The sequence below is a fragment of the Pseudomonas monteilii NBRC 103158 = DSM 14164 genome (assembly GCF_000730605.1).
Taxonomy (GTDB): Bacteria; Pseudomonadota; Gammaproteobacteria; order Pseudomonadales; family Pseudomonadaceae; genus Aquipseudomonas; species Aquipseudomonas monteilii.
This window is the reverse complement of the sequence record NZ_BBIS01000010.1, coordinates 1-113218: the sequence shown is the minus strand read 5'-3', so window position 1 is coordinate 113218 and position 113218 is coordinate 1. Positions and strand designations below refer to the sequence as shown.

Genomic DNA, 113218 nt, shown 5'->3' with positions numbered 1-113218 from the left:
CGTCTCGTTAACTCCAGGAAATATCGAGCAGAAGTGATTTGCATAGGCTAAGAGTTCAGTAAAAGCTTGGCGTTCGGTTTGCTGCGACCTTTTCAACTCGATGATAGTGATGCCCGTAGACTCTGAGCACCCAAAAAGATCCACACGAGTCGGATGAGGGCCATTCTTTTCAAGCCGTAGCTCCTTAGCCGTTAAGACCAATTCTTCCAGCTGATCCAGAATTTCATTTATGGCACGTTCAACCTTTCGGCGAAGCAAGAAGTGAAGCGGTGGAAATTCTTCGCCGTACCACTCCACCGGCTCCCTCCGCCCTGCAATCAAAGAGGAAAAATCTTCTCTATGATTATTGAATATATAATCCCTGAATGCATTCTCACTTATATTCAGCATAGCAACCTATTCCATGTAGTCAAAGCGGGGGGCTCACGGAAGAATAGACTGGCGTACTGCGATCGCAAGCTTCACCAGTTAGCGCCTCAACCATCCGATTTTTGGCATCTATCCAGCCTTGGAATACTGTACTACGCTCGTGAATCAAAGGGTGATTAGCGATTGAGGCCGCTATTAAATACGCGATGGCCTGCCCTGCCTCAACGCAGACAAACAAGGCGTGATTGACTTGCCAGCTATTTTCCCCGTACACGCTAGTAAGCTCAAACCCATGCAGACCTTCTCCAACCGACCCGGAGTCAGACAGATGACCAATCACAGATTTGGTGTTAGGGTGCGCACCAAAATCTATTGAGGCCTCGTAATACCCCCAGACATAATCGGCCATCACCGGATCACTGCACTTTAAAATATCCACAGCTTTTTTAGCAGTAAATACATTCCGACACCTCTTTACAGCATTATCTGACGAATGTCTCTCAAGCCAAACATCAGCCTTGGTAGCGTCATTTGCTATGAGATAAGCGTAACAGGCAGACTCTAACGCAGCTCGAACTACTGGAAAAACGCAAACAACATGCCCAGATAAGGCCTCTCTAATTCCAGCCAGAAGCATGGTATATGCATTTATCATAAGCAAGTTTGCTGTCGGCTCTTGTGAGAGCGGAATAGAGAAAATCTCATCGTGAAAAATGTCATCCATCTCAGCAATCAAATGCATGAGCTCAGGGGCTTCATTTGCGTGAGCCTGAGTGTTTTCCAATGTGGCAACCAAGTAATCGCGGACCCTACCAACCTTTATTTTCAATCGATCACCTTGCATATTTACAGATATGTGTATTTTGTCCGATTTTACCCAAAACGGTTAAACCGGCTTTATCAGCTCCGGCCCCTGATTTCGAACATTCCCAACCTGTTTGCTCACTGGGAACCATCGAAAGTCGGTACTATGCCGGCAGCCTGTTTGGACTATTTCTGCCAGCCGTTCAGTTGTTATGCCTGGATCAATCCATTCTCGGGCAAGCTCAGGAGTAAGCACTAACGGCTTGCGATCATGGATGTCCACCAAACCTTCATCAGCCGCAGCAGTCACGATAACGAAGCCACTGCGCTCATCTGGTTCCAGTCCTGGATGAACTTCGGCCAACGCCGCGAAAAACAATGACCTACCGTCCGCCGCTCGGATGTAGTAAGGCTGCTTGCGCTTCGGATCTGCAACATCGGGTATCCACTCGAACCACCCATTGGCCGGCGCCAAGGCTCGGCCATGCGGCCAAAGCGACTTGAAGAACTTACCCGTCATCACCGTCTCGGCCCGCGCATTGATCGGGTCGGCCCGCTTCCCCTTCGCCCAGAAAGGCGACCATCCCCACTTCACCCGATCGACGTTCAGGCCTCCCGGTGCGGGCCTTATCACCTCCACGCGTGTAGAGGGCGCCACGTTGTACCGGTTGATCCGCTCGTGGTCATATCCGTTGATGACCACCAGATCGAGGGCCAACTGCCGCAGGTAGTCGTCCATGCTCTCGTAGATCGAGTACCTTCCACACATACCCACCTCGCTCGTTTGTCGGCTGCCAGGCTTCCACGCATTGACGTAGGAACGCTCTGACAGTTTACTGTATGAATATACAGATATCCTTTTGAGTTGATCTGCCATGACCATCACCTTCTTGGGCGCGCCGACGGGCGGCCCTATGCTGCTGCCGGTGTACTCCTTCCGTGTGCCGGCCGGGTTCCCTTCGCCAGCGGCGGATCACCTGGAGCGTCACATCTCCCTCGACGAGCTGTTCGACCTGCGTGCCCCTCACGTGTATCTGGTGCAGGTGGAGGGCGACAGCATGCAAGGCGCCGGGATCTTCTCGGGCGATCTTCTCATCGTAGACCGCAGTAGGGAGGCCGAGCACGGCGACATCGTGATCGCCGCGATCAACACTGAGCCCGTCTGCAAACGCCTTTATCGTCGCGACGGCGTGCTGGTCCTGCAGTCGGAGAATCCAGCCTTCCCCCCGCGCCACATTATGGAAGGCGACGACCTGGTCATCTGGGGTGTGGTTCGCTATAGCGTGCGCGATCATGCCCAGTGACCAGGTGTTCGCGCTGATCGACTGCAACTCGTTCTATGCAAGCTGCGAACGCGTGTTCCGGCCGGATCTGGCCAAGACGCCCATCGTGGTACTGAGCAACAACGATCTGAGGGGTGGGAATCGTTAGTAAATCCTGTAGAGTCCGCGCCACCTTCTGAACCCCTCTGGAGCAGCAGTTTCCAGGCTTCATAAGGCAATCCATTGGAAGTGGTTTAGGGCAGCGGCATGAGGCTGGTATTCGCAACAAAAGACCTAGCATTAGCAGGTCGATCCTTTGAAGGCTTTCCGTTGCTGATTGGGTCAGAGGGATGGCCAGTCGAGCCAGCTCAATCCTTCCTTTGGCACACGCTTATCGAGTCAGGTGAGGCCCTAAGCGATTTGACTTGGGAAGCCTATGGACGGCGTCTGTACGATTACTTTGCCTTCCTGGAAGCCAATGGATTGGCCTGGGACGAGGAAAGCCCGGCTCACGGTCTGAGTGCTCTGTCGAGGTATAGGGATTGGTCGAGCGGAGAATTAGCACTTGATCCCGGCACGGTGAACAATCGTCTGGCCTTGATCGTGAGGTTCTACCGATGGGCTAAGCAGCGCAACCTGATAACTGTGCTGCCCTTCGGTGAGAAAAGGGTAAGAGCTGCCCAACATTCCGGTCTTCTCAGTCATATCGCTCGGCCCGGAGCCGAGAGCACGAAAGTTTCGGTGATGGTTCGCGACCGAAAGCGCTTGACCAAATTCCTGACCAAGGATCAAGTCAAGGTATGCCTTGCCCTGGATACCGATCCAAGCCACCAGATATTGTTCCACCTCATGGTGCGTACCGGCCTTCGCTCCTGTGAGGCGAGGTCTTTTCCTCTCAAATATGTGTTCAACCCCAGGTTGAAGAAGGGACTGCGCCCAGGGCAAATGATCAGTGTTGCTCTTGATCCTTCAGACATGCATATCAAGTACGACCGGCCTAGAACTATCGACGTGCCATGGTCGTTGATGGAGAGCATGTGGTCTTACTCCCTTCACCAACGAGAGGTTCGTAAGTCCAATAGTGATGGACGTGTTACCGCGCTGCTGCTGACTAATGAAGGCAGGCATTATTCAAAAGATTCCGTAGTGGACGTTATGAAGTCCTATGAAAGAAAGTGCGGCTTCTATGTTCGGGCCCACATGCTACGCCACACCTATGGGACTTATACCTTGCTTGCTCTTCGAAAAAGTAAAGAGTTTGAAGGTGAGCCATTGTTGTATGTCCGAGATAGGCTGGGGCATTCAGATGTGCAAACAACTATGATCTATTTGCATCTCATAAACCAGCTTGAAGCCCAATCCGTCCTTGCTCACGAGGACGAAATTGACATGATGTTTATGACTGATTCGGTTTCGCGTATCTGAGGTAGCACCATTGGCTCGGCAAAAAAGCTACAAGGCGGTTATGCGGTCGGTTACAAAAGGATTCGAGGCTGTCGAAGATGATATCAAGATTGACCTGCCGAGAAATCCGAGAAACCACAGGCAACTCGATCATACGAAATATTTAGGCTTGGGCTTCGATGCTTGGGCAATTCAAAGTCTTCACGTTATCAAAGCTTTGCTACAAGGAGGAAACTTCTCAGTGACGACCTTGATTGGTTACTCTACGAACGGACTAAGATTTTTTATAAATTTCTTGAGTGGCGGTTCGGTCAAGTCGCCACCTGCAACGCCAAACAGTCTTACCAAACGCCACTTGGAGCGATACGTCTCTTGGCTGAGGCTAAAATACCCTAACGGCTCGACAGCCAAGAATTACTATACTAGCTTCAAGTCGTTAGTTGTTGTTTTGGCTGAATATGGATTTATTGAAGTCAATCTTGACGATCTTTTGCCCCTCAATCCATTTCCTAATAATGCGCAGAGCACTAAAGATGCAGATCCGCTCACCTTGGGTGAAATGCAAAGGCTGATTGGCGCTTTGAAGTCAGATCTTATTGCCATCCATAAGGGTGCATTCCTTGGAAATGGCGCGGAGGCGATGGCTGTATTGCTACTAATTACTGCGGCAAGGTCTGGAATCAATACTACGCCGCTCTTGGAGATGAAGAGGGATGCCCTACAGCCTCACCCATTTATTCCTAATCTCAGGTTGATTACTACCGTCAAACGTCGAGGTAAAGGCGCACAGAGCAAAACAATCCGTCAGACTAATCTGCTAGATGAGTACAGTGCTATTCCCCTGGATGGGGTGGCAGTCCTCAATAAGGCGCTGGAGATTTCTAAGCCACTCGTAGCACTGGCACCTGATGAAATATCTTCATGTGTGTGGTTATATCGCTCGGGCCAGCCTGGCCGCTCGAACGACATCGTTACCCTTACACCCGGTGCTTTATATGTCACGGCAAAAAGCATTTGTGAGCGTCATGCGCTTCAGGATGATCAAGGCAATCGGCTAAATGTCACGCTTAGTCGGCTGCGAAAGACTATGGAAAGCCGTTTGTGGAAACTGAGTGGTGGCGACATTATAGAAGTTTCCTCCGTTATGGGTCATACCCCTGGTGTCGCCGATAATCACTATTTGAAAATCAACGATGAGATCAAGATCGACGGGGCGACATTTGTTGGGGAGGCTTTTCCGGACAAACTACGTGGCATAAACGTTATACCAACCCCGCCAGGCGGCTGCAAAGATAGCCTTTACGGTAGTCTGGCACCAAAGGATGGCGTCAATCATTGTTCTGAATTCATCCACTGCCTCGGTTGCCCTAGCTATGCAATTGTAGGCACCTTGGAGGACTTATACCGGCTGTTCAGCTACCAACAATTCTTGTATGCAGAAGTCGAATACTTTCTCACGGACGAGTGGGGCGCATGGCGCAAGCGTCAGTTTGACTATATTCGATTGATAGATGATTTCACCCAGAAGTTTGATCTTGCATTGGTTTCGCAAGCAAGGGCTCAGGCTGAGTCATCTCCGCACTTGTTCTGGGCTAAAAAAATCGAGTTCATGAAGAAAAAATTGGACGGTGAAATTTGAGCATAAGAACCACGAGTGCGGTGTTAAAGGCATATGATGTCCTCATCGCACAACCAGTTTCAGCGAATGGCCTAAGTCCCGCAGAGCGGGATGCAATCGTGATCAGCGCTATCGTTAATGAAGATGGAGAAACCTTCGTTCTTAGCAGGTTTGGCGATGCACAGTGGGATCTTCGCCCGTTTTTTGATCAGGCCAATGTTGCTCATTCTTATAAATTCATCAACTGGGATATGGGCATGCCTCGGGCGCTTATTGATGACTGCAAAGCTGTTGCTTATGCTTGGTTTAAAAGAGGAATGCCTAGATCCAAACCTCCTATCGCACGGGGCATTACTACTTTCGCCGTCGTCAGCGCGATGCCTTTTGTTCGCTGGTTAAACGATCTAGGAGTTTCAAGCTTTGCAGATGTCCGTCCGATCCATGTCAGCAATTACGTTCATCATTGCAAATATGAATTGAAGTTAAAGCCTCTCCCGCTGTATGGGCGATTACGGGTTATTGATTTTCTTTGGGTGTTTTCTGCCGACACGATGTTTCCCATTCAGAGTTATCCTTGGGGTAATTCGACATTGTGGCGGATTTGTGGGGTCGCGAATGTAAAAGGGTTGGGTGCTGCCACTAAAAACGTCGGGCGAACAGATATTATTCCTCATGATGAACAATCTAGGATTTTCAACTATTGCGAAAGCATTGTCCGGGAGATGAAGGCCGAATTGGCAGCCAATGGTATTGGATATCATCCTAGTGATGAACGGATGGCAATTCGTTGCAGAGATGCTGTTCTGTATATAGTTTCAATCACTAGCGGCATGCGCAATGACGAGGCAATTGGAATTGAGGTTGGCGCTTGGCGCAAAGAGTTAAAAAACGGGGTTACCTTTTGCTGGGTGACCACAATCGAGCACAAGACAGGTAAAGGCCAAGTCGAATATCTTGTACCAGAACTGACGATTGAAGCTTTAAGTCTTTTGGCAAAATATTCAGTACCCATCAGAAAAGAGCTGGATGAAGAGATTAGACAGCTTGCAAGCAATCGGGATTTTTCGTATTCAACTGAACATCTCCTTAGGCTCGAAAAAGCCCGAAAAGACGCGAATAAACTATTTTTGGGACGAAACACACAAGGAGGGAAAGTTCAGGAAAGCCATCACGTTGAGGCTCTCAGCGGGCAAGCATCCAATGCTGCGTTTGACCGTATAGCTAAAGCCGCTGGAAGCGATTGGCCGTTGAGGACGCATCAATGCAGGCGAACATATGCAAGATGCTTTGTAGAATCCCGTATGGGCCGCACTTCATTGATCTACCTCAAATGGCAGTTCAAACACAGCAGCATGAGTATGACCCAACTCTATGCATCCAATCCGCAGCAAGACCTGACTCTCTTTGATGAGATCTTCCAGCAGATGACAGAGTTTAAAATTGACCTGATCGAATCATGGCTCGATGATCAGCCACTGGCAGGGGGCGCTGGCGAAAAGATTGTGGAGTTGCGGGCGATTCCAATCAAGGATAGAGCTGCTTTGCTTGCCCAGACCGCCCCACATGCCAACATTCGTGCGACTGGACACGGCTGGTGCATCGCCACAGAGCGGGGCTGCGGAGGTGCTGGTCTATACGAAGCCACACGGTGTCCAGGGTGCAAAAATTCGGTGATCGATGAAGTCTTCGCCAGCACTTGGCAGGACATCTACATTCAACAGCGAGAGCTGATAAAAATTGAGGATGCAGGCCCCGCTGTTAGGCAGCGCGCAGAACGCGACTTGCAGGTTGCACTAGATGTAATTACCAGCCTTGGCCTTTCTCCAGTTGAGGAAATGGAGGAGGCGGCAAATGACTAGACAGGCGGTGGGCCCTGACTCTCCTATTCGCTCCAGGTCGAAGACACTCGCCGCGCTCAACAAGGTCGTCGACGATCTAATTGCTGGTGACGAAAAGCTTTCCATCACATCCGTTGCCCGTGCCGCAGGTGTGACTCCGGGACTCATCCATAACACTTACCCAAGCATAGCGGAAAGGATTCGCAACATCGTTGGCAAGTCGGTGCGAGCCCAGCGAGACTCTAAGCATCAAGCGTTGATGAGCGAGAAAGAAAAGAACAGGGTGCTCCGTGCAGAGAATGATCAGCTTTTAGCGGAGGTAGCTCGGCTGGCTTCGGTTAACCAGCGACTAATATTCGAGATGATTCAGCTGAAGGCGGTTGCCAACGGTAAGGTCACCGCACTCCCTCTGAAACCAGGGCCCAACTAGGCCCTGATGGGGAGCCCACTGAATTCGGCAAAAATCGTAGACCACCACTTCAAGCGCCACGATCACGCCCGACTGTAGCTTGTTGACTGGTCAATCTGGTTCACGGGTGAAGCGATAGAACAGGTTCGGCTCGCTGACCACGTACAAATACCCTTCATTGTCGATGGTTACGCCTTCGGCCTGGGGTATGCCTTTCAGCAAACCAGCAAAACCTCTCGCCAGGGAGCGGAAACTCACCACCTTGCCCTCGTCGGTCATTTCAATCAGCAGTTTCGACTCGTCGCTGAGCAATATCAGATGGCCGCTCTGTTGATCGAAGACGACTGAAGACAGGTCAGTCGCAAACACCTTGTCTTTTACCAGGCTGGACAGGTCACGCACGTGCAAGGAAAAGCCTCCGGCCAGGCTGGCACGAAGGCCGCTCACTTCCAGCAATTGGCGAGGATCTCGCTCCTTGGTCACAAACAGGCGGTCGCCTTTCAGGTCGTAGGCGAGCCCTTCAAGGCCTTTGTTGTCTTCCTTGCCAAACGCCAGGGTGAGAGCTGGATACTGGTCTCGGCTCAATGGTCGACCAGGAGAAAGTTTACCGTCTTCGGCGATGGGGACATCCACGATAACCAGGCTCTGCCGGCGCTCCTCGGCGATTACCAGCTGGCCATTGCCGGCATAGGACACAGCTTCCACATCGTGGAAGCCATCCAGGTTGTAACGCCTTTCCACATCACCGTCACGACTAAGGGCCAATAGTTCGTTTGGGCCGTTGGTGACCGCCCACAGCAGGTTTAGGTCAGGGTCAAAGGTCAGACCCGAAAGATTGCTGTCCACACCGGAAACCGCCTTAGCATCCAGTTCAACCCGATAGCCAGGCAGCCACACAGAGCGCTCCTGCCAATCGTCGGTGTGCCAGCTGGTCTTGATCCAGAAGTACAAACGATCATCAAGGTGATGGGTGCGGACTTGGAATACGGTAAGCAATACAAGGCACAGCAGTGCCCACATCCAGGCGCTTGTTTTCCGTGTTCGGCCCAGCCAGTTTTTTGCCAACAAATACATAGAAATCTCGTTAATTGGGGCTGACGCCACGAATCGTGACGATTTCAACCCGACTCAGTGCGACTCGCACAGGTGATGCACAGCAGCGTGGCCGGATCAAATTCCAGGCGGCCCGAGGCGATCAACTCGCCGCATTGGTTACACCAGCCATACTCACCCTCGTGCCAACGCTTGAGGGCCAGTTGGAGGCGGACGCGTTCATGCTGCGCCCGACTGCGGATGGCATCGTTCATTGCTTGCTGCTGGAGTGCATCCATCCTCGACAAACGCCCTACCTTGCTTTGATCCAGCTCTACCGATTGCGAGCGAGACTCAGCGTCTTCCAGCAATCGATCCAGCTCGGCAGCCCGCTGTTCCAGCAGGGTCTTGAAATGGGCAAGATCGAGGGCGTCGTCCATGGCCATTAGCGCAGCAGTAACAGCGGACTGATGGTGGTGCGGAGCATGCTGGTCGTGGTGCTACCGACCAGGAACTGCCGGATACGGGAATGGCCATAGGCCCCCATCACCAGCAGATCAATGCCATGCTCTTTCTGATAGGCGTGCAGGGTAGGCTCTATCTCACCGCTCCGGGTCTCGGCACGAACAGTGAAGCCGGCGTTGATCAGCACTTTCTGCGCCCAGTCCAGCTGTGCAGATGCTTCATCGCTTACGGGGCCAACCATGACCAGGTGGATCGGCAACCCCTTCAGCAGCGGGCTGGCTGCCAGCATCTCCACACCCTTGCGGGTAGTAGCGCCGCCATCGAATGCCAGCATCGCGCTCTTGGGCTTTTGGAAGCTGGCCGGGGTAACCAGGATTGGCCGGTGCATGATACGAATCACGCTCTCCAGCTGGCTTCCGACCTGCTGACTCAGATTGCCACTAGACTCGCCCTGGCGACCGATGACCAGCAGGCGCGTTTCGGTTTGCAGCTCTTGCAGGCTTTCCAGCAGATCGCCATGACGTTGCTTGGACTCCGGCGCGGCCACGCCATCCTTAATGGCCCGCTCTTTCGCGGCCGCAAGCATGATCCGCCCTTGCTCAAGGGCCAACTTTCCCCGCTGTTCATCCAGGGAAGCAAGCTCATCAAGCAGATGCTCGCGGCTGCCAAGGCCGATATTGCCACTCAAGTCGGCCGCAACTGGGTACTGGCGCTGATCCAACACATGCAAGAAGGTCAGCGGGGCTTCCAGGCTCAGACTGGCCCATGCTGCGTAGTCGCACACAGCTGGAGCCGAGGTGGAACCGTCGATACAGGCAATTACTTGGGTCATCGTTGTTCTCCTTCTCAGTGGCCCATGAGTTGATCAATGGCGTCGGGTTTATCGTGAACACCAAAGCGATCCACGATAGTGGCGCTTGCTTCGTTGAGACCCAGCACTTCAACTTCGGTGCCTTCGCGGCGGAACTTGATAACCACCTTGTCCAGGGCTGCAACAGCGGTGATATCCCAGAAGTGGGCGCGATTCAGGTCGATGGTTACCTTGTTCAGGGCTTCCTTGAAGTCGAAGGCCGCGACGAACTTGTCTGCCGAGCTGAAGAACACCTGGCCGGTGACGTTATAGCTACGATGCTCGCCGGCTTCGTCCAGCAAAGAGCTGATTGCCATGTAATGGCCAACCTTGTTGGCGAAGAACATCGCGGCCAGCAGCACGCCGGCCAGCACGCCGAAGGCCAGGTTGTGGGTGGCGACCACGACCACCACGGTGACGACCATGACAATGTTGGTCGACAACGGGTGCTTCTTCAGGTTGCGCAGCGAATCCCAACTGAAGGTGCCGATGGATACCATGATCATTACGGCTACCAGAGCAGCCATTGGGATCTGCTTCAGCCAATCGCCGAGGAATACCACCATCAGCAGCAGGAATACGCCTGCTGCCAGGGACGACAGGCGAGAGCGACCGCCGGATTTCACGTTGATGATCGACTGACCAATCATCGCGCAGCCGGCCATACCGCCGATCAGACCCGAAGCAATGTTGGCCACGCCCTGGCCCTTGCACTCGCGGTTCTTGTCACTAGGGGTGTCGGTCAGGTCGTCAACAATGGTCGCGGTCATCATCGACTCCAGCAGACCGACCACGGCCAGTGCTGCCGAGTAAGGGAAGATGATGGCCAACGTCTCGAACGTCAGCGGCACGTCAGGCCAGAGAAAGATTGGCAGCGTATCCGGCAGTTGACCCATATCACCGACCGTGCGGATATCCAGCCCAACCGACATGGCAACGGCGGTCAGCACGATGATGCACACCAGCGGCGATGGGATGAGCTTGCCGATCTTCGGGACATAGGGGAACAGATAAATGATGCCGAGGCCTGCGGCTGTCATGGCGTAGACGTGCCAGGTGACATTGGTCAGCTCGGGCAGCTGAGCCATGAAGATCAGGATCGCCAGCGCATTGACGAAGCCGGTCACCACCGAGCGCGAAACGAAGCGCATCAGCGAGCCGAGCTTCAGGTAGCCAGCACCAATTTGCAACACGCCACACAGCAGCGTGGCGGCCAGCAGATATTCAAGACCATGGTTCTTGACCAGGGTCACCATCAGCAGTGCCATGGCCCCTGTCGCGGCTGAAATCATGCCTGGGCGGCCACCGACAAAGGCGATCACTACGGCGATACAGAATGAGGCGTAGAGACCAACTTTGGGGTCGACGCCCGCAATGATAGAGAAAGCGATGGCTTCAGGGATCAGCGCAAGTGCGACGACGATCCCCGCGAGCACGTCGCCACGGACGTTGGAAAACCACGTTTGTTTGAGTGTTTGTAGCATCAGAATATCCAAAGCAATGCACCGCACGCATGCCAGGAAATGGCGAGCGCGTCGATACGAATTCAAATTGTGAGGATTATTTTGCTGTGCGCTTTGGGTGTAAGAACCGGGCGTACAGCAGTACGCAGCCGCGAGCGAAACTGGCGGAGGCGAGGTGTTGCGAGGGGGCGTAGCGCTAAGGCGGCGTAGGCTGCCAGTAGAGCGTTTGGAGTACAGTCATGCTGGTGTTCCTGTAGCTCAAGGGGTATGCGGAGCCAAAAGTATACAGTGAAGCTATCGTCGATTGCGATCCGCCGCCCTGCTTTGCGAAGCCACGTCTGAAATAGGCTTAGTCGAGGAGTATCGCCATCAGGAACGAAGGAAAATAATCAAAAAATGTTAGTGGGTTAATTCCCTTATAAATCAATATCTTACAACAAACTAACTGTTAGGATCATTCAGATACAACGACGGCTGTGTAATCGCCAGGTCATATGACGCCAAGCCGTACGTGAAGATGGGCGAGCCCTATTTCCAGGCCAAGGAGAAGCTGCGGCGGCATGGCATCGTGGCGTTTTCGTCCAACTATGCCCTGTATGGCGACATGAGCGAACGAGTTATGTCGCTGATCGAATCGATGGTGCCCGCGGCCGAGGTCTACTCGATCGATGAATGCTTCGCTGATCTCACTGGCGTGCGGGGTAGTCTGACCCAATTCGGCCGCGAGGTACGCGCCAAGGTGCTGCGCTGCACTGGCATCCCTGTCGGTGTGGGGATCGCCCGTACCAAGACCCTGGCAAAGCTTGCCAACCACACGGCGAAGCGCCTGCAGGCGCATACGGGTGGGGTGGTCGACATCACTGATGACTTCAAGCGCGACTGGGTACTGCGCAACACTGAGGTGAAAGAGGTCTGGGGCATTGGCCGGCGGATGACGGCACACCTCGAGGCGATGGGCATCCGCATGGCCATGGACCTGGCGAAGGCAGATCCGCGGATGCTGCGTGACAAGTTCAGCGTGGTGGTGGAGAAGACAGCGCGCGAGCTCGCCGGCACGGCGTGCCTCGAACTGGATGAGGCTGATCCGCCGAAGCAGGAGATCTGCTGCAGCCGGATGTTCGGTAAGAGAATGACCGAACTGACACCAATCAAGCAGGCGGTAGCGACCTATGCAGCGCGAGCAGCCGAGAAGCTGCGCGCCCAGGGGTCGGTGTGCAAGCGCATGCGAGTGTCGATCCGCACAGGTATGTTCAATCCCAACGAACTGCATTTGGCGAAAGGGGCGCTGGTTGAGCTGCCTTACCCCACGAGCGACACCCTATTGCTCACGCGGGCAGCGACTGAGGCTGTGGAGAAGGTCTACCAGGACGGGTACCGCTACAGCAAAGCCGAGGTGCTACTGCTCGATCTACGGCAACCGGGTGAATTCACTGACGATCTGTTCGCGTCAACGCAGCCAGTTGCCTGCGATCGCCTGATGACGGTTATGGATGGCATAAACCATCGGTACGGCAAAGGTACACTGAGGTCCGCCAACGTTCCACGAAGCCCGGAGTGGGGTATGCGTCGAGAACTCCTGAGCCAGTCGTTTACAACCCGGATTGACCAGTTGTGGCGTGTCTACTGCAGATAGAGCTGAGCGCGAGCGTCGGTGATCATCTTTCCAACTCGGCATGGTTAAAAAAATCCGTGCAAGCGGGCTAAGTATTTTCTGCTGAATCAGGATCATGGTTGCGCGAGGGTGTACTCGGCTTCGAGAGGACACCCATGAAACTGCCGATCCGAAAACACCTGCCCCTTGCTATGGGCCTGCTCATCCTGGGCGCCATCATCGCGCTCCAGCAGTACCAGCTGTCGACTCTGTCTCGCACCGTGAATGGAGCAGCAGAAAAAGTCTCGATCGATGCACTCCAGAACAGGGTGAGCGCGATCGACGATCGGCTCGACACTGTGTCAGGCAAACCCCTGGTCACGATGGAAGACTTCCGTATCAGCCAGCAAGCGCTCTCGAGCCGGATCGATGCTGTGCAGGCCACAGCAACGCAGGCCCACGAGGCTGCAGCTGAAGCCACTCGCTCATCCGCGACTGCGGGCGATCTTCTAGTACTGAAAGCCGACCTTGAGTCGCTCGACGGCAAACTGCAGAAAATGAGCAAGCCTCAGGCTCAGGCGACTGCACCAGCCCCCAAAGCCTCCTCCAAACCGAAGCCGAAGCCCGCACCGGTTAAAGCCCCACCAATCCCGCAAGATCCTCCGCCCTTCCAGATGGTCGGCCTCGAATACCGAGGCGGAGAGCGTTTCCTGTCTGTTGCCCCCACTGGTAGCACGCGGCTGAGCCAGATCTACCTTATTCGGCCTGGCGAAGAGGTCAGCGGCAGCAACTGGCGCCTCAGGGCTGTAGATGAACGGACCGCAACCTTCGACGCCGGCGGAACAACCCGAACCCTGAGCATCCAGCCATGAGTAAAACACCATGAATCTACCGATCGTTCGAGCCATCGCCTGCGCCTGCGCCTGCGCATTTACCGCAATTGGCATTGAGGCCGCGCCGGTTCCTTCCGCAGCTGGAGGGGCCGCCTCCAGTGTTCAACAGCTCACCAGCGAAAGCACCCTGTCCCAGAACAAGCTCGATGATAGAGCCGCGCAGGAGTGGGGCCTGACCACCAAGGAGTTCGAACGATATCAAGAGGTAATGCAGGGACCCCGGGGGGTGTATTCGCCAGGGCTTGACCCTCTCACCGCGCTGGGAATCGAGGCCCGATCAGAGAGCGAACGACGCCGGTTCGCCGAGCTGCAGGTCCAAGCAGAGCGCCAGCGAGTCGATCGGGAGCTCGCCTACCAGCGAGCCTACGACGAGGCGTACCAGCGCCTGTTTCCAGGCATCAAAGCCATTGAGATTTCGACCACCCCTTCGGGCCAGGCCGGATCTGGGAGCGGCCCAGCTCTGGAGGGCAACGGGCGCATGGCACTCTTCGTCAAAGACGACTGCCTACCCTGCATCGACCAGGTCAAACGGCTGCAGGCGTCACAGACGCCGTTTGATCTGTATTTCGTCGGCAGCCAGCAAGACGATGAAAGGATCCGCCGCTGGGCAATTCTCGCGGGTATTGACCCGTCCAGCGTTAAAAGCCGACTGATCACACTGAATCATGACCAGGGCCGCTGGGTTCGCCTCGGGCTAGGTGGCTCGCTGCCAGCCGCGGTAACACAGGTGAATGGATCATGGCGTCGTCAATGAGCGGGTGGCGGCTCTACGTTCTGTCGGTGGTTCTGCTCGCCGGCAACGCATGGGGTGTAGAGGATCCGCCAGCAGCTTACAAGGCGATCGGCATCAGACACGGGGTCCCGCCCGTTGTGCTCTATTCGGTGGCACTGCAGGAAAGCGGGACGCGATTGCGCGGGCAGCTTGTGCCGTGGCCCTGGACGTTGAATGTGGCCGGAACCGGCTACCGCTTCGCCACACGAGCAGACGCTTGCCAAGCTCTGATGATAGCGATTGTTAAGGCTGGACCCGCTCGGGTCGATGTGGGGCTGGGACAAACAAATATTCGCTACAACGGGCATCGCTACCGCTATCCCTGCGAAGGCCTGGATCCATACAAGAACCTGGCGGTGACCGCTCAGATCCTGGCTGAACAAAAGGCTAAGGGTGGAACCTGGATCGATGCTGCGGGGCGGTATCACCGCCCTGCCGGGGGGGCGCCGGCCGCGAAGTACCGTAGCTATTTCACGAAACATCTTAGCCGGGTCACCGGCATCAAATTCGAGGTAGTGACCCCATGACATATCCCCACGCCTGGCGATCCTACGTCGTGCAGGCCCTGGCCTTCTCGATCGTGAGCAGCCTGGCTCTGCCCAGCAATGCTGATCAGCAAGCGGTGCTCACCGTGGTGGAGGACCGTGGCGGTTCATCCGCATTGTCCTACTACCAAGACATTGATCCCGAGCCCACGCACACCACCCCAGTTGTGACTGGCGTCCGGGCGGGCGGGGCATTTCCGGTGTTGACTCCAGAACTGAGCCCCGGCCCAGTACAGGGACGAGTGATCAACGCAGCAGGCCTGCAGCCGATGTTCATCGTTGGGGATGATCCAACGTCGCAGGCCTGGCTCAAGCAGAAGCTGTCGGCACTTCAAGGCCTGCAGGCAGTAGGCCTTGCTGTGAATGTCAGCAACGCTGCACGACTGCAAGAGATCCGCCGCTGGGCACCTGGGTTGCAGGTGATGCCTGTACCTGCCAGCGATATTGCTGGTCGCCTGGGGCTGCAGCACTACCCGGTGCTGATCACAGCTACAACCCTTCAGCAGTGAGAACCGGTATGCGCCCAACACGACTATCGCCAGTGTTCACACTGATCATCAGCCATCCCCTACACCGGCCCGGCCGGGAGCAAATGATCGAGCAGGTTCGCCATGTGAGCGAGCTGTACGGTGCTCGCTTGACAGGAATCTCCGAGCTCAACGAACACGCATTCGCCCAGCGCCTGGCCGAACGGCTGACACCGGACCAGGTTGAGCAAGCGCGTGCGGAAGTCGACGCCATAACATTCACCGCGAGGACTTGAGATGGCGACCTACACCCTTGAATCTCTGCTCCGGCCGCCAGTAGAGCTTTTCACTACTGCGGTTTGCTATGTGGCAGCTTCGCTTTGCATTGGCGCGCCCTGGGCTTTTGCGCTGACCCCACTATTTGGAATTGTCGCCGCGCTGGGTTTTATCTACCTGGGCACCATTCGGCTGCTGCAGGCGCGGAGGGTCCTAAGGTACCAGGCGAACCTCAGGCGACTTCCCCACTACACCATGGCTAGCGCTGAAATGCCGATCAGCAACGAGCGCCTGTTCATCGGACGCGGGTTCCGGTGGACTCAGAAGCACACACAGCGCCTGGCCGACACCTACCTCCCTCAGTTCGCGGCCTACGTCGAACCGACGAACCTTTATGAGCGGGCGCGCTGGCTGGAGGAACGCCTGGAGTTCGCCCCCTTCCCACTGAAACTGATCACGAAACTCACTGGTTGGGATTCCAACTGGAACCCCGCTCGACCTCTCCCACCGGTGGGGGGCCTGCCCCGATTGCACGGGATCGAACCAGATGAGCAGAATGTCAGTCTCCCTCTGGGTGAGCGCGTGGGTCACACACTGGTCCTGGGCACCACACGGGTGGGCAAGACTCGCCTGGCGGAAGTGTTCATCACCCAGGACATTCGCCGAACGCATCGCCGCGGGCCGCGAGTCCGCATGGGGCGACGGAGCCAAACCTCCCATCGATGGAGCCGGCGCCGGCGAGCAGAGGAACAGGCCGACCACGAAGTCGTGATCGTTTTCGATCCGAAGGGCGATGCCGATCTGCTCAAGCGCATGTACGTCGAGTGCAAGCGCGCCGGGCGCCTCGACGAGTTCTACGTGTTTCATCTGGGATGGCCGGATATCTCCGCTCGCTACAACGCCATCGGCCGCTTCGGCCGAATCAGTGAGGTGGCCACTCGCATCGCTGGTCAGCTCTCCGGCGAGGGTAACTCTGCAGCATTCCGGGAGTTCGCCTGGCGGTTCGTCAATATCATCGCCCAGTCACTTGTCGCGCTCGGCCGTCGCCCTGACTACGAGCAGATCCGCCGGCACGTCATCAATATCGACGAGCTGTTCATTGAGTACGCACAGAAGTACTTCGCTGAACATGATCCGAAGGCATGGCAAACCATCGTCGAACTTGAAGGCAAGATCGATCGCAAGAACCTGTCTTTCGCCATGAAAGACCGCCCGCTGCGCGTGGTGGCCATCGACATGTACCTGACCCAGAAGCGCATCAACGATTCGGTTATGGATGGCCTGCGCAGCGCTGTCCGCTACGACAAGACCTATTTCGACAAGATCGTCGCATCGTTGCTGCCACTCCTGGAGAAGCTCACCACTGGGCGTATCGCTGAACTGCTTGCCCCCGACTACCTGGACCTCGCCGATGAGCGTCCCATCTTCGACTGGATGCAAGTGATCCGAAAACGCGCCGTGGTCTATGTTGGCCTCGATGCACTATCCGACACCGAAGTCAGTGCGGCCGTGGGCAACTCGATGTTCAGTGACTTGGTCTCTGTTGCAGGCCACATTTACAAGCACGGCATCGACGACGGCCTGCCGGGACATATGGCTGGGGGCAAGGTACGCATCAACCTCCACGCTGACGAGTTCAACGAGCTCATCGGGGACGAATTCATCCCGATGGTGAATAAGGCCGGTGGTGCCGGCATCCAGGTCACCGCCTACACCCAGACGATGAGTGATATCGAAGCGAAGATCGGCTCGAAGGCGAAAGCCGGCCAGGTGATCGGTAACTTCAACAACCTATTCATGTTGCGTGTTCGGGAAACCGCGACCGCTGAGCTGCTGACCAACCAGCTACCAAAAGTGCAGATCTACAACAGCACGCCGGCGAGCAGCGCGAACGACTCTGTCAACGGCAAAACCGCGTTCACCTCAAGCTCGCACGACCAGGTGCAGCTGGCGAGTGTGCCGATGATTGAGCCAGCCCACGTGGTGGGACTGCCGAAGGGACAGGCCTTCGCGCTCATCGAAGGTGGGAATCTGTGGAAAATCCGCATGCCGCTCCCCGCGAACGACCCAGACGAGGTCATGCCCGGCAACCTGCAGGAGCTGGCCGCCGGCATGCGGCGATCGGCAGCGTCCTCGAACGATTGGTGGGAAGCCCCTGGCTATCAAGAGCTGAAATCAGCTTTGCCCGAAGACCTGGTTGAAGATTTCCGCCAGGTGGCCACCGATGATGCAGCTTGAGGTGTAGCCAATGTCAGATGACGTATCAAAGAAGGCCGAACAGCAGCAAGAGCGACAGGAATCGCTGTTCAGCAAGATCTTCTGGTTCCCGATTACCTTCATCGGCGTAATGTTCAGCTCGCTGTTCCTCGCCATCGTGGTCGACTGGGTATGCCTGTACTTCTTCTGGCCAGAGGCCGGGTGGCGGCACGGTCAGCAAATGCTGGTCAGCGAGGTCGGCTGGTTATCCAAGGGCCTGGTCCATAGCGCTGTCGTCCAAGAGCCCGGGCGCACCGCGACCTGGCTGGTCACTGAAGCTTACGACTGGCTGGTCGTGAAGACCGGGATGCTTAGCTGGGTCCAGGGCATGGAGTCGATCGCTCAAGCCGGTCCCCGCAACGAGCTGGACATGCGCTATTGGGCCGCGCAGAGCGTCACAACGGTACAGAACTATGCCCTGGCCGCCCTGTTCACCGTCCTGGTGTTTTGCGTCCGCCTGGTCGTGCTGCTGATGACGGTACCGCTTTTTGCCATGGCTGCACTCACAGGCCTGGTCGACGGTCTGGTGCGGCGAGACCTCCGTAAATTTGGTGCCGGCCGGGAGTCCAGCTACCTGTACCACAAGGCCCGGGCAACGATGATGCCGTTGGCCATTTTCCCCTGGACTTTCTACTTGGCGCTCCCGATCAGCATCAGCCCAATGCTGGTACTACTCCCCTGCGCTGCCTTACTCGGGGTGTCCGTGAGCATTACGGCCGCGAGCTTCAAGAAGTATTTGTGAGGAAGAGAACGATGCAATGGACACACGAGCAGTCGCCAATCATCGAGTCGGAGGCCCCGAAACTCCTTATCCAAGCCGGCGCTGGCAGTGGCAAGACCACAACGTTGGTGGGCTATGCGCAACACCACTCCCGCCTGCGGATTCTCTATCTCTGTTACAACAAGTCGGTCGAGATCGCCGCGCGTGGCCGATTTCCGCGCAACGTGGTGAACAAAACTGCGCACGGCCTGGCCTACGCCGTCTATGGCACACAGTTCAGCCATAAGCAGACCAACAACTTGCGACTGACCGATATCGCCCGAGCGCTTGATACGCAGGACTGGGAGCTGGTCAGGGACGTGCTAACCACCCTCAACAACTATATGGCCAGCGCCGACGACCTGATCGAGCGCTGCCACTTTCCACGGTTTCGTGACCGCCCGATGCTGACCTCCGCCCAGGAGCGCTACCTGAACCAGGCGCTGGTAGCAGCGATGAGCATCTGGAAGCGCATGACTGACCTGCAGGACACAGCGGTGCAGATCACGCATGACGGATACCTGAAGCTGTACCAGTTGAGCAAACCCGACCTGAGCCAGCGCTTCGACTGTGTCCTGCTCGATGAGGGACAGGACGTAAACCCCGTCATCGCTGACATTGTACGCATTCAGCGTATTCGCAAGGTGGCCGTGGGTGATCGTCACCAGCAGATCTATCGCTTTCGAGGGGCGGAAGACGCTCTAAATGCCAGCTGGATGGCCGGGGCTGAGAAGCACTACCTGACCCAGAGCTTCAGATTTGGGCCTGCAGTCGCCCATGTCGCTAACATCATCCTGTCCTACAAGGGAGAAACCAGGAAGCTGCAGGGACTGGGCGAGAAGACACTGGTGAAGAAGGCGCTGCCGGTCGGGCTGCCGCACAGGACATACATTCATCGGACCGTTATCGGGGTGATTGAAAACGCACTTTGCCTGGTCACCGAGAAGCCCAAAATCTACTGGGTTGGCGGCATCGATAGCTATTCAGTACGCGACCTCGAGGACCTGTTCTATTTCAGTCGCCAACAGCGCGATCTGGTCCAGAACAAAAAGCTGCTCCGTGACTACCGAGACTATGGCCAGTACGTGGAAATCGCCGAGGTTAGCCAGGACAGCGAGATGATCCGATCGATCAAGATCATCAACATGTATCCGGATCTGCCTCAGCGAATCTTGGCCCTGCGCTCATGCACTGTGGACCAAGAGCTAGATGCAACTATCACCCTCACCTCTGCCCACAAGTCGAAAGGCCTGGAGTGGGATTTCGTCGGGCTCTTCGACGACTTCACGTCGGACCCGCTCTCACCTGATATCGATCCAGGTCGACGAGATGATGAATTGAACCTTCTGTACGTGGCCGTCACCCGGGCGATGAAGATCCTCGCCATCAACAGTCTGGTGCTGTCCATCATGGAACGCTATGTGGACGCTCTCGCCCCAGGAGCGCGTCAAGCGCGCGGCTGATTAAATAAAGGAGTCACTATGAGCAAGAAATTCGAACACCGCGCTGAGTATGTCGCTATCCCATTCAAAAACGCGACTAGCGGCGCTTGGATATTCAAGAGCACAGAACAGACGCTTGAGCCCGATGTTGCGTCTCTTTTGGCAGAAGAGGAGCAACTGCAGAAGAAGATGCTCGAGCTCGGAGCCGAAGGCTGGGAACTCGTCAGCACCCAGCCAGTGTGCCGGGGCGAGATCAAAGTGGGCAATCAAAATGCCCAGGCCTGGTCCTACGGGTTCCCAATGCCGGTCGGATATCTGCTCTTTTTCAAACGCGAGTCAGTAGCCTGACCAATCAGGCGCTTTAAGCTTCATGATCATGTCCTGGGAGTAGGGCCAACATGGCGTTGGCCCTCCTGACCATCTCGACCAGCTCCACTGAGCTCACCTCTCGTCGGTGCTGCAGCATCTCGGCGGCCAAAACCGCTTTGTCGTAGCAACCTTCATCTCGGAAACGGGCACCCAGAAAGTCCGATACCCAAGCTTCAAACGCCGGCGAGTTGGTGGTTTTCCGCGGCATAAGACTCCCCCACAGATCAGTTTTTCCCGTATGCCTACTCCTTGGCTTAACTTCGGCTCATTGTAATCGGTCTGGGCCGTTCAATCGCCCTACCAAAGTGGATCAATCCACTTCACCAAAGCGTGACCGGCTTAGAGAAAAAATTCTACGGACCTCAGATAAGTATTTCTTGAGGCGCCCCTCCACCTGGTCTCGGCATTCTGACGCCCACAGTCAGTTGCCCCAGAGCCCAGCCGTGAACAAGCCATCCCTCCTCCTTGTATCTCCTCGCCGAATCCTGCTTGGCGCGCTGATCAGCGTCAGCGGCGGCTTTTCACTAATACCGAGCGCTCAGGCGGCCGGAGCATCAGAACAGGCCAACATCGAGGTGATGATCCGGCAGTTGAACGCGCTGGAGGACTCGGCGCGGCGCAGCGCCACAATCGCCAGCGAACCTGGCCAGCGCTACTACTTCGACTATGAACGTCTGGCTGGCGACATCCAGCGCGTTCGTCAGGGCCTGCAAGAGTACCTGACCCCAAGTCGCGCACAGCCGCGAGATCCGGCAGAGCTGGCTGGGAAATACACCCTCACCGGCGGGCGGATGCCATGAGCATGAGCGGCACTCAAGTCGCAGCTTTCAACGCTGCAAGCGGCGTCACCCCCCAGGCCAGCACCGTGCTGTTCGTAGGCACCGTCATCGCACTGTCGACCCTGTGGGGTGCCTGGGCGCTGTACAGCATCTACCGGGGCTGGGCGACTCAGAACATCGACAGAAACATTGCAGCCGCATCGACCGTCAAGGTCATCGTCCTGCTGCTGATCCTCGCCACACTCGTTCTCAGCTAGCCAAGGAGCTAACCGATGTCAATCCGCACCATCACCAAGTCACTCACCGGCGCCGCCGCATTGATTATGGGCCTGAACCCCATCATTGCCGCTGCCGCATTACCAGGAGCACAAGCCCCTACACGCGGCGAGGGAACCAGCTGGCTGCAAACCATCCAGAACTACGGTTACGACGGTTTCATGCTGATCGGCCTCTTCCTGCTCGGAGCCATGATGGTGGGGGTCGCCTCCCATGCCTACGGCGTTTACCACGATATCCATGAGGGCAAGAAAAAGTGGCGAGACCTGGGGCTCACCGCTGTGGTCGGGATCTGCCTGATCGGCGTCGGCATCTTCATGGTCACCAAAGCTACTGGCGTCCTCTAACTGGTGATGCGACATGGCTGAGACCACTTACCTGAAGGATGGAACGCTCGATTTCCTTCCCCACAACCTTAATAGGCAGCCCATCGTCATGGGAGGTCTCACTGCGGATGAAATGTGGGGAACGGTCGGTGCTTGTGGGGGGGGCCGGGGTGATTCTGGGCATCCCCGTGTCGTTCTTGTTCGGCAACCCAGCTCTCTTCATCGCTTGCGCTCTTGTAGGTGGAGCTCTGGGCTTGACCGTGGCAAGCCGGATCCTCCGGAAGATGAAACGCGGCCGCCCGGATACATGGTTTTACCGCCAGCTCCAGTTCTACAAGGCTCAACACCTCCCCTTCCTCGGTGGCCCCCAGTTGGTCATCCGGAAGGGGGCGTGGACATGCCGTCGTACAGGAAAGTAGGAATCTTCATGAGTTTTCGAAAACGAGTGGATGCTCAGCAAGCACACATTCTCAGCTTGCGAATCGCGGTAATTGTGCTGGGCGCAGTCAGCCTGTTCGCGTTTTACGGCTGGCACAAAGCCCCCGAAGACCTGACCGTGCATGTGCCGCCGGACCTCCGCTCCGGCAGTACTCGCAAATGGTGGGAGGTGCCACCAGAGAACGTGTATGCCTTCGGGTTCTATATCTTCCAGCAGATGCAGCGCTGGGAGAAGAACGGGGACGACGACTACCAGGACAACATCGAGCGTCTGGCGTCCTACGTGACCCCTGGCTGCAAGGAGTACCTGCAGAAAGACTACGAGATGCGCCGTAACGCCGGTGAGCTGCGCCGCCGTGAACGGAATGTCTCAGAAATCCCGGGCCACGGGTTGACCGACCCTGGCGTGCTACGCGTGGAAGAGATCGGAATCAACGATTGGACAGTCAATCTGGATCTACTCGCTGACGAGTCAGTGAACGGCGAGCGGGTCAAGCGTGCAATGACCCGTTATCCACTGTCCATCGTCCGGGCCGACGTCAACCCAGAGAAAAATCCGTTCGGGTTGATGTGGAACTGCTATGCGTCCAACCCGCAACGCATCGAGGTTGATCTGCAAGCAGCCGGGGTGAAGCCATGAATCTGCGCGCATGCCTCTTTGTTCTGGGCCTCTCTGCAGTTGCCAATGTGAAAGCGGTAGAGCTGCTGCAGTGGGACCGTATCCCCATGGCAATCCCGCTGATTGTCGGTCAAGAGCGCATTGTGTTCGTCGACCAGAACGTGCGGGTAGGCATGCCTCCGCAGCTTGTTGACCAACTGCGGGTCCAGAGCACCGGCGGCGCCGTCTACCTGCTGGCCAGCAAGGAAATTCCACCGACCAGGCTGCAACTGCAGAACGTGGCCACTGGCGAGATCATGCTGGTGGATATTGCCGCGACACCAGCGGCAGAGGGCCAAGCCAAGCTCGAACCCGCGAAGATCGTCGCCGGCGCGGCCCCTTCTACCTACTACGGCGATACCACCTCGATGCAAGCTCCGACGAAGCGATCCGCGACGTCGGAGGAGGAGGAGGAGGATGTTCCGCCAGCACCCCGACATGAGACACCTGCGCCGGTGGCCCTGACCCGCTATGCGGCGCAAATGCTGTATGCCCCACTCCGGACCGTTGAGCCTGTCGCCGGCATCAGCCAGGTGCGTGTTGATCGAGCCCTGGACCTCAGCACCTTGTTGCCGGTGTTACCGGTGGAAGCATCGGTGCTGGGGGCTTGGCGCCTCGACAACAGCTATGTCACGGCAGTCAAACTCAGAAACCTGAGTGCCCAGCAGTTGACGATGAATGCAACAGAGCTGATGGGCAACTTCTCCACGGCGACATTCCAGCACCCGTACCTCGGAGCTAGTGGAAATGCCAGCGATACCACCACGCTTTATCTGGTCACCCAAGGAAAGGGGCTGAAAGAGGCCCTGCTGCCGTCTTCGGTCAGCCAAATTGATCCGAAAGCAGGAGGGCGCCGTGGGCAGTCTGAAAAGTAATCCACTCCTCAAGTACCTGCTCATCCCCGTGCTGATCGTCGCGCTCATCATCGTCTTCAAGGGGGGGAGTAAAAAAGAGGAGCCGAAGGCTCCTGAAGATAAGCCGATCATCATCGGCGGCGACACCGCGCGCAAGCTAGGGGTGGACGGTGATACTCCGGCCGACACCCTCCGCACGGTGGTCGCTGAAAGTCGGGAGGTGAAAGACCAGATCGCGAAGGTGCTGACCGACAACAAAGAACTGAAGGACCAGAATGCAGAGCTTCAGCTTCGGCTCTCGCGCATAGATCAGAATGTCGACAACAAGCTGAATGATGCGAAGGGCGAGCTGCAGGAGCAGGTGAAGAACCAGAGCGTGGGCCTGTTGGACCAGTTCCAGCGTCAGTTGGATAACCTGTCGCAGAACCCCAATGCCGCTGGGCAGGACCTCCCAATTGGGCTCGGAGTGCTGCCAGGTGACGGCGCGGGCTTCGACAAAGGGACGAAGTCCAATGGACTCGTATGGGTTGAACCGACCGATGCCACTGCCTTGGACGCTAGCGGTAAACCCCTTCAGCCCGGCTCCGCCCAGACGGCCAGTAGCTTCAATTTTCCCACCAGCTTTGGGAGCACCCTGGACAAAGGCCAAACAGTTCTCACCGCGACGGCCCAGAACGTCGGCGCTGATTTGTCTCCCCAGGATGCCCGCAAGCAAGTACGCAAAGCCTATACCTTGCCCCAGAACTCGACCTTGATGGGGTCGGTGGCCATGTCGGCGCTCATTGGCCGCGTACCGATCGATGGAACAGTCAATGATCCCTTCCCTTTCAAGGTCCTGATCGGTCCGGACAACCTCACCGCAAACGGCATCGAGATCCCTGACGTCGTCGGTGCTGTTGCCAGCGGTACCGCATCAGGCGACTGGACATTGTCCTGCGTGCGCGGGCAAGTCCGGAGCCTGACCTTCGTGTTCGCAGATGGCACGGTCCGATCGTTCCCTGCCCCGGCAGAAGAGGCCAACGGCAGCCAGAACAACAACCAGAACAGCAGCAACGGTAACGGGCAGCCAGCGATCCAGGGCGGACTCGGCTGGATCAGCGACTCCTACGGCATTCCTTGCATCTCCGGCGAGCGCCGATCCAACGCCAAGGAGTACTTGACCAACCAGTCCCTGGTGACGGCCGCGGGCGCCGGCATCGCCAAACTGTTGAAGGCTGATGAGCAAAATAGCTCCACTACCTTCAGCAGCGGAGGAACTTCATTCGGGACCACGGGTTCCTCGGGGAACTCCGCCATGGGCGCGATCCTGACCGGTGGGGTCAGCGACATCCGCTCCTGGATGAACAAGCTCTACGGCGAAGCTTTCGCCGCCGTGTACGTACAGCCCGGGGCGAAGGTCGCCGTCCACTTGGACCAGCAGCTCGCCATCGACTACGAGATCAAAGGCCGCAAGGTCGATTACAACGCCGGAGCCAACCATGTATCCGCAAACCTGGACTAAGCCCCGCCTGCAGGCCGGGGCCTGGCTCGTGCTCGCCCTTATTCTAGGCGGATGCACGACTGACAAAGACGAGCTGCTCCCCCACGGGGAAGCCAACATGATGGACGTGTGGCAACACGGCACGTCTGGCGGGAGCTCTGGCAGTTCCAACAGCAGAATGTTGCTGGATGCGCGCCAAGAGCTGCGCCGACCGCTCGATGAGGCTCAGGTGGCTCGCCAACAGGCAAGTGCTGAAGCCTTCAACCGCACACCCCAGAACGAAATTTACAGCCAGTTCAAGCGCCTACCGAACCCTGATCTGGTGATGTACGTGTTCCCACACCTGGCTGGTACGGATCCGGTCCCAGTCCCGGGGTACACCACGGTGTTCCCGATGTATCAACGCGTGCAGTACGCCATGCCAGGCGAGCGGACGGAGGAGTACTGATGCAGTTCATCAGCAAATTGCTGGGCAAAGGCCCTGCAACGCCTATCGAGCCCGTGCTCGGCCAGCCGACAACCGATATCGACCTTGTCGACGACTATCCCGCAACAGCCAGTACTGTCATTAACGAAGAAGACCGCCAGGCTGCGAATGACCGGTACATAGCTCGCCTGGAGTCCATGGGAATCCCTTCACCCATCGACTGGCAAAACCCTAAACGTCGGCCGGCGACAAAAGCTGACGTGGCGAGGATGTACGAGGTCAACCCGTCGTTCGTGGACATGCTGCCATGGGCAGAATACCTGCCCGAGGAAGAAGCCATGCTCCTCGAGGATGGCATTTCCAGGGCGGCGTTTTTCGAGTTGATCCCGATCGGGACCGAGGGACGCTCCGACGACTGGCTTCAACAAGCTCGCGATGCGTTGCAAGGTGTCCTGCAGGACAGTTTCGACGAGCTCGAGAGCTCTCACTGGGTAGTGCAGCTTTATGCCCAGGACGAAACGGACTGGACCGACTACCTGCAAACACTCCAGGCCTACGTCCAGCCCCGGGCTGAGAACACGGATTTCACCAAGCTCTACCTCGCGCTGTTCCGCCACCACCTCGAGTCCATCTCCAAGCCAGGTGGATTGTTCGTCGACACGGCAGTCAGCAACCTCCCGTGGCGTGGTCAGACACGGAAAGTCCGCCTGGTGGTGTATCGCCGAGTAAAGAAACAGGACGTCGTGGTGCGCGGCCAGGAGCCTTCCGCCTACCTCAAAGCGATCTGCGACCGTCTTAAAGGATCCCTGGCCAACGCCGGCGTGACAACCAAACGCATGGATGGCCATGCGATCAAGCGTTGGCTCGTAGGCTGGTTCAATCCACACCCAGATCACCTGGGCTCGACTGAGCGCGATATCCGACGTTTCTACGAAGAGGTGTGCCAGCCAGCCCGCGAGTTGCAAGAGGGTGAGCTGCCGGTGGCGAGCGGCACCGACTTCTCGGAGAACTTGTTCTACAGAGAACCGCGCTCGGATATCGACAGCGGTCTCTGGTCGTTCGACGGCATGCCGCACCGGGTTGTGATGCTGGATCGCCTGAAAAATGCCCCCCTCACTGGGCATCTGACCGGTGAGACCAAGCAGGCCGACTCATTGAACTCGCTGTTCGACCGGCTGCCGGAGGATACCGTGTTGTGCATCACCATGGTGCCGACCCCGCAGGATCTGCTGGAAGGGCATCTCGAACAGCTATCCAGGAAGGCTATCGGGGATACACAGGCGTCCAGTCACACCCGGGATGACGTTGAAACGGCGCGGTCCCTTCTCGGACGAAAGCACAAGCTCTACCGGGGAAGTGTCGCGTTCTTCCTCCGTGGTCAGAATAAAGCCGTGCTCGAGGAGCGCACGACTAGCTTGTGCAACGTGCTCCTCGGCGCCGGCATGCAACCAGTCCAGTCACAGGACGAGGTAGCTCCTCTAAACAGCTACCTGCGCTGGTTGCCATGCAACTTCGACCCGAATGAAAACCGCGCCTTGGATTGGTACACCCAGCTTATGTTCACCCAGCACATCGCCAATCTGGCACCAGTCTGGGGGCGCTCCACTGGCACAGGTAACCCGGGCTTCACCCTATCCAATCGAGGGGGGGCAGCGCTGACCTTCGATCCGCTGAACAAGCTCGACCGACAAATGAACGCGCACTTGTTCTTGTTCGGCCCCACCGGCGCGGGTAAATCTGCCACAGCCAACTACCTGATCATGCAGGCCATTGCGCTCTACCGCCCTCGACTCTTCATCATCGAGGCCGGCAACAGCTTCGGCCTGCTGGGCGATTTCGCCAAGCGGCTTGGCCTGACCGTCAACCGGGTACGGCTCGCTCCGGGTAGCGGCGTAAGCCTCGCCCCGTTCGTCGACGCCGTGCAGCTCGTAAAAAACAAGGACCAGGTCAAGGTCTTGGATGCCTCGGACGTGGATGCATCGGACCAGCACCTGACCGACGCACTGGCGGGGATGGAGGACGAGCAGAGGGACATCCTGGGCGAGCTGGAGATCACAGCCCGCCTGATGATCACTGGCGGCGAATCGAAGGAGGATGCGCGACTCACTCGGGCCGACCGCAGTGCCATCCGGCAGTGCATCATCAACGCCGCCGAGCTGTGCGTAAGTAAAAACCGTCCGGTGTTGACTGAAGACATCAGCGCAGCGCTGCAGGCGATGGCCAGCGACGACAAGCTCCCTGAAAGCCGGCGCAACCGGTTCATGGAGATGGCCGAGGCCATGGGGATGTTCACCATGGGCACCGAGGCTGAGATGTTCAACCGTCCTGGTACCGCCTGGCCGGAAGCTGACATCACAATCGTCGACTTGGCCACCTACGCTCGTGAGGGCTATCAAGCCCAGATGGCCATCGCCTACATCTCCCTGCTGAACACCATCAACAACATCGCAGAGCGGGACCAGTTCAAAGGCCGACCACTTATTGCCTTCACCGACGAAGGCCACATCCCATTGAAGGTGCCACTGCTCTCCCCGTATTCGGTGAAGATCACCAAGATGTGGCGAAAACTAGGTGCCTGGTACTGGATGGCAACCCAGAACGTTGACGATATCCCTCCAGAAGCATCCGCCCTGCTGAACATGATCGAGTGGTGGATCTGCTTGAACATGCCGCCTGACGAGGTGGAGAAAATCGCGCGTTTTCGTGAGCTCACGCCGGCGCAGAAGACGATGATGCTCTCGGCACGGAAGGAAAACGGCAAGTTCACCGAGGGCATCGTCCTGGCCAAGCGGATCGAGATGCTGTTCCGTGTGGTGCCACCCAGCTTGTGCCTTGCTCTGGCCATGACCGAGCCAGAAGAAAAGCGGCAGCGTTACGAAACCATGCAGGCGCTCGGCTGCGATGAGCTACACGCAGCACTGCAGGTGGCCGCGGACCTGGACCGCAAACGCGGTATCACTCCCTATCCCATCACCTTACCCGAATCAAAGAAGGCCGTGGAGCGCGTGGCATGAGAGTCATGAATACCCTGACCCAGAACATCATTGATAGCCTGACCCAGCTGCTCAAAGAGCCCGGGCACGACACACTCCAGTCATTGTCGGTTTGCGCACCAGTGCTCATTGACGAGCTGCAACAGATCAAAAATAACGCCCTCGATCGTCGCGACATCATTCCGCTGGTTCAGTCCGTGTTGGATGAGTGGCTGAAGCAGCATCCTCAGCCTGACGGTGCCATTCACGATCTACAGGCCGCCCTGCAGAAGCTCGGGCAGCCTGAAGTCCCCTCTCATGCTCGGGGGGATGAGCATGCGTAAGAACAGGCTCAAACTCATCGTGGTCGGCATCATCGCGATCACTGGCCTCGGCGCTGGCTGGCTGCTGGCAAAGAACAACAGCACACGCCCCGCCGATGAGACCTGGTATTTGGGTCCGTCCAGTGCCCGCTGGGTGATCACGGAGTACGCCGATCTGGAATGCCCATACTGCAGGGCATACACGCCACAACTGAAGCGATGGGTGAGCGAGCAAGAGAACGTGAAGCTCGCTTGGCATCACTTCCCTCTCGATAGTCATGGCCCTGCAGCAGTATCAGAGGCAAGGCTCGTTCAATGCGCGGGTTCATTGGGCGGGGCTTCGGCGTTCTGGGAAGCGATCGACCAGGTCCTGCTGCGCACACATGGCAATGGCCAGGGGCTCGCTGATGAGTTGGAGGTACCTGGCATCTCTGCAGAAGGTCTTTCCACTTGCGCGAGGACAAGACTGGATATCCGAGCAGCCGTTGAACAGCAATTGGCTGTGGCCAAGGGCCGGGGCATTGCCGCTACCCCTACGATCGAGGTCACCGACAGTTTGACGGGGCACAGCATGCGCCTGGAGGGTCCCGTGGATAGCGCCACACTGCTGTCGGTCATTGATGCCCTCGCAGCCCAGGCCACTGCGAGCAAGGAGTAGCCAGGGTAATGATCACGCTCACGGTCTCCCGCATCGACAACAATGACGAAGAAAGCAATCTACCAAGCAGGTTCTTCCCAAGCGCAGGCTCTGGCCATGGATGGTTTCAGCTTGAGTCGACCGGGGAAGAATTCCCCTCACACGATGAGCTGAGCTGGGCTCTCCAGGAGTGGAACGACGACTGCGTGCTCATGGACTATGACGCGACCATAGGCAAAGGTCGGTTCGTAATAGTCGACTGGTATGCCCCAGCGCCCGGGACCGTGATCGAGCTGCAGCTGCAGCGCGATATGGACCTGGAAGAACTTGATCCTGGTGACGAAGAATGGTTCGACTAGTTCACATTTTTGTAGTGACCTGAAATCCGGGCAGTATGGAGCCCCCTTAACGAGCCTGCCACACGGAAGACACTTCGCTTACGTCCGTGTGGCGATTCACCAAGAAATCCAAGTACCGTCAAATATCTATTTCCTACTGCGCCTGGCGGGCCGATCCGTTTTCCTGTACCCGTCCCCACTTCAGGTGCAGCCTCAATGTTCAATATCCCCCTGCCTTCATCGCGAGTGATCTCGTTGTTGGTCGCCGCGCTGGCCACCGGTACCGCGCATGCCGAGACCTGGGCCATCACAGACGCGGCGCACCCACTCACCTCAGTACCGGCAGATGTGCGTGTCATCAAGCTCGATGATCAACAGCGCATCGAGGAGCAGTTGTCCAGGAAGTTACCACCCAACCCGCACCAAGCCGCGCTCGCCGCTAGGCAACTAATGGGCACGCCGGCCGGAGCTGCGCTCATGCAACAGCTGGCTGCCGCTCAGCAGGGCAATGCCGATGCCTGGAGTGTCGGAGTCTCGAAGGTGCCGGCAGTCGTTGTCGATCGCCGGTTTGTGGTCTACGGCCAACCCGACGTGGCTGCTGCCATTCAGGCAATCAACCAGGCAAGGGGACGATGATGAGACGAATCTCGCGACTCACCTTGGCTGGGCTTCTAACCTCGGCGCTACCTTTCTCAGCCTCCGCGGCCATCAGCTCGGCGGCGATTCTCGCCTCCACCACCTCGCCTACCTGCCTGGAATACAAAGTAGTCGGCATCTGCTACTGGCTGCTCTGCACACCCGTTGGCTGCACGGTCAAAACCTCAACCAAAGTCCGGCACTACATTCCGGACGCAGTGGTATCCGCCTATGCCAACACAGGGGAGAACCCGTGGACAGAGGTAAGCCCCATGGGGGCGCCCAATGCGACGGCGCAAGCCGGCAATGATGGGACTACCAACCACAACGCCGAGAACAACATCACAAAGTTCAAGGAGGCTGACGTCATCGGTCACCCTGGAGCTGCGGTATTCAGCCGATTTGTAAGCTCTGTTGGCTACTCCTGCCACGGCGCGACTACCCCCTACGTGCCCTACATGCTCAGCACCCTGGACACCCTCGCATGGCGGTACGGGGTTCCCGAATCCGTCTATCCAGAGGCCCTGATCCCCGGCATGCGGGAGGTCGGTGGACTTCTCTCGGCCGACATGTGGGGGAGCGTCTACCCACGGAGCGGGTTCATCCACCAGGTCGACGACTTCAAGGCCGGTGCAGTCATCGCCCAGCGCGCCGGTGACATCACCACCCGCGTAGGACAACCCCACGTGTACCTGCCTATGCGCTCCCTGCCGGAGCCTGGCTACTGGCCTGCCGGGGAACTGAAAGAAGGTGATGCCAGCACAGGCAAGTGGCAGGAGCTGACGCCAACCATCAGCCCTACCTGCGCCGTGTTCCCCTCCCCTGGCCCGAATGCCGACGCAGTCGACGAAGCCTATGCCTGGGCCCTGTGGCGGCCCTATTCATGCTGCCAGCGCAAGGGCCAGACCTTCCTGGGAAGCACTGACTTCCAATGAGATAAGACATGGAGAGCTATATGAACAAATTTACCATCGCCATCATTCTCGCTACTGGCATGGGCAGTACCTGGTGTATGGCTGAGGCCGCCGACCCAATCAAGGTGGAGTCCCAGGGCAGCGTGATCGGGGACGACGTGCTCTACAGTATCGGCGGCGGCAGCGCTGTCCAGATGGGCAGCGCTGGCCAGATGGAAAGCATCACCGTCGGCGCCGGCTGGCAGAACAACCTGGTCTGCGGAAACATGGACCTCAGCAACACCCTGCAGAACCAGCTGAACGGCGCAACACAGGGCTTCCAACAGATCATGGGCAGCGTCATCCAGAACGCGACCGGCGCTGTCACGTCGTTGCCGGCACTGATTCTGCAGCGGGCAAATCCCGCCCTCTACAACCTGCTGACCAACGGGATCCTGCAGGCGCGCCTCGACTACGACCGATCGAAGGGAACCTGCAGGGCGATGGCCGAACGGATGGCCGACATTGCCGGCGGCCAGATGGGGTGGGGCAAGGTTGCCGAAGGTCAGAAGATGGGGCAAGCCCTGGCATCGAGCAACGATGCCGTGGCAGTGGTCGACAAGGTCGAGCAAGCTCCAGGATCGAACGGCGTGACCTGGGTCGGCGGTAAACAGGCCGGTGGCAATGGGCAGCAGCCCATCAAAGTGGTTGGGGATGTTGCCAAAGCAGGCTACAACCTCCTCAACAACCGCGCAGCTCAGGACACCTCGAGCATCCCGCAGTCCAGCTGCTCCAATGGACTGGTATGCGGCAGTTGGGAGTCTCCGGCCGAAGCCGCCCAGTTCGCAAACCGGGTCCTGGGTGAACAGCAGTTGCAGACCTGTGAAGGATGCACGACCACCTCGACTCCGGGTGTGGGCTTGACCCCGCTGATCCAGGAAACATACGACAAGAAGCTCGCGGCCCTGCAGGAGCTCTTGAAGCCCGGGACACAGATCACCTCCGAGAAGCTGCGTGAAGCAAGCAGCGACTCCCTCCCCATTACCCGCGGCGTAGTTACTGCCCTTCGTGACGAGCGGGATCAGGCAGTATTGGCCTCCCGCCTGGCGTCCGAGGTCGCCCTGGCTGATGTCCTGGAGAAAGGTCTGCTGCTGCAGCGCATGCTGATTACAGGCAGCAAGGAACCCAACGTGAATGCGAACAAGCTCGCCGTTGAGGCCACACTCGGCCAGGTCGACACGCTTCAGCAACTCATCACCAACCTCAAGACCGAGCTCGACATGCGGCAGCAGCTCGCCAACAACTCTCCGATGAAGATCATCGAGCGCAGCAAGTCGCGCGCCGAAAGTTCCCGCTCGATCTACGAAGCGGCGCCTGAACAGGATCGCCTGATTCAGCTGCAGAAGCCTGCCGGCAAGGAGTGACCATGTCGGAAGATGTCGAGAAAAAAGCCCACCCCCTCAAAGTCCTCCTGGGAGGCGTGTTATTGAGCGTGGTGATGCTGTTGCTGAGCGTGTTGCTCGGCGTCATCGCGGTCAATCATCTGGGCGTGTTCGACACCTGGTTGAAGTGGCGTGAGGGCAATTACCTGCCACTGTTGCTATGGCGACTCGCCCTCTATGGCAGCATCGTCTTCGCGTGGGTGAAGCTCAAGGCGCGTCTGCCTGGGAGCGACGAAGATCAGTCGTCCAAGGGGGTTCAGCGGATCGAGTTCCTGGTACTCCTGTTGTTCGTGATCATCGAGATTTCGAAGGCGCCAATCACCTGGTCGGAGGTCTTATGACGCTCTATACGAACGACTACCTCGAGTATTACCTCACCCTGGTAGGGTGGATCATCAACAACGGGATCTGGGACATGATTTCGGACACGGGCCTTTTCGCCCTGCCCTTTATCATCATCGTGGCCCGTGAGTGGATCAAAGTCCGAGGAGAAGGCGCTGACGAGGGCAACAAGGGGGTGCTGTCCCTGGCTCGCATTGAAACCCAGCTGTACGTTGGGTATGTGGTTGTTTCACTGTGTGCTGTGCCAGCCATCTCCGTGGGATTTGACACTCTGCAGTTCGACCAGGCGCGAGGGAAGCAGTGCCAGGTACTGACGCCGGCGCCCTCGGAGACAGGCTGGAACACCACCTTCAGCTCGTTGGCCGGCAAGAGCGCGAAGGTGCCGGTGTGGTGGGCGCTCGTACACGCGCTGTCCAAGGGGTTGAATAGCGGCGCTGTTGCAGCAATCCCCTGCGGTACAGATCTCAGGCAAATGCGCATGGAGGTCGACGCGATGAGGATCGGCAATCCTCTGCTCGCGCAGGAGGTGGCAGACTTCACCCATGATTGCTTCGGCCCTTCCCGCGCGCGCCTGTTCATGCGTCAGCCCGACATAGGGTCGATCGCCAAAGACCAGAAGGCCCTACAGGACCTGAACTGGATCGGGTCCCACTACCTGCTGAACACGGCTGGTTACTACGACACGGATTACTCCAGAACACCCCGTACATCCTGGCCGTATGACACGAAACGAGATGATGGCATGCCCCAGGTTACCGGTGGTGGTGGGTATCCCACTTGCAAACAGTGGTGGTCTGACGGGAACATCGGCCTGCGGGACCGACTGAAAGCCCAAGTCGATCCTAGTTTGCTGAACCAGTTCCTCGGGTGGGCAAAGTGGCTGTCCCAGGAGGAAGTCACCGACTCGATGATTCGCCAGCTCGTGTCGCCTTCTAGCCAGGTCAACGGCGACGTCTACACCGATTATGGTGGACAGGTCGATGGAACCGTCTGGAACGGCCTTGCACGTGCAGGCGGAACATTGGGGGTCGCCGTCGGGTCGCTGGCCTTCTTCCCGGCGATGGACATGGTGCGCCAAGCCTTACCGATGGTAGTGGCCTTCCTCAAGATGGCCATGGTCATCAGCATTCCACTGGTGCTGATAATCGGTGCGTATCAACTGAAAGTTGCCATGACCATGTCAGTAACAATGTTCGCGTTAATATTTGTAGACTTTTGGTTCCAACTGGCAAGATGGGTCGACAGCACAATCATCGACGTTTTGTATGGTTCGGGCTCACCACACCTATCCTTTGATCCAGTGATGGGCTTGAACACCACCACTCAAGACGCGATTCTGAACTTCGTCATGGGTTCGATGTTCATCATCCTCCCGACCTTCTGGATAGTTGCTCTCGGCTGGGCTGGAGTGCAAACAGGGACGATCCTTAACGGTCTAACCAAAGGATCCGACGCTGTAGGAAAAGCTGGCAGCGAAGGGGGACAAATGGCTCAGAAGGCAGTGAAGTCAATCGGTGGGCAGTAGCGTTGATAAAAGCTTGGTCCTTTACTGCGACCAAGCTTTTCAAGGAAGATCCCGATCAAGACCGTCAGTACGCTCGCCCCACATATTGAGAGGGCAGCCCATAACTCCGTCCCGACCATAGGGGGCTTCTTTATCCTCGGAGAACATATCAACCTTATCCAGGTCAGCTTTGGAAAGTGCGTACAGGCCGAGAGCAAGTGAAATGACCGTCAGCAGCACCGACATAAGCCAGCTTATCGAGTTGGCTAAAATGAGCGCAATTACCATGGCGAGGACTCCCCGCTTAACCCAACGGATTGTCGGATTCAAGTCATGCATGCAGAAGCGCGCCACACCTCCCAGGGCCCGGCCTAAGCGGAAGGCAATCGAGTGTTTGGCGGCTGCAGTCATGATTCAATCTCCTTGCCCTATGAGAGCATCTTGCCATCAGATATACGACAGCTTTGGCATTTTCGCAAGGGGTATGGCATAAAACGCCATCACCACTCATCAGGTTCACATCCATGGCCACCCACAATGTCGTCGTTCCACAGCCAATGGAGCAGTCCATTGATGAACTAGTCAGCACGGGTCGTTACCAGAACTTCAGCGAGGTCGTGCGTGCAGGCATCCGGATGCTGCTTGAGCATGAAGCAGCTGAGGCAGCCAGACTCGAAGCGCTGCGCAACGCAACATCAGTGGGCATCATGCAGGTCGAAGCAGGCCAATACGATGAAATCGATCCGGCCAATCTGGCAGCCTACCTCAATAATCTTGGAAGACTGGCGGGCGAAAAGCATGAGTAGGGTCATGGTTCGCATATCACCCCAGGCATGCGTCGACATCGCCGATACGCTTCGCTTCACTGAGGTGAGGCTCGGTGAGTCCGTCAGGAATCGGTATCAAGACCTGCTACAGGAAACGTTCCTCGCCCTAGCTGAGCAGCCGAGGCCAGCAGGCAGCAGATTGCGTGATGAGCTTGCCCCGGGGCTTCTCAGCCTGCATCTGTCATTCAACGTGCTGCAGATGACTGACGGGCGTGTAATTAGACCTCGACATATCGTGTTTTACCGAGCAGGTACAGATCAAATCGTTGAGATATTACGAGTCCTCCACGATGCTATGGAAGTCGCTCAGAATCTGAAACACCTGCATCAGCAGTAAAGGTTAAATGGCTCAACAGAAAATGGGCTTGAATGGGTAATGGAATGGATCACAAGGGTAAAAGCCCTACCCGAAAGGGCGGACGAAGTCCGACAAAAGGAAAAGATTAGGAGCCTTATATGCAAGCAACTTGGTGGGAAAAGACTGTCGAGTACGACTTCGTTATCAGACTTGCCAGCAATGATCGACTAGACTTCGCTGCGCCGATCGCCGGCCGACATGAACGCTCATCAGGCGACGGAATTTTCGGAAAAGACAATAAACTCGTACTTGTCGAATTCAAAAAAGATTACTCCGAAATTGAGTCAGAAAAAACGATATTCAATGACTATGAAGCCGCCACTGCGGCACTCAATAGCTACGACCACCACTGGATAGTCTACGGCGCCCTTACAGAAAATGGCGAGCTAGACCTTTGGAATCAAAAATATTTCGAGCCAGAAGAGTACTTTCTGGACATTACAGATATTCTGACCACCGGGGTGACACACACGACCTTTATGGAGTACTTGACGAAACTGCAGAGTTTCAGAATACCCGATGCGCGTGGTAGCGGGGGGCGTGGCCAGTCGAGCCACGTTTCGGCCGAAAGCATGCTGACAGTGATGGGTGTTTCAAGTAGTGGCAAGCTCATCGGAAGCATGAGCCTTGAGCAGTATCGCCAAGAGTTGAAGCCCTCCCCCCCTGCACCACGCATCGACCTCACACCTACTCCATCGCCTCCAAGATTTGGCTTTTGATGATGGCAATTTGCCAAGAAATCCGTAGCAGCAGACATTCGCTTTACCGTTGATGCCATCTTGGCATTAGGAGAAAAGCCCGCTCCATGCACACCCCATGGAGCAACCTATGCAACTCCTCTCCTGGTTGAGCCGCAAACCGGCTAAACCAACACCAGAAGCCTCACCACAGGGCTTCCATCTGCCGGCGAAGGCTACTGCTCTCCTGCAGAGCCCACTCCGTCAGCAGCTCCTGGAGAACATCTGGCGCCGGGCTTCGCTCTCGCGAGCTCAGTTCAATACCCTCTACCTTAAACCGCTCGAGCGCTACGCTGAGCTGGTGCAGCTGCTCCCTGCCTCTGAAAACCATCACCATGCCTACCTTGGCGGACTCCTGGACCACGGCCTGGAGATCATGGCCTATGCCCTAAAGATCCGGCAGACGCACCTTCTGCCAATAGGCGCTCCACCGGAGTCCCAATCTGCTCAAGCAGAAGCCTGGACTGCAGCGGCTGCCTACGGCGCGTTGCTACACGACTTGGGGAAGATCGCTGTTGACCTCCGCGTCGAGCTCGAAGATGGCCGCGCATGGCACCCATGGCACGGACCGATCAACCGCCCCTACCGGTTCAAGTATGTGAAAGGTAGGGAGTATCAACTGCACGGGGCTGCTTCAGCTCTTGTGTACATGCAAGTCCTGGACACCGGAATCCTGGACTGGCTCAGCGGCTTCCCTGAATTATGGAAGCAACTGATCTACCTTCTCGCCGGCCAGTACGAGCACGCCGGCATCCTCGGCGAAATGGTGATCCAGGCGGATAAAGCTTCCGTTGCCCAGCAACTGGGAGGAAATCCTGAACGCGCGCTTGCGGCCCCAAAGCAATCGCTGCAGCGACAACTGGCCGACGGTCTGCGATTCCTGGTGCGAGAAAAACTCAAGCTCAATCACCCAGATGGACCGGCAGATGGTTGGCTAACGCAAGATGCGCTTTGGCTGGTGAGTAAACCAGCAGCAGACCAGCTCCGGGCATACTTGCTGACCCAGGGTATTGAGGGAGTGCCAACCTCCAATGCGCCGTTCTTCAACATGCTGCAGGACCAGGCAATCATCCAGACCAATGCCCAGGATAAGGCGATCTGGAAAGCCACCATCGATAACGGCCGCGGTTGGAAGAACAGCTTCACGTTCTTAAAGGTCTCGCCGGCACTCGTATGGCCGAATCCGGACGAACGTCCCCCTCAATACGGTGGCAGCCTCACCCTGGAGCAGGAACCGGAGACAGTCGCGCAGGCGGTCACCAGTGCGGAAACCGTCTGTGCGGTCCCGGATGAGCCAGTCGGCCCCTCGGGCGACGCAACTCAACCGCCGGCACGACCTCGAGCCTTAGTCCAGCCAACTCCAACCGAAGGGATCCGATCGTCTGAGCGCGAAGAATTACTGTCACTGTATAGTAATATCACTGCGCCATCAGAAGAGCTAAGTGCTAGCCCAGGCTCAGCAGCCGCCTCCCCTCCCCAGCAAGGACTCGAAGAGGTGGAGCCGGCTGACGATTCTCTAGCAGCCACAGCAAGGAATGCTGCAATAAAAGATGTCACCACCATGCCTACGAGTAGTTCGCTGGGAGGAGCTTTCATCGCCTGGCTCAAAGCCGGGGTCGCCTCCCACAAATTGATCATCAACGATACCAAGGCCCTGATTCACACCGTCGACGACACAGCAATGCTCGTTACCCCTGGGATCTTCAAGCGATATGTGCTTGAGCACCCGGAGCTTGAGCGGATCGTCGGTAAACCGGGGACAGCGGCCTGGCAGCATGTACAACGCGCATTTGAGAAAGAGAAAAGCCACCAGAAAACCAGCAAGCAGCTGAACATCTGGACCTACGATGTAGTAGGCCCACGGAAGACCACGCAGCTGAGGGGCTACCTTCTTCTTGATCCGAAGCTGATATTTGCTGAGCAACCCCTGAACAACCCAAGCTTGCGACGAGTGACGGAAGGGGCCGCTGAATGACGCCCGAGAAATTGCTCCGGGAATACCTCGTCGATCACGACCTCCGGCCTGCCAGCGCGAAAATCTACGGCGCGGCAATGAAGAAGCTGGAAAAGAATTTCGGCAACGCTGTTGATGTGGAGACCATCGATCGACGGGACGTCCTTGCCTTAAGGAACAAGCTGATTGAAGGAGGTCTGTCTAAGCGCAGCTGGAACACTTACTCCAATCACCTCCGAACAATATGGGGTTACGGCATCGAGTATGGGATTCTTCCCAACACCGATGTGAACCCATTCAAGAAGACGACGGTAATTGCACCGAAGCGACAGAGCAAAATCATTGCCGGCGAAGCGATCGTCCGTGCAAGGCGGTGGCTCAGAAGTCTTGCTGACCAGGAGGAGTCGACTGGGGACCGGGCCAGAATCACACCAGCGTGGTTCTGGCTGGCAACTTTCGAGATGTTCTACTACACCGGCATACGGCTGAATGCACTGCTGTGCATCCGGCTGAAGGATGTGGACTGGGATCGACGGCTGGTTCTCGTCCGCGGCGAAACCGAAAAAACACACCGCGAGTTTCGCATTCCCATCATGGATGGGCTAGCGCCGCACATTCAGCGCCTCGTCGATGAAGCTGGTCGAGCGGGCTTTGGCGCCGATGACCAGCTGTTCAACGTCAATCGTTTCTCCCGCCATTACAAGCGGCATGAAATGAACTCGGACCAGGTCGAGGCGATGTACAAGAAGCTGATCATCAGGCTCGGGGTACGGATGACTCCGCACCGGTTCAGGCACACGCTTGCAACCGATCTGATGAAGCAGCCGGAAAGAAACATCCACCTGACCAAAAACCTGCTGAACCATTCGAACATCGCTACCACGATGAGCTACATCGAAGCCGACTATGACCACATGCGAGACGTATTGCATGAGCGCAGCATGCAGCAGGGGGCATTAAGGCTTGTACGTCGGGTGGATGAAAGTAGTGCACCAAATTCGCATGCAGGTGAAAGCGGTATCCGCACAGAGCCTGGTCGACGAATAACGATCGAACAAGATCATCAAGGAGGTGGCTGCTCGGCACCAGAACATCTGCTGATTGAGTTCAGGCAGAGCTGTGCCAGTGCTTTGCTACCGCCCGAAGATCTCTTTCAACCAAGCCTTCTGTTCAGCCTGATGGCATCGACAACAGGGTCTACACCTTTTGCTCGATCTCATTCTGCTGACGCAGGCACTGTGTACAACGCCCGTGCCTCCCCGAAGTTCTGAACCGACGAATGGCAATGAGCCACTACATGGTTAACTGAAGCAGGGCAGATAGCGCATAACTGTCCCAGGTCACTGGTGCTAGGAAACTGGCGCCATGCCTTTGGCTGCGCGTGTTTTGGAGACGTCGCGAAGCGAGGTTCGCAGAGCTGAGCAGCCCGCAAATCCCCTAAGTCATTGAGTTTTTTGGCCCAGGAACGAAAAAGCCCGCCATAAGTGGCGGGCTATTCCATATTGACATCACGCCGAAGCGAGCCTAAGGTTCGCTCCAGACGGCTGCAAGACTAGACATGGCTGTGGCAAGCCCCCCTCTCTAGCACTCACGAACCGCTGTGAATAATGGTGGGTCGTGTAGGATTCGAACCTACGACCAATTGGTTAAAAGCCAACTGCTCTACCAACTGAGCTAACGACCCGTTGGATGGCGCGTATAATACTGATTTCTAACGGGAAATCAACACTCCATCAAAGGATTTTTGTCAAACATACCGTGTCGGGTCTTCGACACCGGCTGCCTTGAAGCCATCTGCACGCAGGCGGCAGCTGTCACATTTACCACAGGCACGGCCTTCATCGTCGGCCTGATAGCAGGAAACAGTCAAACTGTAGTCCACACCGCGGGCGATACCAGCCTGCACGATCTGCGCCTTGCTCATGTTCTGCAGCGGCGCCTGAATGCGGAAGCCCTGCCCCTCTACGCCCGCCTTGGTCGCCAGGTTGGCCATACGCTCGAAGGCCTCGACGAACTCGGGGCGGCAATCCGGGTAGCCGGAGTAATCCACGGCATTGACGCCGATAAAGATATCCCGCGCCTCCAGCACTTCCGCCCAACCCAACGCCAGTGACAGAAACACGGTGTTGCGGGCCGGCACGTAGGTGACCGGGATACCTTCACTGGGGGCTTCCGGCACGTCAATGCTGCTGTCGGTCAACGCCGAACCACCAATACCGTCGAGGTTAAGGCCAATCACCTTGTGCTCGACCGCACCCAGGTCGCGGGCCACGCGTGCGGCTGCGTTCAGCTCGGCACGGTGGCGCTGGCCGTAGTCGAAGCTCATGGTGTAGCAGCTATAGCCTTCTGCTTTGGCCATGGCGACCACGGTGGCGGAGTCCAGGCCGCCGGACAACAAGATTACTGCGCGCTTTTCTGTCATGTGTACTTGCTCCTCAATCAACGTCCGGGTTCGTCGTTCCACAGCAGCTTGTGCAACTGCAACTGGAAGCGTACAGGCAGGTTGTCCGCGACGATCCAGTCTGCCAGGTCGCTGGCATTCACCTGATGGTGGCTCGGCGAGAACAACACCTCGCCGGCACGCTCGGCCAGGTTGTACTGGATCAGCTTGGACACCGCCCAGTCGTAGTCCTCTCGGGAACAGATAACGAACTTGACTTGGTCATTGCGGGTCAGCAGCTCGATGTTCTCGTAGCGGTTACGGTGCGACTCCTCAGAACCCGGGGTCTTCAGGTCGACTACGCGGCTAACGCGCGTGTCGGTGCCAGCGATATCCAGCGCGCCGCTGGTTTCCAGCGACACCTCGTAACCGGCGTCACACAGGCGCTGCAGCAACGGCAAGGCATTCGGCTGGGCCAATGGCTCGCCGCCGGTGACACAGACATAACGTGGCTTGAAGCTGGCAACCTGCTCAAGGATTGAATCGAGGGTGCGAATGGTGCCGCCGGTGAAGGCATAGGCACTGTCGCAGTATTGGCAGCGCAGGGGGCAACCGGTGAGGCGCACGAAAACCGTGGGCAGCCCAGCCGTTCGCGTTTCACCCTGCAAAGAGTAAAAGACTTCGGTAATGCGTAGTGTGTCTTGCATGCTCGCCACGGGCGTGACAGCTAAACAGGCTGTCCGCCTCCGTCAGGCACTGTCGCGGACTCGACATAGCGTTATCCGCAGCAGCGTGTTTACGAAAAAAGGGCAATGATTCTAACGAAAAAACCCGCGACTGGCGCGGGTTTCTTTCGAAAGGTACAGCTACAGCGCTTAGAGCTTCTGCAGGTCACGCTGAGCCAGTTGCGCGGCGGAGGTGCCGGGGTACTGGGTGATGACCTGCTGCAGGATGCCCTTGACCTTGTCGGTGTGGCCCATGCGACGCTCGACATCGGCCAGCTTATAGAGCGAATCCGGCACTTTGCTGTGTTTCGGGTACTTCTGGCTGACCTGGGCAAAGGCTTGGCTGGCACCCTGCAGGTCGCCCTTGGCCAGGTTCACTTCACCCAACCAGTACTGGGCATTACCGGCGTACTGGCTGTTGGGGTACTTGCGCAGGAAGGCATTGAACGCCTGGCTGGCCTTGTCGAAGTCTTTCTGCTTGATCAGGTCGAAAGCGGCATCGTAGTAGAGCTTTTCTTTCGCCGGATCACCGGGCTCGCTACTGGCGGCCGGTTGTTGCGCAGCAGCACCTGCTGCTGCATCGGGGGCGGCATTGGAAGCACCACCACCGGAGGAATTGTCAGGGGTTGCGGCAGGCGCAGCGCCACTGTTGATGCGACGGTCCAGGTCCTGGTATCGCTCCAGGTTTTCCTGCTTCATGCGCGACACATCGTTTTGCAGCTCTTCGATGATGCCTTGCTGGCGGGAAAGCTGATCCTGCATCTGTTGCAGCTGCATGAACAGCTGGCCCTGTGCAGAGGCAGGGGCCGAAGCCCCCGACCCGGCATAGGCGCCGCTCGTGCCATAACCCGCAGGCGGATAAGCGCCTGCGTTGTCATCTACTACAGGGACCTCAGCCCAGGCCGCGAGCGGCAGGCTGAGTGCGAGGACGGTTACTACACGGCGGCACATACGCATAAGAACTTACTTACGCAGTTCTACGCGACGGTTCTGAGCCCAGGACTGCTCGTCGTTGCCGGTGGCAACTGGACGCTCTTCGCCGTAGGAAACCAGTTCCAGCTGAGCAGGGGAAACGCCCTGCAGAACCAGGTAGCGCTGAACGGCTTTCGCACGACGCTCACCCAGAGCCATGTTGTACTCGCGGGTGCCGCGCTCGTCGGTGTTGCCTTCCAGAACAACGCGGTTGCCGTTGGCTTTCAGGTCCTTGGCGTGAACGTCCAGAGCGCGCATGGCTTCTGGCTTCAGGTCCGAGCTGTCGTATTCGAAGTAGAAGGTGGTGATTGCGCGCAGGGCAGCTTCTTCGCTCAGGGAGCCGTCAACTGCGCCAGTGTTGGCACCGTAGCCAGCGTTCGGATCTACAGCAGCGCCTTCGCCTGCGTTGTCACCGCCCTTCGAGGAGCAACCTACAGCTACGGCCATGGCCAGAGCCAGCGCAGCAAATTTACCAAACTTCAGCATTTCCATCGTGAAACTCCTAATGAAACCCCAGTGTGTTAAGCAAAACGTATTACGCCGCAATCAGTTCAGGTAAGGGGACCAGGACGGTTCTCTGACTTCGCCTTGAGCGGTAGGAAGTGGGAGCCTCACGCGGCCATTAAGCGACACGAGCATCAAGACTCCCCGGCCCTGCTGGCGGGTGGCGTAGATTAGCATGGTGCCGTTAGGCGCAACAGTGGGAGACTCATCAAGACTTGTTTCAGACAGAATCTTTACACTTCCGCGCTGCAAGTCCTGTGCCGCCACTTTAAAGTTGGTAAAGCCCTGTTGGCGATGGATCATCACCAAGGTTTTTTCGTCCGCCGAAAGTTTCGGGTTGGCGTTGTAGTTACCCACGAAGGTTACACGCTCGGCACCACCACCACCGACCGACTGTTTGTAGATCTGCGGTTTGCCGCCACGGTCGGAAGTGAAGTAAAGCGTGTTGCCATCTTTACCCCAGAATGGTTCGGTATTGATACCCGGGCCTGCGGTAACACGGCTGATCTGGCGCGATGCCACGTTCATCACGTAGATGTCCGGGTTGCCGTCTTTCGACAATACGAACGCCAGGCGCGAACCGTCCGGCGACCAGGCTGGCGCACCGTTCAGGCCTTCGAAGTTGGTCACCTGCTCGCGGCGGCCGGTATCGATGTTCTGGATGAAGATGCGCGGGCGCTTCTGCTCGAACGACACATAGGCGATACGCTTGCCATCCGGTGCAAAGCGCGGCGACAGGATCGGCTCACGCGATTGCAGCAGGGTAACTGCACGCGCACCGTCGTAGTCCGAACGCTGCAGGGTGTAGCGGGTGTTGTTAGTGGAGAAGCGCTCGGCCGTCACGTACAGCATGCGGGTGGAGAACGCACCCTTGATGCCGGTGAGTTTCTCGAACGACTGGTCCGCAATGTAGTGCGCCATGTCGCGCAACTGGTCGGTGCTACCCGCGACGCTGCCGGTCAGCACTTGCTGCTCGGTAGCGACGTTGAACAGCGCGTACTGCACCTGCAGACGACCGCCTGCCGGCACGATGCTGCCCACCATCACGTACTGTGCACCCAGCGCTTTCCAGTCGCGGAAGATCACTTCGCTGGCCTGCGACGGCTGGCTGATCATGTTCTGCCGCGGAATTGGCGAGTAGTAGCCAGAGTTGCGCAGGTCGTTGCCGATGATATCGGCAATGTCTTCTGGCAACACGCTGCCGCCCTGCAGACCGAACGGCACCACCGCGATCGGGGTTGCCCGGTCGCTGCCGCTGGTGACCAGGATGTTCTTTTCCTCTGCCACAGCCATGCCTGCCACGCAGCACAGCATGACCAGCAGTCCTCTAAGACGTTTAATCACAACGCTAGATCCTCAGGTGTAAATGTCATCTTGAACGAACGATATTGGTTGAAATCGCTCGGCTTCATACCCTGCATCTCGGTCAAACGACCAATGTTCTTCACCGCAGCCACCGCCGAACTGTCGTACGGGCCGTCACCACTGGAACGGGCCACGCTGACACTGGTGATGGTACCGTCCGGCAACATGTTGATCTGCAGGACCACCGTCATGCCCTTGCGCGCGGAAGGCGGACGCGCCCAGCCTTCGGCCGCGCGCATGCGGATCAGGTCGTCGAAGTCGCCGGCCACCTGGTCACCCTGCTCGTCGGCCAGCGCTTGCTGCCGCTCGGTGGTGTCGGACAACAGCTCGGCCAGGGCCTGCGCTTTCTTGTCTTCTGCCGCCTTGCGGGCCGCTTCCTGTGCCTTTTTCTTCTGGGCGTCTGCAGCGGCCTTTTTCTTGGCCTCTTCAGCTGCCTTCTTCTTCGCGTCCTCGGCCGCCGCTTTCTTCTTGGCGTCCTCGGCTGCTTTCTTCTTGGCCTCTTCGGCTGCCTTTTTCTTGGCGTCCTCGGCGGCTTGTTTCTTCGCCTCTTCAGCGGCCTCTTTCTTGGCCTCTTCTTCGGCTTTTTTCTTGGCTTCTTCCTCGGCCTTCTTCTTGGCGATGTCGGCCTGCTGCTTCTCGGCGGCCTTCTTCGCCTCGTCGGCCTTCTTGGCTTCGGCGGCTTTCTTGGCCTCGGCAGCCTTGGCGGCTTCAGCGGCCTTGGCAGCGTCCTCGGCTTTTTTCGCCTCGGCGGCTTCGCGGGCCTCTTCGGCCTTTTGAGCAGCGTCGGCTTTCTTTTGTTCCGCAGCCTTCACGGCCTCCTGCTCGACCTTCTTCTGCTCCAGCTGCTCGACCTCGGTCTGGCGCGAAGCCGTTTTCTTCGCTTCCCCGGCAATCTTCTGATTGGTCTGGGTAGTCGCCTGGCTCTTGGACTTGAGCTGGTACAGGGTAGCCTGAACAATCGGCTTGGATGGCGGCAGCTCAGGCGTCATGGCAAAACTGACGAACAGCAGGGCGAACACCAACACATGCAGGCCGATGGCCCAGACACTGGGCCAGAAGTAGCTTTCCGAGGCGGATGGCTCTCGCTGTTGCATCAGGGCGCCTCGGTAATCAGGCCAACGTTACCGACACCGGCCTTCTGCAACCCGCCCATGGCACCCATGACCGCGCCATAGTCGACAGCCTTGTCGCCACGAATGAACACTTGGGTCTGCTTACCCTGGTCACGGCCGGCAGCAATGATCTTGGTCACGGCGTCGGTCATGGCGGGCAAGGTCATGGCCTTGTCCATCTGCTTGTCGGTATCGACTTCGCTGCCGAGGTTCCAGTAATAGGTTTTATCGGCCTTGATGGAGATGGTGAGGATCTGGACGTTGTTGTCCTGCGGCAAGGCTTCGCTGGAAACCTTGGGCAAGTCGACCTTCACGCCCTGGTTGAGCATGGGCGCCGTCACCATGAAGATGACCAGCAGCACCAGCATCACGTCGATGTAGGGCACCACGTTCATCTCGGCGACGGGCTTGCGTTTGTGGCGAACTCGGGCCATGGGTTTCTACCTGATTACTCTTCGCTGGTGTGCACTTTGCGGTGCAGGATCGCCTGGAACTCGTCGGCGAAGGTGTAGTAACGACCGATCAGCACTTCACTACGCGCAGCGAAACGGTTGTAGGCGATGACCGCCGGGATTGCCGCGAACAGGCCGATGGCGGTGGCGATCAGCGCTTCGGCGATACCCGGGGCAACGGTGGCCAGGGTGGCCTGCTGGGCGCTGGCCAGGCCACGGAAGGAGTTCATGATGCCCCATACGGTACCGAACAGGCCAATGTACGGGCTGGTCGAACCGACGGTGGCCAGGAATGGCAGGCTCTGCTCGAGTTTTTCTTCCTCGCGCGAAATGGCCACGCGCATGGCACGGCCAACGCCTTCCATGACCGCATCCGGGTCAACGCCCGGCTGCTGGCGCAGGCGCGAGAACTCCTTGAAGCCGGCACGGAACACCTGCTCTACACCGGAGTCCGGGTCTGGGTTGCTGCCTGCCTGGCGGTACAGCTTGGACAGGTCGATGCCCGACCAGAAGCGCTCCTCGAAGGCATCCAGCGCACGACGACCGGCGCGCAGCATGGTGCTGCGCTGGAAGATCATGATCCATGAAGTGACCGAGGCGGCCACCAGGGTCAGCATTACCAGCTGTACCACCACGCTGGCATTGCTGACCAGACTCCACATGGAGGTATGGTCGACGACGTTAGCTTCCACGCTTATTCTCCTGCATTCGATTGATTACCCGAGCCGTCCGCCGCAAAGGCGTCGCGCAGCTGGGGGGGGTATGGCTCGGGGTTTGAAAGTGTCGGCGCGCACGGCGGCCACCAGGAACTGCCCTTCGCAAAGCAGCGTTTCATCCTTTTCCCGCCAGACCTGCTGCACGAAACGCAGGCTGGCGCGATTGAGTTCAAGTACTTGCGCGGTTACCCGCAATTCGTCATCCAGCCGCGCCGGCGCGTGATAGCGCGCTTCGCTGGAATGGACCACGAACAGCAGGTTGTCTTCGGCCAGTTGCGACTGGGAAAAGCCCAGGTGCCGCAGGCGTTCGGTGCGCGCGCGCTCCATGAATTTCAGGTAGTTGACGTAATACACCACGCCGCCCGCATCGGTATCTTCGTAATAGACGCGACAACGGTGTGCGAACGGTTCGAGCTGATTTTGCGCGCGCATACTCTAGTGCTTACTCCTCAGCTTGCCAATCCGCTGTGGCAACTGTTTTTTCTTCATTAATGTCTTATTGCCAGCGCACCCTGGGCATGCCAGCGGTAGGACCACGAAAAGTCGCATTCGATCTGTCATTCATCACCTGGTTCTGAAAAATCACCGCCCTCCCCCAAGCGCCCTGGAATATTCAGGCCAAAGTGCAGATAGGCATGCCGGGTAACCACGCGGCCGCGCGGCGTGCGCATGATATAGCCCTGCTGGATCAGGTACGGTTCGAGCACATCCTCGATGGTATGGCGCTCTTCGCTGATCGCCGCCGCCAGGTTGTCCACGCCTACCGGGCCACCATCGAACTTCTCGATCATGGTCAACAGCAGGCGGCGGTCGGAATGGTCGAAACCGCGCTCGTCGACGTCCAGCAGGTTCAGTGCCATGTCGGCCACGGCCTTGGTGATCTGGCCCTTGCCGCGCACCTCGGCGTAGTCGCGCACGCGGCGCAACAGGCGGTTGGCGATACGAGGCGTGCCACGGGCACGGCGGGCAATCTCGTAAGCCCCCTGGTCCTCGATGACCAGGCCAAGGATGTTGGCCGAACGGCTGACGATGGTGGCCAGGTCCTTGTCGCTGTAGAACTCCAGGCGCTGGACGATGCCGAAGCGGTCCCGCAGCGGGTTGGTGAGCATGCCGGCACGGGTGGTGGCACCCACCAGGGTGAACGGTGGCAGGTCGAGCTTGATCGAACGGGCGGCCGGGCCTTCGCCGATCATGATGTCGAGCTGGAAGTCCTCCATGGCGGGGTACAGCACCTCCTCGACAACCGGTGACAACCGGTGGATCTCGTCGATGAACAGCACGTCGTGCGGTTCGAGGTTGGTCAGCATGGCCGCCAGGTCACCTGGACGCTCAAGGATCGGGCCCGAGGTGCTTTTGACCGAAACGCCCATTTCCTGGGCGATGATGTTGGCCAACGTGGTCTTGCCCAACCCGGGCGGCCCGAAGATCAGCGTGTGATCGAGCGACTCATTGCGCCCACGGGCGGCCTGGATGAACAGGGCCATCTGCTCGCGCACGACCGGCTGGCCGATGTACTCGTCCAGGCGCAGCGGACGAATCGCCCGGTCCTGGACTTCTTCACGGTCGCGGCCACTGGCGGCGATCAGGCGGTCGGCTTCGATCACTTGGTAATCATCCCTTTCAGGCTGCGGCGGATCAGTTCTTCACTGCTCAGGCCGGCCTTGTCCTTGATCGCGGCGATTGCCTTGCTGGCTTCCTGCGGCTTGTAGCCCAGCGAGACCAGTGCGCTGACCGCATCGGCCTCGGCAGTGGACTCGCTGGCGACCGGCAACGGCCCATCCGACACCAGGGTGAACATGGCGGGCGAGGTTTCCCAAGCCTTGAAGCGGTCTTTGAGCTCGACCAGCAAGCGTTCGGCGGTTTTTTTGCCGACACCAGGCACGCGCACCAAGGCCGAAGTATCCTGGGCTTGCACGCAACGCACCAGTTCGTCGACTTCCAGGCCGGACATCAGCGCCAATGCCAGCTTCGGGCCCACGCCGTTGAGACGGATGAGTTCCCGGAACAGCTCGCGCTCGCGCTTTTCGGCAAAGCCGTATAGCAAGTGAGCATCTTCGCGCACCACCAAATGAGTATGCACGGTGACGCTTTCGCCCACCTTGGGCAGACGGTACAGCGTGGTCATGGGAACTTCCAGTTCGTACCCCACGCCGTTGACGTCGATAATCAGGTGCGGCGGCTGTTTTTCCGCCAAGGTGCCGCGCAAACGTCCAATCACGTTCCGATCCTTCCTCTCGGGGAGCCGGTCAAAGACCGCTCAACCCTATCAGCAAATGCAGCGGGTGAACGCATCACCCGAACAAAATGTGTATCAGCGCATGAAGCGCCTACAGACGCAAGCGCCCGCCACGTCGCCGTGCCGTGCTCAGGCCGTGCGGCACCAGGCTCGAACGGGTATGGGCATGGCACAAGGCGATGGCCAGCGCGTCGGAGGCGTCGATCTGCGGCTTTTGCGTCAATTTCAGCAGGTGCATGACCATCATCATCACCTGTTCCTTGTTGGCTCCACCGGTGCCGGCTACGGCCTGCTTGACCTGGGTGGCGCTGTACTCGGCGATTTCCAGGCCGGCTTCGGCGGCCGCGACGATCGCCGCTCCGCGGGCCTGGCCGAGCTTTAGCGCCGAGTCGGCGTTACGGGCCATGAACACCCGCTCAATGCCCATGGTCACCGGGCCGTGCTGAGCGATGATCTCACTGACACCACGAAAAACGATCTGCAACCGCTCGTGCAACTCGCCGCTGCCGGTGCGGATACAGCCCGACGCCACGTACTCGCAACCACGGGCGGTTTGGCGTACCACGCCATAGCCGGTGATGCGTGAGCCGGGGTCGATACCAAGAATCAGAGTCATAGTGCCTGTTTGTTCAAAATGTACCGGCCCTTTCGCGGGCAAGCCCGCTCCCACAAAGACCGCACGGCCCCTGTGGGAGCGGGCTTGCCCGCGAATAGGCCATCAAGGCCAACGAAAGAACCTTAGCCGAGGTTTTCCATGATCTCATCGGAAATCTGGGCATTGGAGTACACGTTTTGCACGTCATCCAGGTCTTCGAGCATGTCGATCAGCTTGAGCACCTTTTCGGCACCCTCCTGATCGAGCTCGGCGCTGGTGGTTGGCTGCATGACGATTTCTGCGTCAGCAGCCTTGAAACCCGCCTCTTCCAGGGCGTTGCGCACGGCATAGAAGCTGTTGAACGAGGTGAAGACGTCGAACGAGCCGTCGTCGTTGGCCACAACGTCGTCGGCATCAGCCTCCATCGCTGCTTCCATCAACGCGTCTTCGTCCACGCCCGGCGCAAAGCTGATCTGGCCTTTGCGCTCGAACAGGTAGGCCACCGAACCGTCGGTACCCAGGTTGCCACCACACTTGGTGAAGGCATGACGCACGGCGGCGGCAGTACGGTTGCGGTTGTCGGTCATGGCTTCGACCATGATCGCCACGCCGCCCGGGCCGTAACCTTCATAGCTGAGCTCTTCGACGTTATCGCTTTCGTTGGTGCCGGCCCCCCGAGCCACGGCGCGATCGATGATGTCGCGGCTCATGTTGGCGCCCAGCGCCTTGTCCAGCGCCAGACGCAGGCGGGGGTTGGATGCCGGGTCAGCACCGCCTTGCTTGGCCGCAACGGTCAGTTCGCGGATCCACTTGGTGAAGATCTTGCCTCTCTTGGCATCCTGGCGCTCTTTGCGGTGCTTGATGTTCGCCCACTTGGAATGACCAGCCATAACGACTCCGAATCCTTTGTTTCACAAACAGCCCCGCCCCTGTACGGGGCGGGACGGAAAAATACCTGCGCCGAAACGCAAAGGCGCATCCATATGGATGCGCCCGGGACTGCTTACTCGACCTTGGTCTGTTCGCGCAGTCGGATGTGCAGCTCGCGCAGGGCCTTGGCGTCGACCATGCCAGGGGCCTGGGTCATGACGCATGCAGCGCTCTGGGTTTTCGGGAACGCGATCACTTCACGGATCGACTGGGCGCCGGTCATCAGCATGACCAGACGGTCCAGACCGAAGGCCAGGCCACCGTGAGGCGGTGCGCCGAACTTCAGGGCGTCGAGCAGGAAGCCGAACTTCTCTTCCTGTTCTTCTGCCTCGATACCCAGCAGACGGAATACCGCCTGTTGCATCTCTTTGCGGTGAATACGGATCGAACCGCCACCCAGTTCGGTACCGTTCAGGACCATGTCGTAAGCACGGGACAGAGCTGTGGCCGGGTTGGCCTCGAGCTCTTCCGGGGTACACTTCGGCGCGGTGAACGGGTGGTGCAGCGCGGTGAAGCTGCCGTCTTCGTTTTCTTCGAACATCGGGAAGTCGACGACCCACATCGGCGCCCACTCGCAGGTCAGCAGCTCGAAGTCGTGACCCAGGCGGATACGCAGCGCGCCCAGGGCTTCGCTGACCACCTTGAACTTGTCGGCACCGAAGAACACGATGTCGCCGTCTACGGCACCGACGCGGTCGAGGATGGTGTTGAGGTTGGCCTCAGGGATGTTCTTGACGATCGGCGACTGCAGGCCCTCGACGCCCTTGGCGCGCTCGTTGACCTTGATGTAGGCCAGGCCCTTGGCACCGTAGATGCCGACGAACTTGGTGTACTCGTCGATCTTGCTGCGCGGCATGCTGGCACCGCCTGGCAGGCGCAGGGCGGTCACACGGCACTTAGGATCGTTGGCCGGGCCGGCGAACACCTTGAAGTCGACGTCTTTCAGCTGGTCGGCAACGTCGACCAGTTCCAGCGGGTTACGCAGGTCTGGCTTGTCGGAGCCGTAGCGGCGCATGGCTTCTTCGAAGGTCATGTGCGGGAATTCGCCGAACTCCAGGTCCAGCACTTCCTTGAATAGCTTGCGGATCATGCTTTCGGTCAGGCCCATGATCTCGCTTTCATCGAGGAAGCTGGTCTCGATGTCGATCTGGGTGAATTCCGGCTGACGGTCGGCACGCAGGTCTTCGTCACGGAAGCACTTGGCGATCTGGTAGTAGCGGTCGAAGCCGGCCACCATCAGCAGCTGCTTGAACAGCTGGGGCGACTGCGGCAGGGCGAAGAAGCTACCTGCGTGGGTACGGCTTGGCACCAGGTAGTCACGCGCACCTTCCGGCGTGGCACGGGTGAGGATCGGGGTTTCGACGTCGAGGAAGCCGTTTTCGTCGAGGAAGCGGCGGATGCTGCTGGTGATGCGCGAACGCAGGCGCAGCTTGTCGGCCATTTCCGGGCGACGCAGGTCGATGAAACGGTAGCGCAGGCGGGTTTCCTCGCCAACGTCGGAGTACTCGTTCAGCGGGAACGGCGGGGTTTCCGCTTCGTTGAGCACGTTCAGCTGGTAGCCAAGGATCTCGATGGCGCCGGAGGCCATGTTGGCGTTCACCGCACCGTCTGGGCGCTTGCGCACCTTGCCGGTGATCTGCACGACGTATTCGCTGCGCACGCGGTCGGCGGCGGCGAAGGTTTCGGCGCGATCCGGGTCGAACACGACCTGGGCCATGCCTTCGCGGTCACGGATGTCGAGGAAGATCACCCCGCCGTGGTCGCGGCGACGATGGACCCAGCCGCAAAGGGTGACTTCCTGGCCGTCCAGGCTCTCGTTCAGTTGGCCGCAATAATGGCTGCGCATCATGATGGTGGTTTCGCTTCTCGTGATTCGTGTATTCGGTGGAGGCCTTGGCCGCCCGGAGGGCTAATACTGCAAGACCCGGTCACAGCATTCAACTCAGTCGGCCTTGTCGCCGCCTGCCAGATTCTTTTTTGCCCCGGTCTTGAAGTCGGTTTCGTACCAACCATTACCGCTCAGGCGGAAGCCTGGCACCGACAGCAGCTTTTTCAGCGCTGGGGCCTGACAGGCCGGGCAATCGGTCAGCGGCGCGGCGCTGATCTTCTGCAGCACTTCCATGCGGTGCTCGCAGGATGCACATTGATAGTCATAAAGGGGCATGGGTGTCTCTCGTCAACCACAACGCTGGCTGCCGGGGCAGCAAAAAGCGGGATTATATATGGTTAACAGGCACTGCGCAGCCCGCCCGGCGATCAGCGCACACTTGGCGGGTTTTGCAGCCAGGCGACGCAGATGACCCGGATCAGCCCACTGAAGTTACGCACCCCACCCTGGCGCAAGTGCACTTCGCGGTCCACGTAGGACAACACCGCACTGACCGAACAGCGGTTCGCAGCGGCGATACGCTCCAGGATGCCCCAGTAGACGGCCTCCAGACGCAAGCAGGTGGAAAACCCGTTCAACCGCACCGAACGCGACACCGGCTGGATCTGCAACATGTCGAAATCCGCCTTGAACGGATCCATGCACTGCTTTGCCGGCCAGCTCCCCTGCCCAGCCATACGCTTGCTCACTTGCATCATGCGCCACACTTCCTCGTCACAGGTACCAGGTGGCGTATGAAGCGCTGATGAGCGGGCTTAAAGCAGTGGCAAAATCTTCCTGCTCAACAGCCAGACCCCGGCCGGGCGTACCGACCAGGGTTTGTTACTGCACGATGGCCTTTACTTGCCGTCGAGCATTACCCGCAGCATCCAGGCCGTTTTTTCGTGCACCTGCATGCGCTGGGTCAGCAAGTCGGCGGTAGGTTCGTCGCTGACCTTGTCCACCACCGGGAAAATGCTGCGCGCCGTGCGCACCACGGCCTCCTGCCCCTGCACCAGCTGGCGGATCATCTCGTCCGCCGGGGGTACACCTTCCTCCTCCTTGATAGACGAGTGCCGCGCATAGAATGCATACGAGCCCGGCGCCGGGAAGCCCAAGGCCCGGATACGCTCGGCGATGGAGTCGACCGCCAGCGCCAGCTCGTTGTACTGCTCTTCGAACATCAGGTGCAGGGTACGGAACGACGGGCCGGTGACGTTCCAGTGAAAGTTATGGGTTTTCAGATACAGCACGTAAGTATCCGACAACAGGCGGGATAGCCCATCGACGATGGACTTGCGATCTTCTTCGCTGATACCGATATCGATTGCCATGAAGCTCCCCTTTCCATAAGGCTTGAGACTCAAGCGGACGTGGACCACTGTAGCAACACTTCCCCCCTGCCGCATGTGACATGGCGCAACACATTGCCCGCCGGGCGGCCTGCGGTTTGAGTAGCCTGCGGCTTTACTGTTAAATAGGCACCGTGCCACCCGTGCGGACTGTCATTGCCGGGTGCATAGGCTGGCCTGCCACGTGTTCGCGCTCTACACCTCATGCGCACCGTGCTGCCCGCTCTTCCTGTGATCGGCCTTATCAACTGTGAGCCAACCCCATGTTCAAGATCGTCCATCTGGTGACGGGCGTGGCAGCCTTGCTGCTATCGCTCATACCCAGCCTGAAAACCGACGCGACACCCTTCCTGCAACAACCTGACGCGGTCTACCTGGCACTGCTCGGCCTGCTCAACCTGGTCCTGGCCCCGGTCGTGCCCCTGTACTACCGCGGTGCGCGGCAGCAGTTGCAGCACCTTGCCTGCGCCCTGCTGGTGGTGGCGGTGGTGCTGCAAACCCTGACATTGCTGGCCCGCCCGGAAATGGGCAACCTCGCGGCACTGGTCTGCGCGGCACTGGCAGTGGCCCTGCACCTGGCCGTGGGTTTTGCCCGCAGCCCGCGCAGGGCACGCAACAGCCAGCATGCCGCTCAGGATGCCGGCAACCGCGATACCGGCACCGTCAAGTGGTTCAACACGTCGAAAGGCTTTGGCTTCATTTCCCGCGATTCGGGTGATGACATCTTCGTGCACTTTCGCGCCATTCGCGGCGAAGGTCATCGCATTCTGGTCGAAGGCCAGCGCGTTGAGTTCTCGGTGATGCACCGCGACAAGGGCCTGCAGGCCGAAGATGTGGTTGCGGTAACCCGCCGCTGATTGCCGCTTCATCCATAGGCATATTTACCGGCATGCCGGTGAATATGCCTCTGCGACGCATCAATAATGAGGCGGTGGCGCCTCCTCCCCTTCGCTGCCGTACTGGCCGACCATCTCTTCATAACGCTTGATCAGTTCGGCCATCTGCGATTGCAGCCGCTCGATCACCCGCGCCTGCTCGACCACCACGTCATTCAACGCCTGGATAGTGTCATCCTGGAACGCCTGGCGGGTTTCCAGTTCAACAATACGTAACTCCAGCGACATCTCAGGCCTCCTGATAACCAGCAAGTTGCAGCCCACGCAGGCGCTGGCGAATGGCATTCAACTGATCGTCGCTGTAGGCCACCGCCGGGCACTTGCCCCACACCGGTGCCGGCCAGGCAGCATCGTCACGCTGGCGCACAATCACGTGCATATGCAGCTGGCTGACCACGTTGCCCAGGGTGGCCACGTTCATCTTGTCGGCGCTGTAGCTGGCTTTCAGCGCCTCAGCCAACAGGGTTGTTTCCTGCCACAACTGCTGCTGGTCCGCCGCTTCCAGCTCGAACAGTTCGCTGATGCCGGCGCGCTTGGGCACCAGGATGAACCATGGGTAGTTGGCATCCTTGCTCAGCAGCAACTGGCACAGTGCAAACTCCCCCAGCACCAGGGAATCCTGCTGCAAACGCGAATCGAGGACGAACACGGCATATCTCCTTCAGGCAAAACCAACCCGCTTCAAGCGGAAATCAGGCCTGCAAGGATACCTTGCACACTCCCGGTAACACAGCGCTACTTTTCGCACCAAAATGAGGCCTTCTGTCCACGCTCTCCACACCTGTCACCCCACAAACGACTCTGGATGAACAAATTGCGGTAACACATTGACTTTAATGGCAGCTTTTTAAATTTTAATGATTCTCGACTCCAACATGTGCGCGAGCCGGCTTCACCCCGTGTTTACGGGACTTTCCGACCCTCGGTAGCAGGTTTTGTGAAAATTTCATGAAGTGTTGCGAATTTTGAGCACGCTTGTTGCATTCCCTTCCCGCCAAGTCGGCACGACATCTGCAATGGCAGGTGAACGCGACAAATAACAACAGCGGCATTGGTTACCAGGGAGTTCCCCTAACCGGAACCGGTGGTTACAGGTTTGTTACGGTGACAGGAACAGCGCTGGCGTTGTACGGCCCTTAAACCGGGGCGTGATTTGCGACATGGAAATACCTAAAAGCGACGGGGTGAAAAAGTTCCGAAAAGAGTGCTTATAGCCATATCGCCAACAACAGTCAGCGTGCTATACATTTTCGCCGACATAACAAGAAAGAGCTGCTCCATATAACTAAAACACATGGATGCAGCGGTACTCTTCCTAAAAACCAAAGGAGCAAATCACGATGCGCGTGATGAAGTGGAGCATGATCGCCCTGGCCGTTGCGGCAGGGACCTCGCAGTTGGCAATGGCCTCGGCACAAGACGAGTCCAAAGGTTTCCTCGAAGACAGCAAGCTGAACGTAAAAACCCGCATGCTGTACTTCAGCCGTGACTTCCGTAACAACGACAGCGGCAAGAGCCGCGTCGAAGAAACCGGCCTGGGCTTCCTGGGTACCTTCGAGTCGGGCTTCACCCAAGGCACCGTGGGCTTCGGCGTTGACGCCATCGGCATGCTGGGCCTGAAACTGGACAGCGGCAAAGGCCGCGCCGGCACCGGCCTGTTCCCGACCGGTTCCGACGGCCGTTCGCAAGATGATTACTCCGAAGGCGGCGGTGCAGTAAAACTGCGCGTCTCCAATACCGTGCTGAAGTTCGGCGACCAGTTCACCGCCCTGCCAGTATTCGCCACCGACGACAGCCGACTGCTGCCAGAAGTTGCTGAAGGCGGCCTGATCACCAGCAACGAAATCGATGGCCTGACCCTGCACGCCGGTCACTTCACTGCCCTGAACGCGCAGGCCCAGACCTACCACGACAGCCTGCGCCTGACCGAGGCCAACGTCTTCGGTGGCACCTATGCCATCAACGAAAACCTCAGCTCCAGCGTCTACTACTCGCGCGTCGAAGATCACTTCCGCAAGTGGTACGGCAACATCAACTGGGCGCTGCCGATCAGCGACAAGCAAGGCCTGGTGTTCGACTTCAACATCTATGACACCAAGTCCATCGGCGACAACCTGACCGGCGCCTTCGTCAGCAAGGCTGACGGCAGCAACGAACTGGACAACATCGCAGCCAGCCTCTCGGCCGCCTACAACATTGGCGCCCACACCTTCACCCTGGCTTACCAGAAAGTCAGCGGCGACGGCGACTACGCCTACGGCGTCGACGGTGGCGGCACCATCTTCCTGGCCAACTCCGTTGCCCGCTCCGACTTCAACGCCGAAGACGAGAAGTCCTGGCAGGCTCGCTACGACCTGAACTTCGCCGAATACGGCGTACCCGGCCTGACCTTCATGACCCGCTATGTGCGCGGTTCCGGTGCCACGACCGAAAGCACCAACAACGGTAAGGAATGGGAACGCGACGTAGACGTCAAGTACGTGCTGCAAAGCGGCCCGGCCAAAGACCTGAGCTTGCGCGTACGTCAGGCCACCTACCGTTCCGCCGACGGCGTTTACTACGGTTCGAGCTCGATCGACGAACTGCGCCTGATCGTGGAGTACCCGCTGAGCATCCTGTAAGCCTGGCTTGCAGTGCCCCGCACCTGAAAAAGCCCGGCGATCACGCCGGGCTTTTTCTTGGCTGACAAGCGTCACGCCCTGGGGCATCCTGTACGCCTTCGTTTCCCCCCCGTACAATGCGGGGCTATTTCAACGTCTTAGGCAATCGACACGGCTAACCATGCGCACCAGTCAATATTTGCTCGCCACCCAGAAAGAAACCCCTGCCGACGCAGTGGTCATCAGCCATCAGCTCATGCTGCGTGCCGGCATGATCCGCAAACTGGCCTCCGGCCTGTACACCTGGCTGCCGATGGGCCTGCGGGTAATGCGCAAGGTCGAGGCCGTGGTACGCGAGGAAATGAACGCCGCCGGCGCCCTGGAAGTGCTGATGCCAAGCATTCAGCCCGCCGAGCTGTGGCAGGAGTCCGGCCGTTGGGAGCAGTACGGCCCAGAGCTGCTGCGCCTGAAGGATCGCCACCAGCGTGATTTCTGCGTTGGCCCGACCCACGAAGAAGTCATCACCGACCTGGCCCGTAACGAGCTGTCCAGCTATAAACAGCTGCCGCTCAACCTGTACCAGATCCAGACCAAGTTCCGTGACGAGATCCGCCCGCGCTTCGGCCTGATGCGTGGCCGCGAGTTCATCATGAAGGACGCCTACTCGTTCCATGCCGACCAGGCTTCCCTTCAGGAAACCTACGACCGCATGCACCAGGCGTACAGCAACGTGTTCACCCGCCTGGGCCTGGACTTCCGCCCAGTGCAGGCCGACACCGGCTCGATCGGTGGCAGCTATTCGCACGAATTCCACGTACTGGCCGAGTCCGGCGAAGACGACGTGATCTTCAGCGACAGCTCCGACTACGCCGCCAACATCGAGAAGGCCGAGGCCATCCCGCGTGAAACCGTGCGCCCTGCCCCTACCGAGGAGCTGCGCCTGGTCGACACGCCAAACGCCAAAACCATCGCCCAGCTGGTGGAAAACTACGGCCTGGCCATCGAGAAAACCGTCAAGACCCTGATCGTGCGCGGCGCCGAAGAAGGCAAGCTGATTGCCCTGGTCGTTCGTGGCGACCACGAGCTAAACGAAATCAAGGCCACCAAGCTGGAACAGGTTGCCGACCCACTGGTCATGGCCACCGAAGCCGAACTGCGCGACGCCATCGGCGCCGGTGCCGGCTCGCTCGGCCCGCTGAACCTGCCGCTGGAATGCATCATCGACCGTTCGGTTGCCCTGATGAGCGACTTCGGCATCGGCGCCAACATCGACGACAAGCATTACTTCGGCGTGAACTGGGAGCGTGACCTGCCAGTCCCTCAGGTGGCCGACCTGCGCAATGTGGTCGAAGGCGACCCAAGCCCGGACGGCCAGGGTACCCTGGTGATCAAGCGCGGCATCGAAGTGGGCCACATCTTCCAGCTGGGCACCAAGTACAGCGAAGCGCTTAAGTGCCAGGTACTGGGCGAGAACGGCAAGCCGGTAACCCTGTCCATGGGCTGCTACGGCATCGGCGTGTCCCGCGTGGTCGCCGCTGCCATCGAGCAGAGCTATGACGACAAAGGCATCATCTGGAACGACGCCCTGGCCCCGTTCCAGATCGCCCTGGTACCGCTGCGCTACGAAACCGATGTGGTCCGCGAGGCAACCGACAAGCTGTATGCCGAACTGACCGCCGCCGGCTTTGAAGTGCTGCTGGACGACCGCGACAAGAAAACCAGCCCAGGCATCAAGTTTGCCGACATGGAGCTGATCGGCATCCCACACCGCATCGTCGTCAGCGATCGCGGCCTGGCCGAAGGCAACCTTGAGTACAAGCACCGCACCGAGCAAGACGCCCAGGCGTTGCCGCTCAATGAAGTGCTGAGCTTCCTGCAGGCCCGCGTTCGCCGCTGATAACCAATGCACGAGTGATCATGTTCAAGCGAAGTACCTTTACCCTGGGGGGCGCCGCACTGTGCGGCGCCCTGCTCGTCAGCGGCTGCGCCAACCAGATGTCCCAGCGCAGCGACCATGAGGAGCGCGTCGAGCGCAAATTGCTCGAGCACACCCTGCAGATCGATGTCGGCGAGCCGAAGGTGATGGAGCTTCCGCAACGACGTGTGCGTGTGCATGAGCAGAAGCGCTTCGAAGTCACCGAGTTCGAAGTTACCCGTCGTTACGACCGCTACACGCCGTACCAGCCCTGGCGCGAGATCTACGAGATCCCGCTGGGTGCAGTGGCCGTGGTGGCGGGCGTCGGGGCCAACGTGGCCAACGTCTTCGCCTTGGGCAACCTGCCGGAAAGCATCACTCATGACTGGCTCAGCTACGGCGTGGATGGGCTCAACCCGTTCATGAACGTGCCGTCCAACGGCCGCGCCCAGCAGAACCTGGCCGGGATCAGCGAGGTGCAGAAAGGCAAGCGCGAGGAATCGACCAGCGTGCCCTGGAGCGAACGCCTGGTCGAGGTCAAGGCTGGCAAGATGACCCACGAACTGACTACCGACAGGAACGGCGTGCTACGCCTGAACCTGCTCGACAGCCCGTTCTCGGAGCAGAACCTCAACCACATCGGCACCCTGCACCTGCAGGTACTCGACGAGGACAACGCGGTGCGTGGCGATGCCAGCCTGCTGGTCAGCGCCACCCTGCGCAACAAGCTGCTCGAAGCCCATGAGCTGATCTTCGACGACCTCGAAGATGACGATGTCGGCCAATGGGTCCACCGGGTCAAGCGCCTGTCCGAGCTGGGCCTTGAAGAAGAAGCCAGTGAAATGGAACAAAGCCTGATCGAGCTGACCCGCAACGATCCAGAGCTGCAGCAGGAGTTTCTACAGTCGCTGACCAAGGCCACTGGCCGGTTGGTGGCTGACCCTGGACTGTAGGAGCGAGCCTGCTCGCGATGGGCCGCATATGCGGCCCTTTTTATTCAGGTACAAACAATTCCAACTGCTCATGCGCCCCGCGCAAATCGCGCAACCTCACCCCCACCCCAAGCAAGCGTACCGGTTTGCCTCCACGGGCGAACGCCTGCCCCAGCAACTGTCGATAGCTTTCCAGGTCCCTGCCCGCCCCGGCCTGCTCCAGGGTTGTCTGGCTGAAGTCGTGGAACTTGACCTTGACGAAGGGTTTGTCCGGCCGGTAACTGCTGTCCATGCGGGCGATGCGTTCATTCAGGCTTTCCAGCAGCTCAGGCAGCCGCGCCAGGCAGCTGGCCAGGTCTGGAAGGTCGGTGTCGTAGGTGTTTTCCACACTCACCGACTGTCGACGGCTGTCGTTGTGCACCGCACGTTCGTCGATCCCCCGCGCAAGCCCCCACAAGCGCTCGCCAAAACTGCCAAACTCGCGCACCAGCGCCAGGCGCGACCATTCGCGCAGTTCCAGACAGGTTTCAATACCCAGCCGTGCCAGTTTGTCTGCCGTCACCTTGCCCACCCCGTGCAACCTGGCCACCGGCAAGCCAGCCACGAACACCTCCACTTCACCCGGGGTAATCACGAACAGGCCATTGGGCTTGCGCCAGTCGCTGGCAATCTTGGCCAGGAACTTGTTCGGCGCCACCCCCGCCGATACGGTGATATGCAAGGTACGGGCGACCCGCCGGCGAATATCCTCGGCAATACGCGTGGCGCTGCCCGAGTACCACTGGCTATCGCTCACGTCCAGATAGGCTTCGTCCAGCGACAACGGCTCGATCAACTCGGTGTAGTCGCGGAAAATGCTATGGATTTCGCGCGAGGCCTCCCGGTAAGCCTCGAAGCGCGGCTTGACGATCAGCAAGTCGGGGCACAGTTTAAGTGCATGGCGCGACGACATGGCCGAGCGCACACCATAGGCACGCGCCTCATAATTACAGGTGGCGATCACCCCACGGTGGTCGGGTGAACCTCCGACCGCCATGGGGCGCCCGGCCAGACGCGGGTCGTCACGCATCTCGATTGCAGCGTAGAAGCAATCGCAGTCGACGTGGATGATCTTGCGTAAGGACATGGATGGCCGTCAGCACTGTAAATTCATACAGATAGTATCGCATGCACCCTGCCCTGAAACAGCTACCCGCGCCAGCATTCGACAATTGGCCTGAAAGCCGCGCCGCGCCTGAGCTGCATCTTGCCGACGAGTGCTAAGGGTTTGAACAAAAAAGGTTTTTCCTGAATATTTGCTTGACAGCAGGAAGTAAATCCGTAGAATTCGATCTCACAGGCGCGGGATGGAGCAGCCTGGTAGCTCGTCGGGCTCATAACCCGAAGGTCGTCGGTTCAAATCCGGCTCCCGCAACCAGATTCGAGAAAAGGCCACTGTTAACGCAGTGGCCTTTTTCTTTGCCTACTGAAAGGCAACTTCAAAAAAAACTTGAAAAATCAAAGCGTAGCGCTTGACATACACATTAAAAACTGTAGAATTCGCCCCACTGACGCGGGATGGAGCAGCCTGGTAGCTCGTCGGGCTCATAACCCGAAGGTCGTCGGTTCAAATCCGGCTCCCGCAACCAGATTCAAGAAAAGGCCACTGTAAACACAGTGGCCTTTTTCTTTGCTCGCTGAAAAACACGGCGAATAAAAACCCGTCAAACCGAAGCAGAATGCTTGACATTCAATTGGCAGACTGTAGAATGCGCACCTCTGACGCGGGATGGAGCAGCCTGGTAGCTCGTCGGGCTCATAACCCGAAGGTCGTCGGTTCAAATCCGGCTCCCGCAACCATATTCGTCAGAACAAACCCCGCCTGTTTAACAGCAGCGCGGGGTTTGTTGTTTCTACGCCCCTGCATTTCATCGCTTCATTTTCCCCGCCCCTCCAGCCATATCCCGCAGGCTTGAGGCATCGTGCCCCGGATGAACTATCTTTAACCCTGCAAGGCCGCTGAAAGCGCCTGAGGCCGGAGTAATATTGGATACGTTTTCCTAAGGGACTCTCACTTGGCCGCACCTTCCCTCCACCTCGCGCAGCATGCCCGGGGCAACTCATGACTTCCCATAACCCCGAACCTACGGTGCCGCTCGCCTCGGCACTGCCCGGTGCCGTGCAACGCCTGCCCTTGCTCGAACGCCTGAGCCGCTACCGCCAGCCCATCGGCCTGGCAGTGACCTTGGTGCTGTTCACCATGGCTTTGATTGCCTGCCGCCACCTGCTGAGCGAGCTGGATATCTATGCCTTGCACGACGCCATGCTCAGTGTGCCGACCCAGTCGTTGCTGGGCGCCTTTGTGGCGACGGTGGCGGGCTTCGTGATCCTGCTGGGTTACGAGTGGTCGGCCAGCCGCTATGCCGGGGTGAAGTTGCCAGTGCACAGCCTGGTGCTGGGCGGCTTCAGCGCCTTTGCCATTGGCAATGCCATCGGGCTGTCGATGCTGTCAGGCGGATCGGTGCGCTACCGGCTCTATGCACGCCAAGGGCTGGGGGCTGGCGAAGTCGCTCGCATGACGGTGTTTGCCAGCTTGTCGCTGGGCTGCGCGCTGCCTCCCCTGGCAGCCTTGGCGACCTTGAGCGACCTGCCGGCAGCCTCGGCTGCACTCGGGTTGGCGCCGGGCCTGCTGGCAGGCATCGCCACGGCCGTGCTGGTGGCATCCGCCCTGCTGGTGTTCGGCTTGTACCGCCGGCGCCTGGCCGAGCAACCGCTGGCGAACAACCTGCTGGTACAGGTGGGCCGCCGCACGCTACGCCTGCCAGGCACACGGCTGGCCGCCCTGCAACTGCTGATCACCGCGCTGGATGTGGCAGCCGCCGCCACTGTCCTGTATCTGCTGCTGCCCGAAGCACCACCTTTCGGGGCATTCGCGCTGGTGTACCTGCTGGCGTTGGCCGCTGGCGTACTCAGCCATGTGCCGGGCGGCGTCGGGGTGTTCGAAGCGATCCTGCTAGCAGCCTTTGCCGACCAGCTCGGTGCTGCACCGCTGGCGGCCGCCCTGCTGCTGTACCGGCTGATCTACGTGGTACTGCCATTGCTGCTGGCCTGTGTACTGTTGCTGGCCAACGAAGCCCGGCGCCTGCTGTTCGCCCAGCAGGCTATCAAGGCAGCTTCCGGGCTGGCCGCACCGATTTTGTCGATTCTGGTATTCCTGTCCGGCGTGGTGCTGCTGTTCTCGGGCGCCACACCCGAAATCGACACGCGTCTGGAACACATGGGCTTCCTGGTGCCACACCGGCTTATCGATGCCTCGCACTTCGGCGCCAGCCTGATCGGCGTGCTGTGCCTGCTGCTGGCCCAGGGCCTGCGTCGGCGCCTGTCCGCCGCCTGGTTGCTGACCACCGTGCTGTTGCTGGTGGGCGCCCTGCTGTTGCTGCTCAAGGGGTTTGACTGGGAAGAGGCGTGCCTGCTGACCTTCACCGCGACCCTGCTTGCCCTGTTCCGTCGCTCGTTCTACCGCCCCAGCCGCCTGCTGGAGTTGCCCTTCTCGCCGGTGTTCCTGGTGGCCAGTGCCTGCGCAGTCGGCGCTTCGGTCTGGCTGCTGCTGTTCGCCTACCAGGATGTGCCCTACAGCCATCAGCTGTGGTGGCAGTTCACTCTCGATGCCGATGCCCCACGCGGCCTGCGTGCCACCATGGGCAGCGCCTTGCTGCTGGCCGCCGTGGCGCTGACCTGGCTGCTGCGCACCGCCCCTCCTGTGATCCACCTGCCCGATGAAGCGGAACTGCAGCGCGCCAACCGTATCTTGCTGGCTTCCGACCAACCCGACGGCGGCCTGGCCCTGACGGGCGACAAAGCGTTGCTGTTCCACCCGCGTGACAATGCCTTCCTCATGTACGCGCGGCGTGGCCGCAGCCTAGTGGCCCTGTACGACCCCATCGGCCCGGCCCAGGAGCGCGCCGAGATGATCTGGCAGTTCCGCGACCTGTGCGACCTGCACCACGCTCGCCCGGTGTTCTACCAGGTACGTGCCGAGAACCTGCCGTTCTACATGGATATTGGCCTGACAGCGCTGAAGCTGGGTGAAGAAGCCCGTGTCGACCTGCGCCGCTTCGATCTGGAAGCCAAGGGCAAGGAGATGAAAGACCTGCGCTACACCTGGAATCGCGGTGGTCGCGACGGCCTGAGCCTGGAAATCCATGAACCCGGCCACGCCCCGCTGGCAGAGCTGAAGGAAATTTCCGACGCCTGGCTCGGCGGCAAGAACGTGCGTGAGAAAGGCTTTTCGTTGGGGCGCTTCAGCCCGGACTACCTGCAACACTTCCGCATCGCGCTGATTCGCTTCCAGGGCCGCCCGGTAGCCTTCGCCAACCTGCTGGAAACCCATGGCAACGAACTGGCAAGCCTCGACCTGATGCGTGCGCACCCCGAAGCCCCCAAGCTGACCATGGAGTTCATGATGATCGGCTTGATCCTGCACTACAAAAGCCATGACTACGCCCGCTTCAGCCTTGGCATGGTGCCGCTTTCCGGCCTGCAACCGCGGCGAGGTGCGCCCTTGACCCAGCGCCTGGGTTCACTGGTGTTCCGCCGGGGCGAGCAGTTGTACAACTTCCAGGGGCTTCGCCGCTTCAAGGACAAATTCCAACCGGACTGGGAACCCCGCTACATGGCCGTGCCGGCCGGGCTCGACCCGCTGGTAGCACTGGCCGACACCGCCGCCCTGATTGCAGGCGGCCTGACTGGATTGGTGAAACGTTGATGACCCGACGCTATTGGCTGTACCTGCTGGTTCCCCTGCTGCTGGCCGCCCTGGGTGGCGCGCTGGCGTTCTGGCTGTGGACGCGCCCGGCCCCCGAGGCGCGCCTGGAGCAACTGAGCATCAATGACACCCACATCACCCGGGTGACCCCTGGCGTACACCCGAAGGCCCGGGTAGCCATTGGTGTGCCACCGGACCAGGCATTGACCGACAAGCAACTGCTGGACCTGAGCCAGGCCGGCGAAGCCCAGCTGGTGCAGGTGGTGCTGCCGCCGAACGACTGTAGCAAACAGCAACAGGCCATGGACCAAGCCCTGGCAGAACTGTCGGAAAAGCCGACGCTGGTCGCCGGTATAGGCCCTGGTGCCGCCCAGGCCTGGCGTTGGCTAGCCAACCAGAGCAATGACAAGGCGCGGGCCATTTCAGTGGACTTCAGCCTGGAGCAACCCGGCTGTCAGGCCCCGCTGCCCAAGGCGGCACCTCATGGCCACTGGAACGTCGCCTGGAACGACAACCCGGATGACGCCAGCGCCGCTTTCGTACGTGACCAGGCGAACGCCGAAACCAGCATCAGCGACTACGACATCCACCTGCCACAAGTGCTCAAGGCCCAGCTGACCCAGGCCCTGGTTGGCCGTGACGGCAACGCCCTGGCTATTCCGGTGGTCGAGGTCCCGGCCGGGCAGACCACCGACACGGTCACACTGTTCCTCTCCGGTGATGGTGGCTGGCGCGACCTGGACCGTGATGTGGCCGGCGAAATGGCCAAGCTGGGCTACCCGGTGGTAGGCATCGACACGCTGCGCTACTACTGGCAGCACAAGACCCCGGAGCAAAGCGCCGCCGATCTGTCCGAGCTGATGCAACATTACCGGCAGAAGTGGGGCACCAAGCGCTTCGTGCTGACAGGTTATTCGTTCGGTGCCGATGTGCTGCCAGCCATCTATAACCGCCTGCCGGCAGAGGACCAACAGCGTATCGATGCCGTAATGCTGCTGGCGTTTGCCCGCAGTGGCAGCTTCGAGATCGAGGTCGAGGGCTGGTTGGGCAAAGAAGGCCAGGAAGCACCGACCGGGCCTGAAATGGCCAGGCTGCCGGCGTCCAAGGTGGTGTGCGTGTATGGTGTGGAAGAGACCGATGAGAGCGGTTGCACCGAGAAGACCGCTGTGGGTGAACGCCTGAAGCTGCCTGGCGGGCACCACTTCGACGAGAACTACCCGGCGCTGGCCAAGCGCTTGATTGGTGAGATCGAGACGCGCCAAGGCAAATCGAGCGTCGCCGAAAAGAACTGACAATGACTGGGGCCGCTTTGCGGCCCCTTGGCAATCAGATCTCGACCTGGGTCCCCAGCTCGATCACCCGGTTCAGCGGCAGGTTGAAGAAGCGCAAGTTGCCGTTGGCATTCTTCAGCAGGAAGGCGAACAGGTTACCCCGCCAGCGCGACATCCCCTCCAGCCGTGAAGCAATCACCGTCTCGCGGCTGAGGAAGTAGGTGGTGCGCATCGGGGTGAAATCCAGGTCGTCCAGGTGGCACAGTTTCAATGCCGCCGGCACGTCCGGTTCGTCCATGAAGCCAAAGTGCAGCAGCACACGGAAGAACCCATCACCGTATGCCTCCACCTCGAAGCGCTCGTGCTCCGGCACACGCGGCCGGTCTTCACTGACGACCGTCAGCAGCACCACCTGGCTGTGCAGCACCTGGTTGTGCAGCATGTTGTGCAACAGCGCATGGGGCACTGCGTCGGCCCGTGCGGTGAGGAATACCGCCGTGCCTTCGACACGATGTGGCGGCTGAATACGGATACTGCTGATGAACAGCTGCAGCGGTAGCGCGCCTTCGTCGATGCGTTCGACCAGAATCTGCTTGCCGCGCTTCCAGGTGCTCATCAGCAAGTACAGCACACCACCCGCCAACACCGGGAAGGCACCGCCCTGAACAATTTTCGGCACGTTGGCGGCGAAGAACAGCCCGTCGACGAACAGGAAACCCACCAGAATCGGCACCGCCAGCACAGGGGGCCATTTCCACAGCAGCAACATGACGGCCGACACCAGAATAGTGGTCATCAGCATGGTGCCGGTCACCGCCACACCGTAGGCCGCCGCCAGGGCGCCGGACGACTCGAAACCGATCACCAGCATCACCACACCGACCATCAGCGACCAGTTCACCGCCCCAATGTAGATCTGCCCCTGCTCGTCGCTGGAGGTGTGCTGGATCTGCATGCGTGGAATGTAGCCCAGCTGGATGGCCTGGCGGGTCAGGGAGAACGCCCCCGAGATTACCGCTTGCGAGGCGATCACCGTGGCCATGGTCGCCAACCCGACCAACGGCAGCAACGCCCAGCCTGGCGCCAGCAGGTAGAACGGGTTGCGGGCTGCGTCCGGGTTTTGTAGCAATAGCGCACCCTGGCCGAAATAGTTCAGCACCAGCGCGGGCAGCACCAGGATGAACCAGGCCCGGGCGATCGGCTTGCGGCCAAAGTGGCCCATGTCAGCGTACAGCGCCTCGGCGCCGGTCAACGCCAGCACCACTGCGCCGAGAATGGCCACGCCCATGCCGGGGTGCACCACGAAGAAATTGATCGCCCAACCCGGGTTGAAGGCCTTCAGCACTTCCGGGCTCTGCGAGATGCCATGCACGCCCAGTGCGCCCAGCACCACGAACCAGGTGACCATGATCGGGCCGAACAGCTTGCCGATCTTCTCGGTACCGTGCTTCTGCACCAGGAACAATGCCACCAGCACCACCAGCGAAATCGGCACCACCCAGTGGTCAATACCGTCAAACGCCAGGCCCATGCCCTCCACCGCCGACAGCACCGACACCGCCGGAGTGATCATGCTGTCGCCATAGAACAGCGAAGCGCCGATCAGGCCGCAGATCACCATCAGTGTGCGCAACCGCGGATAGGCCGCCGTGGCACGCCGCGCCAGCGCGGTCAGCGCCATGGTGCCGCCCTCCCCCTGGTTGTCGGCGCGCAGGATGAACATCACGTACTTGAACGACACCACCCACAACAGCGACCACAGGATCAGCGACAGGATCCCCAGCACGCCATCATGGTTGACCGGCACCCCGTAACCGCCGGTGAAGACTTCCTTCAGGGTGTACAACGGGCTGGTGCCGATATCGCCATAAACCACCCCGACCGCCGCCACAAGCAGGCCTAGCGACCGCGCCGTGCCCTGCTTCCCCTCGTGCCCGCCCTCGGCGTGACTGCTTGCCTGAACCATCGACCACTCCCGCAGACGGCCATCACGGCCTTTAATATTCACTCTAGCGCCGGCCCCTGAAGGCACCTTCGCGCAACGGCGCGAAGCATAGCGCAGCGTTCGTCGTATTTCTGCTGGTCAAGCGACGTTACGCTCGCTAGAATTGCGCACTTTTTGATCAGAGGCGCCCAAAGCGCCCGTCAAGATCGCCCCCGATTCCGGCCGGGCGACCTGCATTCAATACCGAGGTTAGTCATGTCCACCACGCCCGCCACCCCCAAGGTAGGTTTCGTAAGCCTGGGTTGCCCTAAAGCCCTGGTCGATTCCGAGCGCATCCTGACCCAGCTGCGCATGGAAGGCTATGAAGTCGTGCCCACCTACGAGGACGCCGACGTGGTGGTGGTCAACACCTGCGGCTTCATCGACAGCGCCAAGGCAGAATCGCTGGAAGTGATCGGCGAAGCGATCAAGGAAAACGGCAAGGTCATCGTCACCGGCTGCATGGGTGTCGAAGAAGGCAGCATCCGTGATGTGCACCCGAGCGTGCTGTCGGTCACCGGCCCGCAGCAGTACGAGCAGGTGGTCAACGCCGTTCACGAAGTGGTACCGCCACGCCAGGACCACAACCCGCTGATCGACCTGGTGCCACCTCAGGGCGTCAAGCTGACCCCGCGCCACTACGCGTACCTGAAAATTTCCGAAGGCTGTAACCACAGCTGCAGCTTCTGCATCATCCCGTCGATGCGCGGCAAGCTGGTCAGCCGCCCGGTGGGTGAAGTGCTGAGCGAGGCCGAGCGCCTGGTCAAGGCTGGGGTGAAGGAGATCCTGGTGATTTCCCAGGACACCAGCGCCTATGGCGTCGACGTCAAGTACAAGACCGACTTCTGGAACGGCCGCCCGGTCAAGACCCGCATGCTCGAATTGTGCGAAGCACTGAGCAGCCTGGGCGCCTGGGTACGCCTGCACTACGTGTACCCGTACCCGAACGTCGACGACGTGATCCCACTGATGGCCGCCGGCAAGATCCTGCCGTACCTGGACATCCCGTTCCAGCACGCCAGCCCGAAAGTGCTCAAGTCGATGAAGCGCCCGGCCTTCGAAGACCGCACCCTGGCGCGCATCAAGAACTGGCGCGAACAGTGCCCCGAGCTGGTGATCCGCTCCACCTTCATCGTCGGCTTCCCGGGCGAAACCGAGGAAGACTTCCAGTACCTGCTGGACTGGCTGACCGAAGCCCAGCTGGACCGCGTGGGCTGCTTCCAGTACTCGCCGGTAGAAGGCGCACCGGCCAACGACCTGGGCCTGGAAGAAGTACCGGACGACGTCAAGCAGGACCGCTGGGACCGCTTCATGGCCCACCAGCAGGCCATCAGCGCCGCCCGCCTGCAACTGCGCATCGGCAAGGAAATCGATGTGCTGATCGACGAAGTCGAGGAGCAAGGTTCGGTTGGCCGCAGCTTCTTCGACGCCCCGGAAATCGACGGCAGCGTGTTCATCGACGGCGATCATGGCTTCAAGCCAGGCGACAAAGTGCGCTGCCGTGTGGTGGATGCCGACGAATACGACATGTGGGCCGAGCCTATCTAAAGCGGCTGAAACACTGAAAAGCCCCTGCCCCGGTAGCCCGGCGCAGGGGCTTTTTTGTCAGAACGTGTGAAACAGCATCAGCCCCCCCTCTGCATCCGGGCTGGCATCCGAAAAGCCTTTGACCGCATACAGTTGCACTTTCCATTGCGGGTTGAGCTTGTGGGTCAAGAACAGGGTCAGTTCCTTGATCTGCGACCCTGTCGAGACCACTTTCTGCCGCCAATCGTACGAAGCGCCCGCTGACGTGCCAGTAGCCACAGGTATGGCGAAGCCGAGGCTGACAAATACCGGGTCGTCGAAGTCGCTGTCGGGCGGGTCGCCGAACCTCTTCCAGCCCAATGTCGCGAAGCCGGTGACCGGGCCAAAGCCCTTGGTGATGTCGACCTGGGCGGTGTAGTCGTATTCGCCGGTACCCAGGCACTGGTCTTCATCGGCGGTGGGGAATTTGACCTTGCCGATCAGGTCCAGCATCAGGCCGCCGTCGCTGCCATCGAGCAGGGCGTACCCGGCGCTGGCAACCGTGTCACCCAGCCCGCTCTCCACATCCCGGCAACCGCCGGGCAAGGGGTCACCATTCGGGCCGACTTCCGGGTTGGTGATCCGTAACCAGGGCACGGTGACCTTGTAGGTCATGGGGCCGGTTTCATACTTGCCGACCACAGGCACGTACCAGATTTCCGACGTGGTGCCCGTGCCATAGTCGCCGCTTGAATAGTCCATGCCGACGGCCGCGCTGAAGGTGTCAGCCAAGGTTGATTCGCTGGCGCATGACAGCAGGCAGGCGAGAAGCGGGAGGGTCGGTCTCATCGGCACCTCGGAATCCCGTCGGGAAGTGTGAGCGGACATACCCAGCCTAGTTGCCTAACGCCCGGAACGCTCCGGATGCTCGACTTTTTCGGCGGTATCTATCTTCTCCGGCTTTTCGACTTTCTCGACTTTTTCAACCTTCTCGACCTTTTCAGGCTTTTCGACTTTCTCTACTTTTTCGACCCTCTCTACCTTCTCGACTTTTTCAACCTTCTCCACCTTTTCAGGCTTCTCGACTTTCTCCACCTTTTCGACTTTCTCTACTTTTTCGACCTTCTCTACTTTTTCGACCTTCTCAACCTTCTCGGCCTTTTCTACCTTTTCGACTTCGACCCGCTCTACCCGGTCAGAACGGCCGCTGTTGCTGCTTTCAGGCTGCTCCACCGTTTCGACATGTTCTGTCTTGCCAGACTTGTCCACGCTGTCTGACTTGCCATGCCCGCTGGCGTCCTCAATGCCGCTGCCACCGCTGCGATCCTCACGGCCTTCGTTGCCAACAGCGGTCGCTTCGCGTGTGCCATGACCACTGTTGCCGGAACTGCCGGAATCACTGCTGCCGTGCTCGCTGCCATGCCCCGAATGGCCTCTGTCCGGGTTGTCGACGCGGTCACCCTGGACCTCCACACGCGTTGCCCGCAGTTCGTGAGCGCCATTGAGTACACCACTCACCCGCACACGCTGATCGAGCGCCAACGCCGCCGGCTTGCCAACGATCACGGTGCCCTGCCCCAGCGTCACATTGATGCCTGCGACCACCAGTTGCCGAGCCTGCGCGCGCTGCACCAGCCCTTCGACCACCGCCTGCTGCACACGGCCAGCAAACGGCAGGCTCGGGTCAGGGCGGGTTTGCGCCACTTCCAGCTGACGCCCGGTCCACTGGCCGCGCACCAGCACTTCCCGTGCCGGGGCTACGCGGGTACCCAGTTGCAGCCCTTGAAGGCTACCAGGGTGATCAATCGCCCCAATGGCACTGGCCTCTCGCAGCCCCGGCGCCCGTTCGATACGGGTCGCCACCACTTCGCCCTTGGCATCACGCAAGCCGCTGACCCGGACCGGCTCGCCCGGGCGCAGCCCTTGCGCCACCCGCGCGCCTGCGGCAAGACGCACCGGTTGCCCCATCACCCGCAGCGGGGCCGTGGCGCTGGGGAGCGCCGTCAGCGGCCCTTCGTAGGCGTTGAGGATCGAGATACGCCCAGCCTGCAGGCCGCGCTGGGTGGCAACGGCCTCCACCGCCACAACCTGCCCGATGGCCAGGTGAGCACTGCTGGCCGGTGCACCGTTCTGACTCACCGGTACGTCCTTGCCATAATGGACTTCCATACCATTGACGCAGATCGAGGCAAACCCGGTGATGGTGCCGACAATGCCGGTACCACCGGTACCGCCCGGGCGCAGGATTGGCGCACCGGTACCGCCAACACCACCACTGCTGTGATCGAAGTAGGTGCCGTCCACACCCTCGGCCACTGCACCCGTACCGCCTGTGCCACCGGGGCGCTGCGGATGCGGTGCGCCAGTGCCGCCAACGCCGCCGTTTTCACTGCGCACACCGGTGCCGCCCGTTCCCCCCGGAAACTGCATGCCTGCGGCACCGGCCATACCCACTTCATCACGGCTGACACACACCGGCGCTGCGGCCACCTCGGCAGGCGCCATCAGGTTCAACCCGAAAACCAGGGCGAGCGTGACGGCACTGAGGCAGCGCACAAGAGCAGTCATGGGCCGGGTGTCTTCGACAAATCGGGTTGGGTAGCTTCAGTGTAGAAATAAAGCCCTACGGTGATGCGCTGACGTTGCTCGACAGTGGGCTCATCAGCACCCTCCAGCTCTGCTGCAAGCTGGCTGAAAGCAAGCAGTGTCTGCATGCCATCCCTGGAGACCGCTTCACGCACGTGTTCGACGCTGGCCAGGCTCAAGGCATCGTAGTGAACGCTGCGCTCAAAGAACGGCTGGCCTTCGCCACTGAGGTTATGCACCGCTGCACAAGCATGGTCATGCAGGTTGTGGCCAAAGTAGGCGGCTTTTTCATCGAAACCCGTCTGCGGCACGAATGCCTGGGCCTCCAGGTGCACACAATCCTGCTCATCGAGCCGGACGATGCCAAGGCGCAACCACTCATCCAGCACAACCCGGCCACGGATATCGGTGCTGACCTTGGCCACCAGGGCAGCGAATGAACAGTCGCCGCCGACACTGGCCAAACGCGGCAGCGCCAGCGCCTGGCCAGGTGCCGAGCAGAACGGCGGGCTGGTGGTCCATACATTGACCAGCTGAGCACCCAGGGTGATGTTTGCCGGCAAGGCTGCGAGCGCCGTGCCGGCTTCACTACGAATTCGCCGGACATCCTTGCGGTGCACGCCTGTGAGCAGGCTGATACGGCTGTCGGTGGGCGGGGTGCCGTCCAGGCGAAAATCGCGGTGGGCTACGTCGACGAACACGTCCTTGAGCAGGTCGGCGAACATCGTATAAGTCACCCCCTTGCGCAACATCAAGCGCACCAGCGGACGCATGACACGCCGCAGTGCGCTTAACAGCGAAGGGGGAGAAGTTGGGCTGATCAACGCCTGTCAGCTCCTGCTGTTGTCATCACCCGGTTCGCCACCCACATGGTTGCCGCGATCGTCACCAGGTTCACCCCCCACGTGATTGCCGTGATCATCGCCAGGCTCGCCGCCGACATGATTACCATGATCATCCCCGGGCTCACCGCCAACATGGTTGCCATGATCGTCACCCGCTTCAGCATGGTTGCTGCTGCGACCAGCGTTTGAATTACCGTCGTGGCCGCTGCCACTGTTGCCGGCATGGCCGCCACCGTCTCCGCCACTGCCATGGCCACCACCGCCACTTCCGCTGCCACCACCGTGGCCGCCACCACCACTTCCACCGCCATGGCCTCCGCCGCCACCACCACTTCCACCGCCATGGCCTCCGCCGCCACCGCCACTTCCACCACCACCGTGACCGCCACCACCACCGTGACCGCCGCCTCCACCGCCGCCGTGACCACCACCACCGTGACCGCCGCCACCGTGACCGCCGCCTCCCCCGCCGCCGTGACCACCACCACCACCATCTTTGGCATAGGCGCTGGAGCCGTGAGAAATCGTGTCAGGGATCAAAACAATGGATGTCGAAAGCACGCCAGCTACGGCAACCGCCAGTAAGGCCTTCTTGAACAGCAGGTGGATTTGCATAGTCCGTCTCCAGGTCGTCGCCACGAGAACGCCAAATCAGTAAAAGTCTTGTTGTCAGCTTTAGTTCTTCTTCGCGTGGGATTTTTTCCCACGCTTAATTAATAGACCTCTACCCCCCGCCGTTCAAGCGCTACACAGACAAGCCGACCGGTGGTTGGGCTGCTATGTTTTCCCTATCGCCATGGAGGACCACCGGCATGCCTGCGCCACTGACGTTGCAAACGCCGCGCTTGAGCGACTACAGCGAGCTGGTACAGGTGTGGGAGGACTCGGTACGCGCCACCCATCACTTCCTGCCAGAGGGCTACATCCTGCTGCTGCGCGACCACGTGTTACGCCGCTACCTGGATGCGGTGATGCTGGTCTGCTGCAAGGACCGGCAACGTATCTGTGGCTTCGCCGGGGTCGCCAACGGGCGCGTGGACATGCTCTTCGTCGCACCAGACTACCGTGGCCAAGGGGTTGGCAAGCGCCTGCTGCACTATGCGATCGACGAACTGAACGCCGAACGCCTGGACGTCAACGAACAGAACCCGCAAGCCTTGGGCTTCTACCTGCATGAAGGCTTCGAAGTGTTCGGCCGTTCGGAAACCGACGGCCTGGACCAGCCCTACCCGCTGCTGCACATGCGCCTGCGCAAAACGGCGTAAATGACACAGATTCCCAGCCCCTCAGTCGCGCAGGCAGGTACAATGCGGGTCTTTCCCTGCCTTTGCGAATTACCCTCATGTCTGAACCCGTCCGCCTGTCCAAACGCCTTATCGAGCAGCTTGGTTGCTCCCGTCGCGAGGCCGAGTTGTATATCGAAGGCGGCTGGGTGACGGTCGATGGCGCGGTCGTCGAGCAGCCGCAGTTCAAGGTTGAGCAACAGCGCGTCGAGCTGTTACCGGGCGCCCGCGCCGAAACGCTGGAACCGGTGACCCTGCTGATGAACCAACCCGCCGGTATCGACAGTGAAACTGCCCGCGCCAGCATAAACATGGGCAACCTCAGCGAGTCTCACCGCGAAGGCGTGCGCGCCCTGCACGGGCATTTTGCCCGGCAGGACTGCGTGGCGCCGCTGGAGCGCGGCGCCACCGGCCTGCAGGTATTCACCCAGGACTGGCGGGTAACGCGCAAGATCAACGCCGACCTGCGCCGCCTGGAGCAGGAGTTCATCGTCGAAGTGCGCGGCGAAACCACGCCCCAGGCGCTGGAACGCCTGGCGCGCGGGGCCACACGCAATGATCGCGAACTGCCTAAGACCAAAGCCAGCTGGCAAAACGAGACCCACCTGCGCATGGTGCTGAAAAACCCGCAGCCCGGGCAAATCGCCGAGCTGTGCGCCTACCTGCGCCTGGAGCTGGTAAGCATGCGCCGTATTCGCCTGGGTGGCGTATCGATGGGCAAACTGCCGCTAGGCCAATGGCGCTACCTGGCCACTACCGAACGTTTCTAAGCAATACGCCACGCACACGTGTGGCACCTGAACAGGATTCTGCAGCAATGAACCACAACGATGTCCTGCGCAGTCTGCGCTACATGCTCAAGGTGAACGACGCCAAGATGGCCGAAATCATTGGGCTTTCCGGCCTCGAAGTGCATCCTCTGGTGCTGGCCACCTACCTGAAGAAAGAAGAAGAGGAAGGTTTCGTACGTTGCCCTGAACGGGTGATGGCGCACTTCCTCGATGGCCTGGTGATTCACCGCCGCGGCAAGGATGACAGCCGCCCACCGCAGTCGGTCGAGCTGCCGGTGACCAACAACCTCATCCTAAAGAAGCTGCGGGTGGCCTTCGAGCTCAAGGAAGACGACCTGCACGCGATCCTCAAGTCGGTCAACTTCCCGGTCAGCAAGCCGGAGCTCAGCGCGCTGTTCCGCAAGGCCGGCCACGACAACTACCGTCCGTGCGGTGACCAGTTGCTGCGCAACTTCCTCAAGGGCCTGACCCTGCGCGTGCGCGGCTGAGTGGCCATGCAGCACACGGTTGCCCCGGTCGGTATAGTGCGCTCCTGCTTCAAGGAGAAATTCGCCATCCCACGCCAGCCGCAGCTGGCGCCCGCGGCGCGCGGCGTGGTCGAACTGCTGCCGCCGTTCGACCAGGGTGATGCGGTCGAAGGCCTGGAGCAGGTCAGCCATGTCTGGCTGCTGTTCCTGTTCCACCAGGCCCTGGAAGACAAACCCCGCCTGAAAGTGCGGCCACCGCGCCTGGGCGGCAACAAGAGCATGGGCGTGTTCGCCACCCGCGCCACCCACAGGCCCAACGGCATCGGCCAGTCAGTGGTGCGTCTGGAGGGGGTAGAGCCTGGCCGCCTGTTGCTGTCCGGGATCGACCTGCTCGATGGCACACCGGTACTGGACATCAAGCCCTATGTGCCCTACGCCGACAGCATCGCGGGCGCCAGCAACCAGATGGCCAGTGAAGCACCTGCTGCGATTGCCGTGCAGTGGGGTGAAAACGCCCTGCCCCAGGCTCGCGAGCATGCACTACGCCTGGCTGAGCCACTGGTAGAGCTGATCGAGCAATGCCTGGCCCAGGACCCGCGACCGGCCTATCAGATACCACCGGCCGAGCGGGTGTATGGGGTGAAGTTCTGGGATGTGCAAGTGAGGTGGCATTACCCGCAGCCGGAGGTGATCCGGGTGCTGGAAGTGGTGCTGGCCTGAACGCGGCACGAACATGAAAAAGGCGACCTCAAGGGTCGCCTTTTTCATTTAACCATCCCGCGATTAGCGAGCCGGGCCTTCGGCCACGCCCAGGTCATCGGTAGGACGGGTATCGATCAGCGGAGCACCACCGGAAGCCAGCTCCGAAGCGAGCTTGTCGTTGTCCATTTCCTTGACCCACTTGGCAACCACCACGGTAGCAACGGCGTTACCTACCAGGTTGGTCAGGGCGCGGGCTTCAGACATGAAGCGGTCGATGCCGAGGATCAGCGCCAGGCCGGCAACTGGCAAGTGGCCAACAGCCGACAGGGTGGCGGCCAGCACGATGAAGCCCGAACCGGTAACGCCGGCAGCACCTTTGGAGGCTACCAGCAGCACCAGCAGCAGGGTGATCTGGTGAGTGATGTCCATGGTGGTGTCGGTGGCCTGGGCGATGAACACCGCGGCCATGGTCAGGTAGATCGAGGTGCCATCCAGGTTGAACGAGTAACCGGTCGGGATCACCAGGCCGACAACCGACTTCTTGGCACCCAGGCGCTCCATCTTGGCCAGCATGCGTGGCAGTGCCGATTCCGACGAGGAAGTACCCAGCACGATCAGCAGCTCTTCACGGATGTAGCGGATCAGCTTGAGCACGCTGAAGCCGTGGGCGCGGCAGATACCGCCCAGCACCACCAGCACGAACAGCAGGCAGGTGATGTAGAAGCAGGCCATCAGGTAGCCCAGTTGCACCAGTGAGCCAACGCCGTACTGGCCAATGGTGAAGGCCATGGCGCCGAAGGCACCGATCGGGGCCAGCTTCATGATCATGTTGATGATGTTGAACATGACATGGGCAAAGCGGTCGATCATGTCCAGCACTGGCTTGCCATAGCTGCCCAGGCGGTGCAAGGCGAAGCCGAACAGCACCGAGAACATCAGCACTTGCAGGATGTCGCCGTTGGCGAAGGCGCCGACCACGGTGTTGGGGATGACGTTGAGCAGGAAGCCGACGGTGGTCTGCTGCGCGCCGGCGGCGGCGTAGGCAGCCACGCTGCTGGCGTTCAGGGTACTGACGTCGATGTGCATGCCAGCGCCTGGCTTGACCACGTTGACGACGACAAGGCCGATGATCAGGGCGATGGTGGAGACGATTTCAAAGTACAGCAGCGCGTAGCCGCCGGTCTTACCGACCGACTTCATGCTCTGCATGCCGGCGATGCCGCTGACCACGGTGCAGAAGATGATCGGGGCGATGACCATCTTGATCAGTTTGACGAAGCCGTCACCCAAAGGTTTGAGGGCGACGCCCGTTTCCGGATAGTAGTGGCCGAGCAGAATGCCGATGGTGATGGCGACCAACACCTGGACATACAGGGATTTGTACAGCGGCTGACGTGTCGTCATGGCTCATTTTCCTCAAGTGTGCCGGCCCACCCTTCCCAGGGTGATGGGGCACCTGAATCGCTAACCCTCCTGCACCCGGAGGGATTTGTCGTTGTGTTCGAGCTGCCTGGGCAGGCCTCTGAAGGGATCAATAGCAAGGGTGGTGCCAAAATGCCCATGAAGGGTGCAAAGGCCGTATTTGCTAGGGATAAATGCCCAACGACGGGGCGATTTGCCTGAGGAAGGCTGGCGGATTTCCGCCCAGTGGCGGGATTTGTACAGGGGGGCATGGCGGGAATCCGCCCGATGCGGTTTGCCTGTGCCGGCCTCTTCGCGGGTTTACCCGCGAAAGGGCCGGCAAAGCAAGCGAATCAATCGAGGTTGAAGGTGATCCTGAACGCCGCCCCGCCCAAGGGCGAATCCCCAAGGCTCAGCTCGGCGTCATAGCTGTCGACAATGTCCTTGACCACCGCCAGCCCGATACCCTGCCCCGGGTGCTGGCTGTCCAGCCGCTCCCCCCGCTCCAGGATGCGCTCACGCTGGTCGGCCGGCACCCCCGGCCCATCGTCCTCGATACACAAGGTCAACTGCCCGGGCGCCTGCTCCAGGCTTACCCGCACTTGGCCCAGGCTCAGCCGGTAGGCGTTTTCCAGCAGGTTGCCGAGCATCTCCAGCAAGGCGCCCTGCTCCATCGGCACCTGCGCCGCATCAGGCACCTCCAGGGCCACGTTCACCTGTTTGTCCCGGTAAACCTTGGCCAGCGTGCTGCACAAACTGTCGAGCAACGGCAGCAGCCTCACGCTGTGGCGCACCAGGCCGCTCTTGCGCAGGCTGGCGCGTTGCAGCTGGTAGTCGATCTGCTGGCTCATGCGCTCGATCTGGCTTTGCAGCACCCGTGCCTGCTCACGCTCGCCGCTGCGCTGCTGCAGGCTCTCGCCCACACCTTGCAACACCGCCAGCGGCGTCTTCAGGCTGTGGGCCAGGTCATCCAGCGAATCGCGATAGCGTGTGCGTTGCTCGCGCTCACTGCGTAGCAGGCGGTTGAGCGAACGGGTCAAGCGCAGCAACTCGCGAGGGTGCTCGCCGCTCAGGCCGTCGCGTGCGCCCGATTCCACCTCATCCAGCTCGTGGCTGAGCCGCCGCAACGAGCGCAGCCCCCAGGTCAAGCCCGCCCATAACAGCACCATCAATGCCAGCAAGGCAGCACCAAAACCTAGGTAGAGCTTTTCTCGCAGGCCATTGAGGGTGGCCTTGTATTCGCTCACCGGCTGCAGGGCGACAATGCTGTAAGCGGCGCTTTGGCCGCCCAGCAGCTTGATCTCGACGTCATAAACGAAGAATTCTTCGCCATCGGACTGGTGAATGCGGGCAAACTCGTTACCCCGCCCATCGTAGCGCGGGCTGTAATTGATGTGCCGGTCGGCAGTGGCCCGCGACTGCCAGACCAGGTTGCCGTCGCGGTCGAAGATGTAGCCCAGCAGGCCGGTATACGGCAGGTTGTAACGCTCGTCCGGCAGCAGCGTCGGCATCTGCAGTTGGCCATGCTCGATGCGCGCGGCGGAAATCAGTGTGGTCACATCCGAGGCCAACCGCTGCTCGATCGACTCCTGCAGGGCCAGGCTGAAGGCTTTCTGCAAGGCCGGCAATAGCGCCAGCATGAACAGCAGCGCCAGCACGGCGGCGGCCAACATCAGGCGTACCCGCAGGGAGCGGATCATCGGCAGCGCTCGGTGAACAGATAGCCCAGGCCGCGCACGGTGTCGATGGGTTTGAAGCCGTGCTCGCCCTCAAGCTTGCGGCGCAGGCGGCCGACCAGCACCTCGATGACATTGGGGTCGCGCTCCTCGTCCCCCGGGTACAGCTGCTCCATCAGGCGCTCCTTAGCCACTACCTGCTGATGATGGCGCATGAGGTATTCGAGAATGCGGTACTCGTAGGCCGTCAGCGCCAGTGGGTGTTCGTCGAGGGTGGCCTGTTTGCGGTTGAGGTCGAGCACCAGGGGGCCGGCGGCGATGGTCGACTGGGTGAAACCACTGGAGCGGCGCAGCAGGGCATTCAGGCGAGCCTCCAGCTCTTCGAACTGGAACGGCTTGACCAGGTAGTCGTCTGCACCGGCCGCCAGGCCCTCGACCTTGTCCTGCCAGTTGCCACGGGCGGTGAGGATGAGGATGGGGAAGGTCTTGTCCTGGCTGCGCAGGCGCGTGATCAGCTCCAGGCCACTGATGCCGGGCAGGCCCAGGTCGATGATGGCCAGGTCAAAGTGGTATTGCCCGGCCTGGTACAGGGCCTCTTCGGCGTCGGCGACGGCCTCGACCACATGGCCGCTTTCGCCCAGTCGGGTGTAGAGGTGATGGCGAAGCAGGGCTTCGTCCTCAACCACCAGCAGTTTCATGTGCAGCTCCTTGTTTTATATTGCCTGTGCCGGCCTCTTCGCGGCTAAAGCCGCGAAGAGGCCGGCACAGGATAACGCGGCTCGCCCGTCAGAACTTGTAGCTTGCAGCCAGGTAGGTCTGCGCACTGCTGGTCAGGCGCAGGGTGCCGTCCTTCGGCCCGCCACGCTCGCCCACTTCGGTCGCGGCATTGGTGCGCAGGTAACGGTAGCCCAGTTCGACCGAGGCTTTGTCGGTGATGTCCTGGATCACACCCGCCTGCAGGCCATAGGCATAACCGTAGTCGGTATCGCGGCTGGCACCTGGCGAGTCCTGGGTCAGCTTGGTCACGCCCAGGCTGCCACCGCCAAACAGCTTAGTGGTATCACCCACCGGCAGGAACAGATCGTAGCTGCCCAGCAGGTTTTCCTGACGCAGCTTGAGGCCGCTGTGGTCGCCCGAGACATTGTCGTAGGTCATGTAGTAACGGCCTTGGTCATTGATCTTGCCCAGACGCACGCCCCAGGTGTCGTCTTTGCCGATGATGCCATCGGCGTTGAGGTGGTCGGTGTTGCGCTGCAGCAGGCCGGACTTGCGAACCTTGTCGCTGGTCTGGCCGTAGGTCAGGCTGGCGAAGTTGTCGTCGGCGGCCTGGGCGGTGGTGATGCCAGCGGCGCAGACGGCCATGGCGGCAAGCAGGGTGTTGAAGGTTTTCATGGCTGGATACTCCAGTTGGGTGCGCTGTTTCGGTCTGGAAGCTAGAGTAAGCAGGGCACCCTGAACCGCGACTGAACCCTGGCTGAACACCGGCTGAACGAACTGTCTGCAAGACAAGGAGTAGTAACCATGCGTGCCCTGCTGGCCCTGACCCTGATGTGCAGCGCCGCCTTAGCCCAAGCGGCGGTACAAACCCGTGAAATCCCTTACCAGGACGCCGATGGCAACCGCCTGGTCGGCTATTACGCCTACGACGACGCCATTGAGGGCAAGCGCCCCGGCATTGTCGTGGTGCATGAATGGTGGGGGCTGAACGATTACGCCAAGCGCCGCGCCCGCGACCTGGCCGCATTGGGCTACAACGCGCTGGCCATCGACATGTATGGCGACGGTAAGCACACCGAACACCCGCAGGACGCCCAGGCGTTCATGGCTGCCGCCATGAAGGACCCGGCAGCGGCGGCAGCACGCTTCGACGCCGGCCTTGAACTGTTGAAGCTGCAACCGAATACCAACAAGCATCAACTGGGCGCTGTCGGTTACTGCTTCGGCGGCAAGGTGGTGCTCGATGCCGCGCGCCGGGGCGAGAAGCTGGACGGCGTGGTGAGCTTCCATGGCGCACTGGCCACCCAGACACCGGCAAAACCGGGCGTGGTGCGGGCCGATATCCTGGTCGAGCACGGGGCGGCAGACAGCATGGTCACCCAGCAGCAGGTGGATGCGTTCAAGGCAGAAATGGAGGCGGCCAAGGTCAACTATGAATTCGTCAGTATTGAAGGCGCCAAGCACGGGTTTACCAACCCGGATGCCGACCGGTTGAGCCATGGCGAGCATGGCGGGCCGGACATTGGCTATAACAAGGCGGCGGATGAAAGCTCTTGGGCGGATATGCAGGCGTTCTTCAAGAAAGTGTTCAAGTAAAGATTGCCGGGGGCCGCTTTGCGGCCCATTGCCGGGGCAGGCACAATATGCCCCATGAACACACTCCCCGCCTGTTGCGCCCCGCTCCAGCACCACTGGCCCTTGCCCCGCCCACTCCCCGGCGCATTGCTGGTCAGTTGCGCCTTTGACCCCGCCCTCCTGGCCGCCGATGACTTCCAGCGTGCCGGCATCGTGCCCAGTGCCAGCCTGCAACGCTCGGTGGCCAAGCGCCAGGCCGAGTACCTTGCCGGCCGCGTATGCGCCCGTGCTGCACTGCAACGCCTGGATGGCCGCAATTACGTTCCTGGCACCCACGAGGACCGCTCACCGATCTGGCCGGCAGGTATCCTCGGTTCGATCACCCATGGCAAAGGCTGGGCCGCCGCCGTGGTCGCGGCCCAGGGCAGTTGCCAAGGCCTGGGGCTGGATCAGGAATCCCTGCTGGATGACGAGCGCGCCGAACGGCTGATGGGCGAAATCCTTACCCCGTCCGAACTGGAACGCCTGGACCGTCGCCAGCTCGGCCTGACGGTCACCCTGACCTTCTCGCTGAAAGAAAGCCTGTTCAAGACCCTCTACCCGCTCACTCGCCAGCGCTTCTATTTCGAGCACGCCGAAGTGCTGGAATGGTCCGCCGATGGCCTGGCGCGCCTGCGCCTGCTCACCGACCTGTCGCCACAATGGCAGCACGGCGCAGAGCTGCAGGGCCAGTTCAGCCTGCAGGACGGCCACCTGCTCAGCCTGGTCAGCGCCTGACCTTTACAGAGGGGCCTGCTGGCGCGGCCAGTTCAGGCTGAAGCAGGCGCCGCCCAGCGCCTCGCTGCGCCCCACCGTGGCCCGGCCTGCGTGCCAGTAGATGATCCGCCGCACGATCGACAGGCCCAGGCCATGCCCACCCGAGGCCCGTGTACGGCTGTCGTCGAGGCGGGTGAACGGGGTGAAAATACGGTCCCAGAAGCCCTCTGGGATACCTGGGCCGTCATCTTCCACATCAATGCGGCAGCGTTGGTGCCCCAGCTGGTAGCTCAGGCGCACTTCGCGCTCGGCATGGCGCATGGCATTGCCGACCAGGTTCTGCAAGGCCCGGTGCAGGTAACGCGGCTCGGCCTCGACCCAGGCGCCGTCGGCATCCGCGCCCTGGCAGTCGCCACGCACCACCCGCACCTCGGCACGCAGTGGTGCCAGCTCTTCGATCACGCGGTCGAGCAAGGCGTCCAGGTCTACCCGCTGGAACTTCAAGGCCGGCGCGCCCTGCTCCAGGCGGGCATAGGTCAGCATCTCGTCAACCAGCTTGTCGAGGTCCTGGATATCCCCGTCCATGCCCGCCAGGTGCTTGGCCCGCGCCTGTTCGGTGGTGGCGCTTTCAATCATCTCCAGGCCAAAACGCAGGCGCGCAACCGGCGTGCGCAGCTCGTGGGACACCGCCCGCACCAGCTCACGCTGCATGGTCAGCGAGCGCTGCAAGTGCTCGGCCATGCCGTTGAAGGCAGCGGCCAGGCGCCCGACCGAGTCGGCGTCACCGGCGGGCACGCGGGTGTCCAGGCTGCCTTGGGCAATGCGTGTGGCGGCAACCTCCAGGCCCGACACACGGCGCTCCAGCTGGCGCACCAGCAGGTAGACCACCAGGCCGATCAGGCACAGGCCAAGGAAGGCGATCAATATCAGCAACTGCGGCGGATACGGGTTGAGCTGGTACAACGGGCCGATTTCCAGCACCCAGGGCGAGCCTGATAGCCCCGCAAATACCCGGATAGAGTCACCATCCCTGCCCAGCGCCATCACGGTGTCGCCCTCCTCGACCCGGCGCCGCTGGTCATCGTCCAGGCTTACCCGCTCGATGCGCTGCAGGGCGATACCAAAGCCGAAGCCTTTTTCCTGCTTGATCTGAGCCAGCCGCTGCTGCTGTTCGGTGATCGGGTAACGCACCAGCTCATCGGCCAGCAGGTACAGGGTGGCCCGCGCCAGCTGTTCGCTGATCTGTTTGATCTGCGCGACCAGCATCAGGTCCTCTTGGCCGACCTTGCGTAGCACTTGTGCCGCATGCGGGCCAGTCTTTTCGACCACCACCAAGCCACGGTACAGCCGCGCCCGCTGGCCTCCGTCGAGGGTGCGCGCAGTCATGGGCTGCAACGCCAGCGGCACACCCAGCAGGCGTTCCCAGATCAGCAGCGAGCGTTTGCGTTCGGTGTCATTCTGCTGTGCGAGGTTGTCGGCCATCAGGCTGAATGTGCCCTGGGCCAGGCCTTCGCGGTGCTGGGCGGCGCGCACTTCGTTGACCAGATGCAGGCTGAGTATGCCAAGCAGGGCCACCAGCACCAGCACAGCCAGCATGCCGCCGTAGATACGCAGGAAGATCGAATTGTTCATGGCGCCTCGCCGACAAACAGGTAACCCTTGCTGCGCAGGGTCTTGATCAAGCGAGGCTGGAGTGGATCATCGCCGATCTTGGGGCGAATTTTTGAAATGCGGATGTCGATGGAACGGTCCTGGCCGTCGTAGCCCACGCCGCGCAGCGCGGTGAAGATCTGCTCGCGGGTCAGCACCCGGCCGGCGTTGCTGGCCAGCAGCCAGAGCAAATCGAACTCGGCGCCGGTCAGGTCGACCAGCTGTTCACCCAGGCGCGCCTCGCGCAGGCGGTTGTCGATACGCAGCGCGCCGAAGGCCAGCGCCTGGCGCTTGTTGTCCGCGGTTTCGCTGCGACGCAGCAGGGCCTGGATTCGCGCCAGCAGCAGGCGTGGGCGCACCGGTTTGCAGACGTAGTCGTCGGCCCCCAGGTCGAGGCCCTGGACCTGGTCGAGTTCGTCGCTGCGGGCAGTGAGCATCAGGATCGGGCCCGGGTACTGGCTGCGTACACGGCGGCAGATGCTCAGGCCGTCCTCGCCGGGCAGCATCAGGTCGAGGATGACCAGGTCGGGCTGGCCGTCGACGATGCGCCGTGCTGCCCGGGCGCCATCGCCCTCGACGCTGACCTCGTAGCCATTGGCCTGCAAGTACTCGGCGGTGAGCTCGGCCAGGCGTTGGTCGTCTTCGACAATGAGGATGCGGGGGGTGGGATGGTCCATGGCTTAGGCCTTCGCTTGTTGTTTTTCTTCTGCCTGTGCCCGCGAAGAGGCCGGCACAGGCAACATACCCCTTTAACCAAAAGGCAACATCTGCCTCGGATACTACGTCCCGCCCCCGGCACTGCCAAGCCACTCACAGCCCCCTCGACTGAACCGTTTTTTGTGATAGGGTTCGCGCCCGAAAAAAACTGCCCCGGGGCACCAAGGCGCAGAAAAATACTGCAAACCACTTGGCACAAGGCCTACAGCGAATACCCACCATTCACACACAAAGTACGCACAAGTTATCCACAGGCGCTCGCCTTGCAAAGGCCCCAATACCGCATTATCTTGTATCCCGATCGCAGCGAACCACTAGATGTTGGGGTTCGTGCAAAATCACACACAAAAGTCAACCCGCAAAATCGAGCGATTTTCCGGGCTGAACTTCAAGTGATTTCAGCAGCCAAACCGCTCCTGCGGAGGCGACCGAGGCAAGCCCTTCCAGGGCCTTGTTCGGGTATGGGTGTTGCAGGCCAGGCCTGACACCCATCAGCAACAGATTTTGGGCTCAAGCCCAGAACCTTTGACTTCGGCCAGGGAGCGGCGAGCTATTGCCCTTATTCCTGAGTCTGTCCCGAAGTCGGTACGCCCGCGCGGGCGGATGCGCATGCATTGCGCATCCCCGCCGGGGCATCGAGCAAGTGGACGGAACGGTGGGCGCCCCAAAGGCGCCTGAACACTATAGAAACTGTGGAGACACCCACCCATGCAAACCGACACAACTCGCGAGAACCCGCAAGCCAAGGTGCCGCAAGCTGCCGATTCCAACCAGGATCTGGCCGCCACCGCCCCTGGCCAACTGCGCGTGATCAAGCGCAACGGCACTGTCGTCCCTTATACCGACGACAAGATCACCGTGGCCATCACCAAGGCGTTCCTCGCAGTTGAAGGCGGCACCGCTGCCGCTTCGTCGCGCATCCACGACACCGTCGCGCGCCTGACCGAGCAGGTTACCGCCACGTTCAAACGTCGCATGCCATCGGGTGGCACCATCCACATCGAAGAAATCCAGGACCAGGTCGAACTGGCCCTGATGCGCGCCGGCGAGCAGAAAGTCGCCCGTGACTACGTGATCTACCGCGACCAGCGTGCCAAAGAGCGTGCCACCCGCGCCAACACCGATGCCGTGGTCGAGCCGCACCCGTCCATCCGCATCACCCTGGCCGACGGCAGCCTGGCGCCGCTCGACATGGCCCGCCTGAACACCATCATCAGCGAAGCCTGCGAAGGCCTGGCCGAAGTCGATGGCGACCTGATCCAGCGCGAAACCCTGAAGAACCTGTACGACGGCGTGGCCATCAAGGACGTCAACACCGCCCTGGTAATGACCGCCCGTACCCTGGTAGAGCGCGAGCCGAACTACTCGTTCGTCACCGCCCGCCTGCTGATGGACACCCTGCGCGCTGAAGGCCTGGGCTTCCTGAATGTAGCCGACAGCGCCACCCACCACGAAATGGCCGACCTGTACGCCAAGGCTCTGCCGGCCTATGTCGCCAAAGGTATCGAGTTCGAGCTGCTGAACCCTGCCCTGGCCGACTTCGACCTGGAAAAACTGGGCAAGGCGATCAACCACGAGCGCGACCAGCAGTTCACCTACCTGGGCCTGCAGACCCTGTACGACCGCTACTTCATCCACAAGGATGGCGTACGCTTCGAGCTGCCGCAGGTGTTCTTCATGCGTGTGGCCATGGGCCTGGCGCTGGAAGAAAAAGACAAGGAAGCCCGCGCGATCGAGTTCTACAACCTGTTGTCGTCCTTCGACTACATGGCCTCGACCCCGACCCTGTTCAACGCCGGCACCCTGCGCCCGCAGCTGTCCAGCTGCTACCTGACCACCGTGCCGGACGACCTGTCGGGCATCTACCACGCGATCCACGACAACGCCATGCTGTCGAAATTCGCCGGTGGCCTGGGCAACGACTGGACCCCGGTTCGCGCACTGGGCTCCTACATCAAGGGCACCAACGGCAAGTCCCAGGGCGTTGTACCGTTCCTGAAAGTGGTCAACGACACCGCCGTTGCCGTGAACCAGGGTGGCAAGCGCAAGGGCGCCGTGTGTGCCTACCTGGAAACCTGGCACCTGGACATCGAAGAATTCATCGAGCTGCGTAAAAACACCGGTGATGACCGCCGTCGTACCCACGACATGAACACCGCCAACTGGATCCCTGACCTGTTCATGAAGCGCGTCTTCGATGACGGCAAGTGGACCCTGTTCTCGCCTTCGGAAGTGCCAGACCTGCACGACCTGACCGGCAAGGCCTTCGAAGAGCGCTACGAGTACTACGAAGCCCTGACCGAGTACAACAAGATCAAGGTGTTCAAGACCATTCAGGCCAAAGACCTGTGGCGCAAGATGCTGTCGATGCTGTTCGAGACCGGCCACCCGTGGCTGACCTTCAAGGACCCGTGCAACCTGCGTTCGCCGCAGCAGCACGTGGGCGTGGTCCACAGCTCGAACCTGTGCACCGAGATCACCCTGAACACCAACAAGGACGAGATCGCAGTCTGCAACCTGGGCTCGATCAACCTGCCGAACCACATCGTCGACGGCAAGCTGGACACCGCCAAGCTGCAACGCACCGTTAACACCGCCGTGCGCATGCTCGACAACGTGATCGACATCAACTACTACTCGGTGCCGCAAGCGCGTAACTCGAACCTCAAGCACCGCCCTGTCGGCCTGGGCATCATGGGCTTCCAGGACGCTCTGTACCTGCAGCACATCGCCTACGGTTCCGATGCTGCGGTCGAGTTCGCCGACAAGTCGATGGAAGCGGTCAGCTACTTCGCCATCCAGGCTTCTTGCGACCTGGCCGATGAGCGCGGTGCGTACGAGACGTTCCAGGGCTCGCTGTGGTCCAAGGGCATCCTGCCGCTGGATTCGCAACAGATCCTGATCGAGGCCCGTGGCCAGAAGTACATCGACGTCGACCTGAACGAGACCCTGGACTGGGCTCCGGTACGTGCCCGCGTACAAAAAGGTATTCGTAACTCGAACATCATGGCCATCGCGCCAACCGCGACCATCGCCAACATCACTGGCGTTTCGCAGTCGATCGAGCCGACCTACCAGAACCTGTACGTGAAATCGAACCTGTCGGGCGAGTTCACCGTGATCAACCCGTACCTGGTCCGCGACCTGAAAGCCCGTGGCCTGTGGGACTCGGTCATGATCAACGACCTGAAGTACTACGACGGTTCGGTGCAGCAGATCGAGCGTATCCCGCAAGAGCTGAAAGACCTCTACGCCACTGCGTTCGAAGTGGAAACCAAGTGGATTGTCGATGCTGCCTCGCGTCGCCAGAAGTGGATCGACCAGGCTCAGTCGCTGAACCTGTACATCGCTGGCGCTTCGGGCAAGAAGCTGGACGTGACCTACCGCATGGCCTGGTACCGTGGCCTGAAAACCACCTACTACCTCCGTGCCCTGGCCGCGACCAGCACCGAGAAGTCGACCATCAACACCGGCAAGCTCAACGCCGTTTCCAGCGGTGGCGACAGCGCCCCGGTCCAGGCAGCCGGCCCTGCACCAGTGCCGAAGGCCTGCGCGATCGACGAGCCTGACTGCGAAGCCTGCCAGTAAGGCCTGGATGCCGCGCGGGGTGCCCAAGGGTGCCCCGCGCGGCATTTTTGTATCTGCGTCACTGAGAAGCCCTGCCCTTTTCCCGCTGCGTATACGGCTCGGTAAAAGGACTGGACCTCTCTAAAAAGGACGCAAGCCCATGGCGCGGAAAAAAGTGGTAACTCGCAAGATTGGCCGTAACGCAGAAACCGGCCGCTTCACTTCGGTCGAAGCAGCACGCAAGCAGCCCAAGACGCACATTGTCGAAACGCTGCATACCCACCGCAGCTAATGTTGCCGGGCCTCATCGCCGGCAAGCCCGCGCTGAGGCCCGTTTGGCTAACACACCCTTTGAAAAAAACACCATATGATGTGCCTACAAATTTAAACTGGCACAACATATAGGTTGGCGCTACACTCTCCCCCCGTAGACGAACACAGCCATTTCGTGAACGGACGCACGCAAAACCGGTCGAAAAAGTTACCCTCGCCGGCAACACACGCGCCCCGATCGAAGGTGAATTCCGGTATACTTTGCGCCCTCTGAAAAGAGCACCATTCAATTGTCCTGGCCCCTCCCCGAGGCCTGGCCAGGTACAAGCCAGAACACATTTAGATGTTAACGAGAGTCAGCCTCTCCAAGCTGTCCATTCGCCGCTACCGGCCGTGCGTCAGGCATCACATTCTTAAAATCCAACCGGTTGCCCCAGGGCGACCCTCAAGCAGGAGCCAATCACCATGCTGAGCTGGGACGAATTCGACAAGGAAGACGGCGAAGTAGCCGCCAAAGGCAACACCCCTGCGCAGGCCGCTGCCGCCGCCACCCTCGACAAGCTCGACAGCGCCGGTGGTGCCGCCGCCCTGGAAGCCCGTGTAGCCACCGCGTCTGACTCCGAAGCGGTCAAACGTGCCAAGGCCGCCCTCGACGCCCTCGACATCGCCGAAGGCCTGGCCGAGCTGGAAGGTTCCTCTGCCCGCGTTGCGGTAGACGAAAAGCGCATGATCAACTGCCGCGCCGACCTGAACCAGCTGGTACCGTTCAAGTACGACTGGGCCTGGCAGAAGTACCTGGACGGCTGCGCCAACCACTGGATGCCGCAAGAGGTCAACATGACCGCCGACATCGCCCTGTGGAAGAGCCAGGACGGCCTGACCGAAGACGAGCGCCGCATCGTCATGCGCAACCTGGGCTTCTTCTCCACCGCCGACTCGCTGGTTGCCAACAACCTGGCCCTGGCCGTGTACCGCCTGATCACCAACCCGGAGTGCCGCCAGTACATCCTGCGCCAGGCCTTCGAAGAGGCGATCCACACCCACGCCTACCAGTACTGCATCGAGTCGCTGGGCATGGATGAAGGCGAGATCTTCAACATGTACCACGAGATCCCGTCGGTCGCGAAAAAAGCCGCCTGGGGCCTGAAGTACACCCGCGCCATCTCCGACCCGGAATTCAACACCGGCACCGTCGAAACCGACAAAGAGCTGCTGCGCAACCTGATCGCCTACTACTGCGTACTGGAAGGCATCTTCTTCTACTGCGGCTTCACCCAGATCCTGTCCATGGGCCGCCGCAACAAGATGACCGGCGTTGCCGAGCAGTTCCAGTACATCCTGCGTGACGAGTCGATGCACCTGAACTTCGGTATCGACGTGATCAACCAGATCAAGATCGAGAACCCACACCTGTGGGACGCGGCGATGAAGGAAGAAGCGACCCAGATGATCCTGCAAGGGACCCAGCTGGAGATCGAATACGCCCGCGACACCATGCCACGCGGCGTACTGGGCATGAACGCGGCGATGATGGAGGACTACCTCAAGTTCATTGCTAACCGTCGTCTGACCCAGATTGGTTTGAAAGAAGAGTATCCGGGGACTACCAACCCGTTCCCATGGATGAGCGAGATCATGGACTTGAAGAAGGAGAAGAACTTCTTTGAGACGCGGGTGATTGAGTATCAGACGGGTGGGGCGTTGAGCTGGGACTGATTGTCCGGGCTGAGTATCGAGAAGGCTGCCGATTGGCAGCCTTTTTTATTGGCCAACATTTGAGCGGTGTGTGCCCTGCAATTTCAGCATAGGGAATGCCCAATCCCTGAGGTCTATTCAAGCCGCTCAGCAGCCTTTTTGTAAGCTTGGTCCCGTTCACGGCGATCAACAGCAACGACAAAAACCACGATCTCTTGGTCAATGACCTGATAGACCAGCCTGTACCCACTGCTGCGAAGCTTGATTTTGTAGCAATCTGGCAGCGAGTGAAGGCGGTTTGCCTCGACTCGAGGATTGAGCAAGACCTCTGTCAGTTTCTTCTTGAACTGCTCACGCACTGTATCGCCCAGCTTCTTCCACTCTTTCAATGCGCGGCAATCGAAGTCGAGGCTATAGGTCATCCAGCTGAACCCTCACGCGCTGCGGGGAAGCAAGCCTCTCTTGTACAGTGGCAATGAGGTCTTCATCTTCCTCGGTCATCAGGACCGGCCGGAAGGGTAGCTTGCCCCGCTCAGCTACATATTGCAGGGCTTGGCGCATGAGTTCGGAGGGGGTTACACCAAGACGCTCAAGCTCTTTGTAGGCGCGAGCTTTGAGATCGTCGTCGACGCGGATATTGATGGAAGCCATGACCTGGCCCTCACGTAAAGACATTTGTCATTACATTGCACTGATATCGTGGATTCTGCAATGGCGGTTTGTCTGTTGGCAGAAATTCACTTCTGAGCAGCTAGCGCGATTGCTGCAGGAGTGGCCCGGTGTCGCGGAAGGGCTGCGTAGGGCCTTAAACCCTACCACCTGCGCCATTGCCGGGGTCGCGCCCGCTGTTGGAATAGTGCCAGGGACTACCTTAGTCGTAGTATGTCTCTAGAGGGCTCTCGGTAGAGCTTCTGCAGCCAGAATTTTGCCACCTTACCCCTAAATTGCTCAGCCATCAGCCGTTGACAGCCCACCTCCCCTTTGCTAATAATCGCCCACAGTTGTACGACAACACATAACAAAAACAACAATCAGTGGACGAACTCATGTCGACACCCATCCCGCGACACCCACGTCTGTTGCACACCCCTCTTCCCCCGGCCTGCCTGCGTACAACCGCCAGTACCTAGCACCCGGTTACCGCGCATTCACCCCTGGCCCTGACCGGCCCGTTATTTACCCGCCCCTGCCGCAGGCCGCTTGTGCGTGCCCGGTGGACGGGCTGCCACACCCTTCGGGAGCACAACAATAATGAAAATCTGCCAAACCCTGCCCTTCGCCCTGCTTGGCGCCGGGGTCATCGCCGGCCTGCCGGGCACCAGCCTGGCTGCGGGTTTTGTCGAAGACAGCAAGGCCACCCTCGGGCTGCGCAACTTCTACATCAACCGTAACTTCACCAACCCCAGCAACCCGCAAAGCAAGGCCGAGGAATGGACGCAAAGCTTCATTCTCGATGCCCGTTCGGGGTTCACCGAAGGGCCGGTCGGGTTCGGGGTGGATGTGCTGGGGTTGTGGTCGGTCAAGCTCGACGGCGGCGGCGGCACCTATGGCACGGCGTTGCTACCGCGCCACGACGATGGCAAGCCGGCGGATGATTACGGACGTTTGGCAGTCGCCGGCAAGGCGCGTATCTCCAAGACCGAACTGAAGATTGGCGAGTGGATGCCGGTGCTGCCGATTCTGCGTTCGGACGACGGGCGCTCGCTGCCACAGACATTCCGTGGCGGGCAAATCACCTCCAACGAGATTGCCGGGCTGACCCTGTACGGCGGCCAGTTCCGCGGCAACAGCCCGCGCAACGACGCCAGCATGGAGGACATGAGCTACGGCGGTGGCGTGTCGGACCGCTTCAACTTCGTCGGTGGCGAATACAAGTTCAACCAGGACCGTACGCTGGTGGGGCTGTGGAATGCGGTGCTGAAGGATGTGTACCAGCAGCAGTACCTGCAACTGAGCCACAGCCAGCCGGTGGGCGACTGGACCCTGGGCGCCAACCTGGGCTACTTCCATGGCGATGAGGATGGCACCGAACGTGCCGGACAACTGGACAACAAGACCTATTCAGGGATGTTCTCGGCCAAGTACGGCGGCAACACCTTCTGGGTGGGTCTGCAGAAAGTCGATGGTGATACCTGGATGCGGGTCAATGGCACCAGCGGCGGGACCTTGGCCAACGACAGCTACAACTCCAGTTTTGACAATGCCAACGAGCGCTCGTGGCAGGTGAGGCATGACTTCAACTTCGTCACGGTCGGGGTGCCGGGGTTGACCTTGATGAACCGGTATATCAGCGGGCGTGATGTGCATACCGGGTCGGTCACCGATGGCAAGGAGTGGGTGCGCGAGACGGAGCTGGCGTATGTGATTCAGAGCGGGGCGTTCAAGGATTTGAGTGTGAAGTGGCGTAACTCGTCGATTCGGCGGGATTACAGCAATAACGAGTTTGATGAGAACCGGTTGATCTTCAACTATCCGCTATCGCTGCTCTGATCAAGACCTGCGGCTGGATGGCACGGGCTTCGTCCGTGTTCGCGGGTTTACCGCGAAGAGGCCGGCAAAAGAGACGCAGGCCTCATTGACAACACCCGAACCCACCGCCAATAATCACCGAAGTCATACGACAACCTACAACAATCAACAACAAGAGCCGGCCATGACCCCTACTCCCCTCAATCGCCTGCTGCTCACCGGAGCCGCAGGCGGCCTGGGCAAGGTCCTTCGCGAACGCCTGCAAGGCTACGCCGAGGTCCTGCGCCTTTCCGACATCAGCCCCATGGCACCTGCTGCAGGCCCGCATGAAGAAGTGATCACCTGCGACCTGGCCGACAAGGCGGCTGTACATGCCCTGGTCGAAGGCGTTGACGCCATCATCCACTTCGGCGGCGTGTCCACCGAGCATTCCTTCGAAGACATCCTCGGCCCCAACATCTGCGGCGTATTCCATGTCTATGAGGCGGCACGCAAGCATGGGGTGAAGCGCATCATCTTCGCCAGCTCCAACCACACCATCGGTTTCTATCGCCAGGATGAGCGCATCGACGCCCACGCCCCGCGCCGCCCCGACAGCTACTACGGGCTGTCCAAGTGCTACGGCGAAGATGTGGCCAGTTTCTACTTCGACCGCTACGGCATCGAGACCGTCAGCATCCGTATTGGCTCGTCGTTCCCGCAACCCCAAAACCCACGCATGCTCTGCACCTGGCTGAGCTATGACGACCTGATGCAACTGATCGAGCGCGGGCTGTTCACGCCAAACGTTGGCCACACCATCGTCTACGGCGCCTCCGACAACCGCACCGTGTGGTGGGACAACCGCCATGCCGAGCACCTGGGCTATGTGCCCAAGGACAGCTCCGAAGCCTTCCGCGCCGCCGTCGAAGCCCAGCCGGCGCCCGCCGCCGATGACCCGAGCATGGTCTACCAGGGCGGCGCCTTCGCCGTGGCCGGCCCGTTCAACTGACCCCACGCACGCCAGGAGGCACGGCCATGAACTGCGAACTGATCGTCGACGCCCGCAACGGCACTGGCGAAAGCCCCGTGTGGCACGCCGCTGAACAGGCCCTGTACTGGGTCGACATTCCCGCCCGCCAACTGCACCGCTGGCACGCGGCCGATGGCAAGCACCAGGTCTGGCAGGGCGACGAGATGCTGGCCTGCATCGCCCGCAGCAGCCAAGGCTGGGTTGCCGGCATGGAAAGCGGCATCTTCCAGCTTCAGGCCAAGGCCGACGGCAGCCTGGACAGCCGGCTGCTCAGCAGCGTGGCACATGCCCAGGCAGGCATGCGTTTCAACGATGGCCGCTGTGATCGCCAGGGCCGCTTCTGGGCCGGCACCATGCTGCTGGACATGCAGCAAGGTGCCCACGTGGGCGCGCTGTACCGGCATGACGGCGAAGGCCATCTGCACCTGCAGCAGGACGGCATGATCGTGCCCAACGGCCTGGCTTTCAGCCCCGACGGCGCACGCATGTACCTCTCCGACTCGCACCCCAACGTGCAGAAAGTCTGGGCCTTCGACTACGACACCGACAGCGGCACGCCGCGCAACAAGCGGCTGTTCGTCGACATGCGCGGCTACCCCGGCCGCCCCGACGGCGCGGCTATCGACCAGGACGGCTGCTACTGGGTTTGCGGCAACGATGCTGGGCAGATCCACCGTTTCACCCCCGATGGCCGCCTGGACCGCTCACTCAACGTACCGGTGAAAAAGCCGGCGATGTGCGCCTTCGGCGGCGCCAACCTGGACACCCTTTACGTCACCTCGATCCGCCCTGCGGGCATCGACCTCAGCGACCAGCCGCTGGCTGGCGGGGTGTTTGCCCTCAACCCTGGCACCAAAGGCCTGGAGGAGCCTGCCTACCGGGGCTGAAGGCCCCTTGCCGTACCCACACTTGCACGGCCGAAACCAGATAATAAAAACCACGGAGTTTCATCATGACGTTCAAACGCAAGCTGCTTCTTGCCGTACTCCCCTTCGCCTTCAGCGTGGCCATGCCCGCCTCGGCACTGGACATCAAGTTCGCCGAAATCCACCCGGCCGGCTATCCCACCGTGGTGGCCGAGCAGAACATGGGCAAAAAACTTGAAGCAGCCAGCAATGGCGATATCACCTTCAAGATGTTCGCCGGCGGCGTGCTGGGCTCGGAAAAGGAAGTGATCGAACAGGCGCAGATCGGTGCCGTACAAATGACCCGCGTCAGCCTGGGAATCGTCGGCCCGGTAGTGCCGGATGTAAACGTGTTCAACATGCCGTTCGTGTTCCGCGACCATGAGCACATGCGCAAGATCATCGACGGAGACATCGGCCAGGAGATCCTCGACAAGATCACCAACTCCGACTTCAACCTGGTGGCCCTGGCCTGGATGGATGGCGGCTCGCGCAGCATCTACACCAAGAAGCCCGTACGCAGCCTTGAAGACCTCAAGGGCATGAAGATTCGCGTTCAGGGCAACCCGCTGTTCATCGACATGATGAACGCCATGGGCGGCAACGGCATCGCCATGGACACCGGGGAAATCTTCAGCGCCCTGCAAACCGGCGTGATCGATGGCGCCGAGAACAACCCGCCGACCCTGCTCGAACACAACCACTACCAGAACGCCAAGTACTACACCCTGACCGGCCACCTGATCCTGCCGGAGCCGGTGGTGATGTCCAAGACCACCTGGAACAAGCTCACCCCCGAACAGCAGGCGCTGGTGAAGAAGGTCGCGCGTGAGGCGCAGATGGAAGAGCGCGCGCTGTGGGACGCCAAGTCCGCCGCGAGTGAAGAGAAGCTCAAGGCCGCCGGTGTCGAGTTCATCACCGTCGACAAGAAGCCGTTCTACGACGCCACCGCCTCGGTGCGTGAAAAATACGGCGCGCAGTACGCCGACCTGATGAAGCGCATCGACGCCGTCCAGTAACAGCGGCCCCTTTCTGAACGACCTCGGCAGCGCGGCGCCCGTCGCCCTGCCGCTTTGGTGATGCCCATGAAAAACCTTGTCCTGCGTGTGAACGACACGCTGTACCGCAGCTGCATCTGGGTCGCCGGCCTGTCGATCCTGGCGATGTCGCTGATCATCCCTTGGGGCATATTCGCCCGCTACGTGCTCGGCACTGGCGCCAGCTGGCCGGAGCCGGTGGCCATCCTGCTGATGGTGGTGTTCACCTTCGTCGGTGCCGCCGCCAGCTACCGCGCCGGGGCGCACATGGCGGTGGCAATGATTACCGATCGCCTGCCACCGCTGCAGCGCCAGCTGGTCGCGCTGCTGGTGCAGGTGCTGATGATTCTGGTGTGCGTATTCATGACCTACTACGGCACCAAGTTGTGCATCACCACCTGGAACCAGTTTCTGGCGTCGCTGCCGGGTGTACGGGTGGGCATGACGTATGCGCCGATCCCGGTGGGGGGCGTGCTGACCTTGGTCTTCGTGCTGGAAAAACTTCTGCTCGGCGACCAGAGCCATCGCAAGGTGGTGCGTTTCGACCACGTAGAAGAAAGCGAAGGAGTGGCGTAAATGGATGCGTTCATTCTGTTGGGCAGTTTCGTTGCGCTCATCCTGCTGGGCATGCCGGTGGCCTATGCCCTGGGCCTGTCGGCGTTGATCGGTGCCTGGTGGATCGACATCCCGCTGCAGGCGATGATGATCCAGGTGGCCAGTGGGGTTAACAAGTTCTCGCTACTGGCCATTCCGTTCTTCGTGCTGGCCGGTGCGATCATGGCCGAAGGCGGTATGTCACGCCGGCTGGTGGCCTTTGCCGGGGTGCTGGTGGGCTTCGTGCGTGGCGGGCTGTCGCTGGTCAACATCATGGCTTCGACCTTCTTCGGCGCGATTTCGGGCTCGTCGGTGGCCGACACGGCCTCGGTGGGCTCGGTGCTGATCCCGGAGATGGAGCGCAAGGGCTATCCGCGCGAGTTCTCCACCGCCGTGACCGTCAGCGGCTCGGTGCAGGCGCTACTGACCCCACCCAGCCACAACTCGGTCCTGTACTCGCTGGCCGCTGGCGGCTCGGTGTCGATCGCCTCGCTGTTCATGGCCGGGGTGATGCCGGGGCTGCTGCTTAGCGCGGTCATGATGGGCCTGTGCCTGCTGTTCGCGAAAAAGCGCAACTACCCCAAGGGCGAAGTGATCCCGCTGCGCCAGGCGCTGAAAATTGCCGGTGAGGCGCTGTGGGGCCTGATGGCCATGGTGATCATCCTTGGCGGCATCCTGTCGGGCGTGTTCACCGCGACCGAATCGGCAGCCGTGGCGGTGGTGTGGTCGTTCTTCGTGACCATGTTCATCTACCGCGACTACAAGTGGCGCGACCTGCCCAAGCTGATGCACCGCACGGTTCGCACCATCTCCATCGTGATGATCCTGATCGGCTTTGCCGCCAGCTTCGGCTACGTGATGACGCTGATGCAGATCCCGTCGAAGATCACCACGGCGTTCCTGACCCTGTCGGACAACCGCTACGTGATCCTGATGTGCATCAACTTCATGTTGCTGCTGCTGGGCACGGTGATGGACATGGCGCCGCTGATCCTGATCCTCACACCGATCCTGCTGCCGGTCATCACCGGTATCGGCGTGGACCCGGTGCACTTCGGCATGATCATGCTGGTGAACTTAGGGATAGGCTTGATCACCCCGCCGGTGGGGGCGGTGCTGTTCGTGGGCTCGGCCATCGGCAAGGTGAGCATCGAGTCGACGGTGAAGGCGCTGCTGCCGTTCTACCTGGCGCTGTTCCTGGTGCTGATGGCGGTGACCTACATTCCGGCCATTTCCCTTTGGCTGCCTAGCGTGGTGCTTTAACTGAAACCGGGGCCGCCTTGCGGTCCCGGGTTCTCTCTGCAAATGGACCCTGCACATGGCTGTTCCCTCCTCTGCTGCCCCCTTGTTCCCACGCAAACTGGCCATCGCCTTGCTGGCCCTGCTGGCCTGTTCATTCGCCGGCAACCACATCGCCGCTCGCATTGCCTTCGATGACGGCACTGGCGTGCTGCTGGCGATTCTCTGTCGCTCAGGCATCACCTTGCTGGTACTCGCCTGCCTGTTGCTGTGGCAACGCCAGGCGTTAGGCCTGCCTGCGGGCACCCGGCACTGGCAGTTGCTGCTAGGCCTGCTGATCGCCACCCAGAGCCTGTGCCTGTACTCGGCAGTGGCGCGCATCCCGGTGGCCCTGGCGCTGCTGGTGGGTAACACCTTCCCGATGTTGCTGGCATTGCTTACCTGGGCGCTAGGTGGCGCGCGACCTAGCAGCCGCACGGTGCTGTTCATGGGCCTGATTCTGTGCGGTCTGGTACTGGCGCTGGATGTGCCGGCTCGCCTGGCCGACAGTGGCGCAGCCAACCCGCACTGGGCGCTGGGCGTCAGCCTGGCCTTTGGTGCCGCCTGTGCGTTTGCCTGCGCCTTGTGGATCACCGACCACAAACTGGCTGCCGTACGCGGGCCAGTGCGCAGCCTGCTGACCTTGCTGATCGTGTTTTCCAGCATGCTGGTTGCAGGCGCAAGCGGTGTGATGCCGTCGGGCTTGTCACTGCCCGGCAGCAGCGGTGGCTGGATCGCCTTGGGCAGCCTGGTGGTGCTGTACGGCCTGGCCTTCACCTTGCTGTTTGTGTGTGTGCCAAGGTTGAACATGGCGCAGAACGCACCGGTGATGAATGTCGAACCCATCGCGACACTGCTGCTGGGCTGGGCGTTGCTCGATCAGCACCTGAGTACCCCGCAACTGATCGGCGCCGCCGTGGTGGTGTGCGGCATCGTGCTGCTGACCTACCGTCGGGCCCGTTGATTGTTCATTTGAAAGGAGCCTTGAATGGCTGTGACCGAGCTGCACCTGCAAGACAACCTGACCCGCCTGAGCCTGGCCCCGGAACTGGGCGCCAGCCTGGTCAACTGGGAAGTGAAGGCAACCGGGCAGCCGTTGCTACGCCATTCAGACGCGGCCGCGCTGGCCACCGGTACCCCACGACGGCTGGCCTGTTACCCGCTGGCGCCGTGGTCCAATCGCATTTCCGAGGGTGGCTTTTCCCGGCCCGAAGGCTGGCAGGCACTGGCGCCCAATACCACGCACGACGCTTACCCGATTCATGGCAGCGCCTGGCAACAACCCTGGCAGGTGGAGCACCACAGCGAGCGGCGCGCACGCCTGACACTGCACAGTGAAGTACCGTTCGCCTACCAGGCTACGTTGGATGTGCATTTGCACGAGGGGTGCCTGAACCTGGACCTGCATGTCACGCATCTGGATGAGCAGGCTAACTGGTATGGGTTGGGGTTGCATCCCTACTTCCCGCGGTATCCCGATACCAAGCTGCATGCAGCAGCGCGCAAGGTATGGCTGGCCGAGGCGGGTCGATTGCCTTCGTATGAGGCAGAGATACCAGAGCGTTGGCGTTTTAAAACCCTGGGAGGCTTGCCTGACACGGTCGTGGATCACGCGTTCAATGGCTGGCCGGGGGACTGTGTGATTGAACAGCCCGGTGCCGGATATCGCTTGGCGTGCAGTGCCAGTGGGGCTGAGCATTTCTTGCTGTTTTGTCCGCAGGGACAAGGCTTTTTCTGCTTTGAACCGGTTACTCACCCGGTCAATGCGCATCACCTGCCGGGGCGGCCGGGGCTGAGGTTGTTGCAGCGTGGGGAGGCTATGAGCCTGGGGTTCAGGATGCAATATCAAACGCTGTAATCGTGTCGCCTGGAATTGGGGCTGCAAAGCAGCCCCAAAATCTCAAGCCCTACGCAACTGCCTCAACGGGTGTCGCCATCGGCTTTTCAGCCGAGGTACCCCGTACCTCTCGCGCCACCTTCCACACCAACACCGCCGCCACAATATCGAACGCGGCCAGCACCACGAACAACGGGCTGTAGCCAATCTGCGTGACCAGCACGCCGAACACCAAAGTAAACGCCGCCGCCCCCAGATACCCGCACATGCCGCCCATACCGGTCGCCGTGGCCACCTGGTCCTTGCTGAACGAGTCGGAAGTGATCGCGTACAGCGCCCCCGACAGCGTCTGGTGGGCAAACCCGCCAATGCACAGCAACAGGATCGCCGTGTACGGGCTTTCCACCAGGCCAATGCAGGCCGGGCCGATCATGCAGCTGGCGCCGAACACCAGCACCATCTTGCGCGAGGTGAACAGCGACACCTTGAAGTAACGGTGGAACAGCGGGCTGAGATACCCGCCCAGCACACAGCCGATGTCCGCCGCCAGGAACGGCAGCCAGGCGAACATCGCCACTTCCTTGATGTTCATGTGCCGCTCGGTCATCAGGTACAGCGGAATCCAGGCATTGAAGGTTTGCCAGGCTGGCTCCGACAGGATCCGCGCTGACGCGATGGCGTAGAAGTTGCGGGCCTTGAAGATACGCTTCCACGCGCCCTTCTCGCGGGTGTCCTGCTTGAAGTGCGCTTCCTGCCCGGCCAGGATGTAGTCACGCTCCTCGTCACTCAGGCGTTTCTGGTCGCGCGGATGCTTGTACAGCAGCATCCACAACAGGGTCCAGACAATGCCCGAAACGCCAACGATCACGAACGCCAACTGCCAGCCACTGTGCAGGATCGCCCACACCACCAGCGGCGGCGCCAGCAAGGCGCCGAGCGACGAGCCGATGTTGAACCAGCCAATCGCCACAGATCGCTCCTTGGCCGGGAACCACTCGGTGGTGGCCTTGACCCCGGCCGGCAAGCCGGCGGCTTCGGTCATGCCCAGCAACCCACGCATGAACGCCATGCTCTGCCAGCCGGTGGCCAGGGCCGCGCCGGCACAGGCCATTGACCAGGCCATGGCGAACACGGCAAAGCCCAGCTTGGTGCCGATGAAGTCGATGAACCAGCCGGCAATGGGCTGCATGAGGGCATAGCACACCTGCCAGGCAGCGACGATCTTGGCGTATTGCTCGGTACTGATGGAGAGGTCGGTCATCAAGGTGGGGGCAGCCACCGAGAGGGTGTTGCGGGCGAGGTAGTTGACGACGAGCCCAGCCGTGACAAGGCTGACCATCCACCAACGGATGCCTTTCATCTTCATGGTTCACCTGAATTTCTTGTTTTTAGAGTGGCGAGCGTTTGGCGCAAACGCCGGCAGGGCTATTTGCGACAAATTGTTTCAGGCGAAAGAGTGCCACGTCATAGGTCATCGTACAACAATTATTATTTGGAGCAATTCCGAACGATGTTGTACGATCTCAATCAAGTTGTTGTGCTCGCAGTGCCTGCGCCAGCATGTCGATGAATGCCCTGACCTTGGCCGAGCCATATTTGCTCTCCCGGTGCAGCACATGAATTGGCCAGGGCGCCTCTTCGTACTCGGCCAGAATCACCTGCAGTTGCCCGTTGGCCAGTTCATCGGCCACTTGGTACGACAACAACCGGGCAATACCCAGCCCGCCACTGGCAGCCGCGATGGCCCCGTCGTTGCTGGTGACCGTCAGCCTCGGCTTCATGCGTACCATGGTCGGCTCTTCTGTCACCCCAAAGCGCCAGCCGGCACGGGGCGACAGGTTGGTGGTGCCGATTACCGCATGTTCGGTCAGGTCCGAGGGATGTTTCGGCACGCCATGTCGCGCCAGGTAATCGGGGGATGCGCACAACATGCGCCGCACCCTGCCGACCCGCAACGCCTTCAACCCCGAGTCGGGCAACGGGCCGATGCGCACCGCAACATCCATACCCTCCTCGACCATGTTCACCACGCGGTCCAGGAAGTAGGCAGACACATCGACCTCAGGGTACTGCTTCAGGTAGCGGACGATGCACGGCATGACGAACTTCTTGCCGAACAGGATCGGCGCGGTAACCGCCAGGTCGCCCTTGGGGGTGGCGTTGATGCCCGCAGCGGCGGCGTTGGCCTCGTTGATGCTAGCGAGGATATGCCGGGTGTCTTCCAGGTAGCGGCCTCCCGCTTCGGTCAGGCGTACGCTGCGGGTAGTGCGCAGCAGCAGTTTTACCCCAAGCTGGTCTTCCAGGGCGCTGACGGCGCGAGTGACGGCGGCCGGGGAAATATCCAGCCGCCGGGCAGCAGCGGCGAAGCTTTCCAGCTCACCTACGGCGACGAACACCTTCATCAGGTGGATCTGGTCCATGCGGGCTCCTGAGGACATGAGGTGCCGGGATTATTATTCATCTGGGCATTTTGTGCTGCCCGCGAAGAGGGCGGGACTGGTTTGTCAGATGTCCAGCACCAACGCCTGTAACCCCTCCTCCACCTGCGCCGGCACCGCACAACAGATCAACACAGACCCCGCCTCCGGCAGCTCTGCCGGTGGATTCGGATAATGCACCTGGCCACTCACAAGCTTGGTCTTGCAGGTACCACACGAGCCACCCCGACAACTGAACTCCGGCGCCAGCCCGCGCGCCTCGGCCAGCTCCAGCAAGGTACCGCTACCGGGTGCCCAGCGCGCTTCCTTGGCTGACGCCGCAAAGTACACCGGTACTGGCTCGCTGGCGGCGGGCGGCTGTTGCAAGGTAGGCTGGTCGGCGTCCGTGTGCCGCCGCAACGTCGACGGCCCAAAGGCTTCTGCGTGAATCCGCGCATCCGGCACATGCACGCCCCGCAGCCCTTCATACAGGTCCTGGGTAAAGCTGCCTGGCCCACACAGGTAGAAATCGTAGTCGTCCAGCGCCAGCGTGGCCTTGACCTGCTCGATGCCCAGACGCCCGGCAAACTCGTAATCTCGTCCAAGCAGCGCATGTTCTTCCGGCTGGCTCAGGGCGCGATGGACGTGCAGCAGGCCTCCCGCCTGTTGCCGCAAGCTCGCCAGCTCCTGCCCGAACGGCAGGTCGGTCAGGCTACGCGCGCCATGGAACAAGTGGATATGCCGCGTCTGAGCCTTGCTCAACTGCTCGCGCAGCATGGCCAGTAATGGCGTGATACCCACCCCCGCGCCAATCAGCACCAGCGGCCGCGTGCTCTGCACGTCCAGCGTGAAACTGCCCATGGGTGGACGCACGTTAAGCACATCGCCGGGCGCGATGCGCTCATGCAAATGCCGGGAAACCGGGCCCTGGGCTTTGACGCTAATGCGCAAATAGCCGTCGGAAGGTGCACTGGACAAGCTGTAGGTGCGAATCAGCGGCGCTTCACCGTCGCGCTGTACCTGCACCGGAACATGTTGCCCGGGTGCAAACACTACAGCGCCATCGCTGGGCGGCTGAAGGTAGAACGAACGGATATCGCGGCTCTCCTGCTCCACTCGCAGCACGCGCCAGGCTTGCCATTGGCGCTGTTGCCGACGTTGCTGCAAACGCGCATCGGCCTCGGCCCAAATGCCGGTCATCAGGCTGGTCGGTGCGTACTCCTTGAAGGCCCAGCGCAGGGACACCGCAGCCGGCCGCCACACCACCTGCTCGACCTCCAGCGTCCACAACCGCTCTGCACCTTCGAAAGCCTGGATGGCCGGGCTTTCCAGCAGCACCTCGGCACGGCCACACACCTGCAGTACGTTGCCGTTGCTGAAGTCGATGAACAGCAAACCTGCCCTCGGGTTAACCAACACGTTGCCCAAGGTGTTGAAGTGCAGGTTACCGGCGTAGTCGGGAATGGTCAGCGTGTTGCCTTCGACCTTGACGAACCCTGGCCGACCGCCACGGTGGGAAACATCCACCGAGCGCTGGCCGCCTTCATGCTCGACATAGCTGGCGACGAAGAATGTGTCAGCAGACTGGATCATGCTGACGGTCGTGGCATTCAGTGTTGTGGCATCGACGCGTCCTTGTGCCGGTTCGGTGACGCGGGTGTAGTCGCGCAGCTGGATGTACTGCGGGCAGTTGCCGAACGACTGGTCAACCGTCACCTGCAATTGCCCTGCAGCAGCCTGGCGGATCTGCCCGTTGAGGCGGTTGCGCCGGCGGGTGTGCAGTTCGATGCCCAGCAGGCCGATTGCCTGCCCGGCGACCAGCCCCGGGGTGGCTGGGTCATCTGCCGGTAACCTGGTGTCAATCGTCAATTGGCGTGGGTCGGGCGAGCTGACGAAACCTTCCGGCCCTTCCAGCAGCGTCGCCCAAGGCCGCCCCTGAGCGTCAACGCTGGCCGCCACCATGAACGGCAACTGGTGATAGAACGTGCGGTGCTGGTCGGGCATGTAGTCACGAATGACCTTTTGCCCGAACGCCTCCATGCGCTCTGCTACACCGACCTTTTCCTGCAGGGTTTTCTCGCCCGCATGCCAGGGCGAGGGGCGTTGGTCCGGCGTCTGTTGCATGGCGGCGTTCCTCCCGAGGACGCGGTGTCAGGCGCTGGTCTGCAGCCCGATCACGGTACGTGGCATGGGCACGAAGCCCGGCAATGACTCGATCCGTGCCAGCCAGCTACGCACATTGGCATAGGGCTCCAGCGACACATTGCCTTCCGGTGCGTGAGCGATATATGAGTAGTTGGCGATGTCGGCGATAGTGGCTGTGTTGCCAGCCAGGAAGGGCGACTTGGCCAGCTCGGCATCGATCACCTTGAGCAGCGTGTGGGCGCGGGTAATCACTTCGTCGGTGTTGAACGCAGCACCGAACACGGTCACCAGGCGGGCGGCGGCGGGGCCGAAGGCCAGCGGGCCTGCAGCGACCGACAGCCAGCGTTGAACGCGGGCGGCAGCGGCTGGCTCTTCGGGCAGCCAGGTGCCGTTGTCATATTTTTTGGCGAGGTAGACGAGGATGGCATTGGAGTCTGCGATCACCGTGCCGTTGTCATCGATGACCGGTACTTGGCCGAACGGGTTAAGGGCCAGGAAGTCCGGTTGCTTGTGCGCCCCTTTGGCTAGGTCGACGAACACCAGCTCGGTGGGCAGGTTGAGCAGAGACAGCATCAGTTCAATGCGATGGGCGTGGCCAGACTTCGGGAAGTTGTAAAGCTTGATCGGGTTCGACATGGGCTTGGCTCCTGGTCAGCACCGGAGTGGGCTGATGGAGCACATGCTGCACCTGATCGGCGCAGAGCAGAATCCGTGTGATGAGGAAACCATAATTTCGCTGTGCGAAATAATTCGCCAGATCGGTCGTGCCAAACACCAATTGCCACGCCAGCGCGACGCCGCATACCCGAGCAGCCTGGCTGCCACACTGTCGGGGTTCGAGATCCGCCCCAAGCACCTCTGAGCCAACTGTGTGCTGGATCTGCTGGTCTCTTCGCGGTTTACCTGCGAAGAGGCCAGCAGCCTTATTGCATACTCCGAATCAGTGCAGCTTGTTGAAATACCGGTACAGCCCCCGCGCGGCCTCGACCACCTGTGGCACGCACGCCTGGATATCGGCTTCGCTCATCTGGTCCAACAACTCGAAGTTGTCCTCCAGCCCATGCAGCGAAATAGCCTTGAGCAGTTGATCCTGCTCCGGCGGCAACGCCTCCCAACCGGCAACCTGGGTACCGCGCATGTAACCGAAGCACCACTCTTCCATGACGATCACATTGCCTTGCTCACCTTCGTTTTCTTCGAATAGCGGCTCGAAGTGGTCGACGTCATCACCCAGCTCTTCTGCCACCTGGTTGGCATAGCGCAGCATCAACGCGGTGTACGCTTCTTCGTGCGCAGGCTTCTTGAACTTCGGCACCTTGCCACCGGCTACCGCAGGCAGCCATTGCTCGGGGTAGACGGTGACCGGCGAGCTGGCGAGCGCGGTGAAAAAACCATTGAGTTCGGCCAGGTTCAGCACCGAGTAGTCGTTGCCGTAAGTGATCAGCAGGTCTTCGAGGCGGGCGAGTTCTTTTTCGCTGAGAGCGGGGAGCATGGGCGTACATCCTGAGAAGCAAAAGTGTGTGCACCCTAGCACAGCAACGCTTGAAGGGTTGCCCGTGCGTGCCACAGCACGGGCAGATTTTTCAGGAGGGCAGCCAACCCGGCAACTCATGCTGCCGGTCGGTGCCAATCAGCAGCCACAGCAAGATGCGGCACTTGCGCGGGCAGAGCTGCCCGGCCATGTGTACGCCTTTTTTCTGCAAGTCGATCTCGGAGCCGGAAAACCCGTAGGTTGCCCCGGCTGTAGGTCCCTTACCTGTGCGAGTGGCGACAATGACTGGCATGGTTGGCGTCATGTGCTCCAGAACATCAGACCAACTGCCGGAAACATGGCCAGCGCCAAAGCCGGCGATGACCAACCCGTCGTAACCCAATGTGGGCACAGCCTGCAGCAATGCCGTATCAGCGTCCAGGCACGCCTCGAGTAGGGCAACACGCTGGTCAGTACGTCCCGGTAACGGCAGCACTTCCCGCCTGTATGGTGGATGGCGATACGTAGCGACGCCCTCTACAACTTCGCCCAGAGGACCAAAGCCAGGCGACTCGAATGCCGCCATCGCCAGGCTGGCCGTCTTGCGAACCCTTGCCGCGCAATGAACCTGATCATTCATCACCACCAGTACACCACGCCCACTGCTGCCTTGTGCCAATGCAACCTGTGCCGCAGCCAGCAGGTTGGCCGGGCCATCGTTGCCCGGCTGGCTGGCCGAGCGCATGGCACCGGTCATCACCAATGGCGCATCGAATGGCCAGAGCAGGTCAAGGAAATAGGCCGTTTCCTCAAGGCTGTCGGTGCCTTGGGTCAATATCACAGCCCGGGCACCGCGCTCGACCTCGCAGCGAGCCCAGGCCAGCACATCCAGCAGCGCCCTGAAGCTGAGCGATGCACTGGGAACCAGGCACAATGACGTTACGTTTAACTGCGCCATCTCGCGCAACTGTGGGACCTGAAGCAGTTGCTGCTCACAATCCAGAGTGGGCGTTACACCACACCCAACCGCCGCAGCCTGCATACTGACCGTCCCCCCCAAACTGGCGATCGACAGCCTGGGCAGGCCCGAATGCTCAATCATGCTTCTCCCCCCACAAGTAACCCGATCAGCGGTACGATTCCCAACGTGCTGACGGCCATCGACACTACGTTACCGATGTAGCCATGCACATAGGTCGGCAACCGCTGAGTGATCGCCACTGCCAGCGGCGGAGCCACCAGCGCACCCAGCACTGCACTGGCCACGACTACTTGCCAACTGCCTCCATGCGCCAGCACTGCGGCCGGCACGATCGAGACAATCGGAATGTAGGTAGGGTACCACCCACGGGCTTGCCACTGGCCGCGCCAGAATACGACCCCGACCAAAGACGCCAAGGCCTGCCCAGCCACTATGTGCATCACCAACATTGAACCGTATGCGGGGGCCGCCGGGGCCAACAGGTAAGCCAGTAACACGCCCAGTAGTAGACCGAGGCTGGCCAGTTCATTGCCAAAGAATGGCGCTTCGCTGAAGTCGGCCAGCACACGCCGCAAGGTCCAGACCACACCGTAGTCTGGTTGGCTGGCCACAGGTTTCGCAACGTCGGGTTCGTGGCTTTGACGTACCCATGACGGGAAGCGCTTGCACAGCAGGAAAGCGACGACACTTGCCACGGCCATACCACTCACGTTGCCGATGACCACAGGCAACTGCAAGGGATAGCACAGGTAGTTGATCATCAGCAGACTCGCCGGGGTTACCAGTAGTGACCCCAGTAGCGCGCCTGCTATCGTCACTCGCCAGCCCGCACCAAACAGCAGCACCATGGCTGCCGGCAGTGACACAAAGGCCACAAACGTTGGTTGCCAGGTGCCACCGGCCAAGGTCCATCCCCATAAGGCGTGGCTAAGTAAAAGGCCCAGTAGCGAGCTGGTGAATACCCATGGCCATAGTCCGCTTCCATAGCAGATGGCAAAACCCTGCCAGCGATACCCGCGAAGATGGGCCCAATGTGCCAGGCAAGCGCCTAGCAGCAAGCCCAGCGCAGGCAACTCATGCTTGTAGAAAGTCACCTCGCTGATATCGCCCACTATCCAGCGCAAACGGCTCAGCGGTTGGTCCAGTGTCGCCGCCAGTTGCCCGTAGTCTGGCCATTGGCCTGTCGCAAGGCTGGCTACCAGCAGCATTAACAGGCAGGTAAAGATCAACACAGGGGAACGCTGCCGATTGGGCAGCAGTAATGGCTTCATCTGTGGATCCTCAGCGTGGCATAGGCGCATGCAGGCGGTAGCCAAGCGCAGCATCGTAGAGATCGGTTCGGCGATCACGCTGCAGGTCGTTGAGGCTGTTCCAGATCGGCGCTGAACGCGCGCTGCTGAGGTCGACATCGGCATACAGAATGCTTTCCTCCTCCGCACTAGCCACCTCACCAATGGGCCAGCCATTGGTTCCGGCAATCAACGAACAACCGAGAAAGCGCCCCCCTCGCTCACTGCCGATACGGTTTGCGGCGGCGATGTAGACATTGTTTACGTGCGCGGCCGTCATGGTCAGGTACGACGCCATGCAACGCCCTGCGTCATCAAACAGCGGTGGCGGTGTCCACACCCAGTTGTTCAAGCTGCATATGATGTCTGCGCCTTGCGCTGCCATCAGCCGCGGCACTTCAGGGAACCAGATGTCCCAGCAGATCAGCAGGCCGATACGCCCGATTGGCGTCTCGAATACAGGAAAACCGAGATCTCCAGGGGTGAACCAGAGCTTTTCCTGGTTCCACAGGTGGGCCTTGCGATAGTGCCCAAGCAAGCCGTCGGGGCCGAACAATGCGGCGCTGTCGTAAAGCTTCAAGCCATCACGCTCGGCAAATCCTGCTGCCAGGTACACCTGATACTCCCTGGCGAAATCAGCCCAGGCATTCAGGCTGCGGCCTGCCTGCAGCGTTTCGGCATGGGCATAGGCCTCGGCACGGGAGTGAAAGGTATAACCGGTGTTGGCCAGCTCGGGCAGCACGATCAGATTGGCACCTTCACGCGCCGCACGCCGGGCCAGTGCCAGGCCTCTGCTCAGGTTGCCATCGCAGTACTCTAGCCCGACCTGTGGGTCGTACTGGATGACAGCGATACGGACAGGGCTGACGGGGGGGCAATGTTCAGACATGGCGACTTCCTTTTTGTGGTTGTTCTGGAAGGTCGCCAGTAGAGCGGGGTTGCGCTTGGGAGGGACAGTCGGGCAGGTCCTATGGGGGCGAAGGAGAAGCGAGTAAGTGCAGTAGGACGAATCTCACAAAGTCACCCAGACGCCGCTATTTCCCAAGTTGATAATGCGGATAGTGTTCAAGGGTGAAGCCCCCATTGAACGTTGCGGATGTGTTGTTGCAAAGATTAATGACTACATCGAGCGCGGTGCGTAAACACGGCTCGGTCCAGCCGGCGTCAACAGAGAAGGACTCTCCAGCCAGGTATAACCCCGAGCTGGCACTGTAATCGCGGTTGTATTTCATCAGGCCGACCGCGTCGTAGTAGGTACCTGCGCGATACAGCTTCGCGCAGCCGAGCGCATTTTTGTCCGTCGCCCAGCGCTGTATGCGAATGTTTCGGGTATCGATGTAGGGCGATATAGGTTCAGCCACATTGCCGCAGCTCAGGAGGATCCGGTCGAGTTCCTCGACACACTTGTTGGCCAGTTCTTCATCAGTGAATGCTGCTAGCTTGGTTGCATCGTCTTCCCAGGTGTAGCTGAGCAGAATGCAGTCATCGGGGTAACGATCGTTGTACCGATAGGCGTAGACGTCGTGGACAAAGCTATCGGTGACAAGGATCTGGGGTAACGCTGACTTACGGTCCAGATAACTCTTCTTCAGTGGCGCATAGACTTTGCAGCTGGTTTCCCAATGAGCGTGCTTCCACGCGTCCACAATCGACTGCGGCAGTATCTGACGGCTGAAACCGTCGAGGCGCATGTTGGTCTCGATCAACCAGGAAGGGGTGGTCAAGATCACACTGTCGAAGTCATCGTATTGGAGGCTTTGATACGCAGGATCACTGCAGTGCCAGCAATATCCGACCCGGATACGACCCGCTTCAAGCTTTCGCAAGGAACGGACCGAGGTGTCCGTCAACAGCCCGTCATATTGTTGAAGGAGATGATCATAAAGCGAAGTGCCGTTCATCCCTGCATCGAGAAACAACAGGCTTTCATCCATCGCCGCTAGACCGATGTAGGCGGGCCCTTTGAACATCAGCCCTCTACTATCAGGAACATTACTTGCTTCCAGATACGGCGCAGCATAAGGCACTCCATCCTGATCAACACGGCCATGCACCAGTTGCAAATGACTGCTGAAGCCAAAGATTGCAGTACGCAGGGGGTACAGGCAGCAGACGTCGTAAAACGCACCCCAGCTACCATCACCAATGCCGATTGAATAGAAAATGGCCGACTCTTCACTGCTCATGCCCAACCCGCCAAAATCACCAGGGTTTGCGGGATTCCACGCAGTGAGCATGGGCAAATGCACCAGATCCCTGAATGACAACAGGTGATAGCGCTCGACTACAGCCTGCCACGTCGACGCCCAACATTGCGTGCCATATACCATGGCGATGCGCTCGGCAAACTGCCTGGCGAAGCGATGCCATTTTTCATAGACCTTTTGCAGCGTTGCTGTAGGTGGAGGAGTATTCCCTTCTGGATTACGCCAAACCAGCAACTCCGGTTTCCCCTCTTCCTCTAGTTGCCCATCACGAAGATAGATACCGGTTGTGTTCACCCAAGGTGTCCCAGGGTTCGGGAAATCGGAAAGCTTTAACTTGAACAGCTTCGCGTAGTAGGCCATAAGCGAGCACCCATCTTTAGGCGATTCGCCTGTCCTGTTGAACAAAGGCATACGCATGGCCCCCATCTCGAATGGCGTTGAAAGCTGCTTGTAATTGCAATCTTTATTCACCACTGTCAGGTGGCGACCGCCCACGCGCTGAGACTGCTCAATCAAGGTGATGCGGGTAAAACCACAGCGCAACAATTCCCGAGCAGCAGTTAGCCCTGTTACGCCAGCACCAACAATACAGATCCGATGCTCCGGGCGGGCAGCACGTGCAACACCTCCCTGTTGTTCAACCAGACGACGGTAGTCGAAGCAGAGGTCTGGAGGATTCGGAAAACGCGCGGCCCACGGCTGCACGGGCAAGGCTGGCTCAATGGCCAGATCAGCAGGGTGGTTATGGCTGGAACCGATGGTCATGTAATCGTACTCTCCATGAATTGAAGAGCCTGAGCATGATCGACTTGAGATATTTGAAGTGTTGGTTATGTGCCACCAACCAACACCCACAGAATCGTGAGAGACCTGTGGGTGCCAGCGTGCAGTCCCGATGAGGGCGTTAGGCCTTACACCGCCAGCGCCCGCTCACGCAGCTCGCTGTTGAGGATTCGGTCGTTCTCGCTGTAATCGACCGGGCAGTCGATCACATGTACGCCTGGGGTCTTGATGCAGTGCTCCAGCAGCGGCAGCAGGCCTTCGGCGCTTTCCACGCGGTGGCCGTTGGCACCATAGGCTTCGGCGTACTTGACGAAGTCCGGGTTGCCGTAGTCCAGGCCGAAATCGGTGAAGCCCATGTTGGCCTGCTTCCAGCGGATCATGCCGTAGCCGTCATCACGCAGGATCACCACGGTGATGTGCATGCCCAGACGGACTGCAGTTTCCAGCTCCTGGCTGTTCATCATGAAGCCGCCGTCGCCACATACCGAAATCACCGGGCGGTCCGGGTGCACCAGGTGCGCCGCCATGGCCGATGGCAAGCCGGCGCCCATGGTCGCCAGGGCGTTGTCCAGCAGCACGGTGTTTGGCTTGTGCGCCTTGTAGTTACGGGCAAACCAGATCTTGTAGATGCCGTTGTCCAAGGCAACGATGCCTTCGGACGGCAACACGCGACGGATGTCGGCAACCAGGCGCTGCGGGTAGACCGGGAAGCGGTCGTCGTCGGCGCCTTCGGCGATTTGCGCTTCGTTGGCTTCACGGATGGCCATCAGGCGAGTGAAGTCCCAGTGCGAGGTCTCGGTGAGGGCTTCGCTGATCTGCCACACGGCGTTGGCGATATCGCCGATCACTTCGACCTGCGGGAAGTACACGGCATCGACTTCGGCGGAGCGGAAGTTGATGTGGATGACTTCGGTGCCACCACGGACCATGAAGAATGGCGGCTTCTCGATCACGTCGTGGCCGATGTTGACGATCAGGTCGGCGGCCTCGACGGCGCGGTGCACGAAGTCACCGGACGACAAGGCGGCGTTGCCCAGGAAGCGCGGGTGGCGCTCGTCGACCACACCTTTACCCAGTTGAGTGGTGATGAACGGGATGCCAGTCTTGTCGATCAGTTGCTTGAGGACCTTGGCGGTCATCTTGCGGTTGGCGCCGGCACCGATCACCAGGATCGGGTTACGGGCGTTATGCAGTTTCTGCACGGCGGCTTCGATGGCCACATGCTCGGCCAGCGGGCGGCGGTGCAGGCTGCGCGGGATCGGCAGTGCATCGGTCTGCTCGGCGGCGATGTCTTCCGGCAGCTCCAAGTGTACCGCACCCGGCTTTTCTTCTTCGGCCAGGCGGAAGGCTTCGCGCATGCGCGACGGGATGTTGTCGGCCGAGGCAAACTGGTGGGTGTACTTGGTGATGGGGTCCATCATGCCGCACACGTCGATGATCTGGAAGCGGCCCTGCTTGGACTTCTTGATCGGCTTCTGGCCGGTGATCATCATCATCGGCATGCCGCCCAGGTAGGCGTAGGCGCTGGCAGTAACCAGGTTGGTGGCGCCAGGGCCAAGGGTCGACAGGCTGACGCCGGTCTTGCCGGTCAGACGGCCATAGGTGGCAGCCATAAAGCCTGCAGACTGCTCGTGACGGGTCAGTACCAGCTTGATCTTCGACTTGCGCAGGGATTCGAGCAGGTCGAGGTTTTCTTCACCGGGAATGCCGAATACATATTCGACACCTTCGTTTTCCAGGCATTGCACTACAACATCGGCGGCCTTGGCCATCTTGCTTGCTACCTCAAGTGATGGGACGGTGGGAGTCCAGAAATGCGCAGCAAGGTACGCTGGCATCGCCAGGCTCAGGGGCAGGAGTGCCCTGAACCAAAGTCTTGACGTAGGGTGGGCGAGGGAAAGTCACGTTGATGTGACAGCAATGTTGTCGCAGCCTTGAATTTTTGCCTAGA

Annotated in this window: 110 protein-coding genes, 4 tRNA genes and 4 pseudogenes (1 of these 118 cut by a window edge); 66 read left to right on the top strand and 52 right to left on the bottom strand. The window is 60.0% G+C overall.

What is annotated here, in order from left to right:
* The 3 genes in view from PM2_RS06065 to PM2_RS06060 are tightly spaced (at most 57 nt apart) and all read right to left on the bottom strand, a layout consistent with a single transcriptional unit that may run on beyond the window.
* On the bottom strand, nt 1-390 hold the beginning of the coding sequence (locus tag PM2_RS06065) for a hypothetical protein (RefSeq protein WP_028700166.1). 876 nt of this gene lie to the left of the window's left edge; the window shows 390 of its 1266 coding nt (coding positions 1-390); it begins with the start codon at nt 388-390; its stop codon lies off the left edge, out of view.
* Nucleotides 391-409: 19 nt separating this feature from the next.
* Entirely contained in the window at nt 410-1198 is a 789-nt protein-coding gene (locus tag PM2_RS29790) for a hypothetical protein (RefSeq protein ID WP_028700165.1), read from the bottom strand.
* Between the two features lie 57 nt (nt 1199-1255).
* Nucleotides 1256-1942 (bottom strand): SOS response-associated peptidase family protein, encoded by a 687-nt coding sequence (locus PM2_RS06060; RefSeq protein ID WP_028700164.1) that lies wholly within the window; start codon nt 1940-1942, stop codon nt 1256-1258.
* A gap of 106 nt (nt 1943-2048) precedes the next feature.
* Here PM2_RS06060 and PM2_RS06055 point away from each other — a divergent pair, with 106 nt between their 5' ends.
* The 6 genes and pseudogenes from PM2_RS06055 to PM2_RS06030 all read left to right on the top strand — a co-directional run bounded on the left by PM2_RS06055 (nt 2049) and on the right by PM2_RS06030 (nt 7725).
* Nucleotides 2049-2477 carry a LexA family protein gene (locus tag PM2_RS06055; RefSeq protein ID WP_028700163.1) on the top strand — a complete coding sequence of 143 codons (429 nt, stop codon included), beginning with the start codon at nt 2049-2051 and terminating at the stop codon, nt 2475-2477.
* Nucleotides 2467-2583: pseudogene (locus tag PM2_RS06050) on the top strand (Y-family DNA polymerase); the annotation flags it as partial. The gene PM2_RS06055 and the pseudogene PM2_RS06050, both read left to right, overlap by 11 nt.
* A 119-nt stretch (nt 2584-2702) precedes the next feature.
* Nucleotides 2703-3860, top strand: a complete 1158-nt coding sequence (locus PM2_RS06045) for a tyrosine-type recombinase/integrase (RefSeq protein ID WP_004573994.1) — start codon at nt 2703-2705, stop codon at nt 3858-3860.
* A 10-nt stretch (nt 3861-3870) separates the two neighbouring features.
* The gene (locus PM2_RS06040) at nt 3871-5478 is read left to right on the top strand and encodes a site-specific integrase (RefSeq protein ID WP_014003918.1); all 1608 of its coding nucleotides are present in this window, start codon (nt 3871-3873) and stop codon (nt 5476-5478) included.
* 98 nt (nt 5479-5576) lie between these two features.
* Entirely contained in the window at nt 5577-7316 is a 1740-nt protein-coding gene (locus PM2_RS31330; RefSeq protein ID WP_223198351.1) for a tyrosine-type recombinase/integrase, read from the top strand.
* Nucleotides 7309-7725, top strand: a complete 417-nt coding sequence (locus PM2_RS06030; protein WP_004574005.1) for a hypothetical protein — start codon at nt 7309-7311, stop codon at nt 7723-7725. Before PM2_RS31330 ends, PM2_RS06030 begins: the two co-directional genes overlap by 8 nt.
* A gap of 90 nt (nt 7726-7815) precedes the next feature.
* On the opposite strand, the gene PM2_RS06025 is transcribed toward PM2_RS06030, so the two are convergent.
* From PM2_RS06025 to PM2_RS06010, 4 genes are read right to left on the bottom strand one after another with little or no spacing between them, the layout of a single operon-like run.
* Nucleotides 7816-8778 carry an SdiA-regulated domain-containing protein gene (locus PM2_RS06025; protein ID WP_014003922.1) on the bottom strand — a complete coding sequence of 321 codons (963 nt, stop codon included), beginning with the start codon at nt 8776-8778 and terminating at the stop codon, nt 7816-7818.
* Between the two features lie 44 nt (nt 8779-8822).
* Nucleotides 8823-9182 (bottom strand): TraR/DksA family transcriptional regulator, encoded by a 360-nt coding sequence (locus PM2_RS06020; RefSeq protein WP_004574007.1) that lies wholly within the window; start codon nt 9180-9182, stop codon nt 8823-8825.
* A complete protein-coding gene (locus tag PM2_RS06015) occupies nt 9182-10033 on the bottom strand; it encodes a universal stress protein (protein ID WP_004574008.1) in 852 nt (283 codons plus the stop codon). The genes PM2_RS06020 and PM2_RS06015 overlap by 1 nt, the downstream gene beginning before the upstream one ends.
* Before the next feature lie 14 nt (nt 10034-10047).
* Nucleotides 10048-11535: a SulP family inorganic anion transporter gene (locus PM2_RS06010; protein ID WP_004574009.1), complete on the bottom strand. Its 1488-nt coding sequence runs from the start codon at nt 11533-11535 to the stop codon at nt 10048-10050.
* 445 nt (nt 11536-11980) lie between these two features.
* On the opposite strand from PM2_RS06010, the pseudogene umuC reads away from it, so the two are divergent.
* From umuC to PM2_RS05875, 27 genes and pseudogenes are all read left to right on the top strand, one after another.
* Nucleotides 11981-13147, top strand: a pseudogene (gene umuC, locus PM2_RS06005) (translesion error-prone DNA polymerase V subunit UmuC); the annotation flags it as partial.
* Between the two features lie 134 nt (nt 13148-13281).
* Nucleotides 13282-13977: a hypothetical protein gene (locus PM2_RS30685; protein WP_028700162.1), complete on the top strand. Its 696-nt coding sequence runs from the start codon at nt 13282-13284 to the stop codon at nt 13975-13977.
* Between the two features lie 10 nt (nt 13978-13987).
* On the top strand, nt 13988-14752 hold the full coding sequence (locus PM2_RS05995) for a TIGR03759 family integrating conjugative element protein (protein ID WP_042131460.1): 765 nt from the start codon (nt 13988-13990) through the stop codon (nt 14750-14752).
* Nucleotides 14749-15297, top strand: a complete 549-nt coding sequence (locus PM2_RS05990) for a lysozyme family protein (protein ID WP_420874945.1) — start codon at nt 14749-14751, stop codon at nt 15295-15297. The genes PM2_RS05995 and PM2_RS05990 overlap by 4 nt, the downstream gene beginning before the upstream one ends.
* Nucleotides 15294-15824 (top strand): integrating conjugative element protein, encoded by a 531-nt coding sequence (locus tag PM2_RS05985; RefSeq protein WP_042131458.1) that lies wholly within the window; start codon nt 15294-15296, stop codon nt 15822-15824. Before PM2_RS05990 ends, PM2_RS05985 begins: the two co-directional genes overlap by 4 nt.
* An 8-nt stretch (nt 15825-15832) precedes the next feature.
* Nucleotides 15833-16078: a hypothetical protein gene (locus PM2_RS30680; protein ID WP_217998274.1), complete on the top strand. Its 246-nt coding sequence runs from the start codon at nt 15833-15835 to the stop codon at nt 16076-16078.
* Nucleotide 16079: 1 nt separating this feature from the next.
* On the top strand, nt 16080-18296 hold the full coding sequence (gene traD, locus PM2_RS05980) for a type IV conjugative transfer system coupling protein TraD (RefSeq protein WP_028700158.1): 2217 nt from the start codon (nt 16080-16082) through the stop codon (nt 18294-18296).
* A 10-nt stretch (nt 18297-18306) separates the two neighbouring features.
* Nucleotides 18307-19056 (top strand): TIGR03747 family integrating conjugative element membrane protein, encoded by a 750-nt coding sequence (locus PM2_RS05975; RefSeq protein ID WP_028700157.1) that lies wholly within the window; start codon nt 18307-18309, stop codon nt 19054-19056.
* A gap of 11 nt (nt 19057-19067) precedes the next feature.
* Nucleotides 19068-20537 carry a UvrD-helicase domain-containing protein gene (locus PM2_RS05970; protein WP_028700156.1) on the top strand — a complete coding sequence of 490 codons (1470 nt, stop codon included), beginning with the start codon at nt 19068-19070 and terminating at the stop codon, nt 20535-20537.
* Nucleotides 20538-20555: 18 nt separating this feature from the next.
* On the top strand, nt 20556-20864 hold the full coding sequence (locus tag PM2_RS05965) for a DUF4177 domain-containing protein (protein ID WP_028700155.1): 309 nt from the start codon (nt 20556-20558) through the stop codon (nt 20862-20864).
* Nucleotides 20865-21367: 503 nt separating this feature from the next.
* Nucleotides 21368-21685, top strand: a complete 318-nt coding sequence (locus PM2_RS05955) for an integrative conjugative element protein, RAQPRD family (protein WP_028690570.1) — start codon at nt 21368-21370, stop codon at nt 21683-21685.
* Between the two features lie 2 nt (nt 21686-21687).
* Complete coding sequence (locus PM2_RS05950) at nt 21688-21921, top strand: TIGR03758 family integrating conjugative element protein (RefSeq protein ID WP_371040110.1); 234 nt, start codon at nt 21688-21690, stop codon at nt 21919-21921.
* A gap of 66 nt (nt 21922-21987) precedes the next feature.
* Nucleotides 21988-22287 carry a TIGR03745 family integrating conjugative element membrane protein gene (locus tag PM2_RS05945; protein WP_232888488.1) on the top strand — a complete coding sequence of 100 codons (300 nt, stop codon included), beginning with the start codon at nt 21988-21990 and terminating at the stop codon, nt 22285-22287.
* 13 nt (nt 22288-22300) lie between these two features.
* Nucleotides 22301-22685 (top strand): annotated as a pseudogene (locus PM2_RS05940) (TIGR03750 family conjugal transfer protein).
* Between the two features lie 8 nt (nt 22686-22693).
* Complete coding sequence (locus tag PM2_RS05935) at nt 22694-23344, top strand: PFL_4703 family integrating conjugative element protein (RefSeq protein ID WP_023628669.1); 651 nt, start codon at nt 22694-22696, stop codon at nt 23342-23344.
* Nucleotides 23341-24237 (top strand): TIGR03749 family integrating conjugative element protein, encoded by an 897-nt coding sequence (locus tag PM2_RS05930; protein WP_028700153.1) that lies wholly within the window; start codon nt 23341-23343, stop codon nt 24235-24237. Before PM2_RS05935 ends, PM2_RS05930 begins: the two co-directional genes overlap by 4 nt.
* Nucleotides 24218-25717 (top strand): TIGR03752 family integrating conjugative element protein, encoded by a 1500-nt coding sequence (locus tag PM2_RS05925; RefSeq protein ID WP_028700152.1) that lies wholly within the window; start codon nt 24218-24220, stop codon nt 25715-25717. Before PM2_RS05930 ends, PM2_RS05925 begins: the two co-directional genes overlap by 20 nt.
* A complete protein-coding gene (locus PM2_RS05920) occupies nt 25695-26144 on the top strand; it encodes a TIGR03751 family conjugal transfer lipoprotein (RefSeq protein ID WP_028700151.1) in 450 nt (149 codons plus the stop codon). Before PM2_RS05925 ends, PM2_RS05920 begins: the two co-directional genes overlap by 23 nt.
* Complete coding sequence (locus tag PM2_RS05915; protein ID WP_420874943.1) at nt 26144-29137, top strand: conjugative transfer ATPase; 2994 nt, start codon at nt 26144-26146, stop codon at nt 29135-29137. Before PM2_RS05920 ends, PM2_RS05915 begins: the two co-directional genes overlap by 1 nt.
* Complete coding sequence (locus PM2_RS05910) at nt 29134-29439, top strand: death domain-containing protein (RefSeq protein ID WP_028700149.1); 306 nt, start codon at nt 29134-29136, stop codon at nt 29437-29439. Before PM2_RS05915 ends, PM2_RS05910 begins: the two co-directional genes overlap by 4 nt.
* Nucleotides 29432-30076, top strand: a complete 645-nt coding sequence (locus tag PM2_RS05905) for a DsbA family protein (protein WP_233425951.1) — start codon at nt 29432-29434, stop codon at nt 30074-30076. The genes PM2_RS05910 and PM2_RS05905 overlap by 8 nt, the downstream gene beginning before the upstream one ends.
* An 8-nt stretch (nt 30077-30084) precedes the next feature.
* A complete protein-coding gene (locus tag PM2_RS05900) occupies nt 30085-30414 on the top strand; it encodes a hypothetical protein (RefSeq protein WP_042131452.1) in 330 nt (109 codons plus the stop codon).
* 195 nt (nt 30415-30609) lie between these two features.
* Complete coding sequence (locus PM2_RS05895) at nt 30610-31029, top strand: TIGR03757 family integrating conjugative element protein (RefSeq protein WP_042131450.1); 420 nt, start codon at nt 30610-30612, stop codon at nt 31027-31029.
* Nucleotides 31029-31964, top strand: a complete 936-nt coding sequence (locus PM2_RS05890) for a TIGR03756 family integrating conjugative element protein (RefSeq protein WP_033741395.1) — start codon at nt 31029-31031, stop codon at nt 31962-31964. The genes PM2_RS05895 and PM2_RS05890 overlap by 1 nt, the downstream gene beginning before the upstream one ends.
* Nucleotides 31965-31984: 20 nt before the next feature.
* Nucleotides 31985-33346, top strand: coding sequence for an integrating conjugative element protein (locus PM2_RS05885; protein WP_023628680.1), 1362 nt, complete (start codon nt 31985-31987; stop codon nt 33344-33346).
* A 2-nt stretch (nt 33347-33348) separates the two neighbouring features.
* A complete protein-coding gene (locus PM2_RS05880) occupies nt 33349-33705 on the top strand; it encodes a hypothetical protein (protein WP_028700145.1) in 357 nt (118 codons plus the stop codon).
* Nucleotides 33702-35231 (top strand): conjugal transfer protein TraG N-terminal domain-containing protein, encoded by a 1530-nt coding sequence (locus tag PM2_RS05875; protein WP_028700144.1) that lies wholly within the window; start codon nt 33702-33704, stop codon nt 35229-35231. Before PM2_RS05880 ends, PM2_RS05875 begins: the two co-directional genes overlap by 4 nt.
* A gap of 39 nt (nt 35232-35270) precedes the next feature.
* Here the strand turns inward: PM2_RS05875 and PM2_RS05870 are convergent, their stop codons facing one another.
* A complete protein-coding gene (locus PM2_RS05870) occupies nt 35271-35621 on the bottom strand; it encodes a hypothetical protein (protein ID WP_028700143.1) in 351 nt (116 codons plus the stop codon).
* Between the two features lie 113 nt (nt 35622-35734).
* On the opposite strand from PM2_RS05870, the gene PM2_RS05865 reads away from it, so the two are divergent.
* The 5 genes from PM2_RS05865 to PM2_RS05845 all read left to right on the top strand — a co-directional run bounded on the left by PM2_RS05865 (nt 35735) and on the right by PM2_RS05845 (nt 40357).
* Entirely contained in the window at nt 35735-36016 is a 282-nt protein-coding gene (locus tag PM2_RS05865; RefSeq protein ID WP_023628684.1) for a type II toxin-antitoxin system ParD family antitoxin, read from the top strand.
* Nucleotides 35943-36374: a type II toxin-antitoxin system RelE/ParE family toxin gene (locus PM2_RS05860; protein WP_338053653.1), complete on the top strand. Its 432-nt coding sequence runs from the start codon at nt 35943-35945 to the stop codon at nt 36372-36374. Before PM2_RS05865 ends, PM2_RS05860 begins: the two co-directional genes overlap by 74 nt.
* Before the next feature lie 119 nt (nt 36375-36493).
* Complete coding sequence (locus tag PM2_RS05855) at nt 36494-37114, top strand: hypothetical protein (protein ID WP_028700141.1); 621 nt, start codon at nt 36494-36496, stop codon at nt 37112-37114.
* Between the two features lie 97 nt (nt 37115-37211).
* Nucleotides 37212-39107 (top strand): MobH family relaxase, encoded by a 1896-nt coding sequence (gene mobH, locus PM2_RS05850; RefSeq protein ID WP_028700140.1) that lies wholly within the window; start codon nt 37212-37214, stop codon nt 39105-39107.
* Nucleotides 39104-40357, top strand: a complete 1254-nt coding sequence (locus PM2_RS05845) for a site-specific integrase (RefSeq protein WP_028700139.1) — start codon at nt 39104-39106, stop codon at nt 40355-40357. The genes mobH and PM2_RS05845 overlap by 4 nt, the downstream gene beginning before the upstream one ends.
* Before the next feature lie 337 nt (nt 40358-40694).
* Here the strand turns inward: PM2_RS05845 and PM2_RS05840 are convergent.
* The 18 genes and pseudogenes from PM2_RS05840 to PM2_RS05755 all read right to left on the bottom strand — a co-directional run bounded on the left by PM2_RS05840 (nt 40695) and on the right by PM2_RS05755 (nt 54274).
* Nucleotides 40695-40770 (bottom strand) — tRNA-Lys (locus tag PM2_RS05840).
* 63 nt (nt 40771-40833) lie between these two features.
* A complete protein-coding gene (gene queC / locus PM2_RS05835; protein WP_016711989.1) occupies nt 40834-41508 on the bottom strand; it encodes a 7-cyano-7-deazaguanine synthase QueC in 675 nt (224 codons plus the stop codon).
* 17 nt (nt 41509-41525) lie between these two features.
* Nucleotides 41526-42173 carry a 7-carboxy-7-deazaguanine synthase QueE gene (queE, locus tag PM2_RS05830; RefSeq protein WP_016711990.1) on the bottom strand — a complete coding sequence of 216 codons (648 nt, stop codon included), beginning with the start codon at nt 42171-42173 and terminating at the stop codon, nt 41526-41528.
* 168 nt (nt 42174-42341) lie between these two features.
* Nucleotides 42342-43148 (bottom strand): tol-pal system protein YbgF, encoded by an 807-nt coding sequence (ybgF, locus tag PM2_RS05825; RefSeq protein WP_016711991.1) that lies wholly within the window; start codon nt 43146-43148, stop codon nt 42342-42344.
* A gap of 6 nt (nt 43149-43154) precedes the next feature.
* The gene (pal, locus tag PM2_RS05820) at nt 43155-43655 is read right to left on the bottom strand and encodes a peptidoglycan-associated lipoprotein Pal (RefSeq protein ID WP_003254755.1); all 501 of its coding nucleotides are present in this window, start codon (nt 43653-43655) and stop codon (nt 43155-43157) included.
* Nucleotides 43656-43709: 54 nt separating this feature from the next.
* Complete coding sequence (gene tolB / locus PM2_RS05815; RefSeq protein ID WP_019098470.1) at nt 43710-44981, bottom strand: Tol-Pal system beta propeller repeat protein TolB; 1272 nt, start codon at nt 44979-44981, stop codon at nt 43710-43712.
* 26 nt (nt 44982-45007) lie between these two features.
* On the bottom strand, nt 45008-46126 hold the full coding sequence (gene tolA / locus PM2_RS05810; RefSeq protein WP_016711993.1) for a cell envelope integrity protein TolA: 1119 nt from the start codon (nt 46124-46126) through the stop codon (nt 45008-45010).
* Entirely contained in the window at nt 46126-46578 is a 453-nt protein-coding gene (tolR, locus tag PM2_RS05805; protein ID WP_003254760.1) for a protein TolR, read from the bottom strand. Before tolR ends, tolA begins: the two co-directional genes overlap by 1 nt.
* 14 nt (nt 46579-46592) lie before the next feature.
* Nucleotides 46593-47288, bottom strand: a complete 696-nt coding sequence (gene tolQ / locus PM2_RS05800; protein ID WP_010952367.1) for a protein TolQ — start codon at nt 47286-47288, stop codon at nt 46593-46595.
* A gap of 2 nt (nt 47289-47290) precedes the next feature.
* A pseudogene (ybgC, locus tag PM2_RS05795) lies at nt 47291-47744 on the bottom strand (tol-pal system-associated acyl-CoA thioesterase).
* A gap of 125 nt (nt 47745-47869) precedes the next feature.
* Entirely contained in the window at nt 47870-48916 is a 1047-nt protein-coding gene (ruvB, locus tag PM2_RS05790) for a Holliday junction branch migration DNA helicase RuvB (protein ID WP_019098466.1), read from the bottom strand.
* On the bottom strand, nt 48913-49530 hold the full coding sequence (ruvA, locus tag PM2_RS05785) for a Holliday junction branch migration protein RuvA (RefSeq protein WP_016711996.1): 618 nt from the start codon (nt 49528-49530) through the stop codon (nt 48913-48915). The genes ruvB and ruvA overlap by 4 nt, the downstream gene beginning before the upstream one ends.
* Nucleotides 49531-49639: 109 nt before the next feature.
* On the bottom strand, nt 49640-50164 hold the full coding sequence (ruvC, locus tag PM2_RS05780; RefSeq protein WP_003254769.1) for a crossover junction endodeoxyribonuclease RuvC: 525 nt from the start codon (nt 50162-50164) through the stop codon (nt 49640-49642).
* 122 nt (nt 50165-50286) lie between these two features.
* Nucleotides 50287-51033, bottom strand: coding sequence for a YebC/PmpR family DNA-binding transcriptional regulator (locus tag PM2_RS05775; RefSeq protein ID WP_016711997.1), 747 nt, complete (start codon nt 51031-51033; stop codon nt 50287-50289).
* Nucleotides 51034-51146: 113 nt separating this feature from the next.
* Nucleotides 51147-52922 carry an aspartate--tRNA ligase gene (aspS, locus tag PM2_RS05770; RefSeq protein ID WP_019098464.1) on the bottom strand — a complete coding sequence of 592 codons (1776 nt, stop codon included), beginning with the start codon at nt 52920-52922 and terminating at the stop codon, nt 51147-51149.
* A 93-nt stretch (nt 52923-53015) separates the two neighbouring features.
* Complete coding sequence (locus PM2_RS05765) at nt 53016-53237, bottom strand: FmdB family zinc ribbon protein (RefSeq protein ID WP_003254776.1); 222 nt, start codon at nt 53235-53237, stop codon at nt 53016-53018.
* Nucleotides 53238-53329: 92 nt separating this feature from the next.
* Nucleotides 53330-53659 carry a ribbon-helix-helix domain-containing protein gene (locus PM2_RS05760; RefSeq protein WP_016711999.1) on the bottom strand — a complete coding sequence of 110 codons (330 nt, stop codon included), beginning with the start codon at nt 53657-53659 and terminating at the stop codon, nt 53330-53332.
* A gap of 141 nt (nt 53660-53800) precedes the next feature.
* The gene (locus PM2_RS05755) at nt 53801-54274 is read right to left on the bottom strand and encodes a Dps family protein (protein WP_016712000.1); all 474 of its coding nucleotides are present in this window, start codon (nt 54272-54274) and stop codon (nt 53801-53803) included.
* Between the two features lie 281 nt (nt 54275-54555).
* Between PM2_RS05755 and PM2_RS31850 the strand changes: the two genes are divergently transcribed.
* On the top strand, nt 54556-55149 hold the full coding sequence (locus PM2_RS31850) for a cold-shock protein (protein WP_016712001.1): 594 nt from the start codon (nt 54556-54558) through the stop codon (nt 55147-55149).
* A 60-nt stretch (nt 55150-55209) separates the two neighbouring features.
* On the opposite strand, the gene PM2_RS05745 is transcribed toward PM2_RS31850, so the two are convergent.
* Entirely contained in the window at nt 55210-55416 is a 207-nt protein-coding gene (locus PM2_RS05745; RefSeq protein WP_016712002.1) for a SlyX family protein, read from the bottom strand.
* Between the two features lies 1 nt (nt 55417).
* Nucleotides 55418-55837, bottom strand: a complete 420-nt coding sequence (locus tag PM2_RS05740) for an HIT family protein (RefSeq protein ID WP_028700138.1) — start codon at nt 55835-55837, stop codon at nt 55418-55420.
* 691 nt (nt 55838-56528) lie between these two features.
* Here PM2_RS05740 and PM2_RS05735 point away from each other — a divergent pair.
* The 3 genes from PM2_RS05735 to PM2_RS05725 all read left to right on the top strand — a co-directional run bounded on the left by PM2_RS05735 (nt 56529) and on the right by PM2_RS05725 (nt 60656).
* Nucleotides 56529-57809, top strand: coding sequence for an OprD family porin (locus PM2_RS05735; RefSeq protein ID WP_016712004.1), 1281 nt, complete (start codon nt 56529-56531; stop codon nt 57807-57809).
* Nucleotides 57810-57969: 160 nt separating this feature from the next.
* The gene (locus PM2_RS05730) at nt 57970-59685 is read left to right on the top strand and encodes a proline--tRNA ligase (protein WP_016712005.1); all 1716 of its coding nucleotides are present in this window, start codon (nt 57970-57972) and stop codon (nt 59683-59685) included.
* 20 nt (nt 59686-59705) lie between these two features.
* Nucleotides 59706-60656, top strand: coding sequence for a hypothetical protein (locus PM2_RS05725; protein WP_028700137.1), 951 nt, complete (start codon nt 59706-59708; stop codon nt 60654-60656).
* A gap of 40 nt (nt 60657-60696) precedes the next feature.
* Here PM2_RS05725 and dinB read toward each other — a convergent pair whose 3' ends face one another.
* Nucleotides 60697-61761, bottom strand: a complete 1065-nt coding sequence (gene dinB / locus PM2_RS05720) for a DNA polymerase IV (RefSeq protein WP_028700136.1) — start codon at nt 61759-61761, stop codon at nt 60697-60699.
* Between the two features lie 214 nt (nt 61762-61975).
* On the opposite strand from dinB, the gene PM2_RS05715 reads away from it, so the two are divergent.
* From PM2_RS05715 to PM2_RS05695, 5 genes are all read left to right on the top strand, one after another.
* Nucleotides 61976-62052, top strand: a tRNA-Met gene (locus PM2_RS05715).
* 134 nt (nt 62053-62186) lie between these two features.
* Nucleotides 62187-62263: transfer RNA gene (locus tag PM2_RS05710), tRNA-Met, on the top strand.
* Nucleotides 62264-62397: 134 nt separating this feature from the next.
* Nucleotides 62398-62474 (top strand) — tRNA-Met (locus PM2_RS05705).
* 262 nt (nt 62475-62736) lie between these two features.
* Nucleotides 62737-65379: a bifunctional lysylphosphatidylglycerol flippase/synthetase MprF gene (gene mprF, locus PM2_RS05700; RefSeq protein WP_028700135.1), complete on the top strand. Its 2643-nt coding sequence runs from the start codon at nt 62737-62739 to the stop codon at nt 65377-65379.
* Nucleotides 65379-66671: a virulence factor family protein gene (locus PM2_RS05695; protein ID WP_028700134.1), complete on the top strand. Its 1293-nt coding sequence runs from the start codon at nt 65379-65381 to the stop codon at nt 66669-66671. Before mprF ends, PM2_RS05695 begins: the two co-directional genes overlap by 1 nt.
* 34 nt (nt 66672-66705) lie before the next feature.
* On the opposite strand, the gene PM2_RS05690 is transcribed toward PM2_RS05695, so the two are convergent.
* Complete coding sequence (locus tag PM2_RS05690) at nt 66706-68616, bottom strand: potassium transporter Kup (RefSeq protein WP_016712010.1); 1911 nt, start codon at nt 68614-68616, stop codon at nt 66706-66708.
* Nucleotides 68617-68850: 234 nt separating this feature from the next.
* On the opposite strand from PM2_RS05690, the gene rimO reads away from it, so the two are divergent.
* A complete protein-coding gene (gene rimO / locus PM2_RS05685; protein ID WP_016712011.1) occupies nt 68851-70182 on the top strand; it encodes a 30S ribosomal protein S12 methylthiotransferase RimO in 1332 nt (443 codons plus the stop codon).
* Nucleotides 70183-70239: 57 nt separating this feature from the next.
* Here rimO and PM2_RS05680 read toward each other — a convergent pair whose 3' ends face one another.
* From PM2_RS05680 to PM2_RS31325, 4 genes are read right to left on the bottom strand one after another with little or no spacing between them, the layout of a single operon-like run.
* Nucleotides 70240-70989, bottom strand: coding sequence for a transporter (locus PM2_RS05680; RefSeq protein ID WP_033723964.1), 750 nt, complete (start codon nt 70987-70989; stop codon nt 70240-70242).
* 54 nt (nt 70990-71043) lie between these two features.
* Nucleotides 71044-72708, bottom strand: coding sequence for a DUF5666 domain-containing protein (locus PM2_RS05675; protein ID WP_028700132.1), 1665 nt, complete (start codon nt 72706-72708; stop codon nt 71044-71046).
* Nucleotides 72705-73499, bottom strand: a complete 795-nt coding sequence (locus tag PM2_RS05670; RefSeq protein WP_042131438.1) for a DUF6502 family protein — start codon at nt 73497-73499, stop codon at nt 72705-72707. The genes PM2_RS05675 and PM2_RS05670 overlap by 4 nt, the downstream gene beginning before the upstream one ends.
* Before the next feature lie 57 nt (nt 73500-73556).
* Nucleotides 73557-74186: a hypothetical protein gene (locus PM2_RS31325; RefSeq protein WP_033741346.1), complete on the bottom strand. Its 630-nt coding sequence runs from the start codon at nt 74184-74186 to the stop codon at nt 73557-73559.
* Between the two features lie 197 nt (nt 74187-74383).
* On the opposite strand from PM2_RS31325, the gene PM2_RS05660 reads away from it, so the two are divergent.
* The 4 genes from PM2_RS05660 (at nt 74384) to tsaA (ending at nt 76832) form a co-directional block, all read left to right on the top strand.
* A complete protein-coding gene (locus tag PM2_RS05660) occupies nt 74384-74836 on the top strand; it encodes a GNAT family N-acetyltransferase (protein ID WP_016712017.1) in 453 nt (150 codons plus the stop codon).
* A 77-nt stretch (nt 74837-74913) separates the two neighbouring features.
* Nucleotides 74914-75624 (top strand): rRNA pseudouridine synthase, encoded by a 711-nt coding sequence (locus PM2_RS05655; protein ID WP_016712018.1) that lies wholly within the window; start codon nt 74914-74916, stop codon nt 75622-75624.
* 47 nt (nt 75625-75671) lie between these two features.
* Nucleotides 75672-76133, top strand: a complete 462-nt coding sequence (locus tag PM2_RS05650) for a YehS family protein (protein WP_028700129.1) — start codon at nt 75672-75674, stop codon at nt 76131-76133.
* Between the two features lie 6 nt (nt 76134-76139).
* A complete protein-coding gene (tsaA, locus tag PM2_RS05645) occupies nt 76140-76832 on the top strand; it encodes a tRNA (N6-threonylcarbamoyladenosine(37)-N6)-methyltransferase TrmO (RefSeq protein ID WP_019098117.1) in 693 nt (230 codons plus the stop codon).
* A gap of 63 nt (nt 76833-76895) precedes the next feature.
* On the opposite strand, the gene PM2_RS05640 is transcribed toward tsaA, so the two are convergent.
* The 4 genes from PM2_RS05640 to PM2_RS05625 all read right to left on the bottom strand — a co-directional run bounded on the left by PM2_RS05640 (nt 76896) and on the right by PM2_RS05625 (nt 81283).
* Nucleotides 76896-78218, bottom strand: coding sequence for a dicarboxylate/amino acid:cation symporter (locus PM2_RS05640; RefSeq protein WP_016712021.1), 1323 nt, complete (start codon nt 78216-78218; stop codon nt 76896-76898).
* A 350-nt stretch (nt 78219-78568) separates the two neighbouring features.
* The gene (locus PM2_RS05635; RefSeq protein ID WP_016712022.1) at nt 78569-79915 is read right to left on the bottom strand and encodes an ATP-binding protein; all 1347 of its coding nucleotides are present in this window, start codon (nt 79913-79915) and stop codon (nt 78569-78571) included.
* Complete coding sequence (locus PM2_RS05630; protein WP_016712023.1) at nt 79912-80589, bottom strand: response regulator; 678 nt, start codon at nt 80587-80589, stop codon at nt 79912-79914. The genes PM2_RS05635 and PM2_RS05630 overlap by 4 nt, the downstream gene beginning before the upstream one ends.
* 88 nt (nt 80590-80677) lie before the next feature.
* Nucleotides 80678-81283, bottom strand: coding sequence for an outer membrane beta-barrel protein (locus tag PM2_RS05625; RefSeq protein WP_016712024.1), 606 nt, complete (start codon nt 81281-81283; stop codon nt 80678-80680).
* Nucleotides 81284-81412: 129 nt separating this feature from the next.
* On the opposite strand from PM2_RS05625, the gene PM2_RS05620 reads away from it, so the two are divergent.
* Both PM2_RS05620 and PM2_RS05615 read left to right on the top strand, forming a co-directional pair.
* Nucleotides 81413-82204 (top strand): dienelactone hydrolase family protein, encoded by a 792-nt coding sequence (locus tag PM2_RS05620; RefSeq protein ID WP_016712025.1) that lies wholly within the window; start codon nt 81413-81415, stop codon nt 82202-82204.
* Nucleotides 82205-82258: 54 nt separating this feature from the next.
* On the top strand, nt 82259-82960 hold the full coding sequence (locus PM2_RS05615) for a 4'-phosphopantetheinyl transferase family protein (RefSeq protein ID WP_019098120.1): 702 nt from the start codon (nt 82259-82261) through the stop codon (nt 82958-82960).
* A gap of 3 nt (nt 82961-82963) precedes the next feature.
* On the opposite strand, the gene PM2_RS05610 is transcribed toward PM2_RS05615, so the two are convergent.
* Both PM2_RS05610 and PM2_RS05605 read right to left on the bottom strand, forming a co-directional pair.
* Nucleotides 82964-84571: an ATP-binding protein gene (locus tag PM2_RS05610; RefSeq protein ID WP_028700128.1), complete on the bottom strand. Its 1608-nt coding sequence runs from the start codon at nt 84569-84571 to the stop codon at nt 82964-82966.
* On the bottom strand, nt 84568-85266 hold the full coding sequence (locus PM2_RS05605; protein WP_016712028.1) for a response regulator: 699 nt from the start codon (nt 85264-85266) through the stop codon (nt 84568-84570). The genes PM2_RS05610 and PM2_RS05605 overlap by 4 nt, the downstream gene beginning before the upstream one ends.
* Nucleotides 85267-86014: 748 nt before the next feature.
* Between PM2_RS05605 and PM2_RS05600 the strand changes: the two genes are divergently transcribed.
* The 3 genes from PM2_RS05600 (at nt 86015) to PM2_RS05595 (ending at nt 90862) form a co-directional block, all read left to right on the top strand.
* A complete protein-coding gene (locus PM2_RS05600; RefSeq protein WP_016712029.1) occupies nt 86015-88894 on the top strand; it encodes a ribonucleoside-diphosphate reductase subunit alpha in 2880 nt (959 codons plus the stop codon).
* Between the two features lie 139 nt (nt 88895-89033).
* Nucleotides 89034-89165 (top strand): hypothetical protein, encoded by a 132-nt coding sequence (locus PM2_RS31780; protein ID WP_016712030.1) that lies wholly within the window; start codon nt 89034-89036, stop codon nt 89163-89165.
* A gap of 446 nt (nt 89166-89611) precedes the next feature.
* Complete coding sequence (locus PM2_RS05595; protein ID WP_016712031.1) at nt 89612-90862, top strand: ribonucleotide-diphosphate reductase subunit beta; 1251 nt, start codon at nt 89612-89614, stop codon at nt 90860-90862.
* 113 nt (nt 90863-90975) lie between these two features.
* Here PM2_RS05595 and PM2_RS05590 read toward each other — a convergent pair whose 3' ends face one another.
* Both PM2_RS05590 and PM2_RS05585 read right to left on the bottom strand, forming a co-directional pair.
* Complete coding sequence (locus PM2_RS05590; RefSeq protein ID WP_028700127.1) at nt 90976-91263, bottom strand: type II toxin-antitoxin system RelE family toxin; 288 nt, start codon at nt 91261-91263, stop codon at nt 90976-90978.
* The gene (locus PM2_RS05585) at nt 91253-91492 is read right to left on the bottom strand and encodes a type II toxin-antitoxin system RelB/DinJ family antitoxin (RefSeq protein WP_028700126.1); all 240 of its coding nucleotides are present in this window, start codon (nt 91490-91492) and stop codon (nt 91253-91255) included. The genes PM2_RS05590 and PM2_RS05585 overlap by 11 nt, the downstream gene beginning before the upstream one ends.
* Before the next feature lie 600 nt (nt 91493-92092).
* Here PM2_RS05585 and PM2_RS05580 point away from each other — a divergent pair.
* The 8 genes from PM2_RS05580 to PM2_RS05545 all read left to right on the top strand — a co-directional run bounded on the left by PM2_RS05580 (nt 92093) and on the right by PM2_RS05545 (nt 99994).
* A complete protein-coding gene (locus tag PM2_RS05580; protein ID WP_016712034.1) occupies nt 92093-93331 on the top strand; it encodes an OprD family porin in 1239 nt (412 codons plus the stop codon).
* Nucleotides 93332-93494: 163 nt separating this feature from the next.
* Nucleotides 93495-94301: an NAD-dependent epimerase/dehydratase family protein gene (locus PM2_RS05575; protein ID WP_028700125.1), complete on the top strand. Its 807-nt coding sequence runs from the start codon at nt 93495-93497 to the stop codon at nt 94299-94301.
* A 26-nt stretch (nt 94302-94327) separates the two neighbouring features.
* Entirely contained in the window at nt 94328-95209 is an 882-nt protein-coding gene (locus PM2_RS05570) for a glucurono-1,5-lactonase (RefSeq protein ID WP_028700124.1), read from the top strand.
* Between the two features lie 65 nt (nt 95210-95274).
* Nucleotides 95275-96246, top strand: a complete 972-nt coding sequence (locus PM2_RS05565; RefSeq protein WP_019098126.1) for a TRAP transporter substrate-binding protein — start codon at nt 95275-95277, stop codon at nt 96244-96246.
* 66 nt (nt 96247-96312) lie between these two features.
* Complete coding sequence (locus PM2_RS05560) at nt 96313-96840, top strand: TRAP transporter small permease (protein WP_016712038.1); 528 nt, start codon at nt 96313-96315, stop codon at nt 96838-96840.
* Nucleotides 96841-98121 (top strand): TRAP transporter large permease, encoded by a 1281-nt coding sequence (locus tag PM2_RS05555; protein ID WP_016712039.1) that lies wholly within the window; start codon nt 96841-96843, stop codon nt 98119-98121.
* Between the two features lie 55 nt (nt 98122-98176).
* Nucleotides 98177-99100, top strand: a complete 924-nt coding sequence (locus PM2_RS05550) for an EamA family transporter (protein WP_028700123.1) — start codon at nt 98177-98179, stop codon at nt 99098-99100.
* A gap of 24 nt (nt 99101-99124) precedes the next feature.
* Nucleotides 99125-99994, top strand: coding sequence for an aldose 1-epimerase (locus tag PM2_RS05545; protein ID WP_028700122.1), 870 nt, complete (start codon nt 99125-99127; stop codon nt 99992-99994).
* 49 nt (nt 99995-100043) lie between these two features.
* Here PM2_RS05545 and PM2_RS05540 read toward each other — a convergent pair whose 3' ends face one another.
* The 4 genes from PM2_RS05540 to PM2_RS05525 form a co-directional block, all read right to left on the bottom strand.
* Nucleotides 100044-101339, bottom strand: a complete 1296-nt coding sequence (locus tag PM2_RS05540; protein ID WP_028700121.1) for an MFS transporter — start codon at nt 101337-101339, stop codon at nt 100044-100046.
* 157 nt (nt 101340-101496) lie between these two features.
* A complete protein-coding gene (locus PM2_RS05535) occupies nt 101497-102393 on the bottom strand; it encodes a LysR family transcriptional regulator (RefSeq protein WP_028700120.1) in 897 nt (298 codons plus the stop codon).
* 84 nt (nt 102394-102477) lie between these two features.
* A complete protein-coding gene (locus PM2_RS05530) occupies nt 102478-104514 on the bottom strand; it encodes a pyridoxamine 5'-phosphate oxidase family protein (protein ID WP_028700119.1) in 2037 nt (678 codons plus the stop codon).
* A 27-nt stretch (nt 104515-104541) separates the two neighbouring features.
* On the bottom strand, nt 104542-105171 hold the full coding sequence (locus tag PM2_RS05525; RefSeq protein ID WP_016712045.1) for a glutathione S-transferase family protein: 630 nt from the start codon (nt 105169-105171) through the stop codon (nt 104542-104544).
* Nucleotides 105172-105205: 34 nt separating this feature from the next.
* Here PM2_RS05525 and PM2_RS05520 point away from each other — a divergent pair, with 34 nt between their 5' ends.
* A complete protein-coding gene (locus PM2_RS05520) occupies nt 105206-105397 on the top strand; it encodes a hypothetical protein (RefSeq protein WP_016712046.1) in 192 nt (63 codons plus the stop codon).
* A gap of 78 nt (nt 105398-105475) precedes the next feature.
* Here the strand turns inward: PM2_RS05520 and PM2_RS05515 are convergent, their stop codons facing one another.
* From PM2_RS05515 to PM2_RS05490, 6 genes are all read right to left on the bottom strand, one after another.
* On the bottom strand, nt 105476-106027 hold the full coding sequence (locus PM2_RS05515; RefSeq protein ID WP_016712047.1) for a UPF0149 family protein: 552 nt from the start codon (nt 106025-106027) through the stop codon (nt 105476-105478).
* A 91-nt stretch (nt 106028-106118) separates the two neighbouring features.
* Nucleotides 106119-107108, bottom strand: coding sequence for an asparaginase (locus PM2_RS05510; RefSeq protein ID WP_016712048.1), 990 nt, complete (start codon nt 107106-107108; stop codon nt 106119-106121).
* Nucleotides 107105-108259, bottom strand: a complete 1155-nt coding sequence (locus PM2_RS05505) for a hypothetical protein (RefSeq protein ID WP_028700118.1) — start codon at nt 108257-108259, stop codon at nt 107105-107107. The genes PM2_RS05510 and PM2_RS05505 overlap by 4 nt, the downstream gene beginning before the upstream one ends.
* Before the next feature lie 10 nt (nt 108260-108269).
* Nucleotides 108270-109166 carry a nitrilase family protein gene (locus PM2_RS05500; protein ID WP_016712050.1) on the bottom strand — a complete coding sequence of 299 codons (897 nt, stop codon included), beginning with the start codon at nt 109164-109166 and terminating at the stop codon, nt 108270-108272.
* A gap of 145 nt (nt 109167-109311) precedes the next feature.
* The gene (locus PM2_RS05495; RefSeq protein WP_028700117.1) at nt 109312-111249 is read right to left on the bottom strand and encodes a flavin monoamine oxidase family protein; all 1938 of its coding nucleotides are present in this window, start codon (nt 111247-111249) and stop codon (nt 109312-109314) included.
* Nucleotides 111250-111395: 146 nt separating this feature from the next.
* Nucleotides 111396-113039, bottom strand: coding sequence for an acetolactate synthase large subunit (locus PM2_RS05490; protein ID WP_042131426.1), 1644 nt, complete (start codon nt 113037-113039; stop codon nt 111396-111398).
* Nucleotides 113040-113218 lie beyond the last annotated feature (179 nt).

Coding starts and splice junctions, on each gene's coding strand:
- tolR (WP_003254760.1), bottom strand. CDS start 46,578: ATGGCCCGAGTTCGCCACAAACGCAAGCCCGTCGCCGAGATGAACGTG.
- PM2_RS05730 (WP_016712005.1), top strand. CDS start 57,970: ATGCGCACCAGTCAATATTTGCTCGCCACCCAGAAAGAAACCCCTGCC.
- PM2_RS06020 (WP_004574007.1), bottom strand. CDS start 9,182: ATGGCCATGGACGACGCCCTCGATCTTGCCCATTTCAAGACCCTGCTG.
- PM2_RS06060 (WP_028700164.1), bottom strand. CDS start 1,942: ATGTGTGGAAGGTACTCGATCTACGAGAGCATGGACGACTACCTGCGG.
- PM2_RS05920 (WP_028700151.1), top strand. CDS start 25,695: ATGTATCCGCAAACCTGGACTAAGCCCCGCCTGCAGGCCGGGGCCTGG.
- PM2_RS05855 (WP_028700141.1), top strand. CDS start 36,494: ATGCAAGCAACTTGGTGGGAAAAGACTGTCGAGTACGACTTCGTTATC.
- PM2_RS05585 (WP_028700126.1), bottom strand. CDS start 91,492: ATGGCTTCCATCAATATCCGCGTCGACGACGATCTCAAAGCTCGCGCC.
- ruvC (WP_003254769.1), bottom strand. CDS start 50,164: ATGACTCTGATTCTTGGTATCGACCCCGGCTCACGCATCACCGGCTAT.
- ybgF (WP_016711991.1), bottom strand. CDS start 43,148: ATGCGTATGTGCCGCCGTGTAGTAACCGTCCTCGCACTCAGCCTGCCG.
- PM2_RS05635 (WP_016712022.1), bottom strand. CDS start 79,915: ATGATCCGCTCCCTGCGGGTACGCCTGATGTTGGCCGCCGCCGTGCTG.
- PM2_RS05580 (WP_016712034.1), top strand. CDS start 92,093: ATGAAAATCTGCCAAACCCTGCCCTTCGCCCTGCTTGGCGCCGGGGTC.
- PM2_RS31325 (WP_033741346.1), bottom strand. CDS start 74,186: ATGCAAATCCACCTGCTGTTCAAGAAGGCCTTACTGGCGGTTGCCGTA.
- PM2_RS05870 (WP_028700143.1), bottom strand. CDS start 35,621: ATGACTGCAGCCGCCAAACACTCGATTGCCTTCCGCTTAGGCCGGGCC.
- PM2_RS05600 (WP_016712029.1), top strand. CDS start 86,015: ATGCAAACCGACACAACTCGCGAGAACCCGCAAGCCAAGGTGCCGCAA.
- PM2_RS05735 (WP_016712004.1), top strand. CDS start 56,529: ATGCGCGTGATGAAGTGGAGCATGATCGCCCTGGCCGTTGCGGCAGGG.
- PM2_RS05615 (WP_019098120.1), top strand. CDS start 82,259: ATGAACACACTCCCCGCCTGTTGCGCCCCGCTCCAGCACCACTGGCCC.
- mprF (WP_028700135.1), top strand. CDS start 62,737: ATGACTTCCCATAACCCCGAACCTACGGTGCCGCTCGCCTCGGCACTG.
- PM2_RS31850 (WP_016712001.1), top strand. CDS start 54,556: ATGTTCAAGATCGTCCATCTGGTGACGGGCGTGGCAGCCTTGCTGCTA.
- PM2_RS05775 (WP_016711997.1), bottom strand. CDS start 51,033: ATGGCTGGTCATTCCAAGTGGGCGAACATCAAGCACCGCAAAGAGCGC.
- rimO (WP_016712011.1), top strand. CDS start 68,851: ATGTCCACCACGCCCGCCACCCCCAAGGTAGGTTTCGTAAGCCTGGGT.
- PM2_RS05845 (WP_028700139.1), top strand. CDS start 39,104: ATGACGCCCGAGAAATTGCTCCGGGAATACCTCGTCGATCACGACCTC.
- mobH (WP_028700140.1), top strand. CDS start 37,212: ATGGAGCAACCTATGCAACTCCTCTCCTGGTTGAGCCGCAAACCGGCT.
- PM2_RS05630 (WP_016712023.1), bottom strand. CDS start 80,589: ATGAAACTGCTGGTGGTTGAGGACGAAGCCCTGCTTCGCCATCACCTC.
- PM2_RS05880 (WP_028700145.1), top strand. CDS start 33,349: ATGTCGGAAGATGTCGAGAAAAAAGCCCACCCCCTCAAAGTCCTCCTG.
- PM2_RS05640 (WP_016712021.1), bottom strand. CDS start 78,218: ATGACGACACGTCAGCCGCTGTACAAATCCCTGTATGTCCAGGTGTTG.
- PM2_RS05885 (WP_023628680.1), top strand. CDS start 31,985: ATGAACAAATTTACCATCGCCATCATTCTCGCTACTGGCATGGGCAGT.
- PM2_RS05905 (WP_233425951.1), top strand. CDS start 29,432: ATGCGTAAGAACAGGCTCAAACTCATCGTGGTCGGCATCATCGCGATC.
- PM2_RS05760 (WP_016711999.1), bottom strand. CDS start 53,659: ATGATGCAAGTGAGCAAGCGTATGGCTGGGCAGGGGAGCTGGCCGGCA.
- PM2_RS05765 (WP_003254776.1), bottom strand. CDS start 53,237: ATGCCCCTTTATGACTATCAATGTGCATCCTGCGAGCACCGCATGGAA.
- PM2_RS05930 (WP_028700153.1), top strand. CDS start 23,341: ATGAATCTGCGCGCATGCCTCTTTGTTCTGGGCCTCTCTGCAGTTGCC.
- PM2_RS05620 (WP_016712025.1), top strand. CDS start 81,413: ATGCGTGCCCTGCTGGCCCTGACCCTGATGTGCAGCGCCGCCTTAGCC.
- PM2_RS05675 (WP_028700132.1), bottom strand. CDS start 72,708: ATGACTGCTCTTGTGCGCTGCCTCAGTGCCGTCACGCTCGCCCTGGTT.
- tolB (WP_019098470.1), bottom strand. CDS start 44,981: ATGCTGTGCTGCGTGGCAGGCATGGCTGTGGCAGAGGAAAAGAACATC.
- PM2_RS30685 (WP_028700162.1), top strand. CDS start 13,282: ATGAAACTGCCGATCCGAAAACACCTGCCCCTTGCTATGGGCCTGCTC.
- PM2_RS05545 (WP_028700122.1), top strand. CDS start 99,125: ATGGCTGTGACCGAGCTGCACCTGCAAGACAACCTGACCCGCCTGAGC.
- pal (WP_003254755.1), bottom strand. CDS start 43,655: ATGGAAATGCTGAAGTTTGGTAAATTTGCTGCGCTGGCTCTGGCCATG.
- tsaA (WP_019098117.1), top strand. CDS start 76,140: ATGCAGCACACGGTTGCCCCGGTCGGTATAGTGCGCTCCTGCTTCAAG.
- PM2_RS05970 (WP_028700156.1), top strand. CDS start 19,068: ATGCAATGGACACACGAGCAGTCGCCAATCATCGAGTCGGAGGCCCCG.
- PM2_RS05525 (WP_016712045.1), bottom strand. CDS start 105,171: ATGTCGAACCCGATCAAGCTTTACAACTTCCCGAAGTCTGGCCACGCC.
- PM2_RS06025 (WP_014003922.1), bottom strand. CDS start 8,778: ATGTATTTGTTGGCAAAAAACTGGCTGGGCCGAACACGGAAAACAAGC.
- PM2_RS05590 (WP_028700127.1), bottom strand. CDS start 91,263: ATGACCTATAGCCTCGACTTCGATTGCCGCGCATTGAAAGAGTGGAAG.
- PM2_RS05540 (WP_028700121.1), bottom strand. CDS start 101,339: ATGAAGATGAAAGGCATCCGTTGGTGGATGGTCAGCCTTGTCACGGCT.
- PM2_RS06030 (WP_004574005.1), top strand. CDS start 7,309: ATGACTAGACAGGCGGTGGGCCCTGACTCTCCTATTCGCTCCAGGTCG.
- PM2_RS05670 (WP_042131438.1), bottom strand. CDS start 73,499: ATGCGTCCGCTGGTGCGCTTGATGTTGCGCAAGGGGGTGACTTATACG.
- PM2_RS05530 (WP_028700119.1), bottom strand. CDS start 104,514: ATGCAACAGACGCCGGACCAACGCCCCTCGCCCTGGCATGCGGGCGAG.
- PM2_RS05985 (WP_042131458.1), top strand. CDS start 15,294: ATGACATATCCCCACGCCTGGCGATCCTACGTCGTGCAGGCCCTGGCC.
- dinB (WP_028700136.1), bottom strand. CDS start 61,761: ATGTCCTTACGCAAGATCATCCACGTCGACTGCGATTGCTTCTACGCT.
- PM2_RS05660 (WP_016712017.1), top strand. CDS start 74,384: ATGCCTGCGCCACTGACGTTGCAAACGCCGCGCTTGAGCGACTACAGC.
- PM2_RS05690 (WP_016712010.1), bottom strand. CDS start 68,616: ATGGTTCAGGCAAGCAGTCACGCCGAGGGCGGGCACGAGGGGAAGCAG.
- PM2_RS05560 (WP_016712038.1), top strand. CDS start 96,313: ATGAAAAACCTTGTCCTGCGTGTGAACGACACGCTGTACCGCAGCTGC.
- PM2_RS05910 (WP_028700149.1), top strand. CDS start 29,134: ATGAGAGTCATGAATACCCTGACCCAGAACATCATTGATAGCCTGACC.
- PM2_RS05575 (WP_028700125.1), top strand. CDS start 93,495: ATGACCCCTACTCCCCTCAATCGCCTGCTGCTCACCGGAGCCGCAGGC.
- PM2_RS05865 (WP_023628684.1), top strand. CDS start 35,735: ATGGCCACCCACAATGTCGTCGTTCCACAGCCAATGGAGCAGTCCATT.
- queE (WP_016711990.1), bottom strand. CDS start 42,173: ATGCAAGACACACTACGCATTACCGAAGTCTTTTACTCTTTGCAGGGT.
- PM2_RS05725 (WP_028700137.1), top strand. CDS start 59,706: ATGTTCAAGCGAAGTACCTTTACCCTGGGGGGCGCCGCACTGTGCGGC.
- queC (WP_016711989.1), bottom strand. CDS start 41,508: ATGACAGAAAAGCGCGCAGTAATCTTGTTGTCCGGCGGCCTGGACTCC.
- PM2_RS05500 (WP_016712050.1), bottom strand. CDS start 109,166: ATGTCTGAACATTGCCCCCCCGTCAGCCCTGTCCGTATCGCTGTCATC.
- PM2_RS05510 (WP_016712048.1), bottom strand. CDS start 107,108: ATGATTGAGCATTCGGGCCTGCCCAGGCTGTCGATCGCCAGTTTGGGG.
- PM2_RS05900 (WP_042131452.1), top strand. CDS start 30,085: ATGATCACGCTCACGGTCTCCCGCATCGACAACAATGACGAAGAAAGC.
- PM2_RS05515 (WP_016712047.1), bottom strand. CDS start 106,027: ATGCTCCCCGCTCTCAGCGAAAAAGAACTCGCCCGCCTCGAAGACCTG.
- PM2_RS06045 (WP_004573994.1), top strand. CDS start 2,703: ATGAGGCTGGTATTCGCAACAAAAGACCTAGCATTAGCAGGTCGATCC.
- PM2_RS05945 (WP_232888488.1), top strand. CDS start 21,988: ATGGGCCTGAACCCCATCATTGCCGCTGCCGCATTACCAGGAGCACAA.
- PM2_RS05965 (WP_028700155.1), top strand. CDS start 20,556: ATGAGCAAGAAATTCGAACACCGCGCTGAGTATGTCGCTATCCCATTC.
- PM2_RS05550 (WP_028700123.1), top strand. CDS start 98,177: ATGGCTGTTCCCTCCTCTGCTGCCCCCTTGTTCCCACGCAAACTGGCC.
- PM2_RS05680 (WP_033723964.1), bottom strand. CDS start 70,989: ATGAGACCGACCCTCCCGCTTCTCGCCTGCCTGCTGTCATGCGCCAGC.
- PM2_RS05570 (WP_028700124.1), top strand. CDS start 94,328: ATGAACTGCGAACTGATCGTCGACGCCCGCAACGGCACTGGCGAAAGC.
- PM2_RS05610 (WP_028700128.1), bottom strand. CDS start 84,571: ATGAACAATTCGATCTTCCTGCGTATCTACGGCGGCATGCTGGCTGTG.
- PM2_RS05655 (WP_016712018.1), top strand. CDS start 74,914: ATGTCTGAACCCGTCCGCCTGTCCAAACGCCTTATCGAGCAGCTTGGT.
- PM2_RS05535 (WP_028700120.1), bottom strand. CDS start 102,393: ATGGACCAGATCCACCTGATGAAGGTGTTCGTCGCCGTAGGTGAGCTG.
- PM2_RS06015 (WP_004574008.1), bottom strand. CDS start 10,033: ATGACCCAAGTAATTGCCTGTATCGACGGTTCCACCTCGGCTCCAGCT.
- PM2_RS05505 (WP_028700118.1), bottom strand. CDS start 108,259: ATGAAGCCATTACTGCTGCCCAATCGGCAGCGTTCCCCTGTGTTGATC.
- PM2_RS05875 (WP_028700144.1), top strand. CDS start 33,702: ATGACGCTCTATACGAACGACTACCTCGAGTATTACCTCACCCTGGTA.
- PM2_RS05995 (WP_042131460.1), top strand. CDS start 13,988: ATGAATCTACCGATCGTTCGAGCCATCGCCTGCGCCTGCGCCTGCGCA.
- PM2_RS05490 (WP_042131426.1), bottom strand. CDS start 113,039: ATGGCCAAGGCCGCCGATGTTGTAGTGCAATGCCTGGAAAACGAAGGT.
- PM2_RS05605 (WP_016712028.1), bottom strand. CDS start 85,266: ATGGACCATCCCACCCCCCGCATCCTCATTGTCGAAGACGACCAACGC.
- PM2_RS05990 (WP_420874945.1), top strand. CDS start 14,749: ATGAGCGGGTGGCGGCTCTACGTTCTGTCGGTGGTTCTGCTCGCCGGC.
- PM2_RS05975 (WP_028700157.1), top strand. CDS start 18,307: ATGTCAGATGACGTATCAAAGAAGGCCGAACAGCAGCAAGAGCGACAG.
- PM2_RS05950 (WP_371040110.1), top strand. CDS start 21,688: ATGAGCGGCACTCAAGTCGCAGCTTTCAACGCTGCAAGCGGCGTCACC.
- PM2_RS05935 (WP_023628669.1), top strand. CDS start 22,694: ATGAGTTTTCGAAAACGAGTGGATGCTCAGCAAGCACACATTCTCAGC.
- PM2_RS30680 (WP_217998274.1), top strand. CDS start 15,833: ATGCGCCCAACACGACTATCGCCAGTGTTCACACTGATCATCAGCCAT.
- PM2_RS05495 (WP_028700117.1), bottom strand. CDS start 111,249: ATGACCATCGGTTCCAGCCATAACCACCCTGCTGATCTGGCCATTGAG.
- aspS (WP_019098464.1), bottom strand. CDS start 52,922: ATGATGCGCAGCCATTATTGCGGCCAACTGAACGAGAGCCTGGACGGC.
- PM2_RS05745 (WP_016712002.1), bottom strand. CDS start 55,416: ATGTCGCTGGAGTTACGTATTGTTGAACTGGAAACCCGCCAGGCGTTC.
- PM2_RS31780 (WP_016712030.1), top strand. CDS start 89,034: ATGGCGCGGAAAAAAGTGGTAACTCGCAAGATTGGCCGTAACGCAGAA.
- PM2_RS05895 (WP_042131450.1), top strand. CDS start 30,610: ATGTTCAATATCCCCCTGCCTTCATCGCGAGTGATCTCGTTGTTGGTC.
- PM2_RS05755 (WP_016712000.1), bottom strand. CDS start 54,274: ATGGCAATCGATATCGGTATCAGCGAAGAAGATCGCAAGTCCATCGTC.
- PM2_RS05520 (WP_016712046.1), top strand. CDS start 105,206: ATGGAGCACATGCTGCACCTGATCGGCGCAGAGCAGAATCCGTGTGAT.
- PM2_RS05555 (WP_016712039.1), top strand. CDS start 96,841: ATGGATGCGTTCATTCTGTTGGGCAGTTTCGTTGCGCTCATCCTGCTG.
- PM2_RS05595 (WP_016712031.1), top strand. CDS start 89,612: ATGCTGAGCTGGGACGAATTCGACAAGGAAGACGGCGAAGTAGCCGCC.
- PM2_RS06055 (WP_028700163.1), top strand. CDS start 2,049: ATGACCATCACCTTCTTGGGCGCGCCGACGGGCGGCCCTATGCTGCTG.
- PM2_RS05890 (WP_033741395.1), top strand. CDS start 31,029: ATGAGACGAATCTCGCGACTCACCTTGGCTGGGCTTCTAACCTCGGCG.
- PM2_RS05650 (WP_028700129.1), top strand. CDS start 75,672: ATGAACCACAACGATGTCCTGCGCAGTCTGCGCTACATGCTCAAGGTG.
- PM2_RS05565 (WP_019098126.1), top strand. CDS start 95,275: ATGACGTTCAAACGCAAGCTGCTTCTTGCCGTACTCCCCTTCGCCTTC.
- tolA (WP_016711993.1), bottom strand. CDS start 46,126: ATGCAACAGCGAGAGCCATCCGCCTCGGAAAGCTACTTCTGGCCCAGT.
- PM2_RS06010 (WP_004574009.1), bottom strand. CDS start 11,535: ATGCTACAAACACTCAAACAAACGTGGTTTTCCAACGTCCGTGGCGAC.
- PM2_RS05860 (WP_338053653.1), top strand. CDS start 35,943: ATGAAATCGATCCGGCCAATCTGGCAGCCTACCTCAATAATCTTGGAA.
- traD (WP_028700158.1), top strand. CDS start 16,080: ATGGCGACCTACACCCTTGAATCTCTGCTCCGGCCGCCAGTAGAGCTT.
- PM2_RS05625 (WP_016712024.1), bottom strand. CDS start 81,283: ATGAAAACCTTCAACACCCTGCTTGCCGCCATGGCCGTCTGCGCCGCT.
- PM2_RS05915 (WP_420874943.1), top strand. CDS start 26,144: ATGCAGTTCATCAGCAAATTGCTGGGCAAAGGCCCTGCAACGCCTATC.
- PM2_RS05695 (WP_028700134.1), top strand. CDS start 65,379: ATGACCCGACGCTATTGGCTGTACCTGCTGGTTCCCCTGCTGCTGGCC.